The organism is Bacillus sp. SD088 (assembly GCF_017355205.1).
Taxonomy (GTDB): domain Bacteria; phylum Bacillota; class Bacilli; order Bacillales; family Bacillaceae_C; genus Lederbergia.
Map to the genome: position 1 here is coordinate 1 of NZ_JADIJK010000015.1, position 115,343 is coordinate 115,343.

Annotated in this window: 100 protein-coding genes, 7 tRNA genes, 3 pseudogenes, 2 riboswitches and 1 other annotated feature (1 of these 113 running past the window's edge); of the genes and pseudogenes, 51 read left to right on the plus strand and 59 right to left on the minus strand. The window is 39.4% G+C overall.

The window, feature by feature from the left end; translation table 11 throughout:
* Window positions 1–12: 12 nt before the first annotated feature.
* The gene (locus tag IPU53_RS13935; protein ID WP_242698308.1) at window positions 13–1,020 is read right to left on the minus strand and encodes a zinc-binding dehydrogenase; all 1,008 of its coding nucleotides are present in this window, start codon (window positions 1,018–1,020) and stop codon (window positions 13–15) included.
* Between the two features lie 326 nt (window positions 1,021–1,346).
* On the opposite strand from IPU53_RS13935, the gene IPU53_RS13940 reads away from it, so the two are divergent.
* The gene (locus IPU53_RS13940) at window positions 1,347–2,108 is read left to right on the plus strand and encodes a DeoR/GlpR family DNA-binding transcription regulator (protein ID WP_207451637.1); all 762 of its coding nucleotides are present in this window, start codon (window positions 1,347–1,349) and stop codon (window positions 2,106–2,108) included.
* A 144-nt stretch (window positions 2,109–2,252) separates the two neighbouring features.
* Here IPU53_RS13940 and mnmH read toward each other — a convergent pair whose 3' ends face one another.
* From mnmH to selD, 3 genes are all read right to left on the minus strand, one after another.
* Window positions 2,253–3,302, minus strand: a complete 1,050-nt coding sequence (gene mnmH, locus IPU53_RS13945; protein WP_207451638.1) for a tRNA 2-selenouridine(34) synthase MnmH — start codon at window positions 3,300–3,302, stop codon at window positions 2,253–2,255.
* A gap of 35 nt (window positions 3,303–3,337) precedes the next feature.
* Entirely contained in the window at window positions 3,338–5,548 is a 2,211-nt protein-coding gene (locus IPU53_RS13950) for a YhgE/Pip domain-containing protein (RefSeq protein WP_207451639.1), read from the minus strand.
* A gap of 127 nt (window positions 5,549–5,675) precedes the next feature.
* Window positions 5,676–6,728, minus strand: coding sequence for a selenide, water dikinase SelD (selD, locus tag IPU53_RS13955; protein WP_207451640.1), 1,053 nt, complete (start codon window positions 6,726–6,728; stop codon window positions 5,676–5,678).
* Between the two features lie 276 nt (window positions 6,729–7,004).
* On the opposite strand from selD, the gene IPU53_RS13960 reads away from it, so the two are divergent.
* The 7 genes from IPU53_RS13960 to IPU53_RS13990 all read left to right on the plus strand — a co-directional run bounded on the left by IPU53_RS13960 (window position 7,005) and on the right by IPU53_RS13990 (window position 14,160).
* Window positions 7,005–8,630, plus strand: coding sequence for a spore germination protein (locus IPU53_RS13960; RefSeq protein ID WP_242698302.1), 1,626 nt, complete (start codon window positions 7,005–7,007; stop codon window positions 8,628–8,630).
* Window positions 8,631–8,645: 15 nt separating this feature from the next.
* On the plus strand, window positions 8,646–9,752 hold the full coding sequence (locus IPU53_RS13965) for a GerAB/ArcD/ProY family transporter (protein WP_207451641.1): 1,107 nt from the start codon (window positions 8,646–8,648) through the stop codon (window positions 9,750–9,752).
* Window positions 9,749–10,960: a Ger(x)C family spore germination protein gene (locus IPU53_RS13970; protein WP_207451642.1), complete on the plus strand. Its 1,212-nt coding sequence runs from the start codon at window positions 9,749–9,751 to the stop codon at window positions 10,958–10,960. Before IPU53_RS13965 ends, IPU53_RS13970 begins: the two co-directional genes overlap by 4 nt.
* 38 nt (window positions 10,961–10,998) lie before the next feature.
* Complete coding sequence (locus tag IPU53_RS13975) at window positions 10,999–11,202, plus strand: CLC_0170 family protein (protein ID WP_207451643.1); 204 nt, start codon at window positions 10,999–11,001, stop codon at window positions 11,200–11,202.
* 119 nt (window positions 11,203–11,321) lie between these two features.
* Window positions 11,322–12,674, plus strand: coding sequence for an MFS transporter (locus tag IPU53_RS13980; protein ID WP_207451644.1), 1,353 nt, complete (start codon window positions 11,322–11,324; stop codon window positions 12,672–12,674).
* Window positions 12,675–12,751: 77 nt separating this feature from the next.
* Window positions 12,752–13,543 (plus strand): arylamine N-acetyltransferase family protein, encoded by a 792-nt coding sequence (locus IPU53_RS13985; RefSeq protein ID WP_242698303.1) that lies wholly within the window; start codon window positions 12,752–12,754, stop codon window positions 13,541–13,543.
* 113 nt (window positions 13,544–13,656) lie between these two features.
* On the plus strand, window positions 13,657–14,160 hold the full coding sequence (locus IPU53_RS13990) for a DUF6147 family protein (RefSeq protein WP_207451646.1): 504 nt from the start codon (window positions 13,657–13,659) through the stop codon (window positions 14,158–14,160).
* 164 nt (window positions 14,161–14,324) lie between these two features.
* On the opposite strand, the gene IPU53_RS13995 is transcribed toward IPU53_RS13990, so the two are convergent.
* From IPU53_RS13995 to IPU53_RS14040, 10 genes are all read right to left on the minus strand, one after another.
* Complete coding sequence (locus IPU53_RS13995; protein WP_207451647.1) at window positions 14,325–15,110, minus strand: DUF4367 domain-containing protein; 786 nt, start codon at window positions 15,108–15,110, stop codon at window positions 14,325–14,327.
* A complete protein-coding gene (locus IPU53_RS14000) occupies window positions 15,103–15,681 on the minus strand; it encodes an RNA polymerase sigma factor (RefSeq protein ID WP_207451648.1) in 579 nt (192 codons plus the stop codon). Before IPU53_RS14000 ends, IPU53_RS13995 begins: the two co-directional genes overlap by 8 nt.
* 206 nt (window positions 15,682–15,887) lie before the next feature.
* Window positions 15,888–16,700 (minus strand): alpha/beta hydrolase, encoded by an 813-nt coding sequence (locus IPU53_RS14005; RefSeq protein ID WP_207451649.1) that lies wholly within the window; start codon window positions 16,698–16,700, stop codon window positions 15,888–15,890.
* A 278-nt stretch (window positions 16,701–16,978) separates the two neighbouring features.
* A complete protein-coding gene (gene pgmB, locus IPU53_RS14010) occupies window positions 16,979–17,626 on the minus strand; it encodes a beta-phosphoglucomutase (protein WP_207451650.1) in 648 nt (215 codons plus the stop codon).
* Complete coding sequence (locus IPU53_RS14015) at window positions 17,627–19,912, minus strand: glycoside hydrolase family 65 protein (protein WP_207451651.1); 2,286 nt, start codon at window positions 19,910–19,912, stop codon at window positions 17,627–17,629. It abuts the gene before it with no gap.
* A 21-nt stretch (window positions 19,913–19,933) separates the two neighbouring features.
* Window positions 19,934–20,746, minus strand: a complete 813-nt coding sequence (locus IPU53_RS14020) for an inositol monophosphatase family protein (RefSeq protein ID WP_207451652.1) — start codon at window positions 20,744–20,746, stop codon at window positions 19,934–19,936.
* 16 nt (window positions 20,747–20,762) lie between these two features.
* Window positions 20,763–21,599 (minus strand): carbohydrate ABC transporter permease, encoded by an 837-nt coding sequence (locus IPU53_RS14025; protein ID WP_207451653.1) that lies wholly within the window; start codon window positions 21,597–21,599, stop codon window positions 20,763–20,765.
* A 1-nt stretch (window position 21,600) separates the two neighbouring features.
* Window positions 21,601–22,464, minus strand: coding sequence for a carbohydrate ABC transporter permease (locus IPU53_RS14030; protein ID WP_207451759.1), 864 nt, complete (start codon window positions 22,462–22,464; stop codon window positions 21,601–21,603).
* 141 nt (window positions 22,465–22,605) lie between these two features.
* The gene (locus tag IPU53_RS14035) at window positions 22,606–23,850 is read right to left on the minus strand and encodes an ABC transporter substrate-binding protein (protein ID WP_207451654.1); all 1,245 of its coding nucleotides are present in this window, start codon (window positions 23,848–23,850) and stop codon (window positions 22,606–22,608) included.
* A gap of 290 nt (window positions 23,851–24,140) precedes the next feature.
* Entirely contained in the window at window positions 24,141–25,103 is a 963-nt protein-coding gene (locus IPU53_RS14040; protein ID WP_207451655.1) for a LacI family DNA-binding transcriptional regulator, read from the minus strand.
* 181 nt (window positions 25,104–25,284) lie between these two features.
* Here IPU53_RS14040 and IPU53_RS14045 point away from each other — a divergent pair, with 181 nt between their 5' ends.
* Window positions 25,285–26,169: a M15 family metallopeptidase gene (locus tag IPU53_RS14045; protein ID WP_207451656.1), complete on the plus strand. Its 885-nt coding sequence runs from the start codon at window positions 25,285–25,287 to the stop codon at window positions 26,167–26,169.
* 339 nt (window positions 26,170–26,508) lie between these two features.
* Here IPU53_RS14045 and IPU53_RS14050 read toward each other — a convergent pair whose 3' ends face one another.
* Together IPU53_RS14050 and IPU53_RS14055 are read right to left on the minus strand one after the other, a co-directional pair.
* Window positions 26,509–26,931 carry a YugN family protein gene (locus IPU53_RS14050; protein WP_207451657.1) on the minus strand — a complete coding sequence of 141 codons (423 nt, stop codon included), beginning with the start codon at window positions 26,929–26,931 and terminating at the stop codon, window positions 26,509–26,511.
* Window positions 26,932–27,012: 81 nt separating this feature from the next.
* Window positions 27,013–32,223, minus strand: a complete 5,211-nt coding sequence (locus IPU53_RS14055) for an ATP-binding sensor histidine kinase (RefSeq protein ID WP_207451658.1) — start codon at window positions 32,221–32,223, stop codon at window positions 27,013–27,015.
* A gap of 160 nt (window positions 32,224–32,383) precedes the next feature.
* Between IPU53_RS14055 and IPU53_RS14060 the strand changes: the two genes are divergently transcribed.
* Window positions 32,384–32,542 (plus strand): anti-repressor SinI family protein, encoded by a 159-nt coding sequence (locus IPU53_RS14060; protein WP_207451659.1) that lies wholly within the window; start codon window positions 32,384–32,386, stop codon window positions 32,540–32,542.
* 70 nt (window positions 32,543–32,612) lie between these two features.
* Here IPU53_RS14060 and IPU53_RS14065 read toward each other — a convergent pair whose 3' ends face one another.
* From IPU53_RS14065 to IPU53_RS14085, 5 genes are all read right to left on the minus strand, one after another.
* Window positions 32,613–33,314 carry a response regulator transcription factor gene (locus IPU53_RS14065; protein WP_207451660.1) on the minus strand — a complete coding sequence of 234 codons (702 nt, stop codon included), beginning with the start codon at window positions 33,312–33,314 and terminating at the stop codon, window positions 32,613–32,615.
* A 396-nt stretch (window positions 33,315–33,710) separates the two neighbouring features.
* Complete coding sequence (locus IPU53_RS14070; protein WP_207451661.1) at window positions 33,711–34,397, minus strand: RluA family pseudouridine synthase; 687 nt, start codon at window positions 34,395–34,397, stop codon at window positions 33,711–33,713.
* 34 nt (window positions 34,398–34,431) lie between these two features.
* Complete coding sequence (locus tag IPU53_RS14075) at window positions 34,432–34,998, minus strand: hypothetical protein (RefSeq protein ID WP_207451662.1); 567 nt, start codon at window positions 34,996–34,998, stop codon at window positions 34,432–34,434.
* Window positions 34,999–35,100: 102 nt separating this feature from the next.
* On the minus strand, window positions 35,101–36,339 hold the full coding sequence (locus tag IPU53_RS14080) for a GTPase family protein (RefSeq protein ID WP_207451663.1): 1,239 nt from the start codon (window positions 36,337–36,339) through the stop codon (window positions 35,101–35,103).
* A 308-nt stretch (window positions 36,340–36,647) separates the two neighbouring features.
* Window positions 36,648–37,367, minus strand: a complete 720-nt coding sequence (locus IPU53_RS14085; RefSeq protein WP_207451664.1) for a YebC/PmpR family DNA-binding transcriptional regulator — start codon at window positions 37,365–37,367, stop codon at window positions 36,648–36,650.
* A 178-nt stretch (window positions 37,368–37,545) separates the two neighbouring features.
* On the opposite strand from IPU53_RS14085, the gene IPU53_RS25455 reads away from it, so the two are divergent.
* Window positions 37,546–38,082 carry a DUF6241 domain-containing protein gene (locus IPU53_RS25455; RefSeq protein WP_207451665.1) on the plus strand — a complete coding sequence of 179 codons (537 nt, stop codon included), beginning with the start codon at window positions 37,546–37,548 and terminating at the stop codon, window positions 38,080–38,082.
* A 119-nt stretch (window positions 38,083–38,201) separates the two neighbouring features.
* Here IPU53_RS25455 and IPU53_RS14095 read toward each other — a convergent pair whose 3' ends face one another.
* The 3 genes from IPU53_RS14095 to IPU53_RS14105 are packed head-to-tail and all read right to left on the minus strand — an operon-like array spanning window position 38,202 to window position 40,358.
* Window positions 38,202–38,789 (minus strand): nucleotidyltransferase family protein, encoded by a 588-nt coding sequence (locus IPU53_RS14095; RefSeq protein ID WP_207451666.1) that lies wholly within the window; start codon window positions 38,787–38,789, stop codon window positions 38,202–38,204.
* A gap of 1 nt (window position 38,790) precedes the next feature.
* On the minus strand, window positions 38,791–39,450 hold the full coding sequence (locus tag IPU53_RS14100; RefSeq protein WP_207451667.1) for an HAD family hydrolase: 660 nt from the start codon (window positions 39,448–39,450) through the stop codon (window positions 38,791–38,793).
* A 32-nt stretch (window positions 39,451–39,482) separates the two neighbouring features.
* Entirely contained in the window at window positions 39,483–40,358 is an 876-nt protein-coding gene (locus IPU53_RS14105; protein ID WP_207451668.1) for a LysR family transcriptional regulator, read from the minus strand.
* Window positions 40,359–40,473: 115 nt separating this feature from the next.
* Between IPU53_RS14105 and IPU53_RS14110 the strand changes: the two genes are divergently transcribed.
* Window positions 40,474–41,247, plus strand: a complete 774-nt coding sequence (locus IPU53_RS14110; RefSeq protein WP_207451669.1) for a class I SAM-dependent methyltransferase — start codon at window positions 40,474–40,476, stop codon at window positions 41,245–41,247.
* A 225-nt stretch (window positions 41,248–41,472) separates the two neighbouring features.
* The gene (locus IPU53_RS14115) at window positions 41,473–42,831 is read left to right on the plus strand and encodes an Nramp family divalent metal transporter (RefSeq protein ID WP_207451670.1); all 1,359 of its coding nucleotides are present in this window, start codon (window positions 41,473–41,475) and stop codon (window positions 42,829–42,831) included.
* A gap of 42 nt (window positions 42,832–42,873) precedes the next feature.
* Here the strand turns inward: IPU53_RS14115 and IPU53_RS14120 are convergent, their stop codons facing one another.
* Both IPU53_RS14120 and IPU53_RS14125 read right to left on the minus strand, forming a co-directional pair.
* On the minus strand, window positions 42,874–43,350 hold the full coding sequence (locus IPU53_RS14120) for an SRPBCC family protein (protein WP_207451671.1): 477 nt from the start codon (window positions 43,348–43,350) through the stop codon (window positions 42,874–42,876).
* 197 nt (window positions 43,351–43,547) lie between these two features.
* Complete coding sequence (locus IPU53_RS14125) at window positions 43,548–43,862, minus strand: hypothetical protein (RefSeq protein WP_207451672.1); 315 nt, start codon at window positions 43,860–43,862, stop codon at window positions 43,548–43,550.
* Between the two features lie 922 nt (window positions 43,863–44,784).
* Between IPU53_RS14125 and sda the strand changes: the two are divergent.
* The 3 genes and pseudogenes from sda to IPU53_RS25295 all read left to right on the plus strand — a co-directional run.
* A pseudogene (sda, locus tag IPU53_RS25640) lies at window positions 44,785–44,856 on the plus strand (sporulation histidine kinase inhibitor Sda); the annotation flags it as partial.
* 67 nt (window positions 44,857–44,923) lie between these two features.
* Window positions 44,924–45,522: pseudogene (locus IPU53_RS14135) on the plus strand (SDR family oxidoreductase).
* Window positions 45,523–45,693: 171 nt separating this feature from the next.
* Window positions 45,694–45,828, plus strand: coding sequence for a hypothetical protein (locus IPU53_RS25295; RefSeq protein WP_278253288.1), 135 nt, complete (start codon window positions 45,694–45,696; stop codon window positions 45,826–45,828).
* Between the two features lie 294 nt (window positions 45,829–46,122).
* Here IPU53_RS25295 and IPU53_RS14140 read toward each other — a convergent pair whose 3' ends face one another.
* Both IPU53_RS14140 and IPU53_RS25645 read right to left on the minus strand, forming a co-directional pair.
* Window positions 46,123–46,440 carry a MerR family transcriptional regulator gene (locus IPU53_RS14140; RefSeq protein WP_242698304.1) on the minus strand — a complete coding sequence of 106 codons (318 nt, stop codon included), beginning with the start codon at window positions 46,438–46,440 and terminating at the stop codon, window positions 46,123–46,125.
* Between the two features lie 126 nt (window positions 46,441–46,566).
* Window positions 46,567–46,887 carry a site-specific integrase gene (locus tag IPU53_RS25645; RefSeq protein WP_207451761.1) on the minus strand — a complete coding sequence of 107 codons (321 nt, stop codon included), beginning with the start codon at window positions 46,885–46,887 and terminating at the stop codon, window positions 46,567–46,569.
* A 760-nt stretch (window positions 46,888–47,647) separates the two neighbouring features.
* On the opposite strand from IPU53_RS25645, the gene IPU53_RS14150 reads away from it, so the two are divergent.
* The 3 genes from IPU53_RS14150 to IPU53_RS14160 all read left to right on the plus strand — a co-directional run bounded on the left by IPU53_RS14150 (window position 47,648) and on the right by IPU53_RS14160 (window position 50,468).
* Entirely contained in the window at window positions 47,648–48,169 is a 522-nt protein-coding gene (locus tag IPU53_RS14150; protein ID WP_207451673.1) for a hypothetical protein, read from the plus strand.
* 65 nt (window positions 48,170–48,234) lie between these two features.
* Window positions 48,235–49,284: a hypothetical protein gene (locus tag IPU53_RS14155; RefSeq protein WP_207451674.1), complete on the plus strand. Its 1,050-nt coding sequence runs from the start codon at window positions 48,235–48,237 to the stop codon at window positions 49,282–49,284.
* A gap of 830 nt (window positions 49,285–50,114) precedes the next feature.
* Complete coding sequence (locus tag IPU53_RS14160) at window positions 50,115–50,468, plus strand: hypothetical protein (RefSeq protein ID WP_207451675.1); 354 nt, start codon at window positions 50,115–50,117, stop codon at window positions 50,466–50,468.
* A gap of 767 nt (window positions 50,469–51,235) precedes the next feature.
* On the opposite strand, the gene IPU53_RS14165 is transcribed toward IPU53_RS14160, so the two are convergent.
* Window positions 51,236–53,548, minus strand: a complete 2,313-nt coding sequence (locus tag IPU53_RS14165; protein ID WP_207451676.1) for a helix-turn-helix domain-containing protein — start codon at window positions 53,546–53,548, stop codon at window positions 51,236–51,238.
* 250 nt (window positions 53,549–53,798) lie between these two features.
* On the opposite strand from IPU53_RS14165, the gene IPU53_RS14170 reads away from it, so the two are divergent.
* From IPU53_RS14170 to IPU53_RS14195, 6 genes are all read left to right on the plus strand, one after another.
* The gene (locus IPU53_RS14170) at window positions 53,799–54,791 is read left to right on the plus strand and encodes an ABC transporter permease (protein WP_207451677.1); all 993 of its coding nucleotides are present in this window, start codon (window positions 53,799–53,801) and stop codon (window positions 54,789–54,791) included.
* A 77-nt stretch (window positions 54,792–54,868) separates the two neighbouring features.
* On the plus strand, window positions 54,869–55,741 hold the full coding sequence (locus IPU53_RS14175; protein ID WP_207451678.1) for a carbohydrate ABC transporter permease: 873 nt from the start codon (window positions 54,869–54,871) through the stop codon (window positions 55,739–55,741).
* A gap of 71 nt (window positions 55,742–55,812) precedes the next feature.
* Complete coding sequence (locus IPU53_RS14180) at window positions 55,813–57,333, plus strand: extracellular solute-binding protein (RefSeq protein ID WP_207451679.1); 1,521 nt, start codon at window positions 55,813–55,815, stop codon at window positions 57,331–57,333.
* Window positions 57,334–57,364: 31 nt separating this feature from the next.
* Window positions 57,365–58,315, plus strand: a complete 951-nt coding sequence (locus IPU53_RS14185) for an MTP-1 family protein (RefSeq protein ID WP_207451680.1) — start codon at window positions 57,365–57,367, stop codon at window positions 58,313–58,315.
* Window positions 58,316–58,655: 340 nt separating this feature from the next.
* Window positions 58,656–59,423 carry a Cof-type HAD-IIB family hydrolase gene (locus IPU53_RS14190; protein WP_207451681.1) on the plus strand — a complete coding sequence of 256 codons (768 nt, stop codon included), beginning with the start codon at window positions 58,656–58,658 and terminating at the stop codon, window positions 59,421–59,423.
* 136 nt (window positions 59,424–59,559) lie between these two features.
* Window positions 59,560–59,859 carry a transposase gene (locus IPU53_RS14195; protein ID WP_313886499.1) on the plus strand — a complete coding sequence of 100 codons (300 nt, stop codon included), beginning with the start codon at window positions 59,560–59,562 and terminating at the stop codon, window positions 59,857–59,859.
* A gap of 124 nt (window positions 59,860–59,983) precedes the next feature.
* Here the strand turns inward: IPU53_RS14195 and IPU53_RS14200 are convergent, their stop codons facing one another.
* The gene (locus tag IPU53_RS14200; protein WP_207451683.1) at window positions 59,984–61,366 is read right to left on the minus strand and encodes an MATE family efflux transporter; all 1,383 of its coding nucleotides are present in this window, start codon (window positions 61,364–61,366) and stop codon (window positions 59,984–59,986) included.
* A 219-nt stretch (window positions 61,367–61,585) separates the two neighbouring features.
* Here IPU53_RS14200 and IPU53_RS14205 point away from each other — a divergent pair, with 219 nt between their 5' ends.
* The gene (locus tag IPU53_RS14205) at window positions 61,586–61,993 is read left to right on the plus strand and encodes a hypothetical protein (RefSeq protein ID WP_207451684.1); all 408 of its coding nucleotides are present in this window, start codon (window positions 61,586–61,588) and stop codon (window positions 61,991–61,993) included.
* A 268-nt stretch (window positions 61,994–62,261) separates the two neighbouring features.
* On the opposite strand, the gene yfkAB is transcribed toward IPU53_RS14205, so the two are convergent.
* Window positions 62,262–63,389: a radical SAM/CxCxxxxC motif protein YfkAB gene (yfkAB, locus tag IPU53_RS14210; RefSeq protein ID WP_207451685.1), complete on the minus strand. Its 1,128-nt coding sequence runs from the start codon at window positions 63,387–63,389 to the stop codon at window positions 62,262–62,264.
* 91 nt (window positions 63,390–63,480) lie between these two features.
* Complete coding sequence (locus tag IPU53_RS14215) at window positions 63,481–64,107, minus strand: class I SAM-dependent methyltransferase (protein ID WP_242698305.1); 627 nt, start codon at window positions 64,105–64,107, stop codon at window positions 63,481–63,483.
* A gap of 171 nt (window positions 64,108–64,278) precedes the next feature.
* A riboswitch (SAM riboswitch) is annotated at window positions 64,279–64,384 on the plus strand.
* Between the two features lie 71 nt (window positions 64,385–64,455).
* Here IPU53_RS14215 and IPU53_RS14220 point away from each other — a divergent pair.
* The 3 genes from IPU53_RS14220 (at window position 64,456) to IPU53_RS14230 (ending at window position 68,139) form a co-directional block, all read left to right on the plus strand.
* Window positions 64,456–65,577 carry a methionine biosynthesis PLP-dependent protein gene (locus IPU53_RS14220; RefSeq protein ID WP_207451686.1) on the plus strand — a complete coding sequence of 374 codons (1,122 nt, stop codon included), beginning with the start codon at window positions 64,456–64,458 and terminating at the stop codon, window positions 65,575–65,577.
* Window positions 65,578–65,615: 38 nt separating this feature from the next.
* Window positions 65,616–66,725, plus strand: a complete 1,110-nt coding sequence (locus IPU53_RS14225; RefSeq protein WP_207451687.1) for a 5-methyltetrahydropteroyltriglutamate--homocysteine S-methyltransferase — start codon at window positions 65,616–65,618, stop codon at window positions 66,723–66,725.
* A gap of 580 nt (window positions 66,726–67,305) precedes the next feature.
* A complete protein-coding gene (locus IPU53_RS14230; RefSeq protein WP_278253289.1) occupies window positions 67,306–68,139 on the plus strand; it encodes a flagellin N-terminal helical domain-containing protein in 834 nt (277 codons plus the stop codon).
* 54 nt (window positions 68,140–68,193) lie between these two features.
* Here the strand turns inward: IPU53_RS14230 and glmM are convergent, their stop codons facing one another.
* From glmM to sigW, 5 genes are all read right to left on the minus strand, one after another.
* Window positions 68,194–69,546: a phosphoglucosamine mutase gene (gene glmM / locus IPU53_RS14235; RefSeq protein ID WP_207451764.1), complete on the minus strand. Its 1,353-nt coding sequence runs from the start codon at window positions 69,544–69,546 to the stop codon at window positions 68,194–68,196.
* 31 nt (window positions 69,547–69,577) lie between these two features.
* On the minus strand, window positions 69,578–70,819 hold the full coding sequence (locus IPU53_RS14240) for a CdaR family protein (RefSeq protein ID WP_207451688.1): 1,242 nt from the start codon (window positions 70,817–70,819) through the stop codon (window positions 69,578–69,580).
* The gene (cdaA, locus tag IPU53_RS14245; RefSeq protein ID WP_207451689.1) at window positions 70,812–71,642 is read right to left on the minus strand and encodes a diadenylate cyclase CdaA; all 831 of its coding nucleotides are present in this window, start codon (window positions 71,640–71,642) and stop codon (window positions 70,812–70,814) included. Before cdaA ends, IPU53_RS14240 begins: the two co-directional genes overlap by 8 nt.
* Before the next feature lie 151 nt (window positions 71,643–71,793).
* Window positions 71,794–72,414 (minus strand): anti-sigma factor family protein, encoded by a 621-nt coding sequence (locus IPU53_RS14250; protein ID WP_207451690.1) that lies wholly within the window; start codon window positions 72,412–72,414, stop codon window positions 71,794–71,796.
* A 17-nt stretch (window positions 72,415–72,431) separates the two neighbouring features.
* A complete protein-coding gene (gene sigW / locus IPU53_RS14255) occupies window positions 72,432–72,995 on the minus strand; it encodes an RNA polymerase sigma factor SigW (protein ID WP_207451691.1) in 564 nt (187 codons plus the stop codon).
* 212 nt (window positions 72,996–73,207) lie between these two features.
* Here sigW and IPU53_RS14260 point away from each other — a divergent pair, with 212 nt between their 5' ends.
* Complete coding sequence (locus IPU53_RS14260; RefSeq protein ID WP_207451692.1) at window positions 73,208–73,375, plus strand: aspartyl-phosphate phosphatase Spo0E family protein; 168 nt, start codon at window positions 73,208–73,210, stop codon at window positions 73,373–73,375.
* A gap of 95 nt (window positions 73,376–73,470) precedes the next feature.
* On the opposite strand, the gene IPU53_RS14265 is transcribed toward IPU53_RS14260, so the two are convergent.
* From IPU53_RS14265 to IPU53_RS14285, 5 genes are all read right to left on the minus strand, one after another.
* Window positions 73,471–73,546 (minus strand) — tRNA-Lys (locus tag IPU53_RS14265).
* Between the two features lies 1 nt (window position 73,547).
* A tRNA-Gln gene (locus IPU53_RS14270) sits at window positions 73,548–73,622 on the minus strand.
* 56 nt (window positions 73,623–73,678) lie between these two features.
* Window positions 73,679–73,763: transfer RNA gene (locus tag IPU53_RS14275), tRNA-Tyr, on the minus strand.
* A gap of 241 nt (window positions 73,764–74,004) precedes the next feature.
* Window positions 74,005–74,077 (minus strand) — tRNA-Val (locus IPU53_RS14280).
* A gap of 113 nt (window positions 74,078–74,190) precedes the next feature.
* A tRNA-Glu gene (locus tag IPU53_RS14285) sits at window positions 74,191–74,265 on the minus strand.
* A 376-nt stretch (window positions 74,266–74,641) separates the two neighbouring features.
* Here IPU53_RS14285 and IPU53_RS14290 point away from each other — a divergent pair.
* The 7 genes from IPU53_RS14290 to IPU53_RS14320 all read left to right on the plus strand — a co-directional run bounded on the left by IPU53_RS14290 (window position 74,642) and on the right by IPU53_RS14320 (window position 82,537).
* On the plus strand, window positions 74,642–75,169 hold the full coding sequence (locus IPU53_RS14290) for an RNA polymerase sigma factor (protein ID WP_242698306.1): 528 nt from the start codon (window positions 74,642–74,644) through the stop codon (window positions 75,167–75,169).
* Window positions 75,159–76,265: a hypothetical protein gene (locus IPU53_RS14295; protein ID WP_207451693.1), complete on the plus strand. Its 1,107-nt coding sequence runs from the start codon at window positions 75,159–75,161 to the stop codon at window positions 76,263–76,265. The genes IPU53_RS14290 and IPU53_RS14295 overlap by 11 nt, the downstream gene beginning before the upstream one ends.
* A gap of 235 nt (window positions 76,266–76,500) precedes the next feature.
* Window positions 76,501–78,000 carry a polysaccharide deacetylase family protein gene (locus IPU53_RS14300; protein WP_207451694.1) on the plus strand — a complete coding sequence of 500 codons (1,500 nt, stop codon included), beginning with the start codon at window positions 76,501–76,503 and terminating at the stop codon, window positions 77,998–78,000.
* A 136-nt stretch (window positions 78,001–78,136) separates the two neighbouring features.
* Window positions 78,137–78,414 (plus strand) — a binding site (T-box leader).
* Window positions 78,415–78,483: 69 nt separating this feature from the next.
* Window positions 78,484–79,347, plus strand: a complete 864-nt coding sequence (locus IPU53_RS14305; RefSeq protein WP_207451695.1) for an SAM hydrolase/SAM-dependent halogenase family protein — start codon at window positions 78,484–78,486, stop codon at window positions 79,345–79,347.
* Between the two features lie 33 nt (window positions 79,348–79,380).
* A complete protein-coding gene (locus IPU53_RS14310; protein WP_207451696.1) occupies window positions 79,381–79,935 on the plus strand; it encodes an ECF-type riboflavin transporter substrate-binding protein in 555 nt (184 codons plus the stop codon).
* A gap of 71 nt (window positions 79,936–80,006) precedes the next feature.
* On the plus strand, window positions 80,007–81,713 hold the full coding sequence (locus tag IPU53_RS14315) for an ABC transporter ATP-binding protein (protein WP_207451697.1): 1,707 nt from the start codon (window positions 80,007–80,009) through the stop codon (window positions 81,711–81,713).
* Window positions 81,704–82,537 (plus strand): energy-coupling factor transporter transmembrane component T family protein, encoded by an 834-nt coding sequence (locus IPU53_RS14320; protein WP_207451698.1) that lies wholly within the window; start codon window positions 81,704–81,706, stop codon window positions 82,535–82,537. Before IPU53_RS14315 ends, IPU53_RS14320 begins: the two co-directional genes overlap by 10 nt.
* A 123-nt stretch (window positions 82,538–82,660) precedes the next feature.
* On the opposite strand, the gene IPU53_RS14325 is transcribed toward IPU53_RS14320, so the two are convergent.
* Together IPU53_RS14325 and IPU53_RS14330 are read right to left on the minus strand one after the other, a co-directional pair.
* Window positions 82,661–82,733, minus strand: a tRNA-Thr gene (locus IPU53_RS14325).
* 1 nt (window position 82,734) lies between these two features.
* Window positions 82,735–82,809, minus strand: a tRNA-Asn gene (locus IPU53_RS14330).
* Window positions 82,810–82,961: 152 nt separating this feature from the next.
* Between IPU53_RS14330 and IPU53_RS14335 the strand changes: the two genes are divergently transcribed.
* Entirely contained in the window at window positions 82,962–83,711 is a 750-nt protein-coding gene (locus IPU53_RS14335) for a polysaccharide deacetylase family protein (protein ID WP_207451699.1), read from the plus strand.
* A gap of 325 nt (window positions 83,712–84,036) precedes the next feature.
* On the opposite strand, the gene IPU53_RS14340 is transcribed toward IPU53_RS14335, so the two are convergent.
* Window positions 84,037–84,717: a KinB-signaling pathway activation protein gene (locus IPU53_RS14340; RefSeq protein ID WP_207451700.1), complete on the minus strand. Its 681-nt coding sequence runs from the start codon at window positions 84,715–84,717 to the stop codon at window positions 84,037–84,039.
* A 172-nt stretch (window positions 84,718–84,889) separates the two neighbouring features.
* Here IPU53_RS14340 and gerD point away from each other — a divergent pair, with 172 nt between their 5' ends.
* Window positions 84,890–85,468 (plus strand): spore germination lipoprotein GerD, encoded by a 579-nt coding sequence (gene gerD, locus IPU53_RS14345; protein ID WP_207451701.1) that lies wholly within the window; start codon window positions 84,890–84,892, stop codon window positions 85,466–85,468.
* A 92-nt stretch (window positions 85,469–85,560) separates the two neighbouring features.
* Here the strand turns inward: gerD and IPU53_RS14350 are convergent, their stop codons facing one another.
* The 3 genes from IPU53_RS14350 to IPU53_RS14360 form a co-directional block, all read right to left on the minus strand.
* Window positions 85,561–86,628 carry an Mrp/NBP35 family ATP-binding protein gene (locus IPU53_RS14350; RefSeq protein WP_207451702.1) on the minus strand — a complete coding sequence of 356 codons (1,068 nt, stop codon included), beginning with the start codon at window positions 86,626–86,628 and terminating at the stop codon, window positions 85,561–85,563.
* Window positions 86,629–86,752: 124 nt separating this feature from the next.
* On the minus strand, window positions 86,753–87,472 hold the full coding sequence (gene cwlD, locus IPU53_RS14355) for an N-acetylmuramoyl-L-alanine amidase CwlD (protein ID WP_207451703.1): 720 nt from the start codon (window positions 87,470–87,472) through the stop codon (window positions 86,753–86,755).
* Window positions 87,473–87,773: 301 nt separating this feature from the next.
* Window positions 87,774–88,211 carry a DUF2521 family protein gene (locus tag IPU53_RS14360; protein WP_207451704.1) on the minus strand — a complete coding sequence of 146 codons (438 nt, stop codon included), beginning with the start codon at window positions 88,209–88,211 and terminating at the stop codon, window positions 87,774–87,776.
* A 143-nt stretch (window positions 88,212–88,354) separates the two neighbouring features.
* Between IPU53_RS14360 and IPU53_RS14365 the strand changes: the two genes are divergently transcribed.
* On the plus strand, window positions 88,355–89,071 hold the full coding sequence (locus tag IPU53_RS14365) for a hypothetical protein (RefSeq protein ID WP_207451705.1): 717 nt from the start codon (window positions 88,355–88,357) through the stop codon (window positions 89,069–89,071).
* Window positions 89,072–89,499: 428 nt separating this feature from the next.
* Here the strand turns inward: IPU53_RS14365 and IPU53_RS14370 are convergent, their stop codons facing one another.
* The 3 genes from IPU53_RS14370 to IPU53_RS14380 all read right to left on the minus strand — a co-directional run bounded on the left by IPU53_RS14370 (window position 89,500) and on the right by IPU53_RS14380 (window position 92,132).
* The gene (locus IPU53_RS14370; RefSeq protein WP_207451706.1) at window positions 89,500–90,438 is read right to left on the minus strand and encodes a metal ABC transporter solute-binding protein, Zn/Mn family; all 939 of its coding nucleotides are present in this window, start codon (window positions 90,436–90,438) and stop codon (window positions 89,500–89,502) included.
* A gap of 90 nt (window positions 90,439–90,528) precedes the next feature.
* Entirely contained in the window at window positions 90,529–91,389 is an 861-nt protein-coding gene (locus IPU53_RS14375; RefSeq protein ID WP_207451707.1) for a metal ABC transporter permease, read from the minus strand.
* Window positions 91,389–92,132, minus strand: coding sequence for a metal ABC transporter ATP-binding protein (locus tag IPU53_RS14380; RefSeq protein WP_207451708.1), 744 nt, complete (start codon window positions 92,130–92,132; stop codon window positions 91,389–91,391). The genes IPU53_RS14375 and IPU53_RS14380 overlap by 1 nt, the downstream gene beginning before the upstream one ends.
* 382 nt (window positions 92,133–92,514) lie before the next feature.
* On the opposite strand from IPU53_RS14380, the gene pflB reads away from it, so the two are divergent.
* Complete coding sequence (gene pflB / locus IPU53_RS14385) at window positions 92,515–94,740, plus strand: formate C-acetyltransferase (protein ID WP_207451709.1); 2,226 nt, start codon at window positions 92,515–92,517, stop codon at window positions 94,738–94,740.
* 741 nt (window positions 94,741–95,481) lie between these two features.
* Window positions 95,482–96,243, plus strand: coding sequence for a pyruvate formate-lyase-activating protein (gene pflA, locus IPU53_RS14390; RefSeq protein WP_207451710.1), 762 nt, complete (start codon window positions 95,482–95,484; stop codon window positions 96,241–96,243).
* Window positions 96,244–96,374: 131 nt separating this feature from the next.
* Here pflA and IPU53_RS14395 read toward each other — a convergent pair whose 3' ends face one another.
* Window positions 96,375–97,391 (minus strand): sugar kinase, encoded by a 1,017-nt coding sequence (locus IPU53_RS14395; protein WP_207451711.1) that lies wholly within the window; start codon window positions 97,389–97,391, stop codon window positions 96,375–96,377.
* 317 nt (window positions 97,392–97,708) lie between these two features.
* On the opposite strand from IPU53_RS14395, the gene IPU53_RS14400 reads away from it, so the two are divergent.
* Window positions 97,709–98,305, plus strand: a complete 597-nt coding sequence (locus IPU53_RS14400) for a class D sortase (protein WP_207451712.1) — start codon at window positions 97,709–97,711, stop codon at window positions 98,303–98,305.
* A 120-nt stretch (window positions 98,306–98,425) separates the two neighbouring features.
* Here IPU53_RS14400 and mgtE read toward each other — a convergent pair whose 3' ends face one another.
* Window positions 98,426–99,784, minus strand: a complete 1,359-nt coding sequence (gene mgtE, locus IPU53_RS14405; RefSeq protein ID WP_207451713.1) for a magnesium transporter — start codon at window positions 99,782–99,784, stop codon at window positions 98,426–98,428.
* 271 nt (window positions 99,785–100,055) lie between these two features.
* On the opposite strand from mgtE, the gene IPU53_RS25010 reads away from it, so the two are divergent.
* The 3 genes from IPU53_RS25010 (at window position 100,056) to IPU53_RS14420 (ending at window position 102,083) form a co-directional block, all read left to right on the plus strand.
* Window positions 100,056–100,559: a TM2 domain-containing protein gene (locus IPU53_RS25010; RefSeq protein WP_242698307.1), complete on the plus strand. Its 504-nt coding sequence runs from the start codon at window positions 100,056–100,058 to the stop codon at window positions 100,557–100,559.
* Window positions 100,560–100,693: 134 nt separating this feature from the next.
* Window positions 100,694–100,797, plus strand: a riboswitch (TPP riboswitch).
* Between the two features lie 106 nt (window positions 100,798–100,903).
* Window positions 100,904–101,590: a thiaminase II gene (gene tenA, locus IPU53_RS14415; RefSeq protein WP_207451714.1), complete on the plus strand. Its 687-nt coding sequence runs from the start codon at window positions 100,904–100,906 to the stop codon at window positions 101,588–101,590.
* 121 nt (window positions 101,591–101,711) lie between these two features.
* The gene (locus IPU53_RS14420) at window positions 101,712–102,083 is read left to right on the plus strand and encodes a YxeA family protein (protein ID WP_207451767.1); all 372 of its coding nucleotides are present in this window, start codon (window positions 101,712–101,714) and stop codon (window positions 102,081–102,083) included.
* 78 nt (window positions 102,084–102,161) lie between these two features.
* Here the strand turns inward: IPU53_RS14420 and IPU53_RS14425 are convergent, their stop codons facing one another.
* From IPU53_RS14425 to IPU53_RS25465, 3 genes and pseudogenes are all read right to left on the minus strand, one after another.
* Window positions 102,162–102,998, minus strand: a complete 837-nt coding sequence (locus IPU53_RS14425) for an ABC transporter permease (protein ID WP_207451715.1) — start codon at window positions 102,996–102,998, stop codon at window positions 102,162–102,164.
* 4 nt (window positions 102,999–103,002) lie between these two features.
* On the minus strand, window positions 103,003–103,494 hold the full coding sequence (locus tag IPU53_RS25460; protein ID WP_396019951.1) for an ATP-binding protein DrrA1-3 family domain-containing protein: 492 nt from the start codon (window positions 103,492–103,494) through the stop codon (window positions 103,003–103,005).
* Window positions 103,480–103,917: pseudogene (locus tag IPU53_RS25465) on the minus strand (ABC transporter ATP-binding protein); the annotation flags it as partial. The pseudogene IPU53_RS25465 and the gene IPU53_RS25460, both read right to left, overlap by 15 nt.
* 308 nt (window positions 103,918–104,225) lie before the next feature.
* On the opposite strand from IPU53_RS25465, the gene IPU53_RS14435 reads away from it, so the two are divergent.
* Window positions 104,226–106,118 (plus strand): heavy metal translocating P-type ATPase, encoded by a 1,893-nt coding sequence (locus IPU53_RS14435; protein WP_207451768.1) that lies wholly within the window; start codon window positions 104,226–104,228, stop codon window positions 106,116–106,118.
* An 85-nt stretch (window positions 106,119–106,203) separates the two neighbouring features.
* Here the strand turns inward: IPU53_RS14435 and IPU53_RS14440 are convergent, their stop codons facing one another.
* Window positions 106,204–107,307 carry a hypothetical protein gene (locus IPU53_RS14440; protein WP_207451716.1) on the minus strand — a complete coding sequence of 368 codons (1,104 nt, stop codon included), beginning with the start codon at window positions 107,305–107,307 and terminating at the stop codon, window positions 106,204–106,206.
* A 593-nt stretch (window positions 107,308–107,900) separates the two neighbouring features.
* Here IPU53_RS14440 and IPU53_RS14445 point away from each other — a divergent pair.
* Together IPU53_RS14445 and IPU53_RS14450 are read left to right on the plus strand one after the other, a co-directional pair.
* Window positions 107,901–108,728: a sugar phosphate isomerase/epimerase family protein gene (locus IPU53_RS14445; protein WP_207451717.1), complete on the plus strand. Its 828-nt coding sequence runs from the start codon at window positions 107,901–107,903 to the stop codon at window positions 108,726–108,728.
* 327 nt (window positions 108,729–109,055) lie between these two features.
* Window positions 109,056–110,078, plus strand: coding sequence for an AI-2E family transporter (locus IPU53_RS14450; RefSeq protein ID WP_207451718.1), 1,023 nt, complete (start codon window positions 109,056–109,058; stop codon window positions 110,076–110,078).
* Window positions 110,079–110,260: 182 nt separating this feature from the next.
* Here the strand turns inward: IPU53_RS14450 and map are convergent, their stop codons facing one another.
* Entirely contained in the window at window positions 110,261–111,004 is a 744-nt protein-coding gene (gene map, locus IPU53_RS14455) for a type I methionyl aminopeptidase (protein WP_207451719.1), read from the minus strand.
* Window positions 111,005–111,149: 145 nt separating this feature from the next.
* On the minus strand, window positions 111,150–112,706 hold the full coding sequence (locus tag IPU53_RS14460; protein ID WP_207451720.1) for a BCCT family transporter: 1,557 nt from the start codon (window positions 112,704–112,706) through the stop codon (window positions 111,150–111,152).
* 1,095 nt (window positions 112,707–113,801) lie between these two features.
* On the opposite strand from IPU53_RS14460, the gene rsgA reads away from it, so the two are divergent.
* Window positions 113,802–114,869 (plus strand): ribosome small subunit-dependent GTPase A, encoded by a 1,068-nt coding sequence (gene rsgA, locus IPU53_RS14465; RefSeq protein WP_207451721.1) that lies wholly within the window; start codon window positions 113,802–113,804, stop codon window positions 114,867–114,869.
* Window positions 114,866–115,343: the 5' end (the start) of an aminoglycoside phosphotransferase family protein gene (locus IPU53_RS14470; RefSeq protein ID WP_207451722.1), read on the plus strand. It continues 539 nt past the right edge of the window; the window shows 478 of its 1,017 coding nt (coding positions 1–478); the start codon lies at window positions 114,866–114,868; its stop codon lies beyond the right edge, outside the window. Before rsgA ends, IPU53_RS14470 begins: the two co-directional genes overlap by 4 nt.

Sequence of the window (115,343 nt, forward strand, 5' to 3'; positions counted from 1 at the left end):
TATAGAGGAAGGCTACCACTCAAAAGCCATAACAGTTTTTTTCCAACCTTTATGTTCTGCGGTTTCATCCATCATTTTTTTCATATCCTCTGCATGCCGAATAAGATAGTCTTGATCCGGTAATAGCTTCCTCAAAGCTTGTTGGTACTCATGACTTCGAAAGGCCTCCATCAGTTGCAGAAAATCTTTTGCTGTACTTCTAGAGCTCCCATACAAGGTCAATCCCTTTTCTAAAAGATCTCTCGTATTGATCGGAACTTTTTCTTCTGTTACACCCAGCAGGACCATTTTTCCTTGCGGTTCAATTAAATCGATCGCTTGGTTGATCGCCTGTTCACTGAACCGACCTCCTGTACATTCAATAACAGTTGTCACATTTGGATATTGTTTAAAATCGAAATTATGAACGAGATACGTACTGGCAAACTTAAATTGTTCTAGCTTCTCCGCTACAGCTCCGAAAACGATTAGTTTTTCCTTTGGAATTTTAAAAATATAATGAAGCATAGCCGCGGTTAAATACCCTACTGGTCCATCCCCAAATACAGCTACTCTTCCCTCGTGCAACACGTCTTGAACATAACGAAGTGCATGCAGGGATACAGAGTTTAATTCAGCAAGCAAGGCAATGCGATCCGGTACCTCTTTAGGAATCGGAATAGCATTTTCCGCTGGTAAGATCAATTGGCTTTGCCCAATACCATCGTAACCGCTTCCAAGAAAAACACCATTTTTGGAATAATTATCATCTATAGATCTTCCTGTTTCCTCTGATTCTCGCTCATGTAAGAGCCGACCTGGAATGGTAGGGACAATAACAACCTTTTGACCGACTTGCAAAGAATCATCTCTTGAGAGCACAACTTCCCCAATCCCTTCATGGAATAAAGCCATTGGCAGTTTTTCCTTCAAGGCATTTTTTCTCCTTTGTCCCGTATAATAACGAAGATCTGCATGACATACACTAGCTAAGAATGGTTTAATTACCACATAGCCATTGGAAAGTTCATGTTGAAGCATCACCTCCGTAATCTCACCTGGCTCTGTTAATCTATAAGCCTTTGAATCAATTAAATTCAAATGTATCCCTCCCATATGTTTATTTATGCCTGTTTCTGTACATTATATTCATTAAATGAAAAAATATCAACATAATAACGCAAATAAAATCGTTGTAAACGATATAATTCTTCTTTTTTTAATAAGTGATGCCATGTAAGAAGCTATCTCTTGCCCTTTTATCCCGCAGGACAGGCAGTACTCCCTACTAATTGAAGTTTCACTTTTATGTTCATTCTTTTTTGTTTATGATAGAAGAAAGAATCCTGAGATTGGGAGGAAAGGTAATGCTTCCTTTAGAAAGACATCAACATATTTTGCAATATCTTAAAGAACACAGTGTAGCCACTGTCTCTGCTTTAGCAGAGCATTTCCAAGTTCATGAAGCCACAATTCGAAGAGATTTAAACATACTTGTGAAAGAGGGTCATTTAAAAAGAACGCATGGAGGCGTCATAATGGAGGAAGAGGTTCACTCAGAACCTCCTTTTCAAGAACGAGAATCCGCTCAGCTTGAAGAAAAGATACGAATCGGACAATCGGCCGCACAAATGGTTGAAGATGGAGAAAATATTATCCTTGATTCTGGAACAACTACTATTCATATCGCGAAATCAATTACGAACAAAAGAAATCTAACTGTGATCACAAATGATATTAATATTGCCGCAACCCTTCGATCGACTCCCTCTATTAAGGTGATTGTGACAGGGGGGATTTTATTTCCGGAGAGTTATATGCTAAATGGGATGATCACCGATGAGGTATTACAAACAGTACACGTCCATAAAGCATTTATCGGAACCCCAGCTCTGCACCATCAGAAGGGGCTTACTCATTTTGATGAATCCCTTGTATCAGCAAAACGAGGGATGATTCGAGCAGCGAGGCAAGTCATTGTTGTAGCAGATCATACAAAAATTGGCAATGTCTCCTTACATAAGGTGGCAAGTTCTAACCAAATCCATGATATCATTACTGGAAAGAAAGCGGAAAAGCTAGATATGCGGGCATTGGAGGAATTAGGGGTACAAGTTCAATTTGTTTAACGAACGCTGGACAAGCTTGGAGCCTGATAAGGATGGGGAAGGATGAACAGCTAAGTTCGCGCCGTCCTGTCACTTCGTCTACTACTCGTCGTCTATACGACGCAGCACTGTTCTAACTCACATCCTGTAAGCCAAAACAGCGGATTACCCACTATGGGAAATCCGCTGTTTGCTGACGATTTGCTGAATCTTTTCTTTTGCCTCTTCAATATTCTCCACATGGATCGTGATCTTTTGTGCTTCCGGGTATTGTTCAGCTGCATGTTGATAACGAGGATCATAATAGTATTCTAGTAACCGACGGACGACCAAGGAATAGTTCTCATTTTGTAAAGCTTGTTCCACTTCCTCCGCTATAGGTGTATGAATCCTCATTTTTATACGCTGAAATGCTTCCATGCACTCTTGCTGGTGCTCCCATGGCTGATAATCATCTAAAATCGTTTGAATTCTTTCTTCCATCGGCAGATTAATGAAAATATGGGTACCTTTGTCTTTTAATGCTTCTATAACAGGAGGTAAAAGGGCCTTCCCAACCCTTCTACTCTCTCCCTCAAGCAAAACAGAGGAGGAGTCTTTTAATTGGTCCATCCTCTGTACTAACAAAGAATCGAACACCTTTTGATTATGCGGTTCAAGACCAATTCCACCAAAGATTGACCCGCGGTGATTAGCTAACTTTTCTAGATCAATCACCGGAAATCCCTCTTGTTGAAGTTCCCGCAGAATGACTGTTTTCCCTGTACCTGTATTTCCATCTAAAATATAAGCATGTGGAGTAAAATCGATTGTCTCTAATCGATCTACAACCCATTTACGGTAGGACCTGAATCCTTCCTCTAAGCGCAATACATGGATCTTCATCAATTCAAGTACAGTCGCCGTCGTTTTGCTGCGCATGCCTCCACGCCAGCAAAATACAGCCTTTTCACCCTCAATCTCTTTAAAGCTTTGGACAAATGCAGGGAGCTTTGCGGAGATTATTTCTAACCCCCGCTCTTGCGCAGCCTCTGGACTCACTTGTTTATATAATGTGCCTATCTCAGCCCTTTCCTGGTCTGTAAAGAAAGGGATGTTAATGCTCCCTGGAATCGTAGCATTTTGGAATTCTGACGGTGAGCGGACATCAATCATCGTCACTTTATTCTGATTTGCTAACTTCAGCAATTCCTCAATCGTTATGTTTCGATGCATGATTTTTACCTCTCTCCCTCACATATAACCTACTCTTAGTGAACTAGTCCCGATTCCTTTGATTTCTCTAAGAATTTTTTAGTCTTCTTATTAATGGGCTCTTTTAAGAATGCTCCAAAGATAATCGCAAGCACTCCGCAAAGGATAAGTACACCAATATCTCTTAACGCTCTTCCCCAAACAATTCCACCTACAGCTTCACGCATTAAATCAACAGCATAAGTGAAAGGCAGATAGGGATTAATAACTTGGAAAAACTTAGGCAACAACTCAACAGGGTATGTCCCGCCTGATCCCGAAATTTGTAAAACAAGCAACACAATGGCTAATGCCTTTCCAACATTTCCAAATACCGAGACAAGAGAATACACGATTAAAATAAAGACAGAACTAACGAGGAGACCGAATAAGACAAGCCAAACAGGATGCTTGGCATTCACGCCAATCAAAAATAAGTCTCCCAATGTTACCACTATCGTTTGCACAATACCAATCGTCCAGAATGTGAAAAAGCGTCCAAAGTAAATTTGTCTCCCAGTGTATAAACCCTCATTATGCACATCCACTGCTAGCAAGGAAATAAGTAATAACGCTCCTACCCACCCCGCTAATACAGTATAGAACGGCGTCATGCCTGTTCCATAATTTTCGATTGGAAACAATTCATTTTGGTTCAACAATACTGGTTCTTCAAAAAAGCTTTGTTCCGCAGAAGGATCATTGCGCAATAACTGGATAATTTCATTAATATCTGTATCCTTTTGCACCTCTCGAATCTTATTCGCTAATTGTTTTACCTTATCATTGACATACGGAAATTCGCCGGAGGCATATTCAAGCATGCCTTTTCCTTCTTTTAAGTTCTTTTGAGTACTATTCAACACCTTTTCCACTTCTGGCAAGGTCGATTGAATTTCTTCCAAAATTCCCTTGGCTCCGGTTAATGTGCTCTTGGCTTTTCCTACTTCTTCTAAAATTGTCGGCTCAATATTATTTTGATATTCTTTCACAAATTCGTCCAGCTTGATGTTTGTATCTGCTGCAGTTTGATGAATTTGATCGACTACTTTACTAGCGGCTTCTGTATTATTTAAGAATTGATCCATTTGATTAACATCAGAACGTAATTGTTCCAATGATTGCCGCAGTTCGGCTGTTTGGGAAATCGCTTGATCTATTTGTTCCTGCGAAAGTTGATCGGATGGCTGCCCTTCCCCTGCCTCTGCCTCTTCATCAGATGGTGGAGATAATTGAGCATTGGTATCCTGTAACTGCTGTAAAGCCTTCTCAACTGTATTCAACGTGGCAATCGCATTATCAAGCTGTTGTTCTATATTTTCCTGTACTTTTTTTCCTTCATTGATATCAATCTTGCTTTCTTTGGCTTTATCTAAAAGCTGATTGATTTGATCAGTGATCGATTGGACCTTTGCGACATCCTCTTTCACTTTCGGTGCGATCGAATTTAAACGCTCTTCCGCTTCATTCATATAGCCCAAGGTCTGATTAATCGTCGTTAAACCAGTATTTGTATATTCCTTTGCTTCAGGAAGCGCTCCTTGCGCCTTATTCAGAATGTCCCCAGCAGAATTCGCATCACCTAACGACTCGTTCAACATTCTATGAATTTCCGGAAGATTTTCCTCCAGGGTAAAAATATAATCCTCAAACTTCTCAATATCCGGTAAATTACCCTCTAATTCAATACCTAAATTATTAAATAGGTCAAAAATAATTCCATTAACTGTTGAAACAAATTTACTACTCACTTCATCCGCTATAACAGATGCGCCTTTTTCGGTTATTTTCGGTGAAACAGCATTTAACTTTTCATTGACATAATACTCCATCTGGGCCTTCTTTGGCTCATCTGATAGTACGGTTCCTAACTTTTCCGAGAAGTCTTCAGGAATAATGACAATCGCAAAATAATCTCCATATTCCACTTTATCCATGGCATCTTTTCCATTGGTAAAATGCCATTGCATACTTTTATTATCCTTAAGATTGTCAACGACTTCTTTCCCTGCATCAATCTCTTGATCGCGAACGGTTGCCCCTTTATCTTCGTTGACAATGCCGATGGGAAGATTCCCCGTATTAGAATACGGGTCCCACATGGCGGCAATATTGAACCATGCATATAATGAAGGCAAAATGGCAAGCCCACCAATAAGGATCATGGCAGCCCAATTGGTGGCAATATTTTTCAAATCTTTCCTATAAATATTTAAACTGTTTTTCATATCGGTGTCCTTTTTTGGGATCGAAATTTTAATAGCATTTTGCCTATTATCCCCATTTCCATAAAATGTAACCAAACTGATCACATTTCGCGCGGACAGCTCACCCTTTCTGTCTTTGTTCCATCATTTAAAAGTCTATGATCACGTGCCCTGTATGGTCCTCCACAACCTCACCAATGAGGGAAGCCTCTACCCCATGTTGTTGTAAGTCTGCTAATAATGCCTCTGAATCATCATGCGCTACACTAATAAGTAGCCCACCAGAAGTGACTGCATCACACAAAATCCATTGATCTACCTGATCTATCGACTCTGGAAAAGTAACTGATCCTTCTAAGTGGGAAAAGTTGTTTTTCGTACCACCAGGTATCACACCCTGTTCAGCCAATTCTCTCACTCGTTTCAACACAGGTACTTGGCTCTTTTTAATATGCAAGCCTACTGCACTTCCTTTTGCCATCTCAGAAGCATGGCCGAGTAATCCAAAACCTGTAACGTCTGTACAAGCACGAATATCATAATGAGCCATTGTCTCTGCCGCTGTCTTATTCAAAGTCGTCATTACGTTTGTTAGATTAGTGATTTCTTCCTCTTTCAATAAGCCCTTTTTCAAAGAAGACGATAAAATCCCTACCCCAATTGGTTTGGTTAGAATTAATCGGTCTCCTGCTTGAGCGCCAGCATTCGTTCTAACCTTATCCGGGTGAACGGTTCCTGTCACAGCAAGGCCAAACTTCGGCTCTTGATCATCGATTGAATGACCTCCAACTAAAGTGACGCCTGCTTCCTGAAGCTTATCTGCCGCTCCCTTTAAAATATCAGCCAAAATCTCTTTTTCTAATGTCGCGATGGGGAATGCAACAATATTTAACGCAGTGATAGGTGTCCCTCCCATCGCGTATATGTCACTAATCGCATTGGTAGCTGCGACTTGACCAAAGGCATAAGGATCATCGACAATAGGTGTAAAAAAGTCTAACGTTTGAACGATCGCTAAGTCATCCGTGAGTCGGTAAACCCCTGCATCATCACTCGTATCAAGGCCAACCAACAAATTCGGATCATGCTTGGCAGGTGGCAGCATTCGAATCACCTCTGACAAATCCGCAGGACCAATCTTACAGCCACATCCTCCTTTTGAAGATAAAGACGTTAATTTTACCGAACTAGACTGTGTCATAAGACATCAACCTTTCCTTTTTAAATATGTGTTTAAAGAAGCCAAAATTCAACCAGACTTCTTTAAGCATCCTCTTAAAAATATATATACAGTATAAATGATATTGTAGGATAATATCTATCTTTTACTTCCTTATCTTCATTTATTTCATAACTAATAGCCTATGTCACACTGTCCTCACTTGATGATCTTCTATTTCGAAAGTTCAGCTTACATATTTACCCTTTCACTGCACATACTGACAATAGACTTAATAATCACAAGGAGATAGAAGGAATGTCTATGTCGCTTTGGAAACGAAAAAGAAAAAAAAAGAAAAAAACGCATGTAAATATTCCTCATTCTCGCATTGAGCAGTATAAGGATGATGAGATAAATGGAAACTTAGATGATACGATTGCTTTTATCAAATCATTATTAGGAGATAATGATGACCTTATTATTCGCAAGTTTTCTATTTACGGGACACATTCAGCTGCTTTATTTTATATTTCCAACCTCGTTGAACAGCAAACCATCAACCATGAATTGTTAAAGCCATTAATGGAATTGCCTAACCAGATCGAGATCAAGGAACTTGAACCAGATGAAATACTTTCCACTCTATCGGAACAAGTTATCTATCATGGACAGCTTGGAAAGGAATCATATCTAGTAAAGCTAGTGGATGCCATTCTAGCAGGAGAAACGGTCCTTGCAATAGACAGTGCTTATGAAGCCATTCATATTGACACACGTTATATTGAAAAAAGAGCTGTCTCTCAGCCTGAAACAGAACAAGTCATTATTGGCCCACGGGAAGGCTTTATTGAGCGCTTAGGAACGAATATTGGTCTGTTACGCTACCGATTACCGACAGCAGACTTTTGTGTAAAGTCGCTAAAAGTTGGAAGGCTAACGAAATCTAAAGTCGCGATTTGTTATTTAAAAGGAATAAGTGATCAAGCTCTAGTTGATGAAGTAGAAAAACGCCTTAAGAAGATCGATATTGATGCCGTCTTAGATGTTGGCTATATCGAGCAATATATTGAAGATAATCATTATACTCCCTTTACTCAAACTTTATTAACAGAACGGCCAGACAGTGCGGTTGGAAACTTAATCGAGGGAAGAGTAGCCATCCTCGTCGACGGCTCTCCCTTCGCTATGTTAATGCCTGCTGTATTTAACCAGTTCTATCAGGCAACAGAAGATTATTCTACCCGTTTTGCAATGGGCAGTTTTCAACGATTCATTCGCATGTTTGCCCTTGTCTTTTCCCTAATTGTTCCAGGTTTATATGTCTCTTTTATTTCCTTTAATCCGGAATTATTACCGACTGATTTTGCGGTAGCTGTCGCAGGTGGGAGGTCGGGGGTCCCTTACCCCGCCGTCATTGAGGTGCTGATCTTAGAAGTAGCAATGGAAATATTGCGGGAAGCCACTGTCCGGTTACCAAAACAAATCGGGAATGCTTTATCGATTGTTGGTGTTTTAATTGTTGGTGATGCCGCGGTGCAAGCAGGCCTATCAAGTCCGATCACAGTCGTAGTCATAGCGGTTACAACAATTGCCTCGTTTGCAACTCCGGTCTATAGTGCCGCATTTGCCTTGCGAGTACTCCGTTTTCCATTAGCGATTCTCGCTGGACTATTCGGATTATATGGACTAATGGTTGGATTGATTATGGTCTTAAATCACATGCTTTCGCTAAAATCATTCGGTGTTCCTTATCTTAGTCCAACCTCTCCTTGGAATACGCAAGGTATGAAGGACAGTGTGATTCGATTCCCTTTTTGGTGGATGCCGAAAAGACCGAAAATGTTCCAATCGAAAAATAACATCCGTGTAAAAGTGAGCGAAGAAGAGATTAAATCAAAGCCCAGCCAGCCTCTTGATCCATTGAATAAGCAAAACAAATAATGGGGGGAAGAAACAATGGAACCAACTCGAAATATAACTGTTGGCCAAACAACTGCGATACTAGTTAGTACCATCATCGGGGTTGGGGTTTTACGACTTCCCCTTATTTCCGTACAATCAGCTGATACGGGAGCTCCACTTTTAACTCTTTTATCCACCATTTTCGTTTTTGCTGGGATGTGGGGTATTGCAAAGCTTGGGAATCTGTTTCCAGATGAAACGTTCGTGGAGTACAGTGAACACATCATTGGAAAATGGTTGGGGTGGCTATATATCTTTTTGATTATCGCCTTTTTTATCCTGTTAACTGGTTTTGCAGCGAGGGAATTCGGAGCAGTAGTCGTAACGTCTGTCTTACCAAGAACGCCCCTTGAAGTGACCGTGATTGTCATGCTAGTAATGGCCATGATTTTTACTCGGGGAGATATGAACACCTTTACTTATATTCATAGCTTCTACTTACCTGTTATATTAGTCCCTCTATTAATTATTACATTGGTCTCTCTAAAGGATGCCAATACCCTTTTTCTCCAACCAATTTTGGGAAGTGGCTTCAAAATGATGACAGGTATTCCAGAAATAGCAGCATTATTTCAAGGCTCTTTTGTTTTGGCAATCCTAATCCCGCTTATGCAGAAGCCGAAAAAGGCACTAAAAGCTAGCTTTTGGGGAGTAACCATTTCTGGTGGCTTTTTCATCATGATTATTGTCGCTTCCATCGCCCTCTTTGGAGTAGAAGAAATAAAAACGATCATGTGGCCGACACTAGGGCTCGCGCGGGCCACCTCCCTTCCCGGCAATACATTGCAACGTCTTGATGTCGTCTTTTTGGCCATTTGGGTAACGGCAGTGTTTACAACGATCTTTTCGAATTATATGTTGACGACCCAAGCGCTGAAGCAATTTTTGCGCTTACAAGACCATAAAGCGCTAGCACTTTTTCTATTGCCGATTATTTTCCTCGTTGCAATGTTTCCCGTTGAAACGATCGAAATGTATCGATATATTAAAGTATTTGGCATATTGGGACTTATCCTCACTTTCATTTTTCCATTTATTCTACTAATTGTCGCCAAAATCCGCAAAGTACCAAAGAGGAAGAGGAAAGGAGCAGGGAAATGAGCTATAAATCAATTCTTGTCTTTTTCATGATTTCCCTGTTGATTCCACTCCTCGGAGGATGCTGGGATAGTATAGATATTGAAAAAAGGGCCACTGTACTGGCGATTGCGATCGATAAAGCCGATCCGGGTGAAGAAAAAGAAGAGGGATATATTACCCACATGCCTGGTTCCCAGCCCGCAACCGAAAAGTTGCTGAAGATCACAGCTCAGGTTTCTGTTCCGGGACGAATTCCCTTAGGTCCTGAAACAACAGGTGGGGAGGAACAAGAGCCAGTGTGGGTGATTAGCACTGTAGGTCATACAGTCGATGATGCTTTATTAAATTTACAGCAAGAGCTAGCCGACCAGCTATTTTTAGGTCATCTGCGCATTCTCGTTATCAACAAAGAAATTGCCCAAGAGGGAGTGAAGGAACTCAATGACTTTTTCCGGCGAAATGCGCAAGTGAGAAGAACGACGTGGATGGTCATTTCGGAGGAAAAGGCAGAAAAGTATATGGAAATCGCACCGAAATTAGAACGGGTGCCTGCTTTATATTTAACAGATATGGTGGGCAATGCTGAAAAATTAGGGAAAATTCCCTCCTCCGATATGGGAATATTTTGGAGAACACTCTCAAGTAAAGGACAAGATGGAGCTTTGCCCTATTTAAAAATACACAGAGCAGAGAATATAGCGATCAAAGGATTTGCTTATTTTCATGAAGATAAAATGAAAGGAACGATTGAGCCGATTGAAATTGGCCAACTCATGGGCATCCTTGGGGAAAAGCAAGGAGGTTATGGAGTCTTCATCAACGTTCCAGGCACTGACGACAAGGTACTAGTACGCGCTATTCGCCGTTATTCCAGAATGAAAGTAAGCATTAAAGACGGGAAACCTAAAATCCGTATTAAAATTCGCTACGAAAATGAAATTGATGAAGATGCAAAAAGTGATGTGAATCTTGCCAGTATTGACTTAATCAAAAAAATTGAAAAACAAACAAATAAGGCTACAACAGCCTCCTTGAAAAAATTAATCCGAAAAATGCAAAGAGAGGAATCTGATATCTTTGGTTTCGGTGAACACGTACGAGCAAAACAACCTGCCTATTGGAAGAAACATATAAAAACAAAAGAAAATTGGCGGCAGGTTTTTAAAGAGGTTGACATTGACATCGAGGTGGACACCCAAATTCAGCAATCTGGTATTAAATCTAATTAAACAATGCTATAGTTCGCTCAAGAAAGGAGTTCATGGACATGTTGGATATCAGCTATGGCTACTACCTGATTAGCCTCTTCATTCTAACGGGAATAATCATCCTCCTATTAGATGTAAAAACCCATTCAACAAACAACCAGAAAAAGGAAAAAAGAGTCATCCTTTTTTTGGGATGGGGAAATATTGTCCTTGGTTCAGGTTTCTATATCATAAGTTGGATTTACCAGAAATGGTTCTGGTGACCAAGTTAGGTTTTTTAACGTTTTTCTCGAATTCTTGAAGTTGGGATAAAGTTGAAATTATACGTAAAATGCGTTAAGTTGTTTTGGTATACTATTTTGACAGCATTGGTGTGATGACTTTGGCAGTAAAAACACATAAAACATGGTTGTTTGTCCTTACTATTGGTCTAGGTACGTTACTTAATCCGCTTAATTCATCGATGATTTCTGTGGCACTAACTCGGATGCAGCATGAGTTTGCTTTGACGTTCGCAGACGCTTCTTGGCTGATTTCCATTTTTTACATTGCAAGTGCTGCAGGCCAGCCAGTGATGGGAAAATTAAGTGATATGTTTGGACCGAAAAAATTATTTTTGTCCGGATTATTGCTTGTCGCTTGCTCTGCCATACTCGCTCCCTTTTCACCTAATTTCCCCTTTTTGCTCGGTTGTCGTGCTTTAATGGCGATCGGCAGTTCAACCTTGTTTCCAAGTGGAATGAGTATGGTGCGCACACATATTACAAAGGGACAGGCTAAAGCATTAGCCACCTTGTCTATTTTCGCTTCCACCTCTGCCGCCTTTGGCCCTTCAATTGGTGGATTTTTAATTGAAAGCTGGGATTGGCCATCGATTTTTATTATCAATTTCCCCTTTATTCTTACTGCTTTTATATTGGCTATTTTTATTTTACCGAACACTGGCCAGGGAAAAGTTGAACTACGACGAATTGATTTTATTGGCATTTTCCTATTTATTTTAACGATCATTGGATTGATTTTATTCCTTCTATCGCTCGAAAATAAAATTCATTGGTGGGCACTAGGCATTTTCATATTGGGTGCGATCAGCTTTTATCAGTATGAAAAGCGACAAGAAGAACCTTTTATTGACCTACCGTCATTAAAAAGAAATCCAACGGTTTCCTTAATCTACTTACAATTTATTAGTATTAACTTAGTGTATTATTGTTATTTCTTTGGTTTTCCGACCTTTTTGCAACAGGTTCATCATTATAGCGAAAGAAATACCGGCTTGATTATGTTGGCTCTTGCCGGAGCAGGCGTCATCATTGCCCCCTTCGCTGGAAAAATGATCGATCAACATGGTTCCAAAAGGCCACTTGTTATCGGAGCGATCATCTTATTGATCGGAACAGCTTTATTGCTAACCTTGCAAGAAAACTCTCCCTTGTTATGGTTGCTCGTGATTATGGTTGTATTAGGAACTAGTAATGGATTTAATAATATTTCTATGCAAACGGCATTATATGAACATGTAAAACCAGAAGATACGGGTTCTGCCTCAGGGCTGTTTCAAACGAGTCGTTATCTCGGATCAATTCTTTCCTCGAGCTTGCTTGGCCTTGCCTTTAATCGCCATCTCGATACGCAGCATTTACATAATGTCGCGCTAGTTTGTCTGATCTTTTGCTCATTGGTTGTTATTCTCGCAATTCGATTGCCAAGTCACCGGCATCGTGTTGAGCATTGATTCCACTCCCCCCTTCCCTTTTCTGAAAGCATTCACTACAATAAGTGTAAGCTTAAAAAAGGGAAAGGGGCATGAGGATGCAAGAAAAATTAAATGTAAAGGCTTATTTGGAGCGGATTGGGTATAAAGGGATATTGGATACCAGTGCTCAAACACTAGCCAAGCTGCAAGAAAATCATCTACATACAGTCCCATATGAAAATTTGGATATTTTACAAAAGATCCCGTTATCATTAGACATCGCCGATTTGTATAAAAAAATCGTGATCCAACGAAGGGGTGGCTATTGTTTCGAGCTTAATGCTTTATTTAGCTGGCTATTGAGTGAACTTGGATTTTCTGTGACCGATTACTTCGCTCGTTTTTGGCGAGATGAGCCAAATCTACCTCCAAAGCGTCGTCATCATGTTTTAAGAGTAGAGGCAGAGGGGAAATTCTATTTATGTGATGTCGGTGTTGGTGGCATTGTCCCAATAAGGCCAATCGAAATGGTGGAAGGGTTGATACAGACTCAGGGAAATGAAGTATATAAACTTGAAAAAGTTCCGGAGTTTGGCTGGATGCTGTATGAGAAAAAGAAAGAGCAGTGGCGAGAGATTTTTTCTTTCACGGAAGAGCCGCAGCTGGCAAAGGATTATATTATGGCCTCCTTTTGGTGTGAACATGCACCTGATTCCATTTTCACGAAAGAAGCCATGCTAGCCATCCGTACAAAAGCAGGCCGAAATTCTGTATCTGGTAAGGAGTTTCGCATTTTTACAGATGATCAAGTGCATGCTTTTACGCCAGCCTCCAATGACGAATACAAACAAGCATTGCAAACGTATTTTGGGATTGTTTTGGCAGATGATGTCGATTATCATTTTTAAACACGGATTTTTTTAGTCCTTTAGAACTGTTTTTCAAAAACTTTCATAAAAGTCGTAACCTTTCCTCTACTTATTCGTTAGTTATAATGAATATATAGGAGAGGATGAGTACAATGAGGAAAAGTAAGTTCTTAGTATCACTGTTGTCCGCTGTTCTCATGGTAGTCTTTATGTCCAGTCCCACTTTTGCCGCTGAAAATGAAGATACTTCTATGATTCCAACAACAGGGGAGCCTTCGAGCGATCCAAACTATGGGGAAGGAAGCATCGAAAACTCTTCCATTCAGCTCTTTGCTAATCAATATTTAAGTAGTGGCAAAAGTACCATTAGTCGATCAGGTGCGACTGTCACTGTCGGCGGCAATACAATAGCACGTACATCTGTTGATGTCATCGGCGTAAGACTTACTTTACAAAAATGGGACGCGCAAAAAGGCGCTTGGATTAACCTATCCAATTTAGGTGAGTACAAGTCTAATGGGTCCACTGTTGCCGCAGGGAGCCAAAAATTAACCGTAGCAAAAGGAAGGTATCGAACCTCAAGCTTCCATTGGGTACAAAAAGGTAGTAAAACGGAAAGTGCCACTAGTGTTTCAACCTATATTGAAGTGAAATAATCAGCTAGACTCACGATAAATGACAAAAAAAGAACTAATGATAGAGAATTCTCTCACACTAGTTCTTTTTCTTTTCGGATAATTAGAGCTGTGCCCAGCAAAAACTCCCTGCTGATCTCAGATAATTCTCCAAGATTAGAAAGGGAGTCATTTCATCTCTTTTCTTATTCCATCGATTCCGCAATTTCTATAATTTCCTGTTTTGACAAATCTCCGCTTATGGAATAATACATTTGGTCGTCTTTTACCCAAAATAACTCACTGAAATCATCTTGGATAGTTACGAGCTGGGCTTGTTGCCCATTCACAATTATATTCTCCATTTTGGCGTCTTCATTGTCAAATACCGCTCCCATCCCAAAGGCCTCAGCAACTACTTTCTGATTGATCACAAAGCCCTTCTCGTCCGTGCCTTCATAATGCAAAAGAATGTCTGTACTTAATTCATCTTCCTCCTTCATAACAGTCACATTTTCCAAATGATAGGCTTTCGGTATATAGATGGGCACTGCAATTGGAAATGCGGTTTCCTGCTGTGCATCTTGCAAACTCATTTGCAAAGATTCAAACTCAGATTCCACTACGACTGGACCATCTTCTGATTCACCTGTTTGAGGGGGATTGCCAAATCCTGTATCCTCTCCCACTTTCAAAAATAAATGAGCCATTTTTCCTTGAGCCTCTTGGAAAAATTGGGTTAGCGTTGGGGAGGCTAAACCTTGAGAGGTAGAGAATAGTGTAACGGAGGCAAGAATAACCAGAATAGATGCTGCATACATCCACACCTTCTTGAAGCTTTTCGGCTGACGAACAGGATGTTTCTTCCGAGCCTCTTCTAGCTTCTCCCATGCCTCTCCCGAAGAATACGTGGGAGTTGGCGTCTGTTCCATCTCTTCATTAATCACTTCTTTGATCAGTTGGTCCAGAGAATCACCTTTTTCTTTACTCAAAATGACCACCATCCCTAAACTCATCATGATTTTGCAATTCTTTTTTCAACTTCTTCTTCGCACGATGAAGGCGAGATTTCACCGCGCTTTGGCTAATATTCAACAATGCTGCGATTTCCTCCTCCTTTAAGTCGTACTCAAACTTCAGCAGCAGCACTTCTTTATAAGCTGGGGGCCTTAGAACAGAAATGCATCTTTTAATCAATTGTTTGAGCATCCGTCTTTCCACTTTTCCCTCTACAGGGGACCCAGAATGATTTTCATTGGAATTTCTATCTAATATATAGACGTCATCTGTGAGATAATCGTTTCGCTTTTTTTCTTTTCTTATATGATCAATCGCCGTTCGTGTAGCAATCGTCACAAGCCACGCTTTTATTTTCGTATCTCTTTTTAAGCTATGGAAATTTCGAAATGCCTTTATAAAAGCCTCTTGAGTAATATCCTCAGCGAGGTACTGATCATGGATTATAAAATAAACAGCCTTATACACATCGTGGTAATATGTTTCAAAAATATGTTTTTCATAATCTACATGTGTGATCGACTGTTGATTGTTCCCTTCAGGCAATACTGTCCCTCCCAACAAAGCGCATTTCGACATCTTTATATTTTTACGATCCTATTATTTATGTATCAATGTAAATATTATCATAATTAGAGTAAGAGAGGTTGATCAGTTCTGACATTTTCTGCCGACCTAGTATAATTCCTCGCTATTACGAAGTCATAAAAAAGATTGGTGCAGCATCATGCTGACCAATCTTTTTCCATCCCCTATTTTAAATTCCGAATCCACACCCCTGCCATGTCAATCCAATTTTGGCATTCTTCTTGGATACCAAAATTATTCTGAACACTCATACTCTCTTCATTCGCCAAGGAAAGTCCGTGTCCCCCATTAGGATAAATATGTAACTCAAAGGGAATGCTATGCTTTCTTAAAGCAACAGCAAAGAGCATCGAGTTTTCCACCGGGACACCAGCATCCTCAAATGTATGCCATAGGAATGTAGGTGGTGTTTCAGCATTTACCTGCTTTTCCAAGGAAAGCTTCTCTCGTAATTCTTCATGCTGATCTCCTAGTAAAGCGTCGAATGAGCCCTGATGAGCATGAGTACCCGATGTGATGACAGGATAACTCAAAATAAGTCCGTTTGGTTTGTAGAGTTGCTTGTCGACTTGTGCGCTTTTAGCTAAAAATTCTTTCTCCCAGAAAACGCCGAGACTTGCGGCTAAATGCCCACCGGCTGAAAAGCCAGAAACAATTACTTTTTGAGGGTCAATATTCCACTCCTGCGCTCTTGTTCTCACATGAGCTACTGCTGTAGCCAGTTCAGTTAAGGCTGTTGGGAAGATAGCTGGTTGAACACTATATCTTAAAATAAAGACATGAAACCCCATCGCATTCAGCCGAATCGCAACTGGCTCTGCCTCACGGTCAGAAGTCTTAACATACCCGCCACCTGGACAAATGATGACAGCCGGCCTTTTTCGGTTTTGGTCAATTTCTGGTGAGTTGTCCAACACATACGTATAAAGCTTTGCCTCTGATTGCTCAGTCTGTATTCGAATCACTTCATGGATCAATGCACAACACCCCTACTCTTTTCATAAAAGTACGTGTTCAAAAAGGAGGATAAAGCGCTGACGTCAATCGTAAACGCTTGAGAGACTTAGTACATCCCGTACGTCGACAATTCGAGGAGGCGCAATTTCGAGTGCAAGGAAAGCCTCCCCGAATCCACTTCGTTCCTCGGAAAAGTGGTTTTCTTTTCCGAGGAACGGACTTGCACAGAGCGTGTCGGTGCTTAGTCGAAGTTCATTTATCTCGCAGTGTCATTTTTATCGGACTTTTTGAACATCTTCTAAAAGTATACCTCGACCGGGAATTTTTTTAAAGTTGAATAAACAACATCAGCTTGAGGGAGATCCTGTCCTTGGCCCACTCCGAGCGCAAGCATTCCAACCGCTTTGGCTGCTTCTAACCCAGCCTGTGAGTCCTCAAACACAACACATTGTTTGTAAGGCACATTTAGTTGATCTGCCCCTAATGTAAATACTTCTGGATCTGGCTTTGCCTTGGAGACAGCATTTCCATCGACAATCACATCGAAGAAAGAGGTAATCCCGACATTCTCTAAAATCATGTTTGCATTCTTACTTGCGGAACCTAAAGCAATTTTTACCCCTTTTGCTTTTAATGTCTCCAATAAAGCGAGAGAACCTTCCAGCAGTTCTGATTCATCTAGCTTAGAAATAAACTCCACATAACGATTATTTTTCCCCTCTGCTAAACTTTCTTTCTCCGCTTGCGTGAAACGCTCTGTCATTTGACCAACCTCTAATAAAATATCGAGCGAGGCCATTCTCGACACACCTTTGAGCCGTTCATTATCCTGAAGGGTGAAGGAAAAACCAAGTCGGTCAGCAAGTTCCTTCCACGCTAAATAATGATATTTTGCAGTATCGACTAAGACACCATCCAAATCAAAAATCGCACATCTATGCTTCATTTATTTCCCCTCCAGCGACAGGCTCAATTGCTCTTTTAGTTGATAAGCTTGTCCATATACGTGAATCGTTTTTTCACTTCCGCTTACAAGACTGAACTGACAGGACTCCGCGTCGATCTTTACCTTGATTACACTGTCTTCATAATGAACTTTAAATTCATAACCTGTCCATTTCTCAGGCAAAAACGGAGAAAAATGATAGCCTGTTTCCTTAATGCGTAAGCCTGCAAATCCATAGACAATCGCCATATAGTTTCCGCCCATATTCGCCGTATGAATACCGTCCTTGGTATTTTTATGCGTATTAAACAGATCAAGCTTCGCCGATTCTCCGAAGTAATCATATGCCTTCTCATATTCCTTTAATTTAGCCGCCATAATACTAAAAATACACGTCGATAAAGAGGAATCATGGGTAGTAATCTTTTCATAATAATGGAAGGAGTTTTCAATCGTACGTAAGCTTTGCGCATCCTCGACAATAAAATGAGCCAATACCGTATCCGCTTGTTTACATACCTGATGACGATAGAGATGCAAAGGATGATAATGGAGTAATAATGGGAAATGATCTTTTGGCGTTTGTTCCAAATCCCAAACTCGCTTGCTTAAAAAAGAATCATCTTGCGGATTAATATCCAACTCTGAATCATATGGCAGATACATCTGCTCTGCTGCTTTGGAGAATTCATCCACTTCCCCAGATAATAATTGAATTTTTTCTAGTACAGCTGTCTGATCATTTGCTTGCAAGAGCTTGTAAAACTTCACGGCCCATTGTAAATGGTATTGTGCTAAAGCATTGGTATAGTAATTATTATTAACAACACAAGTATATTCATCAGGACCTGTCACATCATGAATCATAAATCGGCCTTGATAAAAGTGACCAGCATCAAGCCATAATCGAGCTGTTTCAAAGATCATTTCTGCTCCATATTTTGCAATAAAGTCGAGATCCTTGGTTACTAGATAGTAATTGATTACTGAATAGGCGATATCCCCATTAATATGGTATTGCGCAGATCCTGAAGGATAATATCCTGAGCATTCCTTCCCAGAGATTGTTCTCCAAGGATATAAAGCACCTTTGGTATGCCCCATAATCTGAGCATGCTCCCGAGCAGAATCTAAAATATTATAGCGATACTGAATTAAACTTTTCGCCATTTCCGGTTGAGTCAGCAAAAAGAACGGTTGAATATACATTTCCGTATCCCAGAAGTAATGGCCTTCATAACCCTCGCCGCTCAGACCCTTAGCAGCAATATTGCTATACTGATCTTTTCCAGCTGATTGTAGCAACTGATAGAGATTATAATACATAGCCATGCTTAATTCTTCATCACCGTCAATATCCACACTTGCATATTCCCAGTAGTTCGCTAGGAACTGTTCTTGCTTCTGGTACCACGTTTCAATGGCTTCAGCAGTTGCCTCTTCCATTACTTGTAAAGCATGGGCATATGGATTTTCTTCACGAATCGAATCGGAAAAAACTGTATATTTGCTTAAAGAAACTGTCTCCCCCGCTTCAATCGATGTTTTCAACTCACAGTCAATCGATTCACCATGATTGAGATAGTCGATTTCCCCTTCCTTTGACAAGCGATGCTGAACCGCTGTGACAACTTGTAAGGCAGATGCCGATGTTCGAGATTGAATCAGGGAAACACCATCCCTCTCTTCCACTTTCTCTACATGAATATGGCGAAAGCTCTCTCCCGCTACCCGTGGATCATCTGGATTGAAATAGTTTTGGACATTTCCAATATGCGAAGAAAGAAATTGGAGATCCCCTGAGAAATTCTTAGCTGTGACATCATATTGGATCGTAAATAGAGGTAGTAAAACAAAGGATGCCATTCTTGTTACAACGATTTCGACTTCATGACCTTTAGGAGAACGCCAAAGAATAGTTCTTCTTGTTATCCCCTTTCCCATATCCAATGTTCGCGAACTCTTGAGTACCTCCCCTTCGAACATACTAAAAAGCTCTTGGTCAATCCCTAGCTTTATCCCCTGAGTATCAACCACATTCACCATTGTCTGCTTTTCCTCGACAAACCCATAAAGTTTTTCTGCCTGCTTCATCGCAGCCAAATCATAAAAGCCATTAATATAACTTCCCCGGATTGACTGAAATGATTCGGGATAACCTTCTTCAAAATTAGAACGGACACCTAAGTATCCGTTCGCATTGTGAAATAAAGTTTCATTCACTAATAATCCATCGTTTTCTAGACTAAAATCTGAGATTTCATACACTAGCTTCCTGTTATTCATGTCATACATACCCTTCAAAAATTATTTACTCTCTGTCTCTTCTCCTAGATACTTCTGCATAAGTTGCTTATGAAAAGTTGGATTGCCTGCACAAATAGATGTTTTCTCAAATAGATTAATTGGTTTATTCTCAATCGTAGTAGCTGTAACGCCCAGCTCTCCCAATAAAACTAAGCCTGCGGCAAAATCCCATGGAGATAACCGTAAACTTATAAAACCATTTAGCTTTCCACTCGCAACTGCAGCCATTTCCAAAGCAGCTGATCCGATCACCCTTGTTCCTCTAAGATCTCTAATTAAGGAATGAAACTTCCGATAATCATATTGGTCATTTGGTACAAGCCAACCGCTATCAATCCCTAAAAGAGAATGCTTTACTGTAGTCTCTCCTACCTTCTTGAGTCTTTCCTCATTTTTGAATGCACCATGCTCATGTAAGGCGTGGTAGCACTCTTCCCTAATGGGATCATAGATAACGCCTACTCGCGGGTGACCATTTTCGTATACGGCCACTGAAATAGCAAAGTTCTCCCTTTGATGGACAAAGCTTGTTGTCCCATCAATCGGATCAATTAACCAAACAATCTCTTCCATTGGATTGAAGAAAGTATCTTCTCCCATCCCTTCCTCTCCAATTATATGGTGACTTGGATATCGTTCTTTAATTTTATGAATGAAAAACTCTTCAATTTCGCGATCCTTCTCAGTTACTAAATCGGCTTCAGAAGTCTTATACTCCACATGTAACTGCTCGCCCAGACTTTCTTTAATATTTTTGCCAGCTTCCTTTGTCCAAGATATCGCTGTCTTATAGATTTCAGTAAACTTTTCCATATACCCCACTTCTTTCTTATTTAATTGCTCCTTCACCAATCCCTTTGATAATGTGTTTTTGTGAAAATGCATAGAAGATAACAACTGGAATAATCGTCATGGTTAAGCCTGCCATCGCTAAATTCCATTGGATCGTAAATTCTCCAAAGAAATAGAAGGTTGTTAACGGAATAGTTCGCAACGCCTTATCAGAGAGTGCCAAGGATGGTAAGAGGTAATCATTCCAAATGCTAATGACATTCAAAATCATAACAGTTACAGTAATTGGTTTAAGCATCGGAAAGACAATTCTCCAAAACACACCAAATTTTGAACAACCATCAATCGTTGCCGCCTCTTCTAAGGAAACCGGAATCGATTTAATAAAACCGTGGTAAAGGAAAACAGACAAGCTGGCATGGAAACCAATATTCATGTAAATTAACCCACCGTGGGTATTCAACATTGGAATATGAAGTGTATCGCGAATGATCCCCATGAATTCCATTAAAGGCATCATTAATGTTTGGAAAGGAATAAGCATGGTTGCCACGAAAGTCATAAAAATAACCTTACTCAATTTATTGTCTGTTCTCACTAACATCCAAGCTGTCATGGACGCCAAAATAACAATGATAATAATAGAAACAATCGTTACAAACAAAGAATTTTTCAACGCAAGAAGAAAATTCATTTTTTCCATTGCTGTTTGGTAGTATTGAAAGCTAAATTGGGAAGGAAAGGCAAGTGCATTACTATAAAGCTCTTCCCGATTTTTAAATGAATTGACAAGCATGATATAAACAGGTGACAAAAAAGCAAGTGCAACTAAAACAAGCAAGATTTCCGATACTATTTTCCCTGTTCTCTTCATTTTACATTTGCACCTCTTTCTTCTTCGTCATATAAACCTGTGTTAATGTAATGGCCGCTACAACAACAAAGAATACAATTGCCTTTGCTTGTCCATATCCATAATGACTGTATCCGAAGATTTCATTGAATATATTCATCGCAAATAATTCCGTGGAGTTTACCGGTCCTCCATTCGTTAAAGATAAATTTACATCATAAATCTTGAACGCATTAGCGAGAGTGAGAAACAATGCAATTGTAAAAGATGGCATTAACAATGGAAAAATGATCTTCGTTAGTCTTTGCCAAAAATTAGCACCATCAACGCGGGCCGCTTCTATTAACTCATTCGGAATTCCCTGAATACCTGCAAGATAAATAATCATTGTGTAACCAGCCATTTGCCATGTAAAAACAGCCACCAGTGCATAAAGAGCATAATTTGAATCTAAGAGCCAATTGAAGAAAACACCTGTCATTCCAGTTGATTCTCCCATTGTTCTAAAAACATCTGTGAAAATAAATTGCCAAATATAACCGAGAATTAAGCCACCAATCAAATTAGGCATAAATAGCAATGTCCTTGCTGCTTTCGATGTCCGCAGCTTCGTAGTCACCAATAACGCAAAAGTAACCCCTATGACATTGACAGAAATAAGTGCTAATACCGTAAATTTAATTGTTTTCCAGGCAGAACTAAGGAAACGGGGATCATCAAATAATTGCACAAAGTTTCCGAATCCCACAAAGGTCTTCGGATTAGAAGGGATACCATCCCAATCAAAAAACGAATAATAAATCCCAATCAAAAATGGAATAATGACAACCGTAGCAAAAATTAATAGTAGTGGAACAGTGAATAGTGCAAACCAAACTCTGTCCATCTTTTTCTTATTCAAGTCAATCCCTTCTTTCCTAAAAAAGTGAAAGGCCCGTCGCCTTAATGTATTTTCACGAGCGATAACATACATTTCACGAAGGGCCTTTTTTGTTCACGAATTATTCAATTTGCCTTTAACAAGCTCCTATTTCACACCGTTTGCCCATGCAGCATCTAGTTTTTCAAGGAATTGCTGACCTGTCATATCCTTTGATAAGAAAAATTCCTGTGTTACCGGTGTAAGATCATTGACCACCACATTTGCTGGAAAATAACTATGTGCCCAAGTAATGGTTTCTCCACTATTGGAAGCTTCAAGCACAATTTGGGATAATGGATCAAGATCTTTTGCTTCAATATTTGTCATTGCTGGAATAAAGCCAAATTCTTCGACAATATATCGTTGTCCTGTCTCACTTGTAAACATCCAATTCAAGAAATCACTGGCTGCTTTAATTTCTTCTTCATCTTTTTGATTATTAATTGCCCAGTTATTTCCTACCCCAACAGCAATTTTGTCATTTCCTTCAAGCGGAAAAGGCATCATTCCCAGTTCAAAATCTAAATCATAATCCTCGAACATTCCATATGCCCAGTTTCCTTGATGAATCATCGCTGATTTACCAGTAGCAAAATCACCAATCTCACCATCATAAGTCACTTCGACAGGGTTCTTTGCATTCGCTTTTATGGCCTCCATAAATTTGGCAAAATCCTGAAATTCCTTTGTATCCGCCATTTTCACCTCACCCTTATTTAATTCTTCAATATAGGCAAGTGGATCATCTTGTAAAGCAAATGGCGTATTTAAAATATGGCCAATAAGGAAATAAGCTTCTTGAGAAAGCCCAAAACCATTGATGTCCTGATCCTTAAACTTTTCCAATGCGCTTACAAAGGAATCATAATCTGTCACATCTTTAGGGTCAACCATATCTTTGTTATATATAATTCCGTATCCCTCTACCCCATATGGAATACCAACAATTTTGTCATCTATTTTCAATTCCATATCTGGGGCAATATATTTCACATAATCTTCATTGCTCAGGTCATAAAGATAAGATTTAAGCTTTTCAGCTTTATCTGGACTTACACTGAAAATGGACGGACCTTGATTACTCGTTAGTTTCGTTTGCAATTGCTGCATATATTGGTCACCAGCAGCACCTAATACTTCCACCTTCACACCTGTTTCCTCTGTATATTCCTTTGCGAGTGCTTCCAATTGATCGACGATTTCAACCTTACTATTAAAGATTGTAATAGTTGGGCCAGAAGATTTCCCTTTTCCACCTCCACCATCTGTTGAGCCACATCCTGCCAAAGCAACTGCAGCAACGATCAATATAGCCATTAAAAAAGTAAATGTTTTGTTTACCTTTCTCACATCTTCATCCCCTTATAAGATAATAGGTAAAACGTTATACTAATATTGTAGCGTTTTCACTCCGAAAGTCAATAAATTTATCCACGTTTTATTAAAATTTTTATCTTTTTTATTTACCCTCCCTTATATATTAAATAAATTTTACCTTTTTATTCATAAAAAAGAACGAATAATCATATTCGCTCTACTATCTCTCTATTTATCCCTAATGAATGAGCAGTAAACCTCCATTTAAGAATTTGAGGGAAACAAGTGGGGAGATGAAAAAAATATTGAATAGGAGTTCCACTTTATTTAACGCTCCCTCGCCAATGTATTTTTGCAGTAATTTTAAAGTCCTCTTTATTGGCTGTCCCGTGAATCATTTCTACTAATTCCTTGGCAGCAATATACCCACTTTCATAACGCGGAATCGTGACTGTGGTCAAATCAAAATTCTCCGCATTGCTGCTATCATCAAAGCCAGTAATCGATATATCTTTAGGAATATCATAATGATTCTCCCTGAGTGCCTTTATCGCCCCAATTGCCATATTATCGTTTGCGCACATGAGAATTTCCGGCAATTGATTACTAAGAATTAAAATATTGGTTGCACGGTAGCCACTTTGTTCTGAGAAATCTCCGTGGTAATAGTTTGTTCTTTGAAAGGTAATGTTATTCTTAGCTAACGTATCCGTAAATGCTTGATATCTTTCCTGATGATCCAGAGAGGTTTCCATCCCACCAAGATATCCGAAATGGCGGAATCCCTTATCGATCAGAACTTGAGTCAATTCGGACATCACACTATAATTCTCTGTAATCACGCTCTTAATGTTTTCGCTTTCAAGCATTCTATCCATGACGACGATGGGAAATTGGCTATTTGCTGTTGATGTAAGAAAGGAATCAGCCATCTTTTTATCCAACACAATGGCTCCTCTTGTGAAGTTACCACGCATAAAGTTTTTACTTGAATTAGTCGTACAAACGATTAAATCAAAGTCATTTTCACTTAAATAATCATGGATTCCTTTAATGATCTTCAAATAAAAACTTCGTTCAAAATCGCTAAAGTTAAACACAATCGTATTCGTTTGACCAGTTTTTAGGCTTTTTCCCATAATATTCGGCTGATATCCCATTTCCTCACAAAGCCTTAGAATACGCCCCTTCGTTTCCTTGCCAACATTCTTTCTCCCGTTCAACACATTCGACACAGTGGAAACAGACACATTTGCCGCTCTTGCTATATCTTTTAAGCCAACCAATTTCGTCCCCCCATAACCCCAAATCTAAAAGGTCTTTTACTAAGTAAACCATATTTCTCTGAGTTTGTAAATTTTACTCCCATTCAGTAAAATTTTTACCAAAACAATAATGCTTAAACATAAAAGGGATTGGAAATTGACACAAAAAACAGTTAGAATAGAATATTGGGAGGAACATATAATGAAATCACTTCGAATCTTATTATCTATCACTTTTATTTCCTTTTTAACCGGGGGCATTTTGGCAGGATGTGATGGATTTTTAATGGAAGGAAATCCTGCGCCTAGTTCAAATCAAGACAAACAAAACAACAACTCTGAGAAGGAAGACAATCCGCCTCCAGCAGAAAAGGAACAAACTCCCGATCAGGATAAAAAGGATCAACGCAAAGATAAAGAAAAGGATAATCCTTATGCAAATGCACCCAAGGTGGATCCAACCAAGTATCATGATGAAGCTATCCAAGTTGTGGCTGAGCCTAAGGAAACCTCCATTCTCGTTAACAAACAATACAAATTACCTGATAATTATGAGCCCGACGATTTAGTCTATCCAGATGTCCCTTTTGTTTTTTCGGAGAAAATTGAAAAGCGAAAAATGCGAAAGGTGGCTGCCAAGGCATTAGAGAAAATGTTCGCGGGCGCTGAAAAAGATGATATTTACTTAGCGGGTGCTTCAGGGTACCGCTCGCAAGAAACACAAATGACGGTTTACAATAATTATGTAAACGCAGATGGGAAAGAGGAAGCAGATCGTTACAGTGCTAGACCAGGGCATAGTGAGCACCAAACAGGCTTAGCAATTGATATCTCTGGTATATCTGCAGAATGTGTGATTGAGGATTGCTTTGCAGATACGGCGGAAGCTAAATGGTTAGCGGATCATGCTCATGAATATGGATTTATCATTCGCTATCCAGAGGGGAAAGAAGACTTAACTGGCTATATGTATGAATCATGGCATATTCGCTATGTTGGAAAGGAAATGGCGAAGGAAATCTTTGAGCAAGACATTACATTAGAAGAGTATTATAATGTCGCCATCCCGGTCAATGAAGGGAAGTAAATGCCTAGCAGGATTTTCAACACTAAAGTAAACACATATAACCCTTCTGTGCAGCAGATAGATCTATGAGCGACTTTTTCTATCATTCTTCTTAAAGGCTAGGACAAAACTAAAATGTTAAGTGCTGAAGACGAACAATTTATTACCTTAACGGAGGAAATATACATAGACCCCCGCGGAAATGAGAGGCCGGCAAGACCCCGGAAGGCGAAGTATATTTCCGGAGTGGGTTATAGTCAAGTTAGTGGTTCGGCTTTTTCTATGATGAAGACACTTTCGTCCCGTCCTCTATGACTTTTTATACCTGAAAAGGCCCTTCTCTTCTGAGGGCCTTTTCCATCAAGATGAAATCGGGTGAATTCCATTTAAGATTTCGTTAATGGCTGCTTCCCCTACTTCTTCCCATTTCTGTGGGCGCTGAATATCTCCATCTCGATCAAGTGGTTCTTGAAACTGATTTACCCCCGTTGTCGTAAGTAAAGAGCTCTCATCTCGATCTAAGCCAATATTCACAACATGTTTGATTACATAGGGTTTATCAAATTGAATACGAGCGCGATACTCATCGAGCATCCCCTCTACAACATGGAAAGGAATCCGCATATAGATGGTTTCTCCACCTTCTCGCCATAATATTGAATCAAAATGCCCCTTATCATAATCCCAATTTCCCCCAAGACAATAGCCTAAAGGGCAAAGATGCTCCATCATCTCACCAAATTTTGCTGTTTTCCCTTCAATTTCTGTGTCCAGTACAATCATCCATCCTCACTCCAGGCTCCATTTTTGTATATTTTTAACTACACTTGAAAAAAATATACTTGCCCCTCCAGAGGAAAATGGTTACGCGAAATCCAATAACTCATGCTCTTGCAAAACATACACAGGTAGATGAAAGGTAAAACAAGTTCCTACGTTTACTTCACTCGCTACTTCCATTTCACCTTTATGGTAACGAATGATTTCTTTGCATATCGCAAGACCTAAACCATTCCCATTAGCTGATCTGGTATAAAAGCGATCAAATATATACGGGAGTTCATCCTCAGGAATACCACGCCCTGTATCCTTCAACATGAAGGATATTCTGCGCAGATCCCTATCATAAACTAGCTCAAAGGATATCTTACCAGCTTTCGTAAATGCGATGGCATTTGCAACAAGGTTTTGGAGAACCTGCTCCAACTTCCTCTCATTTACTTCAACTAAAGGGTATTCTTCTTGGACTGGGTCTTGAATTTTTGCTTCAAATTGCAGTCCTGCTCCTCGGATTTCTCCCTCTATTTGCTTTTTAAGGTAAACAAATAGTTGATCTACTGGAATATATTCCATTTCAAATGAAATCTCCCCTGACTCCATTTTGGCCAATTCAAATAAGTCCTGAATCATCTGATTTAACGTTACAATGTGATGATGACTTCTTTTCAGTACCTCTTCATGATCAATCGGGGCAATAGTTCTATCTAATATTCCTTCTATATATCCTTGAATAGAAGTGATAGGAGATCTTAAATCATGAGAAATATCAGAGAGAAAACGGCGACGTATCTGCCCTGCTTTTTCTAATTTTTCATTTGCCTTCTCAAGATGATTGTGTGCTGTTTCTAGAAGAGCTGTCCTTTCTCGTACCTTTTTCTCTAAACTTCCATATAGAGCAGCATTTTCAAGCGAAACAGCTGCTTGTGAAGCAAGAACGTTCAAAATTTCGATTCTATCTTTTGAAAAGGCTCCGGCTAATGTATTATTTTCTAGATATAAAATTCCCGTCAGATTCCCTAAATGTAAAATCGGGAAGCATAGAACAGATATAGGGGTATATGTTTCTATATAAGGATCCTTTAGAAATCTCATCTCTTTTCTCGCATCATATAAAACAATGGGTTCAAGGCTTTTCTCCACGTAATTAAAAATCGCCCGTGGGTAATCTTCTTGCAAATTGCCATCTACAATAATAACCTCTCCATCAGCTTTCCCTTTGGCAACAAGCTGCAAATGATCATCCCTTTTCAAAAACAGTAATCCTTGTTGTGCTCCACTGTTTATAAAGACAATCTTTATTAGCTTTGCCAATAATTTTTCCATCACCATTTCTCCCGATAGTGTTCTTGCCGCCTGCAAAATCGTTGTCATGTCAAGATATGAAGCGGTTGACTGATTGATGTCGAATAGCTCTTCATGATGTTCACTGAACCTTTCATAATAGGTTTCCCTTAGTTTCCCGGCCTTTCTAGACGCTCCCCACTTTTCAAATGCTTTGATGGCAGCCGATAAATACAGTTTGGAAAAACGCAGGAAACCACATTCCCAGTAATGGTTCTCTGCACATTCACAGGCAACCGCCTCATCCTGATTAAATCCATTTTTTTGTGCCAAGTTGACCGCTTGTTCAAAATAATGTCCTGCTTGACTCACTTTTCTTTTCAACTGCAATTCCCTTGCTTTTATCAGCAAATATTTATGCTCATAATTCTCTGGTGCGTGCTTTTTCCAGCGATAAAACAAATCAAGGATGAGCTTTATACGCCTTCTTATCTGAAACTTCCTTTGCTGATTGTGATTAGGGTACATTCTAACTAACCATAAAGCTTCATAAAAATAATATTCCGGGGCAATCACTAAAGTGAGCGAACGATCCACTAATTTATTCAATTTATCCATTAAACGCTCAGCAACAGGCTGATCACCCAGCAAATAGGACATTTGCAAACGCATTGTATAATGAACAACTTCTGCCGATTCATCCTCAATAAGTTGATTTTGATACCAATCAGGCCGATATGTATGACCATTTAAGTACGCAATCCAATCATTCATTTCATTTAAATATCCTTTTGACAAATCAAAGTGAATTTGGTTAGAGAATTGTAATTGCTGTTCAATGATTTCAGCTGTTTCGAGAAGGTAATGTCCTTTTAGAAAACTAGCCATACAAATAAATGAGCTATTGGCACCAGCCAAATGAAAATTCCCTGATTCAATACAATATTGCTGCGATTTTGCTAATGATTGTTCACTATGAATAAGCGGGTGTTTCCAATGATTAATAAAACTACCAAATACAAAATATACTCTCCCTAATAAATGAGGGTCCCCACTTTCCTTTGCATGATGTAAGGCAAGCCTGCCAAATTCATAACTTGCTTGAAAGTCCTGAAAGCCCGCACTGAGTATTAATGCGTAATTATTATAGACAAGCGTAGCTAAATCGGTTGTTCCGTGCCTAAGGATGAAATTAAATGCCTTTAACATTAACAATGTCGCTAAATTTTGGTTGATATGATAAGCAGGAGCGTTCATGTTGATAAGTGTTTGGACAATCAACCGATGTTCTTCATTCGTCATTTTCGGTAATTGCTTTAAATCCTCCGCTTTTCTATTTCTCAGCATCAGTTTAGACTGAACAAGTTCCTTTGCAACCGCCAGTTTACCTGGCTTATCATTTAAATGCCATCCAAATAACCTTAGAGCCGTTAATCCTGAGGCAACCGCTTCCTCCACACGATGCTGGTGAGTATATAGAGTGATTTTTAAGTTATAAATTTTAAGTTTTTCTTCCCTTGTTTGTACGAGATTGATCGCTTGGTTAAACCTGGCCTCCGCTTCTTCAAATTGGTTATTGGCGTAAGCTAGTTCTCCAAGACCCAAGATGACGTTTGAAAATATAACTTGCGTGGGTTCCCTCTCAGCTATATTTAATAATTCATAAGCCTGTTGGTAAAAAGAATGAGCAGCTTTAAATGCCGCACCCTTTTTGGCTTTTTCTCCTGCCAGCGTATTCCATTCAGCCAATCGGACGATTTCCTCTTTTTCAAGGAGGTGATGACAAGCATTTAAATGATTAACGATATCAAAAATATGCGCCTCAAGTATATTTTCTCGTTGATAATAGGCAACAAGCAATCTCCCAATCGTCATATGGCTTTTCTCTCGATCCTCAGAGGACATAGTTGAATAAATTGCCTGTTGAACCTTATCGTGTAAAAATTTATACAAAAGCGGAAGTTGCTCCTCCCCCTCTTTCACTTGTACTGGATAAGTCCATTTATACCTTGGATCTAACGGCAAAATTAGGCCTTCATTGATGGCACGCATAAGTTGTTCGGCAATATTGGCTTTTTCCTCATGAAAAATTGTACTTAAAATATGAAGATCAAATTGATTGCCAATACAGGAAGCCAGAGCTAAAAGTTTTTGCGTTTCTAAAGGAAGGCGGTAAAATCGCTCCATAATATAATTGGCCATATCATCTTGAATAGGCAGTTTAGTTAATTGATCGAAATCAATGATCCACCTCATTTTGTCCTCAGCAAAAACTAATAAATGATGATCATAAAAGGACTGAAACAATTGTTGAGCAAAAAAGGGATTCCCTTTTGTTATTCTTTGTGTAAACATCGCCAATTGATTAGCTTGCTCATCCGTACAAAGGAAAAGATATTGGATCCATTCACACATAGCGACCACTTCTAATGGTTCTAACTCAATCGTAAGCAGTGGCACATCCTTTGCTGCCAGCTGATCTGTTGTAATCTTAAAAGGATGCATAGCGTCTATTTCATTAGGGCGGTAAGCGCCAATCACCAAAAAACATTGTTCTTTATTATGAAGTAAAATATAATGTAGTAAATCCAATGTCGCTTGATCTGCCCATTGCAGGTCATCCATAAATAAAACAAGTGGATGCTCTTTCGTTGCAAAGACTCGAATCAATTGATAAAAAGCAAACAGAATTTGATTGTGAACTTCAATAGCTGATCTTGATTCTGGTTTTGGCTGCTGCCCAACCAGCCATTGAATCTCAGGTAATAAGGACGCGATAATAGGTAAATGTGAGCGAAGTTGCTCTAAAATTCGTTCCTTCCATGTAGCTGTTTTCTCTTCCCCCTCGGATAAAACTTGTTTCATTAAATCCTTAAACGCAGCTATAAGTGGAGCATATGGCGTTTGTCGGTTTAATAAATCAAATTTTCCAGAAATAAAATAACCCTTATTGCGCACAAGTGGTTCCCGCACTTCATTCACTAATGCTGTTTTGCCCACACCCGAAATTCCCGCAATTAGCACAAAGGCACTTTTCCCTTGGCAACAATCTTGAAAACTGTCCATAAGTGCCCTTTTTTCTGATTCTCTTCCAAATAATCTTTCTCCTAAATCAAATTGTTGAGGAGAGTCCTTTTGAGCTAAAGTAAAGTAGTTTTTAGAATCCATCGTTTTTGAATAGAGCCGACTCAATTCCAATAGGTCTTCTCTTAGTCCATACGCACTTTGATAACGGGATTCAGGTAACTTTTCTAATAATTTCATCACCATATCGGAGAGGAATTCAGGGATTTCCACGTTGACTTCATTTGGCGGGATGGGCTTTTTAGCAATATGTGCATAAATAAGCTCAAGTGAGTCCTGTCCAACAAACGGTACACGCCCTGTTAACATCTCATAAAAAACAATGCCCAACGAATATAAATCAGAACGATGATCAAGAAAGCGATTAATTCTCCCCGTTTGCTCAGGTGAAATATAAGCAATTTCTTTTCCTAATAAGCTAGGGTTGATATGCGCACGATAACTTTCACGTTTTATAGCAACTGCATGCTGAAAACCTGTTAACTTCACATCTCCTTGCTTCGAACCAATTAAGATATTTCCAGGCTGAATCGTCTTATGAATAATCTGGCCATTATGCAATTCATTTATAACCGTGACTAATTTAATCGCTATCTTAAAGAAACGATCGATGCTTATATCTTTGTTTTGCAGAAGCTTTTCTAACGAGGTAAATGGAAAAAGCTCTGTAATGAGCAAGGGCTGTCTGCCATGTCTCTGAAGGGAAATCGGTCTTAAAATCCCCTTTAGAGGAAGACTTGTCTTGATATGATATTCATGAACAGCCATCTGAAAATCTTGAGGATGTATTTGCTTTTGGACCATTTTTTTTATCATAAATGTCCTTTTCGAATGATGTTCAATCGCCTTAACAAAATGCCAAGATTCATTGATCTCCATGGTTTCGATCATATCATAGCCTGGTAAGTAAAAAGCATCGTTTTGATTCAACCTAGCACACCCCGCTTTCTTAATACTAAGAAACCTAGATTGTTAGCCCAATTTAAATTCCTAGTCTTGATGGAAAAACTTTAGCAAATCTTTAAACAATTTTAAATACAGTTTAGAAAAGCTCGTGTATTGTATACATATAATACGAGGGAGTGATTGTATGAGCACGAGCGCGAACAAAGTACCCTGTCATTCTTATCCTTCCAAAAAACCATTAGATAAAGAATGGGTGGAATTAATGATGATGGCCAAAAAATCAGGGATCACGATCGAACAAATTAGAGCCTATATGGCTCATAAAGAAGAACATACGAATTAGGCATTTTAACTTTCTTGTTTAAAATCATTTAGGAAACTGGTCTACAAGCCTACATCTTTCTTTTATAAGATTAAGGTCCATTAAATCTATAGCCAATTCCTCTTACAGTTAGAACGTACACTGGATTTACAGGATCAGCTTCAATTTTCTTGCGGATATTACTAATATGGACCATAACGGTTCTATGATCGCCAAAGCTATTCTTCTCCCAAACTAGTTCAAAGATTTCCTCAGGTGTATATACTCTGTTAGGATTCATGGCTAAAAGACTTAAAATCTTGTATTCCTTTGCTGATAAATGAACAACCAGGTTGTTTCTTTTCACCGTATAGCGTTCTGGATCAATCAACAAGCCAGGATAATAAAGTTTTTGCTTTCTCAAATCCGTTTTCGAATCATTTATCTGCTGACTACGGCGCAAATGGGCCTTAATTTTGGCAATGAAAACAGGGGGACTAATCGGTTTCGTAACAAAATCGTCTCCTCCAATACTAAGGCCTACTATTTTATCAACATCATCCTCCCTTGCACTTAAAAATAAAATGGGAACATCACTCTTCTGCCTAATTATTCTGCATACTTCAAATCCATCCATTCCCGGCATCGTAACATCCAGTATTATAATGTCGGGCTCCTCCTCTTTCGTAAGGGCTATGGCGATTTCACCATTTTTAGCTTCTAAAACATCATAGCCATTCTTCACCAAATACATATGAAGCATCCTGCGAATATCATCGTCATCATCAACAATAAGCACCTTTGGTTGAAGCAACTATTCCACCCCCTTAAACTTATCGCTTAAAACACCATTTAGTTTTTCATTGAATCTTTAGATGTAAATATTTGTAAGCCCTTCCGGTAAATCCCACTTTATATCAAAACACATGGGCTAGAAATACTGTGCTTTCTTCTTGAATGAAACTTGTTTAGCATTCAATTACATGTATGGGTCACTTGTACTATATTTATATGAGACTAACAACATAAGTATATCATACTAGGTCTCTTAACTTAATGTTTGAGGAGGTTTTATATTGTTGTCTTTGTTATACTCTTGTTCTGACTTTCTTTTTTTAGCTTGCCAAGTATTCTAAGAGTTCTGCCTGCATATAGAATGTGAAACAAAGAGAAAACGGGAGACCCTGAATTAAGAGGGTATCCCGTTTTTTTATGATTGTTGTTGATATTCCCATATATTCCAAGGGAAATGATGGGGCGGTGCTTGTGATACTTTTACCCAGTCCTTTGTTGTAGGGTGTTCAAATCCAAGCTCAGATGCCCAAAGAGCAATTTGCTGACCAGGCTTGTTCGCGGTTTGCCCATACTTCTGATCTCCGTATAAAGGACAGCCAATAGTAGAGAGTTGAACCCTAATTTGGTGAGGGCGACCAGTGTGAAGTTTGATTTCTAAAAGGCTCATACCTTTTGCCTCTCCTATTACTTTATAGTCCAGTATCGCCTTTTTCCCTCGTGAGTCATTTTCTGGAACGACATACACTTGATTTTTCTTCTGGTCCTTCCATAAATAATGTAGCAATTTGGCTTGTTTGTCCTGTGGGGTTCCCCTAACTATTGCTAGATACGTTTTATCAAAAGCTCGCCTACGAATGGCGTCTGATAATCTTGAAGCGGCCTTCGATGTTTTTGCAAATACCATTACACCTCCGACTGGGCGATCCAGTCGATGCACAAGCCCCAAATATACATTCCCGGGCTTCTGGTATCGAATTTTTATATCTGCTTTTAACATGGTCAATAAATCCGGATCTCCGGTTTGGTCTGCCTGTACAGGGATATTGACTGGCTTTTCAACGACAAGTAGGTGATTATCTTCATATAAAACAGGGATATCCAATCTTATTCAAAACTCCTTCTTTAAGATCTTAGAATTATTCACCATTTTCCATAGAATAGTTTATCATTCTATCTGATTTTAGATACCTTTGTATATATTCAGGGTGATTTACATAGATAAATCCAGATTCATCCTCTAAATACTCTAAAATTGGATCGTCACGAATAATTCGCAAACAATCGCGATCATTGATATGGAGGTCCTCATGGGTTTGAATTTCCGATAAGTGGACCGTTTTAACCGTATTAAACTCTTCATTCTCATGACTATCCAATGAAATATAATAAACCACAATAGGACTATCTTCTAAAGCCCTTAAAATATATTCATATAGGAGAACAGAAATTTTCTTACAAAATGGATGATTGGGGCGATAGTTTCCTTCTATCGGTAAATGATTTGAAGTGCATCTTGTTTGATAGCGAAGACGCACAAGTTTCGAAAATGGATATCTTTTTTGAGTAGTTTTATCCATATTTTCCTCAAACCATAACCCCGTAAAATCAAGCTCAGAAGCATAAACATTTTCACGGATTGGCTGATATCCAATTGCTTCCGTTGATAACGGTGCATGCGATGCAAAATAAGCATAATAAGTCATCTGCCCACCTCCAAATTCACTATCCTCTCTTCTCTTAAGCCATTCACCTGATTTTTCACCTATTCAGAAATTAAAAATGAGGCAATCAAGGACCGCCTCATCTCATTGTTCCTTTTTCTTCTCTTCAAATTCTTCATCAAAGGTTTCCTTAACCTGTTTCATTGATTTTCCATCAATAAAATAAGCTATGGCTGCCTCACATAAAGCGTAGGTTCCAGCTGTTGCAATAGCCCCAGAGATCACACTTCCCGCAACGGGAATAAATTTCACCAATTGTCTGGCTATCTGACGTAAAACAATCCCAGTCGCAACGTTAAGGCCTAAGGCGCCCATAAATTCTATAACCGATTTTTTTCCGAGTTTTTGACCAGAAATTAAAGCTATCGAAGCGATCATCGTTGTTTGTAGGCCAGTAATAATCGGCAGATCAGGTCCTGGAATTGGACTAGCCCCGATCGCCCCCGTTATACCGGCTATACTCTTTCCCAACCGCCGGGCAACCTTTTTTTGCACAGACTTTATCTTGGATAATTTCGCTAATACCATTTGTGCCTCATTTGGTAGCTGTTCAATTAAATAGTCCAATAAGCGATCAATATTCCAACGAATATCATAAGCAATTTCGTCATTATCAAATTCCATATAGGCAGAGACAGGGATAACCTGCACAGGATTCGAAACCGCTTCGCGCAATTTCTCCTCTAGTACTTGAATCGCTTCTTGAATATTTTCCTGTTTGACCGGATGATCAAATGGTGGCTTGTCCGCTGATTTTGGACTTAGCTCATCGACTTGTGTTACAACCCCAATAATCGGTACATCAAATTCATGTACCTCTTGAATCGTCTTCTTCAATTCTAATAACTGCAGTAGATCTTCATCAATCCGTGAGCTCACTTCTTTTGCCTTACTCAAAAACAAAATCGCGTCCGGGCATTTTTCCTTGATAGAGGCTTGCACTTCCTCAAATGCAGTGTCTTTCGAGAACGCTTCTTCTGGGTCATCCGCCTCTCCTAAGCCTCGTGTGTCCAGTATTTCAAGCGCCCCGGCATCTGATTGGTAGCGATGCCACTTCCCAGCCCCTGTTCGCGCCTTAACATCACCGATTTCCGCTCTTTTTTCACTAAAAATCGCATTAATGAGACTAGACTTGCCAGCTCCCCTTCGCCCGACAATCGCAAAGCGAGCAGGTCGTGCATCCAATGTAAAAGATTTTAAATGATCCAACTCCACACGAATTTTATCTTTTACTTTTCCGGGAATTTTTGCTTTTGCTAAAGCTTCATATATAGATTTAATCAGATCTTCCATTTGATTTTTATTTTCCTGTTCGTTTTTCATCTTTGTAGCACCTCCATAATCGGGAAGTCGAACTTCTATATAAAAATTATCGCTTACAAAATCGTATTTGTCTAATGATACCGAAATTTGGCGAGATATTCACGTTATTAAGATGTATTTTTCGCAATTGTGAAAGCTGAGGGATTTATCCGTCATGGAAGGGAGTTTATTCGTCGTACTCTGTCTTTATTCTTCATTGCATGCTTTTATTCGCTGTTACTTTATTGTCTACTTAAATAGGATATTCCAGTGAAACAAAAAAGCTGTTCAAAAAGAGGATCTCCGAACCTTTTGAACAGCTTTTCAGACTAATCATCCAATGCTACATTATGATGCACTTGCTGAACATCTTCCAAGTCTTCTAACACATCAATCAATTTTTCAAATTGCTCTTGGTCCTCTTCTGTCAAGGACACTTCATTTTGAGCAAGCATCGTTAATTCAGCAACAGAAAACTCTGTAATGCCCGCTTGTTCTAAAGTCTCTTGCACAGCATGAAACTGATCTGGCTCTGCATACACGATCACTGTGTCCTCTTCCTCGATAATATCGCGAACATCGATTTCAGCTTCCATTAGAAGTTCTAATACATCATCGGCGGTTTTCCCATCAAAGCCAAATACAGCAGTGGGTTCAAACATGTATGCAACAGAACCACTTACCCCCATATTACCGCCATTTTTTCCAAATGCTGATCGAACCTCGGACGCTGTGCGGTTCACATTATTGGTGAGAGCATCAGCAATAATCATTGATCCATTTGGACCGAAGCCTTCATAACGAAGCTCCGAATAGTTTTCCTCTGAACCGCCTTTTGCCTTTTCGATGGCACGATCAATAATTGCTTTTGGCACATTGTATGTTTTAGCTCGTTCCAAAACGACTTTTAAAGCTTGATTTGCCTCTGGATCTGGTTCACCCTGTTTCGCCGCTACGTAAATTTCCCGCCCAAATTTCGCATAGATCCGGCTTGTATTTTTATCCTTAAGCGCCTTTTTCTCTTTAATATTATTCCATTTACGTCCCATACGTAACACTCTCTTTCAAGTTTGAGTATTTAACTATAGTATTATAACGCTAGATCCTCTATTTTTCGAGTACTAATATTTTGCAGGTAATTCATGATTTATACCGAATATTAAGAAGAAACCCTTTAAAAGCTGATTATGCAATTATACTTTATTTTGCTAAAGGAGGATTTATTGCGTGTATAAAAAGATCGTTTGGTCCGCAATTGGACTTATCGTTGTTATGGTGGGAATTTTCGTTATCCTTGTATACACAGATTCATCTCAATCAGCCGATAAAACAAACAAGGAAAGGAGAGGAACAGAGGTCCGTGCTGCTTCAACTTCTGAAGTAGAGGAAGTAGTGAAAGTGGACACAGAGGCTCCCAATCCTTTCGGGAAAAATAGTACACAAGAGGAGTTAACAGACGAAGATTATCGAAATTACCTTCATAAAATGTCCCATCAAAAGGTCATTGCTGATGAGAAGTGGGGTTTTTATGAAATTACTTCTGAGCGTATTGACTGGTTATGGCAAGGTTTAGATAAAGCAGATTTAAAGAATAAGAATGTTTATAGGGAAATTTTAGAACGATGGCGAGAAGATGACTTTTCTAAAGTGGACCAAGACCATAATGCGATTTGGCAATTACAGGGAGGCACAATTGGAGAAGCAACAGGTATTTTGAGCTCGGAAGAGGAAGAAGCCTTTTTACAGGAAACCAAAGAACAGTAAATATTTCTATAGGAGCAATATGCTCATAATTGCTCCTTTCCTTATTTTGCGAGGAAATACTCTACTTGTTCTTCGAATTTACCAAAATTTGTAGAGATCTCTAATCTTTTTTCATCCTATTAGTCACTTATGAGTTTTCCATCTGTATCAAATATCTTTAAATAAGGCCAAGTCCCCGCCCAATTCTTTGCAGCGATACGCTGGGCATAGATGGCTTCCCTACCACTATTTTTTGTATAATATTTTGTGGGTCTGACTTCCATTTTCAGCACATCGTCTAAACCCCATGGCGCCATTAACACAACTTCCCCTTTTTCATCGAGTTTGACTCCTAAAGCTGTTACCGTTTCTGGGAATTTTGCCATTCCGTCAACACTCGAAGCATATGGTGACATCTTGCTTACCTGATGCATCCTTGCTTGATTTTTAACAGACCAAGGGATATGGGGAGATAATCCTGCTAGCCTTTTTTCATACTCTTTTTCGATGCGCTCATCTGTAGCAGCTGAATCAAAATAAATCACATCGATATCCGCAAGTGGGGTACGGACAGAGAAATTATGCAATTGATCCCATATTTTTGAGCGGACAAATCCAGCACAAATCCACCAATCAGGCAGTTCGAGAGTTTGAGCATTTTTTAAAATCTTCATCATCCAAGAGTCTTGTCGAATACATTGGAGCACAGCTTCTCGCGTTTCTAGCATTCTACTCCCCAATCCCTAATAGAAGTGGAATTTCCGCTAAATCCTCTATTATATAATCGGCTTCTACCTCTCCAAAATAGGGGTCCTTCTTCCAAATCGCTTTCATTCCAACAGCTTGCGCCCCCTTGACATCATTGCTGGGATGATCTCCTACATAGATACAATTACTTATAGGTAGCTCCAATTCATTGGCAGACTTTTGAAAGATTCTTGGATCTGGTTTACTGATCCCTTCACATTCAGATATCAAAATCGAGCTAAAATAAGCTTCAATGTTTAATGCTCGAATATTTTTTAGCTGAAATGTCGCTTTTCCATTCGTGATCATACCAAGCGAAAGGCTACCTTGCAATTGTTCAAGCATGGGAATTAGGTTGGGAAAAGCGACACAATACTTATGAAAATTACTAACATAATCAGCTAACAACTCTTCCCAAGTTACTTTTTTGATAGAAAATGTCTCGACCATTTGTTGATAGACCTTGTCCTTCCATACGTATCCGCGATCATCTAGCTCTATGAACCTGGATATATATTGTTTCTCTGGTATATGACAGAGAGACTCATATAACCGTTCATATTGATGATGAATAAACCTTTCGACAGATGCTTGTCGATTCAATAATGTCCCGTCTAAATCGAATATAATTGCTTTTGTCACTTTAAAACCACCTTTCGAAATGATGCCACACGTTATAGCCTGGACACCATCGCTTTTAAAAACCGAGAAAATAATTGGGCTTCCTCTGTGTCCACCTTCGAGATCAAATAAGTTTTAGAAGTCGGCGGTTGGATATAAATAGATGGAATCTCCTTCAGCCCTCCTAGCTCTAATTCATCCTTAACCATGGAATAAGGTAAATAGGAAACACCAAGCCCTTCCTTAATAAATCGCTTCGTTCCTTCTATTTGATGGACTGGCATTGTTTGTACATGTGGATAAAAACCTTTAATGAGCGGTAATAGATCATCCCAATAGTCTGGGTGATTATCTGTAATTAGCCGATAAGTCTGGAGAGCATTCGTCTCATTCTCACTATCCTTTTGTGGCATAAATGGACTCCCTACTAAAAGCACTCGCTCTTCATGAATCATTTCATAACGTATGTTTGGCTGGATCGGTTGAATTCTTGTTAATCCGATATCTGCTCTTCCCGCGCTTACTTCTTCGCCAATATCATATGATTTCAAAACATGAATCATAACTTCTATCTCTGGATGTCGCTCCATAAATAAACGCAATAATGTGGGCAAAAAGGATGAAGCAATTTGCGGTGCCGCTACCATTGTCAGTTTGCGAGTATATCCTTGTTTCCAGGATTCAAAGTCATCCATTCCTTGGTCAAACGTCTCCGAGATTTTCTTTGCGATCGGGAGAAATATAAATCCTGCCGCGGTAAGAGTGACTCCTTTCCCTTCCCTTTTAAATAAAGCTGTATGGAGCGTTTTCTCCAATTGCCTAATATGTTTAGACACGGCAGGTTGTGTCAAATACAACTGCTCTGATGCCTTTCTGAAGTTTTCATATTCGGCAGCTGCTAAAAAGGTTTTTATCCATTTTATCTCCACGATCCATCCACTCCGATAACAAACTGTTATGTATTACAACTAAAATTGTTTATTTTCATTATAGAGCTTAATCGATATAATATCATTACAAAATGGGAAGAGGAGGAGAATAGAGATGAAAAACGCTCATGATGCGTGGAATTCAAAACTATATGATCAAAGTCATTCGTTTGTATCAAAGTTTAGGGAAAGTATTATAACATTATTAGCCCCGAAAAATGGAGAGAGAATTTTGGATCTAGGCTGTGGCACTGGGGATTTAGCCCAGCAAATTACTGATTTAGGGACTCGAGTCTTTGGGGTCGATCAATCCAGCAACATGATTGCAGAAGCAAAAGAGAAATATCCCCATATTCCTTTTAAAGTAGAGGATGCGCGCTCCCTCCCGTACCAGGACGAGTTTGATGCAGTGTTCTCTAATGCTACTTTGCATTGGATTCAACCTCCCGAAGAAGTTCTTTCCTCTATATATAAAGCCTTAGTCCCCGGCGGACGATTGATCGCAGAGTTTGGAGGGAAAGGCAATGTACAAAAAATTGTCGATGCTCTACTTCTTCAGTTTCAAAAGAATGAAATTAAAGAGGGGGAAAGACGAATTCCTTGGTATTTCCCTAGCATTGGAGAATATACAACTTTAATGGAAAAAGCGGGGTTCCACGTAACTTTTGCTCAGCATTTTGATCGTCCAACTCCTTTGGAGGGGAAAGACGGATTAAAAAAATGGCTTAATATGTTTGGCGATTCCATTTTCAAGGGATTAACCACAGACGAAAAGGACGAGCTTATCCAAGGTACGGAAAACCATCTACAGGCAACGATGTTCCGAAATGGGCAATGGCTAGCTGATTATAAAAGAATACGAGTCATTGGCGAAAAGAGGACTTGCTAAGAAAGAGATTGCCTGCCCCAAAAGTTCCCGAGCTGTGGGGCTCTCCTCGCAGCTCCTTACATGCCACAAACTTCATTCCCCCTCACTAAAATCTTATAGGCAGATGTTAAAAATTCATTAAATGGGTATTATATCTATATGATAGAAATTCTGAAGGTATTTATACTACAACATTTGCCCTAAGGAAAGTTACTTTCCCTATCGCATATTTTATGAGGTGGTAACTTGAACGAACATGATCCATCATCAAACTCACGTCGTGGTTGGTTGCAGCATAGTTCTAATCGTAGCTTAGAAGAGGTGAATAACTCTGTCCGCATCCCGGAAAATGCCGGTTTTTGGAGAAAGTTTTTTGCTTTTGCCGGCCCTGGTTCACTTGTGGCTGTTGGATACGTAGATCCTGGTAATTGGGCCACTTCTATTGCAGGTGGAGCACGATTTGGTTACACATTACTGTCCATTATCCTCATTGCTAATTTAATGGCGATTCTTTTACAAACATTGTCCGCTAAACTCGGGATTGTGACAGGACGAGATTTGGCTCAAGCAACACGAGATGCAACAGGTAAAAAGCTCTCTTTTGTGCTGTGGATTCTAACCGAGCTTGCTATTATTGCGACAGATTTAGCTGAAGTCATTGGGTCAGCCATTGCCTTGAACTTGCTTTTTGGTATCCCATTGCTCGCTGGTATTTTGATTACAACATTGGATGTCTTATTACTATTATTATTACAAAAAAGAGGATTTCGCATTATTGAATCGATTGTAATTGTGTTAATGGTCACGATATTTGCTGTCTTCGTATTTGAAGTGATTGCTTCTAAACCAGAGATCTCCGCCCTTTTAAAAGGATATATCCCTGATCCGGAGATTGTTGTGAACCCAGAAATGCTATTTATTTCACTCGGAATTTTAGGAGCAACGGTGATGCCGCATAATCTGTACTTACATTCAGCAATAGTCCAAACACGACAATATAAACGAACAACACCTGGAAAAAAAGAAGCGATCAAGTTCTCTGTCATCGACTCTAGCTTTTCCTTGACAGTAGCCTTTCTTATCAATTCAGCGATCTTAATCCTTGGAGCCGCTGCTTTTCATGGAAAAGGAATTCAAGTCTCAGAAATTGAAGAAGCCTATCGACTTTTAAGTCCGACGGTTGGAGTTGGGATAGCCAGTACCTTATTCGCTGTTGCTCTTCTAGCATCAGGACAGAACTCAACCATAACCGGAACGCTATCGGGGCAAATTGTGATGGAAGGCTTTATTCAGTTAAAAATCTCCCCCTGGCTTCGTCGAATTATCACACGCCTGATCGCCGTAGTACCTGCATTTGTCGTTACTTGGATTGCGGGTTCACGTGGAACAGCTGATCTTTTACTTTGGAGCCAAGTAGTCCTAAGCCTGCAACTTCCCTTTGCCGTTGTCCCGCTTGTTGTTTTTACAAACAGCAGGGAAAAAATGGGGGAATTCGCTAATCGTACGTGGATCAAAGTTCTTGCTTGGATTTGCACAGCCATCATCATTGTGTTAAACATATTTTTGATTGTTTATATCGTCATTACAGGACAAGAATTAGGATAGCCATTCAGGCTATCCCTCACTTAGTCTATCTTCAATTCCATTTTAGCTCAGCTTGTGTACAGCATCCCGATATTGCTCGTACCATTTCTCCCATTCCTGTTTTCTTGTCTCGATCTCCCGTCCGTCTAATAAGGCTTGAATTACATCAAGGCATACATGCCAACCGGCAAGATCTCGCGGGGTATGCTCTGTGATCGTTTGAAGCTCTTCCTTCATAATACAAAAACAGCCTGCAGACTCTTCGTATAGCTCAAAGCGAACCAAATCATCCGCCCATGTGAATGCTAAAATAGACTGCGGAGAATAAGAGGTAATGGTCATTTCTTCATATGTCCCATCTTGCATATCAAACTGAATGCTTCCTCCCTCACGTAGTTCTACAATTGATAATTCCGGAAACCAAAGCTTCAACTTTTGATTGTCTGTCAGCATCGCCCAAACCCTGTCCACAGAATGTTGAAAGTGACGCTCAAATTGAGCCATATATCCATCGTCCACTTGCTTTATTGTCGCTAGCATTGTCTTAACCTCCTTTTTATTCTCTTATTGTTGCTTCATTGTGATAGGTTGGATCGGTTTAACCAGTACAAAATTTATACCAGTTTAAGTATACCCAAGGTGTATTAAACATTATCGCACTTACTGTACGATGTGTTGCATCAGAAAAAAATATATATCGTCATCTATATAATAATCAAACTTCGGTAGACCATCTCTTAAAAATGCTTCAGGATCTGCGTCTTATAAAAATTATGTTGATATTGAATACCGTTTTTTATAAGACTGTCTATGTTTTCCTGAGTTCGTCCGGCATGGAGCAGTCCAGCTCTCATTGAAAGTTCACCTGTTACAGAAAAAAACAAATCATAGATTGATTTTTCTTCTGTTTCCCACCCTGTATCAATACCTTGAATTTTATTAACTTCAATAAGGATAGGTATTTTATTTTCATCTATTTTATCATAATACAATCTATATTCATGAGAGCTTACTAGTTTTCTGCTTTTCACTACTTCTATATGCTTATTCATTTCTGAAATCCATTTATTGATTATGTTACGTACAATGATAAATGGGTACTGATCAAAAAATCACCAGGAACTAAAACCAATATTTTAAATATAAAAGGCTTAGATGAAGATGATATTGAAACGTTGAGTCAATTTTTAAATTAATTTTGTTATCTATCTCCTCCTTTTTTAGTAGGTAGACTATCCTAATTATAAAGGCGAATTATTTTTGAAATAGTTTCACTTCAAAGAAAACTTTTAATTGAAGTATGGAATTCGATAGATTCGGGAGAGTCAAGTTGGCCAACTTGAGAAAGATTTCTACCAAACATCAAAGTGTGAATTTACAACGCTAAAAAAGTTTTCACCACCTATAAAAAAGTCAATTTTTAATTCAAGAAATCGACTTTTTTTATTTGCTTGTTTCACTAAAGCACCCTTATAAAAAAAGTGTTGGTGCTTCATAGGGACCATGTCCTGTATTAGTGCCTTATCAATACCTTCTCATAAAAAGTTTAGTATTAATTTAGAAGTGTTTCATTATGGACATGTGTTTAAAGAATAGTGCACTTGTTGTCCTTCAAGAACAAGTGTTACTTTGAATTAAAGTTTGATTAAAAACACCTCACAAACCTATGCTTTAAGATAAATAGGAAAACCCAGTTTTAAATAAAGATTGGGCAAAATGGTTTCTTTTTCAACAGGCCTCTATTTGTCTTTTATAAAAAAGTTTGATTATTTTCCACCTAAGTTACTCAACAGTCGCGCCCGATTGTTCAACACTCATCTCCCATATTTCCAAATTTAAAATGCTTTTTTATAATCTTTTATTGCCTTAAAGTTTACTTGAATGACTACCATGATGATAACCTAAAGAAGGAGGTTATCAGATGACTAATCTATCCGATGAATTGCTTTTTGAATCCTATAATCTACGAAAAGGTTAAATTTAAATCTGGATTTCATCGAAATCCTAAAACGGGAAATCAAACACCGCGGTTTAGTTATTTACTGATATCTATTTTTAGAGTTTTTTCTATTGCCTTCAAGTGAACTTGAAGGATTATCATAAAGATAACTAAATGAAAGGGGTAATAGAAGTGGCTAAATTTGATACACTGAAGAATAAAGTTGTGGTTATTGCAGGAGGAGGTAAAAACCTTGGTGCATTAGTAAGTAAAAATTATGCAAGCGAAGGAGCAAAGGTTATTATCCACTACCATAGGCCTTCCTCAAAAAAACAGGCTGAACAAACCGTAAAAGTCATTAAAAGTAAGGATGGCGAAGCGACACTGTTCAGTGGTGATTTGACCTATGCAGATAAAGTGGAAGAACTGTTTGATTATGCAGTGAGCCAATATGGAAACATCGATATTGCTACGAATACAGCTGGAAAGGTCATTCGAAAGCCGATTGCAGAAACCTCTGAAGAAGAATATGAAAGTATGCAAAGTATTAATGCGAAGACTGCCTACTTTTTATTAAAGAAGCAGTCAAGCATATGAATGACAATGGAAAAACTATCACGATTGTCACATCGTTACTAGCTGCTTATACAGATGGGTATTCGACCTATGCTGGCCTAAAGGCACCTGTTGAACATTTTACACGAGTTGCTGCGGCAAAATTAATGCCCCGGGCCAATGGATACACCTTTCTTTTATCCTCAGGAAACAGATGAAAGAGTGGCATTTCATAAATCACAGGTCCTTCACAATCAGTTAACGCAAATCGAGGATATCGCACCGATTATTAAATTTTTAACAACAGATGGTTGATGTGGATCAATGGCCAAACAATCTTTGCCAACGGCGGATATACTACACGCTAATGAAAAGGAGGTGATGACTTCATGCATAGTTTTTTTGCAGTAGCTTCCTCATCATCAACTACGATTTCAATTTTAGACCAAAACGGTACTGTTGAAGCTGAACGTAAAATAAATATAGAAAGGCAAGCTTTTGTTAGTGGCCTTACTAAGAATTGATAGAACTGTCCCACGAACAGGGCCTCTATCATAACGATATTTCTGCCATAGGAGTCATTGCAAAGCCAACTAGAGATCTTGTATGGGATTCAGAACAGAAATTTAAATAAGACCTGTAAACATCTTTTGGTTTCCCAGCTGTTATTAGTGTGAATGAAGATGAAATCAAAAATAAACTGTTATCATTGGCTTCGAAAACAAAATAATAAATATCTAAGAGGGTGACCGAAATCTATGGTTTCGGTCACCCTTTGGTTTGAACAACAGGTTCTTTCAGCATTTTCATTTTGATTTTCAATTTTTCCAAGGCTTCATCAATATCCTTTTTTTGTTCTGTGACTTCTCTTGATGTTCCTCAAAAATACTTACTCTTTCCTTGAGCGTGTCTTCTCCTTTCATATTCAGACGGACGACATGGCGTAAAATTTCTATAGACATCCCAGTTTCTCGCATGCATCCAATAAGTTCAATCCAAAATAGATCTTCCTCTTTAAAAAGATGGTAACCATTTGAATCACGCTCAACAAACGGAAGTAATCCCTCGGCATCATAATAACGAATCGTTGACGGAGGCAACGATTCACGTTCTGCGGTATTTTTAATGGTAATCATCCTTTTACACCCCTTCTTAACCTGCAAATGGATTAAGGCTTGATACTATAAACCTTGTTAAAAATTCAAAAAATTTATATGGATTAGAATATCCCTCGCAACCGAACGATTTGGATGAATAGGCCGTTACACAGATTCCAGTAATCGATGCATTTCTTTAGTCGATATGAAATCACTGTGTTTTAGGTCCGAGGCGGGGTATTTTTCAACATGATCTGGTGGAAGAACTGCAAGGATATCATAGTATGCGAATAATTGATTCATAACAGACAGGTGGCGCTTGATGGTCGTATTGCTAAGTTTCTTTTTCTTTAGATATTCGATATAAGAGGTGACATGAGTAGCGTCCATACTTAAAAAGTCTTTCTCTGATACCTCCAGCCATGAAATGAATTGATTAAGGTCCGATGCGTATGAGAAAAGGGCTTCCTTTTTTCGTGCTTCTATTCATTTACACAAAATATTTTACGCTCTCGCATCTTAACTAAAACCTAAAAGATTAATACAGTTACGATACCATTAATTAAGCTCTGTTTTATTTCTAATAATGCCGATTTTAATTTTTTTAAAAAAAATACAAAAAAGTGCACCTATATTTCACTTTATGACGTCTTTAATTATAGAAGTCTTCCAAAAATGGAAAGGAGGCCGCAGAAGAAAAACTCGACAGATTAAGGAGATTATCTAATTAATATGGAAGTATAAAAGGATTGATTAATATAATTGGCCACATGCTCTACGCAATGGAGATTTTATACTAGTCCCAAAATGACAATTTTTGCAGGACTTCTTCATGTAGCCGTTTCACCTTATGTTTAAGTTCAGACCTGTAATGGTACTGAAAAGTTCCTTAGTGTATCTAGCGCTCAACCAGGATATGCTTTTAGTGGGGCTATGGCTGGCCAAGCTAACATCGGCTGGTGCTGTTAAGTCTCGATCATGTATAAACGTACACGCATCAGGATCTTTTTGGGATGTTACTACTCGCTACTTCAATGTAAGTGGTAAAATTACACCAAAAGTAAGTGGTGGTAGTCTTGGATGTTTCTAAAATAACAAACAACTAAAAAGTGAAATGAATGCTAAGAAAACAATTGCCTTTCAAAAGACCCCTTTCTCCATCCTTTTAGGGAGGAAGGGATAAACATACAATTTAAACATCACTGTATATGTTTTAAAAAAATGAATTCAAGGAGGAATAATATTTATGAAGAAGAAAACCGCACATTTATGTTTTGCCGTGACTCTATTTACTTCGACCTTTTTAGTAGGGGGTAATGTTTTTGCTCAGACAGGTGAACAATTAACAGATGAATACGAAATAAATTGGGAAGAAGTCTGGGAAAATACAGAAAATCTAAATGCTTCTATTGACTTCGGATCTGTTAGTGATCCTAATGGGATCACTACATTCGCTAAATGGGGTGAGCTTGCGGAAGGCAAGACAGCAGTATCCACTCGCAGCGGTGGTGTTTTTAGTAAAGGAACAACAAAAGGGAAAATTATATCTACTGTTGTATCTGCTACTACAAGTATTAAAAATAGACGTTTAGCAACAGGGAATAATGGTCCGAAAAAAACTGCTATTGGAAAATTCACAGCTACATCTGAGGCCTCTGTTAACCTAGCTGGAGGAGGAGTAAGCCCTTACCAGGGTGTTACGATTCATACTGCAACAGACTCGGGCGTTTTATATGAATCACGAACCGCAGCAATGAATGTTTATTAAGAAATGAACTTAGGTAGTGCTGTGATATATATTACAGCACTACCTGTTTAAGAGGAGAATTCTAAATGAAAGTTTATAAATTTTTTATTCTACTTCTGCTATTATTTCTTATAGGTTGTTCTACAACAAACACCGATGAAACATATAGTGAAATAGATTTACTTCAGCCAACAGCCGATAATGAAAGTGTCTTAATTTCTGATAAACTCACTTTGTTAGAACAATCTAGCGAAGTTGTTACAGCCACTGTTCCTTTTACACAAGTAAAAGCTTTTGTTCCAAATGAAGAATATAAGCAATTTGAAAAAGTACAAGGTGAAGACTTTCTTTATTTGAAGTTGCCTAAAAATAAATCTTTTATTTCTGGACGGTTAATCTATGAGAATAATACAGAAGAAGAAATGATTATACAATCGTTATTTCTACAAGGAGATAAGTCTGTTAACATCAAACTATCGAAATCTAAAAATTGGGGTCAATCAATTAAGTATAATGTTCCACCACATTCATCTGTTTCCATTGATATTGATATTAAATGGGATATTAATGGTATGCAAGAACTTACCTTTTTCCCTATTGACCAGACTAGCGACAGTGACCGATATAATGGGGGAAATTTAAGCACTTATCGTTATTTTGTTCAAAGCAAAAATATTTCAGTGGATAATGATTTACTAAAGCGTCAATCCTTTACTATAAAGGAATTATCTGATGAACAAAACTTTGTACCTATCCTCTCGTGGATAGACAAAAATAAACAGGAACCTAGATTAAGTGTTGAGAATGATACTTTAGTGACAGAAGAGGAAATTAAAGGCATAAAGTTAGAAAAAGTTCCATACGATACTAAGGTCGATCTATTATTAGTTGATGAACTTGGAAATAGTTCTTTATTAGTTAAAAATTTAACTATTCTTAAAAATGAAGAAACCTTTTTTGATATAGAACCAAATCAGATAAAAGAGATAAATAAAAGTAAAAATAAGCAATTCGTTCTTGTATTTAATAATCGGGAAGAAGAAATGCTTGCCGATTTAAAAGCTCTAGATTTAAATAAGAAGCCTTTTTTTACGAGCTATCAAGGGGTTCTTGAATTTTATAGAACCGCGGATTAACTTTTAATTGGAGTTGTGTATATGACGTTTTCTCGGTGGTCATTTTTCCAAGTTGTTACTTTACTGTTTTTAATTGCATCAATGTTTTGGGCGGACATATTTAAAAGATATATATCAGTCCCTATATCATCAAATCAAGTATTGATTTTTAAACCTGTATATATGACAATTTTATTTATTATATTTACCATTGGTTGTTTTTATTTAATCACTGTATTTCAATATAAAAAAAATCAAGATATTTTAACACACCCTATTTGGAATAGAATGCATATAATTTCTTTTTTTGTTTTTGTTATTTCCAGTTTTATAATTATTACTTTAATTGTTATTAGTCCTTTAGAAGAATGGATACAAAAATGGCGCTGGACTTTATATGTAATTATTGATTATTTCTTATTTTTAATATATTGGTTTGTTCTTTCAATAATTAATAAGTTTGCTTCAGATATTACAACTATAAAGAAGCTTCATGTGACTTTTTTATCGACAATTCTTGTACTTCTGCTTATTATCTTTTTCCTTCCTTCAATTTAGAGTTACAAAACGATTAATCCACCCCATCTCTTTGGTAAGGCCATGGTCTTCAAAACCTTTATCCTCGGTTCGAATCCGAGTATCACCTTTTAAGTATTTTCTTAAAGGAGTGAAAAAGTGGAGCATCTACTTCCCTGTTTTTGTAAAGTCAGAGAATTACAATCAGTTTGTGAAAAAATATTGGTAAATGAAGAATTAGCAAAGGCAGATAAAGAATTTATATTAGAACTTATCCAATGTGCTGCAAGCTCATCGGAGAAAATAAAGAGATATTGCGAGCAACGGACTAGAAATTGAAGGTGAAGATCTATTATGGACAAGTAAGCAACAATAATGATCCGAGTGAAATGCTTGTTTACGAATTTAATGAGAAGGACAAAATTATAACCAGTCAGGTTGATGTAGATCAAATTGATACAATGTTTAACCAATCTGATATGGATTTACCTAATAATCAAAATTTCAAAACAGAAACAGATATCAGCAATTTAAGTGGGCCTGAAGATAGTATAACGCCTAGCTGTTGGTGGCTTGGTGATGGTTGCTTACCGGGTGGGTCTCAACATTGCGGTGGAAAATGCAGATACGGAAAACAACATGGCTGTAATCAGGAGCACCAATTAATTCAACAGATACTTGTTGTGTAGCTCATGACAGATGCTGGGATAATTTTGGCGCTAAAGATCCTTGCTGGGATAAAATTTTAGTGGACTGCGTTAAGAATCATTCAATTGTGGATGCTATAGGAATTAGAACATATTTTGGTCCGAATGCTAAAAAATGTTAGAAATTATGTGTAAATAATCAAATGTAAAAAGTAAAACCTAAGAATGTTGCTACATTAATATTCTTAGGTTTTACTTTTTGAATATCTTGTGCGACTATTTTTCTGGAATATTATCCCCAATCACTTTCAATCGAACCATTCTGTATATTTTTCCAACTGTTTCTTTGAGTGTATCATTAATATCAAGATAAATATCTTTATAGGCAAACAACATGCAGATACTCATATATTGTAAACGGATGCTACATTTTTTAAGTAAACGGAAGATAATTCGCAGAACTCCAAATTTTTTTGAAGATAATACAAGTAATTTATTTATATCCTGTAATTTTCGATTATATCTTATACCTTCTCTTCATCAAAGTTTTTTATGTAGTAGGTTTTCTTCATTTACGGTAAAAAGTAGATTTATAAAATTTAAGAAGATCACTTTTGGGTAATCTTTCAATTGAACTCGACATTCATTGTCATAAGATGTATGGGATTTTATTGTAATAAATTCTAATAATGAATTCAGAAAGGTCCTCCATCTATTTACAGATTTCTTGTGAGTTAAATAATTGTTGTATTTATCAATGTTTTTCTGGTATCTACTTTGTCAAAGTATCACTTCCCATGACCTTACCCCTATTCTATTTTTCTGATGGAAGTGTGCTGCTCACGGTAAGTGGCGGGGGACATTCCATACTTTTTCTTGAACAGGGTGGAAAAGTACGTAATATTATGCATTCCAACCGATTCACTAATCTTGGAGGCTGTCTCATTTGTAGTAAGCAAGAGTTCCCGGGCAACCTCAAGCCGAGTATGGTTAAGATACTCACTAAAAGACTGCTGTGTGGCTTCTTTGAATAGCTTGCCAAGATATCTTGGTGAGAGATCTGCAATGTTGGAAACAAACTTTAGAGACAGATTCGGCTCTGCATAATGTTCTTGGATATAGCTTTTTACTTTCTCAATGACGCTATTATGTTTTTGCACATTGATCCAATGGTTTCTCTCTTCTATCAGGGAACATATATTTGAACAGTAGTCACTGACAATTAATTCAATGTCCTCCATCCTCTCCGCAGCTTCAATATCCATAATTGCATCAAGATAATCATTAAAGTTCGTATCCGGCAAAGATTGCAGATAATCAAAATGCTTTAGCAGCGAGAGTAACAGTTGGATGCTATACGTAATCACCTGGTTGTAGGAACCTGAAGAGAGCACCACAGTAAATTGCTCAATTCTTTCCCGTATCACTTCAGGTTTCCCAGATTGAATCGCCTCAATTAACTTTTTCTCACAATCAGTCGGATAGCTCAAGGATGTCATGAGATGGGGACGTGTTGTCGAGACATCTAGGATTGATTCATTTCCATATATGAGTCGATATTTCACAAACTGTTGAGCGGAACTATAAGAATGTTGGATGTTTTTCTTACCACACACTATTTCTCCAACTCCGATTGAGGTTGTCAACTTAAAATAGTGCCTCAGGAAACTTTGTACGTCTCGCAGAGCGGTTTTTAATTCCTCTGGGTGTTCATTTCTTTCATATTGGCTGACCACCACCACCTCATTTTCGCCTGTAATTAAGAGATCACAGGTTCCAAATTTCCCCAATAACTCGTTCGCAATGTTTCCGAGAGCAAAGCGCAAAAGGGACTGTTGGTCCGTGCTAACCCATTCTTTTACTTTTTCCAAATCATCAAGCTTGAACAACATGACGCAAAAATACGGACCAGATATCTGTTTATCTATATCTCGAATCATTTCTTCCGGGGCGGCTATATCTTGAGTATACCCCTTCAGAATCGTTTGAAGATAATGCTTCCGAATCGTCCTTGAAGATCGATTAATGACAAATTTCATTGTTTTTTCATTCTCCTCTAGTGTTGTAAAAACCTCCGATAAAATCTGGTATTCATCAATGACAGAGGATTTCAGTGAAGAAGGAGAACTTAATTTAATTTTTTCAAAAAGAGATGATAAAGGCTTATACATGTTTTGGGTTAAAAAGACAGAGAACAATAGGCCGACAAGCACAATAGCTGCAGTCACCATTAGAGTAAAGATTCGTAGTTCATGAATATTAGAAATTAGATTTTCATAGGGGATAACGCTTACAAAATACCAATCCATTTCCACTGACTTCACGTATGTAACAAGGTGCTTCTCCTCATTAATCGGCATAGTAAAGCTATGTTTAGGTTTCTCATCATTGAGGATTCGCTGAACATAGTCCTCTTGGGACAAATCCTTTAGAAAAAGGTTTGAATCTGTATGGGACAGAACTTTTCCTTCCTTGTTCATCACGAACACATTGTTGGCCGAATCCGCTTTACTAATTTTTCGAATCGTGTTCAGAATAGACTGCTCCTCCACATTGATGTAAATAAGTGGATTATCGGATAAAAGTGGCGAATAGTTCGGATAGAGTAAAAACGTCAAAAATTGAAACGGACGATTGTTATTAATATTTTTGATAGACAGTGTACGCGGATAAAACTCCATATATTGTTCGGCGCTGATCGTATACAAGGATGGATCAAACGGTAATCCAGAAGTATCTACATTTGTATCAGTAGAAGGACGGTATATCCCTATGCTATGAATATTCGGATATGCGCTCTTGATCTGTGATAGTTGCCGAAAGACATGATAATTCCTCGTCTTATCCTCCCTATTGTCATTTAGGAAGGAGATCACTTTCGGTTCGTTGATTAGGGCATTACCGATCGTCATGACTTGATTATAGACATCGTCCGATGCGTAACTAATTTGTGACAACATCGCCTTAGAATTGCGATCAATCTCTTTGATGGCGCTGTTGGAAAATAAATAGAAGAGAATCCCCGATAGCATGCTGACAGTGATGAAAATAAGTAAAAAATATGAAATTGTGAGTTTTTGGAACGCTTTGTAGCGGGGAAATCGTCCTAGAGTAACTCGCATGAAGATTCCTCCATTGCCCTTGGGATAACAATTTAAACTATATAGCAAAAATGATAAAAAAAGTACCGCTTTATTCAAAATTGAAAGTCATGTACCTTTTTTGAAAGGTTTTCGTCACATTGTGAAAGCCTTTCTGCATTTTTGAAATTGACTAAGAAAGGGCCTCCACCCTACGATGGAAGAAGTAAGAACGCTGTGAAAGAGAGTGAAAGAATCACAGACTTCAAAATATGAAAGGGGTTGAACAATAATGAAACTCACAACACAAACTGAAGAAACAATATCAACTAAGGAGAGATTTGAAAAGGAAAAAAAGAAGCCGCGCAGGCGAAAAGGACTTATATTTGATATTCAAAAAAACGGTACTTCTTACCTATTAGTCCTACCGGCCATGATATACACTTTTATTTTTGGATATATGACATATCCGTATATGTTGATCGCCTTTCAACGATTTGATTATACAAAAGGAATCTTCCATAGCGAATGGGTCGGCTTTAAAAATTTCGAGTTTTTCTTTCGTTCCAATAAAGCCTTCACGGTTACCTTTAATACGATCTTCCTGAACATCTTGTTCATTACCTTTGGTACCCTGATGGCAATCATCATCGCATTAGTGTTGAACGAACTGCGAAAGAAACTGTTCGTCAAAATCAGCCAATCCGTTATGCTGTTCCCTAATTTTATCTCTTGGATCATTATTAGCTATGTGGTCTACGCGTTCTTTTCTATGGATATGGGCATTGTGAACCAACTGTTAAATATGTTGGGGATACCCTCCATCAACTGGTTTACTGAACCGAATGTCTGGCCATGGATCCTGACCCTTATGCATGTCTGGAAAGGAGCAGGAATGAGTGCCGTCATTTACCTAGCTACCATTACCGGAATTGATGAAACCTTGTACGAGGCAGCCCAGATTGATGGGGCAAATCGATGGCAGATGTGCAAGAAAATTACCATTCCCTTGATGATGCCGACGGTTGTGATTTTAACTCTCCTTTCCATCGGTAAGATCATGTACGGTGATTTTGGAATGATCTACGCTTTGATTGGGGATAACGGAACCCTCTATCAGACGACGGACATCATCGACACCTACGTGTTCCGTTCCTTGCGCCAGATCGGTAATCCTTCCGAGGCCATGGCAGTCGGTCTATTTCAATCCGTGGTCGGCTTTATTCTTGTCTTTGGCACCAACACCATTACGAGAAAATATTTCAAGGATGGGGCTCTCTATTAACACCATTTGCTTTTGGCAGCATGCCACATATGGAAGCATAGTTATGTGCTTAAAAATGTATATAAGGAGGCGTAGAAATGAGAAGAGGTTCTATCAGTAAAGCAATCATGTATATTGGCATTACCTTTTATTCGGCGATGTGTCTATTTCCGATGATACTGGTGCTGATGATCTCCATTACAGATGAAGACTCGATTCTGAAGAACGGCTATAGCCTGTTTCCTAAAAAGTTATCTCTGTATGCATACGAGGTCATTTTTACCGGCGGGTCCCAAGTTATACAAAGTTACATGGTTTCGATCTTCATTACCGTTGTTGGCACCCTTCTTGCCGTCCTAATCACAGGCATGGCGGGTTATACTTTGGCTAATAAAAACGTGAAATTCCGCAATACACTAGCACTCTATTTTTTTATTACAATGATTTTCTCAGCTGGGATTGTTCCTTGGTATCTAATGAACCGATCCCTTGGGCTTACAGACAATCTTCTGGCGCTGATTAGTCCCTCGCTTCTGTTCAGTCCGTTTAATCTCTTTCTTGTACGCAACTTCATGAATGGGGTACCGGATTCATTAAGAGAATCAGCAACCATCGACGGGGCAAATGACATAACAATTGCTTTTCGCATCTATCTTCCGCTTTGCAAGCCCGTCCTAGCCACAATTGCGCTTTTTTACGGACTAGAGTACTGGAACAACTGGTGGAATGCTATCATGCTAATCGATAACAAGGATTTGTATCCGCTTCAATTTATGCTATTACAATTGAAATCCGAGATTAGTATGATCAATGAGATGACTATGCTAGGTGGAGCAGATGATGTCACATTGCCATCTGAATCAGTCAAGATGGCCACTGCCATCGTCACAATCGGACCCATTATTTTCCTTTACCCATTTTTACAGAAATATTTTGTAAAGGGACTTGTCATTGGATCGGTTAAAAGCTGATATAATCCTTCGGGATTTATATACAAAAAGTTTAGGGAGGTCAATTTTATATGAAAAAGAATATTACATGAATGTTTATGATTTTGCTTATCATTACATCCCTCATTGGTTGTAGTAGCAACAACTCCAATAGCTCAACAAACGCTACGACTGATAAGGGAGTAGAGGCAGATGGGGAAATCGTAAAAATTAAATACGTCGTACCTGGTACCGAACAAAAGGATTATGCAGAAGTTTTCCAAAAAGTTAATGAAAAGCTAGCTGCAGACGGCGTGGGCGTCGAGGTGGAAAAAGTCTATATCCCGAGTGATGCCTGGGACCAGAAACTAAATCTAATGCTATCAACCGGCGAAGAATTCGATCTGTTCCATATCATGCAGGATCGCACACCATTCTCTAGCTACTACAACCGTGGCGCTCTGGCTGATATCAGTGATGCGATTGAGAAATACGGAGAAAATTTAAAAAAACATATTCCAGATGACATTTTTGATGGGGCCAAAATCGATGATAAATACTATGCTGTTCCCTCCTACTGGGTGGAAATGGCAAGTGAGGGTGAATTTAACATTCGTCGGGACATTCTTCGGCAGAACAATCTTAAGGAACCAACTACTCCTGATGAATTGATTAGTGCTTGGGAGACGGTGATGGATAATTGGAAAGGCGCCAATAAACCATATTTTGGAACAAGTGCAGATTTCGACCCAGTCAGCATCCATACGACAATTCTGCATCGCACATACGATTCATTTCCGTTTACTGTTAGGGATAAATTTTTCTACGTAAATCAAAATGGAGAAGTTAAATCCTGGATTGAGACAGAGGAATTTAAAAAGGATGCCGAATTCATGCGAAAGTTATACACAAAAGGTCTCACAAATCCTGATATACTGGTTATGAAGAAAGAACAGGTTTCAGCACAACTTGACAATGGGGACTGGTTTGTCAATCTAGGTACGGGTGGCAGCCTCAAGTCGCTCAAAAAGAATAATCCTGATGCAACAGTGGACGACATTGGAGTTGTTTGGTTCAATCCTGATAAAGAATATCTGCGACCACTTACATTTAAAAACGGCAATGCCGTTCCAACAAACAGTAAGCATCCAGAGGAAGCAGTTAAATTTATGGATTGGATGCTTGCGAGTCAAGAAAACTACGATCTTGTTCAGTATGGCATCGAAGGCAAGCATTACAACAAAGACGGGGACAAAGGCATACAAGCCATCAATGACCCTGACAATAATGATAGTCCAGGTTATAAAGGCTCCGAATCCCAGAATGGCAACGTGAACTTTATGCGTTTCGATTTGGAAAACAGCATTCCTGAAAATAACCAAGTGTTGTTTGAAGCAAATCCGGATGCCGTCAACAGCGTCGCCGCAAACTTTGCCTTTGATCCTACTGATGTTAGAACCGAATACACAAACATTATCTCAGAGGCATCTGCCAGCATCACACCTATCTATATGGGTGTACAGGAATACGACAAAGCGTTCCCAGCAGCTCTTGATAAAATGAAGAAGGCTGGTCTCGACAAGGTTGTCGCTGAATATCAACGCCAATTCGAAGAATACCAAGCTAAAAATTGAATCGAAAAAAAAGAGAGTTGGAGGGAATAAAATGTCCTTACTTGAAAAAAGAATCCACTTTGAAGAAGTGAAAAAAGTTTATGATAGTGCCACCCTGACCTTTCGCGGGGTAGAGGGGTTTGACGTCTACAACATCTCCATCCCATTTTCAAGAAATGGTAAGCGCTATCTGTTCGGACGAGTCGAGCGGCGCGAGGAATGGGCGCGTTCTTGGGTCCGCCTCTTTGAAGAAAGCGGACAGGATGAATGGACTCTAGTGCCGGATAGTATGATTTATACACTTGAGGACCCTTATATCAGTTTGATTGGTGACGAACTTGTTATGGGCGGCACCCATGTTCAATATGAAGCTGGACGTGTGAATACCTACTTCGGATATTTCCACCGCGGGACCGACCTTAATAATTTGTATTATTTTACAACCGGTCCAAATAAAATGAAGGATATTCGCTTAGTTGAATTGACAGATGGAAAAATTGGCGTGTTTTCTCGACCACGCGGAGAGAAAACGCGCGGGAAATATGGTAGTGAATCCATGATTGGCTTTACGGTAATCGACAACTTGGATCAGCTTACAGCTGATGTCATTGAACATGCCCCATACATCGATGGAATCTTCGGAGAAGGTGAATGGGGCGGGGTCAACCAGGCTTACCTGCTAGATAGTGGAAAAATCGGCATCATTGGACATATTTGTTACCGAGATACAGATGCTCAAGGTGAAGAAGTGAAGGTCTATCTTAATATGTCTTTCATCTTCGACCCTGAGACACGCGAAGCCACTGATGTTCATCTAATTGGCAGCCGTCCATGCTACCCTCCAGGGCCTGCAAAAATGCCATCTCTAATAGATTGTGTATTTACTTCGGGTATTGTAATGCGGCCGGATGGCAAAGCAGATCTATACAGTGGTGTGGGCGACTGCCAAGCGGGACGTATCACAATCGATTATCCGTTTGAAGGTCATGGACAAATTGTATAGACTGATAATTAATATGGGGATAAAGTGAAACTTCAATCAGTGGGTTTTCCACTGATTGTTAGTTGAATCAATCGGGCTGTTACTTCAAAAAGGCGGAAGCGCCTGTCCAACGACTTACGCATTAAAAAAATAAGGCTGGCGCTACATCCAGCAAGCCTGAAATACAAGAAGCACGATGTGAATCAATGTTGACTTACCCAAGCAGAAATCGTAAATTTGTTAGGCGCTGGAGCTAGTTTAAGGCAGTTTATCCCCCATCCATATTCTCTAACGCTTTTAAGATAGAGATACTACTGTCATTAGTATGGGATAAACATTAACATGAAAGGAGAAGTGGATATTGGCAAAGTATAAGTTACTCGCTCTAGATATGGATGGAACAGTTTTAAATCGCAACCATGAAATATCTGAGGAGACTTTTAAATGGATACATCGAGCAATACAGAGTGGAATTGTAGTTATGTTCGCAACAGGACGGGAAGTCCAGAGTATCAATCCTTATGTAGAACAGCTTGGTCTGGAATCTCCTCTTGTCTCCGTCAATGGAAGTGAGGTGTGGTCAGCTCCCGGATCACTTTTGGTTCGTCATACCCTTAAGGATGACTGGATTAAGGAATTACAAGTGCTCGCAGAGGAGAAGGAATGTAGATATTGGGCATATACTGTGAATCATGTATATACTTCAATGGATTGGACGGATCAGCTGGAACGACCCGAGGGAGATCCATGGCTCAAATTCGGAATTCATTGCGATGATCCCATCTGTCTGCAGGAAATGCACGAAATACTGGACGCAACGGGCCGATATGAATTGACCAATTCTAGCCCGCGTAATATCGAAATCAATCCGCACGGAATCAACAAGGCCAGTGGGATTCGGGAGATCTGTCAGCTCCTTGACATTCAAATGGACGAGGTGGTCGCCTGTGGAGACAGCTTGAATGATCTGGAAATGATTCGTGCCGCCGGTCTAGGTATCGCGATGGGCAATGCCCAAAAAGCAGTTAAAATAGCTGCTAATGCCGTTACAGCATCAAATGAGGAAAACGGAGTTGCACAGCTCATTCAAACGTATCTCGTAAAAGAATTGCCCAATTCTAAAAAATAGACGAGGCTTTCCAGAAAGTCAGGGAAATCTGAGCTTTTCTGTGACAGCCCTTCTTCTAGGCATGTAAAAGTTGGTGTGCGGTTTTCGGTTGCTTTCCGTTCCGGGGTACCATGTCGCCCCGGAACGGAACCGGTAGATCCATCGGAATCCTGTATATGAAGAAGTGAAAAAGAAGGCAAGAAAAGCCCTTGAAGATAAAACCTTGAAACAGGTCTACTCCAAGAGGAAGATCGAGGTGGAGACAGTTTTTGGAAATCTCAAGGGCAATTTGACGTTCCATCGATTCCTACTCCGGGGCCTCAAGAAGGTTCACGTGGAGTTCGGCCCACAACTTCCTGAAAGTGGCGGGCCTTCTGCGAAGGCTGCCACAAGACAGCCCGAAAAAAGGAGAAGGAGGAGAAAGACGTGCCGTTTTTCTTCTCCTCCTTCATTTTAGGGACTTATTGTACAGGCCCAGCTATTGCACTAACATAAGACCCATGTTCTTATTTTTCTAACTAGATATGGTAAGATTCATATCTCATCAATCCTTTATACGAATCCTGCTAACTGCTTTTCTTTTAAATCGGTGCCGGTTTCTCTGTCACCTCTGGTTCTACAAGAGAATGTCGTTCCCAGGCTCGGCTGCGCCAACGGAAGAAGAAGATGAAAGCTCGTGTCCATTCATCTGCTGCAATGGCTAACCAAATGCCCGCAATACCCATATTTAAATGAAATACAAGGAAGTAACCGAGTGGCAAGCTCATCAGGACCATCGAAAAAGAGCCAATAAAGAGTGGATATTTCGCATCCCCTGAAGCACGTAAAGAGTTCACGAGTACGATATTCATCGAACGTCCTGTTTCCAGAATGATACTTAGCAATAATACAGATGCGCCTATCTCAATAATCTCGGGATTATCGGTAAATACACCCATTAAAGATTTCCGGAAGATCATCACCACTAACACCATTCCAAACGTAATGCCTGCCGACCACTTTACACTATTCAACACTCGTGTGTAAGCCAGACCCTTTTCATTAGCTCCGACTAGTCGACCGACAATAATAGAGGTACCCATCCCGATCGCAATCGCAAATAAATAGGTGAACATCGAAATATTCATCGCATACTGTCGGGCTGCTAATGACTCCGCGCCAAGAAATGTCGCATAGTAAAGAAACATGAGCTGACATCCCTGGTACATCACTTGTTCGAAGGCAGATGGGACACCAATTTTTAAAATTTTCATAACGTATTCTTTTGACAGTGTCATGTAATAGCGTATTTTAATCCGCACATCCAAAGCTTGGTATAAAAGCCAAAAGAAAACAAGGAGCGCAAGAAAACGACTGACAACTGAGGAGATGGCCGCTCCTTGTACACCCAATTCAGGAAAGCCAAATTTCCCGAAAATCAGTACATAGTTACCGGCAATATGAATAATATTCATCCCTAATGATACAAGCATCGCTTGCTTCGTCCAGCCATGGACACGAACAATCGCTGCTAACGAATTAATGATTGCTTGTAGGAAAATGGCTCCTCCTACAATACCTAAATAATGGGTGGCATAATAAAGCACATCCCCCTGCAAATTCATCGCTGTCATCATATGATTAGAAAATATGAGAAAACCGATGCTAATCGCAATTCCTACTAACAAATTAAGCGTAACTGCCAATGCAGAAATTTTTGCTGCTTCTTTATATCTTTTCGAACCGAGATATTGAGATACGACAATAGCCGCTCCATTCCCGACGACTTCTAAGATTAAAATGGCGATTTGCAAATACTGATTCGCTGCCCCTACACCAGAGACGGCATCATCTGATAATGAACTCAGCATTAATGTATCTGCGATCCCCATAAACATAAATAAAAAGACCTCTAAAAAAATGGGCCAAGTAAGATGCAATAAATGAAGTTGTTTCTCGTTCGTATGTGTTCTCTCCATTGTCATCAGCCCTCCTTCTTCATAATCAAACCAAGAGGTATCTTACCACCAAAAGAGGTTGTTGACTAGAGGGAAATTTATTCTTTTTTTCGTAGTGCTTTGCGGTTCTCCATTTTTGTCGAGATTTCTTATGAGAAACTTCACTGTTTTTTGAAAATAGGCCTTTACATAGGGGCATTATTAAGGTGTAATGATGTATACATTATTGTAGGAGGGGAATTTCTATTGTCTCCATATTTATTTGCAATTGCTTCGATTATTGCAGTACTTAGCATCATAATCACGTTCAAATTGCACTTGGATAAGCTAAAGGAGAAACCTGAAAAACAAACAGAAGTACAGTCGAAATTTTTTATTGGAGTTGCAATCAGCGAGGTTATCCCGTTTATATTAGTGGTCAGTGGGTTTGCCACGATGCAGCCTGTTCAAGCTATAAGCGATTTATTCATTCCTTTCATCATTATTCTCTTTTGCATTTTGATTGGACCTAGCTTTGTTTTTCTTCAAACAAAGGTAGATGTTGTCAAGGAAACGAAAAATGTAGTGATGACATTTGCAATGATTGGTTTTGCTTTAGTTGTAAGTATCCCCATTGTTTCCTTAATCGGGCTATTTGTGCAAATGCCTCATTAAGAAAAGCGCAAGCGCCTTGATCAGCCCCGACAAGCAAATAACCTGAGACAATGAAAGTCCGGTTTTGACTTTCATTGTCTCAGGTTATTAAGCGGAACATCGGCTAAGTTCGCGACGTGCTGGAGCTAGATCAAGCATTAGCCAAAATTTTACTTTCTTACCTTATAAAAAAAGCAGGTGAAAAACCTGCTTTTTTTCCGTATTTAAACACACTTTGTGGGCATCGATTATATGAGTGTCTCCAGAGATTAATAAATACACACTTGTCTTACACAGTCGTGATTTTTTCTTTTCTACCTTGAAAATCCACATCTTGATAATAGGTATTTTTCACAAGTAGATTAGGGCCCAAACATTTTACTGCAGGGCAATGACAATTCAATGATGTTGCTGTTTTTGTTTTCATCCATGTTTCATAAGCTTCGGGTAAGGAAGTGGTTTGTACATTCCCTAATGATGGCTCATCTCCGAAGTCCGTTACAATGATCTCCCCATTAAATATGTTTACATTAAGCCGTGAGCGCCCATCCGGGTCATTTCGGATTGTCACATTGGGCGATTTATATAAGCGTTTTAATAACGTGAGATCCTCCTCAGAAGCACTACATGGATAGAAAGGAAGAGTCCCAAACATCAACCAAGTCGATTGATCATGATGATCTAATAGACGCTCAATTGCTGTCCTCATTTCAGCTAAAGTTAATGTTTCTAGTTTACTAGCAAAATCAACTGGGTACATTGGATGGATTTCATGTCGGGCACACCCCATCCCCACTACCTCATTATGGATTTTTTCGAGATAAGGAAAGGTCCGTTTGTTTAACATCGTTTCTGCAGAAACTAACACTCCCGCTTCAGACAATGTCTTTGCGTTCTCAAACATTTGCTTTAAAAATCTACCACGATTTTCTCTCGATGGCTTTCGATCCATATTCGCAAAGCCCACATCGACAAATTCATCTTCCGTTCCCCAGTTATGTGAAATATGCATGACATCCAAATAGGGGATAATTGATTCATAGCGGCTAAATGGGAGAGTTAAATTTGAATTGACTTGTGTCCTCACTCCTCGAGTATGCGCATATTCCAAAAGAGGTTGCACATATTCCCGCACCGACTTCTTAGACATCATTGGTTCCCCACCCGTAATACTCAGGGTTCGAAGATAAGGAATTTCATCAAGCCGTTTTAACAGCAATTCGATCGGTAAGGCATCGGGATCACGATCTTGCAATGTGTAGCCAACTGCACAGTGAGCACAGCGCATATTACATAGCGTTGTCGTCGTAAATTCAATATTGGATAACACCATCTCCCCGAATTCGTTCACATCCATATACGCTTCCCATGGATCATAGGCTGTCGTAATCGGCTGCAGTGTTTCCTTTATATTCATTTGTTCCATCCTTTCCATACACAAGCGGCTATTCCAGATAGCCGCTCAAAAAGTAGATCATTCTCTTCACACTATCTTTATTCATCACAAACTAGAATTTATTCTTCTCTACTTTATCAGAACTCCTTTTTCGAAAAATACTTTGGACAACATGCGCCACACCTGTATGTCCCTGTCCCTCAATCCTTTCTACCTCACCAATATAAAAATGTTGGATAAAGTAATCTGAAAGTCGAGTCAATAATGTAGCTGGGTCGCAAAGATTTCCAATTTCCTTAGGACCGCCTGTTCCATATTCAATCTGTTCCTTTGTGTATAATTCACTTACGTAATAGCCCCCAGGCTTTAAGGCCTTACGAATACCCTCTACTGTCCTTTCAAAAATAGGAGTTGGGAAATGCCCAAATATATGTATAATCGCATCCCATTCTTCCTCTTCCCATGCTACATTAGCTAAATCATGCCATTCAGTGTTGACAATCACGCCGCGGTCTTCAGCCAATCTTTTCGTCTTTTCAATCCCAGATTGGGCAAAGTCCCACGCGGTTACATCATACCCCTTGGAGGCGAGATAGACTGAATTCCGCCCCTCTCCCTCGGCAATACAAAGAATTTTCCCCTTAGGTAATTGCTTTGCCGCCTGTACTAAAAACAAATTAGGCTCTCTGCCATAGAAATACTCATCCATTGAAAAACGTTCATGCCATTTTGAATTCAATCTAGAGCCCTCCTTTTTCACTTCCTTTATTTTAACATAAGCGAAAGCGGACCTTCATGCTTTGCCTGTTAAATTCCTTTTGGTTAATGAATAGAAAAAAATCCTTGCCTTTTTCGGAAATATGTACTAAAGTATAAATCATTAAACCTTTCAAAAAATAATATAGTGTTTTTCTTATCCAGAGAGACGGAGGGATTGGCCCTTTGATGTCTCAGCAACCGGCCTATAAGGCAATGGTGCTAATTCCAATAGGTTTTTCAAACCTAGAAGATAAGAAGTTCGTTTTCAATTATGAAGACCTTCTTATCACAAGAAGGTCTTTAATTTTTTTAGAAGAGGATGAAGATTATGCCAGTCAATAATATTGAAACAAAACTTGCACAACTAGGAAACCGCACAGATGAAAAAACTGGTGCTATCAATCTACCTATTTATTTATCAACCGCCTATGAACACCAAGGACTTGGTCTCTCCACAGGCTATGATTACTCGAGGACGAAGAATCCTACTCGCTCTGTACTAGAAGAAGGGATGGCGAATCTCGAATCCGGTGATGCTGGATTTGCCTGTAGTTCGGGGATGGCAGCCATTCAACTAGCCCTCTCCCTATTCCGATCAGGCGACGAAATTATTGCGTGTACTGATTTATACGGTGGTACATATCGTTTGCTCAAACAATACGAGGAATCCTATCAGATTCAAACCACTTACTCTGATTTTGATGATCTGCAAGCAACGGAAAAGCTCATTACATCTAAAACGAAAGCATTGCTTATCGAAACTCCCACAAACCCACTAATGCAGGAAATCGATATTGAACAATGTGGGAAACTAGCGAAAAAACATAACCTATTATTGATTGTCGACAATACTTTCTTAACACCGTACTATCAACGTCCACTTGAATTAGGCGCTGACATTGTAGTTCATAGTGCGACTAAGTATATCGGTGGACATAATGATGTTGTGGCTGGGATTCTAGTCGCAAAAGGTGGAGAGATTTGCGAGCAGCTTGCGAACAACCATAATGCCGCAGGAGCAATTTTATCACCACTTGATTCTTGGTTGCTCGTGAGAGGATTAAAAACACTTCATCTCAGAATGGAAAAGCATACAGAAAATGCGAGAGAAATCGTCAAATATCTAGAAAACGAAGACTTTATTACAGATGTTCTTTACGCCGGGAAAGGCGGAATGATCTCTTTCCGGATTCAAGACAGTGAATGGGTAGACCCTTTTCTACAAAATTTACAGCTCATTGCCTTTGCTGAAAGTCTAGGAGGGGTTGAAAGTTTTATCACGTATCCAACGACTCAGACCCATGCAGATATCCCACGAGAAGAACGAATCAAAAGGGGCGTATGTGAACGATTATTACGTTTCTCAGTTGGTGTAGAAAAGGCTGATGACCTAATTGCTGATGTAAAACAAGCCTTTCAAGCCGCAAGTCAAACTTTTGCCAAGAGCTGAAGTAACGATCCAAACTAATTAAAGGGAGAGAACAAACCATGACAACTATTACAAAAACAAAAGCTCCATTCAGAGCGGACCATGTAGGAAGTCTATTACGACCAGATAGCATTCATCAAGCGAGAAAGGATTTTAAAGACGGAAGCATTACAGCGGAACAATTACACGAAATTGAAACCAAAGAAATTAAACGTATTGTTGATAAGCAAATTGAAGCAGGCCTTGAACTTGTAACAGACGGTGAGTTTAGACGCCGTTTCTGGCACACGGATTTTCAAGAGCATCTTACTGGCATTGAGGGCTATGTACCTGAAGTTGGTTATATTTTTAATGGAGAAGAAGAAACAGAAAGATATAATGTACGAAACACTGGGAAGGTCTCTTTTAATCCTGATCATCCTCATGTGAAGGATTTTATTGAATTTAATAAAATTGTCCGCGGACGTGCAGTGGCTAAACAAACCATTCCAAGTCCTAACCAATTATTTAATGAGGGCATTCGGGATGTGACGATCTACCCAGATATCGAAGACTATGCCAATGATGTGATCCAAACTTATCGTGATGCGTTAAAAGCCTTCTATGATGCAGGCTGCCGCTATCTACAATTTGATGATGTCTATATCGCTGGTTTATCTTCACCAGATATCCCATTCAATGATGGAGAGTTTTCTCGTGAATACTTAATTGACTTAGCTTTACGAGTAGTCAATGGAGTGTTAGAGGGAAAACCGGAAGACCTCGTGGTAACGACTCATTTATGCCGTGGAAATTACCGTTCTAACTGGGCTTTTGAAGGAAGCTATGCATTAATTGCGCCAACTTTATTTGCCAAGGAAAAAGTGAATGGCTTCTTCTTAGAATATGATGATGATCGTTCGGGTGATTTCAAGCCACTTGATCATATTCCAAATGGAGGAGCGCGTGTTGTTCTTGGGCTAGTCACCTCTAAAAATGGCGAGTTGGAAGATCGTGATGCGATTATTGCACGTATAAAAGAAGCTTCCCAATATGTTCCATTAGAGCAACTATGCCTAAGCCCACAATGTGGATTCGCCTCCACTCATCATGGGAACAAATTGACAGAAGAACAGCAATGGGAAAAGCTTAAATTTATTGTAGACATTGCTAAAGAAGTTTGGGGATAAAAACATTTGACTAGAGCATAGAGAATCCAGCCGATTCTCTATGCTTTTTCTTTAACGCTGATTCCGGGCCGATGTCTATATATATGATTAATGTCAAGCTCTTATATTCTGCCTTCCTTTATCCATTTTCGTATTCGATAACTTCCAAATATAAAAACTGCAAAAAGGAATAAGGGTGGACACTTATCTTGCCGTCCCCCTTTTTACTCTTTCCCGCTATTTCGGGCACGGCCTGCCTGCTCGCCGTCCCCCTTTTTACGCTTTCTCGCTATTTCGGGCACGGCCTGCCTGCTTGCCGTCACCCTTTTTATGCTTTCCCACTATTTCGGGCACGGTCTCTCTGTTCGCTGTTCCCCTTTTTACTCTTTCCGTCTATTTCGGGCGGTCTCTCTCCTCGCTTATCGTTAATTCAGGGAAAGCCCTATTTCAACGATTCCCTCTTTTAAACCTTCTTCCATATAATAAAGTTAGATGGATCACTTTTGCAGCAAAATTCCGCCTGTTCTCTATGCCTTTACTTTAAAATTCAATTTCTATGCCGATATTAAATACAATAGACCATGTATAAGGGGGGAGTCATTTGTTGGGAAAATGGTATAGTACAGGGGTATCGCTCGTCCATCAAATGAATCGTCATTTAACGGTATCCCAACGGGCACTAGAACGTATTTCTACAGGAATGCGGATCAATCGGGCTGCAGATGATCCCGCTGGCCTCGCAATATCTGAAAAAATGCGCGCTCAAATTCGCGGCTTACAAGTGGCTGGAAGAAATATTCAAGATGGCATTTCAATGCTACAAACAGCTGAAGGCGCTTTAAACGAAACCCATTCTATCCTGCAAAGAATGCGCGAACTGAGTATCGAAGCAGCCAATGACACATTAACAAACGCAGATCGGGAAGCACTTGCTACTGAATTTGACCAATTAAAGGAGGAGATTAGTCGGATTGCAAAAGATACTCAATTTAATACCATGCCGCTATTAGACGGTTCTAGGACCAGCGTACACATTCAAGCAGGAGCCAATGCCGGGCAAACGATTGAGTTATCTTTTGGAAATATGAATGCGGAAGCCCTCAAGTTGGACGATATCTCTATCAACAATCGAGAAGACGCGAATAATGCTATTGATGTTCTCGACAAAGCGATCCAAACAGTCTCCTCTGAACGCTCTAAAATGGGGGCCTATACGAATCGATTAGAGCATGCTTATAATAATGTGTCCACAATGGAAGAAAACCTGGTTGCAGCAGAATCAAGAATTCGTGATGCCGATTTAGCAAAGGAAATGATGGATTACACGAAGGCGATGATTTTATTACAAGCCAATCAATACGTTATGCGTCTTCATATGCAACAAGCTTACTCAATCCTAAAATTGCTTGATCCTCCGCCAACTCGCTATCGATAGCAATAAAAAAGCTGCGAAAAATGCTAACCCTCAGCTTTTTCGCAACCTTTTCATCTATTCTTCTGCTGGAAGGCCCATTTCCTCCTGGACAACGGCGACAATCCGATTTGAGAATGCCTCACTATCTTCTTCTGTTGCAGCCTCTACCATGACCCGTACCAACGGTTCAGTACCAGATGGACGGACAAGGATACGACCATTTCCATTCATTTCTGTCTCTGTTTCTTCTATAATTGCTTTGACCTTCTCATTAGCAGTTACATGGTATTTATCCTTTACACGCACATTGATCAATGTTTGTGGAAACTTCTGCATGCCCTTTGCTAACTCTGACAATGGCTTCCCTGTCAGCTTCATAATATTCACAAGCTGAAGACCGGTTAGAAGTCCATCACCTGTTGTATTATAGTCCAAGAAAATAATGTGGCCTGATTGTTCTCCACCCAAATTATAGCCATTCTTTTTCATTTCTTCTACTACATAACGGTCACCCACAGCTGTTTGAACACTCTGGATCCCCAGCTCTTCTAGCCCCTTATAGAATCCTAGGTTGCTCATAACCGTTGACACAACAGTTGACTGTTGCAAACGTGCTTCTGCTTGCATATGTTTCGCGCAAATATAGAGAATATAATCTCCATCTACAACTTGTCCATTTTCATCAATCGCAATAACTCGGTCGCCATCTCCATCAAAGGCTAGACCGATATCAGCCCCTTTTTCCTTCACAAAGGCACCAAGAGCTTCCGGATGTGTTGAACCTACTCCATCATTGATGTTAAGGCCATTCGGAGATGAACCCATTGTCGAGATATCTGCATCCAAGTCCGCAAACAGATGAGTTGCCAAAGATGACGTAGACCCGTTGGCACAATCTAATGCGATATGTATATCTGTAAAGTCTTCATCAACTGACTGCTTTAAAAATTGCAAATACTTTTGTCCACCTTCAAAATAGTCATTGACCACTCCCAATGAAGCTCCTGTTGGACGAGGTAGCTCATCGTCAGCATCTAATAATTGTTCAATTTCATTTTCTTGTTCATCTGATAATTTAAAACCATCCGGCCCAAAAAATTTAATACCGTTATCTGCAACAGGATTATGAGAAGCAGAAATCATGATTCCTGCCTGTGCCCCTAACACCTTTGTCAAATAGGCGACTCCAGGAGTCGAAATGACCCCTAGACGCATAACCTCTGCACCAATTGATAATAATCCAGATACAAGGGCACCTTCTAGCATATGGCCTGAAACCCGGGTATCTCGGCCGATAAGAATTTTAGGGCGTTCCGTTTGGTTAGCCAGTACATAGCCTCCGAATCTTCCCAGCTTAAATGCTAATTCTGGCGTAAGTTCACTATTTGCAACCCCTCTTACTCCATCAGTTCCAAAATATTTACCCATTCTGATTCTCGCTCCTTCTGAAGAAAATGATTTACTCATTTTCTTTATCTCTTATTCGCACTTCTACCTTTTTTTGTGATAGTTCCCATTCTACGTTTTTAGGTGCTTCAACTGCAAGATCAACCTCATGAGTTCCCACGCTCAGGCCAGCTAAATCCATCGTGACATGAAACTGCCCTTTTTTTACCTTCTCTACATCTTCTTCCTCACCGAACACTTTTAAATTCACAGAATCTTTTGCTGGGGATACTAGTTCAAAATCCATTCCCGATTTTAAGCCCTTTTCCTCAATCGGAATATCATTTAAAGTCTTTTCATGCTTCTGCTGATCCGCTGTTACTTTAACCAAAATAGTCTCCGGTGTTATTTTATTTACGCCTTCAGGTCTTTCAATCGGCACTTCAATCTCGGTATCTTCTTGGATATTACTAATATCCACTGTTACCTCTAGCTCGTCTATCTCTTTTAAAACATCAGTTGTCCCAAAAATCACCACTTCAGGAGTAACCGTGCTTACAGCTTTAATATCGATTCCCTCAGGAGCTTTTCCTTCTTTATTAATTTTTATCGGGACATTTTTCCGCGGGTTCGTAATAGGAATTGTCAAAGAAACCGTTTCGGGTTCTACAGTCACACTTAGTTTATTCAAATCTCGATCAAGTACAGTCACGCGCGCTTCCCTTTTAATGGTATCATTAATGAGGCCGCTCGCATCGATTGTCGCTTTCACATACATGATTCTCTCAATAACATCCTTTGCCCCCGTGATTTTTACGGTTTTGGGCTCTACTTGCGGTTGTTCTGCCTCAAAGCCTTCAGCCAAAATACTCCGGTTAAATTCGGCCTCCACTCTAAAATCTTCTGTGATCTTTTCTTGTAAATTCACTTCTGTATAAGATGGGTCAACTGTCACCTTTAATTTATCCGAAATATCACTATATAATATAGGAACGCGATGTTTCCCAATTTCTAAATCTGAGAGATCCACATAGATTGTAAAGTCACGCTGTCTTTTTGCAGCTTCAACAAATCTCCTTTGCCCTTCCAATTTTACTTCAACTGTTTCTGGAACACCAGAAACAACTAGATTTTCGGAGTCATAATATACCTCAACAGGAACATCGACAATCGTATCGACATCACTGTTCTCCATACTATTGGGGGTAGAATTTTTATTTTTCCCTCCAATACCATTAGCTGTTACAAAAAGGAAAACAGCTAGCAACAAAGCGATAATACGAACAAACCAAGGGTTTTCCATAAAATTATCCATTCTTTGTCTTCTCCCTTCTCTTCCAGATTGATTGGGAGGTTGTTTTCGTTTTAGGATCATCAATAAGCTCTTTCATTAAAATTTCCTTGAATTTTTCATTCGACAAATCACGAAGAAGCTCAGCGTTTTTTGTCACAGATATACCACCTGTTTCTTCTGAAACAACAATGGTTAAACAATCTGTCACCTCACTAATTCCCAATGCTGCCCGGTGTCTCGTTCCTAACTCCTTCGAGATAAACGGACTTTCGGATAGAGGTAGATAGCAAGCGGCTGCTGCAATCTTTGTCCTTTGGATAATCACAGCTCCATCATGCAAAGGAGTATTCGGAATAAAGATATTAATTAATAATTCATGGGTTAAGGTAGAATTCATTGGAATTCCCGTCTCGATATAATCCCCCATGCCAGTTTCCTTTTCAATCGAAATAAGAGCACCAATCCGCCTTTTCGCCATATAATTTGTTGCATTTATAATGGCATCCACTCGATGCTTTTGCTCCTCTTCCTCTTGAATTCCACTCCTAGCAAAAAACTTCCCACGCCCTAATTGCTCTAAGGCACGTCTTAATTCAGGCTGAAAAATAATAATGATGGCTAAAAAGCCCCAGGTAATGACCGTATCCATCATTAGACTCAATGCATTCAAATGGAAAAAGTCACTAAATAATTTAACAATAATAATCACAAAAATACCTTTAAGCAACTGAACAGCTTTTGTTCCACGTATAACCATGATCAATTTATAGACAACATACCAAACAAGAACTATATCAACGATTTGCGCTAAATATTTTAGGATGGGAAGGTCGGCAAACGGCATTATCTTTCCTCCATCTGTTTATTCAAAATGGTGTTTATTCTCCATTATACTATGTATTATAGCTTATACATTATAACATAGATTATTTGCTAATCTCCATTATAGAGGATGGTTCAAAAAAATAGGACTGTTGATCCACCAACAGTCCCATTTAATCACTTTCAAACAGATGAACGATGTACTTTCCTCCGCTTTTCATTTTGTACCAAATCCATTCAAATAATTCATTGATCTCTTCTACATCTCCTGTAATACTCCCAGCAGATGCCATATATTTCTCACCATTAATAATGGTTACATTCCCCTTTACTTCCCCTTCAATCCGGATATCGCCATTCTTAACCGTAATATCGCCATCCACCACTTTTCCTTCTGGCACGACGACGGTATTATTTTCAACGACAAGATTGGTTTGCTTTGTTACTGAAAATCTTTGGTCATCACTCCACATGCTAAAAACACTTCCAGCCATCAAAACAAGGAATAGTGAGGCTGCGACAAGAAGCGGATGATGACGGAACCAGCGTTTAACACCCGCACTACTTTTCTCCTTAGGGAGATTAGCCATCACATTTTTAGCAAAATCACTTGAAGGTTGTAAATTTGACGGACTTTGTATATAAGCAATAGTCCTTTTTAGCTCTTGAAAATGAGCTTGACAGCTAGAACATTGCTGTAAATGTTGTTTTAAAATTTGCTCCTTCTCGTAAGGCAGGTCACCATCTAAGTAATCATGCATATAGAGAACGATTTCTTTAGGACACGCCTTCAATTTCCTTCTCACCTTTCCTACAAATTGTTCAGCTGTTTACGAAGCGCTTCCCGCGCCCGATGTATCCGCGTCTTCACTGTTCCCAGTGGCATTTCTAAAACTTCACTTATCTCATTCAGAGACAGTTCATCAATATATCTTAAAATGACGACGACTCTGTATTTGTCCGGTAATTCCATTATTTCCCGTTGAACAAGTTCTTGAAGCTCCAGCGTCTCCACTTCGGAATCAGGGGATTTTCCTTCAGCCGCAATTTGCGAGTACATAGTCAGGCCTTCCGTTCCCGCCACTTCTGCATCAAGAAAATAATCGGGTTTCTTTTTACGAATCCGGTCAATACAAAGATTTGTGGCAATCCGATATAACCATGTCGAAAATTTCCTCTTTTGGTCAAAACTATGAATGTTGACATATGCTCGGACAAAAGCTTCCTGTGCAATATCTTCTGCCTCATGCCGATTTCCCAACATTCGATAACATAGCTGGAATACCTTATCTTTAAATAATTCTACGATTTCGCCAAACGCTTCCCGATCACCTTTTAAAACCTCTTTGATCCGTTGGTTGATAATCAAATCCATCCCTAATTTACCCCCCGCTCATGCGGTTATCCTTGTATACGTATCTCACAAAAAAAGGTTTCAAACTAAAATAAAAAAAACACCTTTTTTCATATTTATTAAAATATAGGCACACACTACCCTTATAGTACCAAATTTATCGCCACTTGTTTAATTTTAACTAAAATTGGGAATACAAAAAATAACGAAAGATGAGTGGGAAGGTGATACATATGGGAAGGAGAGCAGAGTTGCTAAACAAAATTGAAAAACAAAGACAACAAATGATTGAACTTGGTTTAACCTTTTCTTTTGCGGACGAACGTGTTGTCCATACAAGTGATCAATTGGACAAGCTTCTAAATAAATATCACGCTCTTACAACAAAAATAGACGAGTAACAATCCTTGGAAGATTGCTACTCGTCTATTTTTTATATAAGGTCTTCTTTTTTTAAAAAATAAAAAAGCCTTGAATTTCTCAAGACAACTTTAACTGGTGAGCCATGCAGGATTCGAACCTGCGACCCTCTGATTAAAAGTCAGATGCTCTACCAACTGAGCTAATGGCTCATGGCTGGGCTAGCTGGATTCGAACCAACGAGTGACGGAGTCAAAGTCCGTTGCCTTACCGCTTGGCTATAGCCCAACGATGATATATGTATCTTCTCCATACGGATAGAAAATATTCATAAAAATAAAAAATGGTGGTGGGGGACGGATTCGAACCGCCGAACCCTGAGGGAGCGGATTTACAGTCCGCCGCGTTTAGCCACTTCGCTACCCCACCATTTGAAAAGCGCAAGCGCCTTGGTCAGCCCCGACAAGCAAATGTTCTGAGACAAGAAAAGTACGATTTTGACTTTTATTGTCTCAGATTATTAATCAGAACATCGGCTAAGGTCGCCACGTCCGCATGTCTTCGCCGATGAACTCACATCCTGTGAGCTTCTCGGGGCTAGGCGCTGGAGCTAGATCGCTACATTAAAAGTGTATTTACAAGCGCTCATTTAAATGTAACACATATTGAGTGGAGGATGACGGGTTCGAACCGCCGACCCTCTGCTTGTAAGGCAGATGCTCTCCCAGCTGAGCTAATCCTCCATGGAAAATTGCGATGAGCGGCGCATTACTGCGTCAACTCCTTCGATCAGTTGGTCACGTACTGATGTACGCGCTCTCCTTCTCTCTTCGTTTCCTTGTGTTACTTATTTAGATGGTGACCCCTACGGGATTCGAACCCGTGTTACCGCCGTGAAAGGGCGGTGTCTTAACCGCTTGACCAAGGGGCCTAACTCTATTTAGTTTTGTCGGACAGGCTTTTAACGACCCAAAAAAGAGTATAGTGGAAAGTGAGAATTTAGTCAAGCAAAAAAGGGAAATTTTTATTTTTAAAAAATATATCCTAGTAAATTAGCAAAGATATATCCATCCTCTCCATTAGCCTCCCCCCTATTCTTTGCGTAGAAAGTGACGTATACTCCTACAATCAAATTACTCTAAATCATAAGTCAGCTCAATACCTACCATAGTACGCATTATTTTTTCCAAAATCATTAAAAATAGTTTACTTATTTCTGCAACCAAAACTAAGTTTAACCGTCTTAACAATAAAGATATAAAAAACAAGGAACATGTGGAGATTTTCTAGAAGGGAGGCAGACACAGTTGCGGGATAATGCTAGACATCAAGAGCAAATCATCGAGTGGTATGACAAATATAGCATGGCGCTATTCAAATACATTTTAAAAATGATTCAAGATACCCAGCAAGCAGAGGATTTGACACAAGACACTTTTATAAAAGCTTACACATATGTCAAAAAGGGGAACGAAATAACTTATCCAAAGACCTTCTTATATCGTATCGCACATAATTTGACTGTAGATCATATCCGCAAAAATAAGCCCATCCAGATGATAAAGGATTTTTTTACTACTAGGGAAGATCCTGGGCCATCCGTGGAAGCGATGGTCGAAATCAAGGAGTCTTCCAAAGAATTATATCATGCACTTTCTCTATTGAAAGTAAATTATCGACAGGTCATTATTTTGCGGAAAGTGGAGGAATTTTCTGTCCGGGAGACAGCCGAGATTTTGAACTGGTCGGAAACTAAGGTTAAGACAACATTGTCCCGTGGGCTTCAGGCACTTGCGAACGAAATCCATAAAGGTGGTGCGACGAATGAAATATAATAGCAATCTGGATGAGAAGTTAAAGGAACTGGATCGTGATATCACATGGGGGTCCCGCCGACAACAGCGAGTCCGGCAACGCCTCATCAACCAAATGAATGAGGATCAAGACAAATCCGCTTCATGGTTTAAGCGAGGATTTATACCGGCCTTATCTGCATTGATGTTTGTAGCAATCGTCACGACGCTTGCACTGAATATGTTCACTAGACAAGATAGCATGGATAATACACCAAATGGCAATGGCGGCATTCAACCGCATATAGTGGAAGATAAGAAGGAGCCAGCTAACAATCCTGATGACTCAACTGCTCAAGACAACCAAAATTCTGAAGCAGAGAAGGATAAAGACAATTCACAGGATAATGAAAATGCCCAAAATCAGCCAGATGCTTCAGATGAACAAAAAGAGCCTGAGAGCAGTGATTCAAATGACACAGACCATTCAGATGGATCTCAGGAACGCTTTTTGACACAGGAAGAGATCATGAATGTGGTGAAAGGACAGATGGAAACGGACTTGGACATCAAATTACCAACGGAAGTACCGCTGAAGGATGGTTACCGTTTAACTGCCACCACCAATTCAAATGCAACAAATGCTGAGATTGTATTTTACCAACATACGCAACCAATCCCGATTAACAACGAGCAACTATATCGTAACGATAACCCAGCAGAGGTAGTCGGGCGTGTAACGATCAAGGAATACAACACCCAGGAAGAGGCTGATGAAGCGATTGCCTATGAAAATTTCAGTGAACTCGGCGGTGAAAGTATTGACCTTGGGTATGGGATGACTGGTTATCAAGAAGGAGCCGCAGGTAGCCTGCATACAAGTTGGAACGTCGGGCGTTGGGCCCTTTCTGTCAAGAGTAGCACAGAGCATTCCGAACATAATGTATTGCTTGCAAAAGAAGTAGTAAAGTATCTCACAGAAGAAGCATTGCCAATCCCGCAAGCAAACGGCTATGCCCATCTGGATGCCGATCAGAACGGCACTCACATCATGTGGCAAAGGAATAAGACAGTTTATACGATCGATCAAACAGATGATGTGATGACTGCACTCAATATGGCGGTACATTTTGAGTAAAGGACCAGAGCTAGAATGCTTCGGATTTTGTATGGGATGGTTAGAGATAAAAGACAAATAACATTGATATGTTGTGGAGTGGCCCCAATTTAATTGGGAGTCACTCCCATGTGGTATTGACTTTTTCTGTTTTTTTTTTTGGAAAAGTCGCCTCACTATAACTAAATTTTGTCGAATAACGTTGAATTTAAGAATAAAAAAGAGAGATTGATAGATACATAATGGGGGCGTCAAAATGTTAAGAAGAATTAAACCGTTGGGTTGGCTAGTTATTCTTGCTATTATGGGGTTGTTTTTAACTGGAATAAGCCATTTGGCAAGTGGCCAAACGCAAACTATTGCAAAACTACCCGATCGGCAAACAGATATACAATTAAAAGATAAGTTACCCAGTAAGTATCCCGACATCAGCTTGGGACTCGAAATGGAGATAAATGATGATTATCACATACGGATTCAGCGACCATCTACAAAAAGCACGGATATTAACGACATTTTACAGGATTGGATTGATAGCCAAAAAGATAGTTTTATAGACAAATTCGCAGACACATCAGATGATAACAAAAAAGAAGCTCCTTCCCTCAAGATCAGTGTAAAGACTGAACAAATAGCCAGCGATTCGTACAACTTCATCTTCACCCGGGAGGAGTCTGATCAGCGTACCGAAACAAAGGTGTTTAACATTGATGTCAAGCAGGAGCGAGAGCTGAAGTTAGATGATATTCTAAAAATGGATGATGCGACAATGAAAACACTTCGTGAACAGATGAAAGCTTCTCTACAGGACTCCCCTGTAAGTGACGAAGCGCTGGATCGTTTTTTCAATGATTCGTCTGCTTGGAACTGGACCATTAACAAGAAGGCATTCACGTTATATATCGATGATGATAATGATTCTTCAGCTTTGAAAGCACCTATCCCAAACGAAAAATTATACCTGAATTTCACCGACGATATTTCCAAGATTGTCAATATGTCGGCTGAACAAAAACAAGAAATGAATGACGCCATTGAAGCGGAAAAAGAACGAGTACGTAAAGAGGAAGAGCAGCGCAAAGAGCAGGAGAAACGGAAAGCGGAAGAAAGAGCAAAACAACAAAAAAATTCGCCCGCTCATAATAGTGACGGCAAGTATGTGGCCCTAACATTCGATGATGGACCAAGCGCTGAGGTAACACCAAGGGTTCTAGAAACGCTGGCACAGCATGATGCCAAGGCAACCTTTTTCATGATTGGCAACCAGGTCGAAGCTCATCCCGAAACAGCTCAGCAAGTTGCGGCAGCTGGTCATGAAATAGGCAATCACACCGTGGATCATGCCGACTTATCAAAGCTTGATCCAGAAAGCATCCGTAACGAAATCGGCCAATCCGCTGACAGTATTGAACAGGCAACAGGTATTCGTCCCTATTTCGTCCGTCCACCTTACGGGGCATACAACAATGCAGTGATCAATGATGTCGCCAATCAAGGTGACACACTCATTCAATGGTCGGTCGATTCACTCGATTGGCAGAGCAAGAATGCCAACGCAGTGATCAGCGAAATTCAAAAAGCAATCACATCTGGTGCCATTGTGCTTATGCATGACATCCATCCATCAACCGCTGACGCCCTCCCTCAGCTATTGGACTGGTTGGAATCCCAAGGATACCAATTCGTGACCGTTTCCCAACTGCTAGAAATGAGGGGACAGAATGGTGTTGGTCCGTATTATGGAAATGTGAAATAAAGTAAGCGACTGATTATATCCGGGATTGCTTCCCTACTTCATCAGTCTTTAACTGAAATATTTTTCACTTTCCCTCTTGCATTTTTTATTTCTTATGTTTATAATCAATTTCAATCAAACATACTTAACTTTTTTTAAAAAGACGATGAAGAGAAGAAGTAGGATTACGGGTTTTACACAGAGAGCTTCGGTAGCTGAAAAGAAGCAAAAATCACGATCTGAACAATGGCCTCTGAGTTGCGAGCTGAACGTCCTTATGGATTAATAGGTGCCGACGAGATTTGGTACTCGTTATCAATACCACAGTATTTCGAGCCATGATTGTATTTGGGCTCCAGTACTTGCAGAGACTGTTTTGTGTGAGCAAACAGTGAATTAAGGTGGTACCACGTGAAATTTAACCACGTCCTTATCTTTTCATAAAGATACGGGCGTGGTTTTTTGCTTTTCTAAAACATTTTTATTCAGATGGAGGAATTTACAATGACAAACAGTTTAGTGATTCAAACAGATTTTGGTTTAAGTGATGGTGCCGTCAGTGCTATGTACGGTGTGGCGACTTCAGTCGATTCGACACTTAGAATCTTTGACCTAACTCATGACATTCCGCAATATAATATATGGGAGGCATCATACCGTCTCTACCAAACCATCACATATTGGCCGGAAGGAACGGTCTTCGTATCGGTTGTCGATCCAGGAGTTGGCTCAGACCGCCGCAGCGTTGTTGCAAAAACCACTGAAGGTCAATACATCGTCACTCCTGATAACGGAACCTTAACCCATATAAAAGATACAACTGGGATTGTTGAAGTAAGAATAATTGATGAGACCATCAATCGCCTACCAAAATCTGGGGAATCGTATACATTTCACGGAAGGGATGTCTATGCCTATACAGGAGCGAGACTTGCCTCTGGTGTTATTTCCCTTGAGGAAGTTGGTCCAGAAGTTCCAGTGGATTCAATCATTGGACTCCGAAAATATGAGCCATCTATTGATGAAACCTCAGTCACTGGAAATATTGATATTCTTGATATTCGTTTTGGCAATCTATGGACCAATATTAGCCGGAAACTCTTCCTGCAATTAGGCATCGAATATGGAGATAATTTCGAAGTGACGATTCAAAACGATACTCGTCAAGTGTACAAAAACATCATGACATATGGGCGTTCTTTTGCGGATAGCCATTTAGGTGAACCATTAATATATGTAAATTCACTCGATAATCTTGGAATAGCCATCAACCAAGGGTCATTCGCCAAAGCATATCATATCGAAACAGGAGCAAATTGGAAAATTTCACTACGCAAGGTGTCAAAAGTCATATATAATCAGGGATAATAGGAGCAAGAAAGTGGAGGAGGAGAAGGAAAAATGGGGAAACAATTAGCGATTAAAACAATCGTAGCGATTGGGATAGGAGCGGCCGTTTTTGCTATTTTAGGACGCTTTGCTTCCATCCCAACAGGAATCCCGAATACATCGATCAATACAGCGTATGCATTTTTAGCTTTAATGGCGGTTGTTTTCGGTCCTATTGCGGGAAGCCTAATTGGATTGATCGGGCACGCCTTACAGGATTCACTCACGTATGGTAATATTTGGTGGAGTTGGGTCATTGTTTCTGCTTTTGTTGGCTTAACAATTGGATTAGCTGCAAAACGAATCAATATTGAATCAGGAGAATTTGGCAAAAAGAAAATCATTTCTTTTAATATTATTCAAGCCATTGCCCAAATTGTTGGATGGGGTCTTATTGCCCCTACGCTCGATATACTGATTTATGCAGAACCAGCCAACAAAGTATGGACACAAGGAATTGTCGCTGGTCTTGCGAATATAGTAACGGTTGCTGTTCTTGGTACGATCCTACTAGCAGCTTATGCTAAAACAAGGGTGAAGAGCGGTAGCCTGAAAGTGGAATCTTAAAAAAGAATGTATAAAGAGAGAGGAAATCGCAACTCGATTTCCTCATTTTGGATGTATTTAAGGAGATCAAAATGAAAAAGCCCGTTATTCAATTCGAACAGTTTAATTTTAAATATCGCACTCAAGTTGATCCCACCCTCCATGATATCAATTTAACGATTTATGAAGGGGAAAAAGTATTGATTGTTGGTCCTTCAGGTTCAGGAAAAAGTACGATTGGTCATTGTCTCAATGGGTTAGTTCCCTTTTCCTATAAAGGGGACATGAGCGGAAATTTGAAAATAATGGGGCAAGAAACGAATAACCTCGATATTTTTACATTATCCAAAATGGTCGGAACTGTTTTACAAGACCCTGATGGGCAATTCATCGGGCTGACAGTTGGCGAGGATATTGCATTCGCTCTTGAAAATGATGTCCGTGAGCAAAATGAAATGGTCTCTATTGTAAAAGATGTTTCCAAAATGGTCGATATGGATCGTTATTTACAGTCTTCGCTCCATCAATTGTCAGGGGGTCAGAAACAACGTGTATCCCTTGCTGGAATTATGGTAGATGATGTTGATATTTTGCTATTTGACGAACCACTCGCCAATCTGGATCCGGCTACCGGAAAACATGCGATTCAACTCATCGACAGGATACAAAAGGAAACAGATACTACCGTCATCATCATTGAACATCGTCTTGAAGATGTCCTTGATTGTCATGTCGATCGAATTATCGTCGTCAACGAAGGGAAAATTGTAGCTGATTCAACTCCTGATGAACTACTCGCTTCTTCCATTCTAGAAGAATGCAATATTCGCGAACCACTTTATGTAAAAGCGGCCAAATATGCTGGGTCTGAAGTAACCGCAGAAACCAGGCCATCCCATATCAATACATTCACCGTTGACAAGGACAAGCTGCTCACATGGTTCAAGGCAACCCATCCTCCTAAAGAAAAAACGAAGACGGAGACCATTTTAGAACTAGATGATATCTGTTTCCGTTATTCACCCATCCGGGAAACGATTCGTCATGTAGCCTTTTCCATTGATGAAGGTGAAATGATCAGTATTGCGGGGAAAAACGGGGCGGGAAAATCAACCCTGGCCAGCCTTATTTGTGGATTTATAAAACCGAATTCCGGCCAAATTCTTTTTCAAGGTAAAGATATTACGAATGATACGATTAAAGAACGTGCCGAGCGAATAGGACTTGTCATGCAAAATCCAAACCAAATGATTTCAAAGCATCTGATTTTTGAAGAGGTCTCATTAGGATTAGTTTTACGTGGTGTACCTGAAGATGAAATCAAGGAACGTGTTGAAAAAACTTTGCGAATATGTGGACTCTATCCCTTTCGCAACTGGCCGATTTCTGCTCTCAGCTTTGGGCAAAAGAAGCGTGTCACGATCGCTTCTATATTGGTGTTGGAACCCGAACTCCTAATCTTAGATGAGCCAACCGCAGGTCAGGACTTCAAACACTATACAGAAATCATGGAGTTTTTAATGGAACTAAATGAACAAGGTGTCACCATTTTAATCATCACACATGATATGCATTTAATGCTTGAGTACACACCTCGTGCGATTGTCATTGCGGATGGAGAAAAGATCGCAGATGACACTTCGACGAATATTCTTACAGACCGAGAAATAATCAAAAAGGCAAATCTGAAGGAAACTTCATTATTCGATCTCGCTGTTAAAGCGGGAATTCATGAACCAAGAGAATTCGTTGGAAGATTTATTACCTTCGATAAGGAGGTTCGAAAAACATGGCAGTAGAAATGCTTGGATATATCGATCGTCCCTCTCCTATTCACCGGCTGACGGGTGTCACAAAACTCATCTGTTTCATTCTCTGGTCGACCGCAGCCATGCTGACGTACGATACACGAGTATTGTTATTTTTATTGATAGCAAGTATCGCGATTTTTATTGCGTCACAGGTGAAAATTCGCGAAATCTCTTTTATATTGATTTTTATCTTGGCTTTTTTACTACTGAATAATATTGCCATCTATATTTTTTCACCACAAGAAGGGGTTAAAATTTACGGGACAAGCCATGTATGGTTTGAACTAGTTGGACGATATAACGTAACGTGGGAGCAGCTATTTTATCAATTCAATATTACAATTAAATATTTTACAATTATTCCTGTGGCCATCTTGTTTATCGTCACAACAAATCCAAGTGAATTCGCAGCTTCATTGAATAAAATCGGCGTCAGTTATCGGATTTCATATGCCGTGGCGTTAGCCTTACGCTATATCCCTGACATCCAGCGTGACTTTCACAACATTTCCATCAACCAACAAGCCCGTGGAATCGACATGTCGCGCAAAGAAAAATTAGGAAAACGTGTCAAAAACATCGCATCCATTGTCATACCGTTAATTCTATCCAGTCTGGATCGCATCGAAACCATCAGCAATGCAATGGAGCTTCGTGGTTTTGGAAAAAACAAAAAGCGCTCTTGGTACAGCGCTCGCCCCTTTAAACGGATTGATTATATCACTCTTATATTGGTAGGAATTGCGTTTGTTCTTTCACTAGTGATTACTTTTCATGACGGGAGTCGATTTTATAATCCATTCGGGGCGTAAGTGTGATCGCCCCGATTCTATATAATAATCTGCCAGCAATTTGTCGGCTAAAGGCAAAATTCCAAACAAAAAAAGCAATCCCTAGCACCCCAAGAATCGCTTCAAATCAATGTTTATATAATAAGCTTCCAACCGGGCTTGAACCGGTGACCTCATCCTTACCATGGATGCACTCTACCAACTGAGCTATGGAAGCATGGCTCCGCAGGTAGGATTCGAACCTACGACCGATCGGTTAACAGCCGATAGCTCTACCACTGAGCTACTGCGGAATATAGCTTATTCAATAGACAACTTCTATTATAACCAATTTTTCACTTTTTTCAACCCTTTTTATTTTTTCCATTCATCACTTTTTATAATCATATCTACCGACTTCTCATGCATAGATTAGATAATGGACGGGCATGAGGGAGGAAAGAAGATGAATTTCTTTTTAGCAGTCAATGGTCGAAAAGTAAAGCAAGGAATGTTTATTGTCTTAATCTCATTTTTTACAGCTGTATTATTTTTCTCCCAATCCTCTTTATATATTCCTGTATTTAGCACAAAGGACGGGCCAAAGGCGATATACAAGGGCGATAAAGGGATTGGTTTAACCTTTAATATTGGTTGGGGAGATGTACAAGCTGAGCCAATACTGGACGTATTAGAAAAGAAAGAGATACGTTCTGCCACCTTCTTTTTATCAGGGGCATGGGCAGAGAAACACCCCGACACGGTTAAGCGAATTGTTGAATTAGGCTACGAAATCGGAAGCCTTGGTTACGCGTATGAGGATTACACCGAACTAGATGACGAAGATGTGAGAAGAGATATGTTAAAGTCCATCGAAATTTTAAAAAAACAGGAGATTAAAGAAGTAACACTTCTCCGTTCCCCAACAGGTCATTTTGATGAGCGCACACTGAAAATAGCTGAGCAACTGGAATTAACAGTCGTACACTGGAGCGTAAATTCACAAGACTGGAAAAACCCCGGTACAAAGGAAATCATTGAGAATGTAAAAAAGGCAAAAAAAGGAGATATCGTCCTGATGCACGCTTCAGATGCAGCAACACAAACTGCCGATGCCTTACCTGAAATCTTATCGATCTTAAAAGAAAAAGACGATTTAGTTAATCTCTCCGTCCTAATTACCAATGGCAATGTCAAAACAAAGCTCGTTCCATAAGAAAAGCGCAAAGCGCCTTGCTGTAAGACGAAAGGCTAAGTGCGCGACGTCCTGGCGCAACACCATTCTGACCAACATCCTGTTGCCTTCCGACAAGCAAATGTTCTGAGACAAGAAAAGTCCGGCTTTGACTTTTATTGGCTCAGGGGTATTAAGCGGAACATCGGCTAAGTTCGCAACGTCCTGTCGCTTCGTCTGCACCAGTACATCCTGTACGTCGCAACGCCGATGGCTCCTGGAGTTAGACAACACCTATACCCAGCTATGCTTTCTTATCTCATAACCAGAACCGCAAGACGCCTATTAAACACAAAAAGCGAGTCGATTAGCGACTCGCTTTTTGTGTTTGTTTCTTATGTTCAGTTTTTACACTGTTTTTCTGAGATGACTTTCTTTCCCGTTCTTCAGCTGATAATTTATTGTATTTAGGCAACATTAGAATGAGATAAGCATTACAGGCAATCAACGGAAAAATCATTAAATATACCCAACTGACTTCATTCACTCGTAATACTGGGAGCCATTCTAAAATCGTAACAACGACCATAAAGAAGAGCGCTGACACAAAAGTTGCACGGTTGGTCGTTTTTGCTTTAAAGTACGCAACAATTAATGCGGCTATTAGGAGAAAGATGGCCAATCCCACATAGGGCAGAATACTCTCCCCTGCTCCAGCAAAAGCCTGAAAGCGAAAATAAATAAGATCAAATAAAACAAATACAATCAGTACAAGTTGGACAGCATTCCATAATGAAATAGACCGAAAAATACCTAATCCAAATTGATGAATAAATAAATAAGCAAAAAAGCCGACTTGGCTTACAACAGCAAAGATTAAGCCAACACCAACTAGCCAAATAAATGTAGATAAAATGGCACCGATTTTCACCTCAGTGAAATATGGCTGAAATTCATTCCAGCGAATTAAAAACCCTAAAATTCCTGTTATAATACCTCCCAGTAAAAGGGAGTTAAATAAAAATTTAATCAGGTTGCGTATCGTCACTGTTTAATCCTCCATAACATATCCTTATCACACCGATTTTATCAGTCTTCGCGCAAAAAAGCTATGTTTGAACAGATTGTGCATAAAATCTTCACAAACCACCATATTAAAGGTAAGGGAAAATGGGGATCCATTTACCGTTTTACATTCACGAAAGGAGCGTTCCTCACTCATGAAAACAAGAGTCTTTCTGCTCCTCATACTATCTGTTTTTTTATTAGCATCCTGTGGTGGAGCCGATGGAGGGAATGAAAAACTGGACTACGATCAAACGAAAAAAATGATTGTAGACATATTAAAAACAGATGACGGAAAAAAAGCCATCCAAGAAATTATTAGTGATGAAGATATAAAGCAACAATTGATTATGAATGAAGATATTGTCAAGAGTTCTATTGAACAGGCATTGACTTCCAAGAAAGCGGAGGACTTTTGGAAAAAAGCCTTTCAAGACCCCAAATTTGCTGAGGCAATGGCCAAAAGTTTGAAGACAGAGCATGAAAAGTTACTTACAGACTTAATGAAGGATCCACAGTATCAACAACTATTTATTGATGTTCTTAAAGATCCTGAGTTACAAAAGGAATATGCCACAGTCGTTAAAAGTAAGGAGTTTCGTGAACATTTACAACAGGTCATTTCAGAAACATTAGAAAGTCCTTTATATAAAGCCAAAATTGAAGATATTTTACAGAAGGAAGCGAAAAAAGCGGGAGAAGAAGGGAACGACAGTAAAAAGGAAGACACCTAACTAAACTGGCATCCTTTTTCCAAGCTCAAACATGAAGCCCCTAATCATCCTTTTATGAAGGACGTCAGGGGCTCGATTTAAAAATAGGCAATTCAACGTTCCTCTAAAAGGTCCGCCACTTTTTCAGCTACTTCATGATAAATCTTACCAATTCGGTGATCTTGAGCATAGACCGATGGAGCAAACTCTTCCTCATTCCAATCAGGCTGCTGTAAAGGAAGTCTGCCAATAAGCTCGGTTTGCAATTCCTCAGCCAGCTTATCCCCTCCACCTTTACCAAAGACATATTCCTTTTCTCCAGTCACCTTACTTTCGAAATAGGCCATGTTTTCAATCACGCCAAGAATTTCATGGTTTGTCTTTAAAGCCATAGCACCAGCTCTAGCGGCAACAAAAGCAGCAGTAGGATGTGGAGTTGTCACAATGATCTCCTTACAGCTTGGTAAAATTGTGTGCACATCCAAAGCCATATCGCCGGTTCCAGGTGGTAAATCTAATAGTAGATAATCAAGGTCTCCCCATTCCACCTCGGTAAAAAAGTTATTTAACATCTTTCCTAACATAGGTCCACGCCAGATGACAGGCGCATTGTCTTCTACGAAGAAGGCCATCGAAATGACTTTGACCCCAAAGCGATCAACAGGTAATATTCGATCTCCCTGTAATTTCGGACGGTCTTCGATTCCCATCATATCTGGGACACTAAAGCCATAAATATCCGCATCAATTAAACCGACTTTTTTCCCGAGACGTGCTAAAGCAACCGCTAAATTAACGGAAACAGTTGACTTCCCAACTCCGCCTTTCCCGCTCGCGATTGCAATAAAGGTTGTAGAACTATTGGGAGCTAATAACCCTCCAGGTTCTTCTCCTGGAATCGCCCCAGCAGCCCGATGCTTGTCCAATTCTTCTTCGGTTAGTTGGTCAAAACGAATGCCAACACTTTCTGCACCTGCTTCTTTCAAAGCCTCCACAATTTTCATTTGGAATTGTAATTGTTCAGGCGTTCCTGTCTTGGCAAGCGCAACTTTTACACTAATATGAGATTTTTCTTCTTTGATTTTCACCTCAAGAATCCCATTTGTCTCTTTAAGCGTTTTATGTAGTAATGGATCTTCCATTTTATTCAGTATCTCAATAGCTTGCTCTTTCGTAACCAAAATTGGCACCTTCCTTTTTGTGGATTCGCTTTCTACTCTCAGTATAACATACTTCACTTTGATCAGATTGTTATACGCTTGAGAGGAAAATAACGGAAAGAAAGGTGCATATGAACTTCGATAATTACATGTCTGATTCAAGGGATGGCTCCTCTGTAAAATAGCGGGTGATACCTTTGTAGATTGAAAAAGCAACTTTATCCTGATAGGTATCTAAAAGTAAATTTTCTCGTTCTGTTGGATTGGACAAAAAACCAATTTCCACTAATGCACTTGGCTTTTTAGATTTTTTTAATAAATATACATTCTCAATGATCTTTGCTTTCCTGTCTGTATTTTCTAAAGTCTCAACTAATTCAGCTTGGATAAAAGTCGCAGCTCGTTTATTTGCCGCGTAATGCGGCGTATAAAATGTCTGGGCACCACTCCAGCGTGGTGACGGAATAGCATTCAGATGAATGCTAATGACGAGATCTGCCTTTGACTCATTCACCAGCTTCACTCTTTGATGCAGATCTTCTGTTTTTCTCCTGCTATACCCCTTTACCCCACTACCAGCTAAGTCATTGTCTGTTTCCCTTGTCATTAATACTAAAGCACCCTGTTCTTGAAGATAATCACGCAGTTTCAGCGAAACATCTAATGCAATATCCTTTTCTAATGCTTCAGAATCTCCTGCTCCCCCATCTGGACCCCCATGGCCTGGATCTAAATAAATAATCTTCCCTGATAAAGGTAAGCTCCAAGCATTAAAGGAATCCTTTGGTATAAACTTATATTGCAATAAGAGAAACAATACAGCAGCTCCGATAAAAAAAAAGGCCACTTTTACACTTTTTCTCATCCCCAAAACCCCTTTATACTTTCTCCTAATGTAAGTTCAAAAAGGAGGATAAAAAAGACCAAGTCGGCTAAAGACGCTGACGTCCTGTCAGCAACGCTGACACTAGTACATCCTGTACGCCGAAAGTTCGAGGCGGCGTAGTTTCGAGCAGCCGACTTGTACAGGAAGTACTGACTTCCGTGTTGTCCACAGGACGTGTCGGTACTTAGTCGAAGATCTTTTATCTCGAAGTGTCATTTTTTACCGGACTTTTTGAACATCCTCTTTTTTAATTTATGGGACAAGAATCTCTTTTAGAACCTCAATGTAGGCGAAGTTTGTAGCGCTGTTCCCCTTGCTGAAAGCCTCTCCTCCACCACTCATTAATAAACTGTTCACAAGCAGCATAGGTAGACTTTTCTTCGATAAGCTTTTGTCCATAATCCCAATAAAGCCAGAAGTTGTATAAGGTGTTCATAAAATGTACTCGGTCTTCTCCACATCGACCGCTAATCATCTCCAGTGTTTCTCCATAAAGAACAAAACGACTGTATTCGCCGCCGTTTAAGTATGCCTCAATAGCAATGTCAAAACATGCGTCTTCAACCCCATCGTCACCAAACATCCCTACTCCAACTGTTTTTATATGGTGAAGAACACTTTTCTTTAATTCATCTATTGAAAGATTGCGTAATAACTTCCTTTCATACGTTAACTGCTTTTCTCGCTTTTTCTCTGAAAAAGATGCGACATTATTCATGTTGTATTCATCCTCCTATCTATAGTCTCAACGTTCAAATAAAAGTCATACATAACTGGTCATAAAAAAAAGTGCAGTTTTTTTCCATTTATCTGAAACATTTATTTAAAATAAACGTCTATATAATAGGAGGAGAATTGCCTATGAAGAAGAAATGGTTTATATTCACAATCCTCATCTTATTAGCGGGATGCTCTGAGACAAATATTGAGTGGACAGACTTTCTAGAATTTCAAGGTAATCAATATCTAGCAACTCAGTATGTTGAAATTTCAGATCCCAATTTTATTGGGGAGCCAATTGGGGAAATTAAGAAAAAGTTAAAAGACCATGTTAAAAACACAAAATACACTCCTAAAAATGGTGATGCAGCCTATTTAAAAGCAGGAACGAAATTATACTCCGTTATTAATCATTCTCATCTGATCGCGGTTAAGGATTCGAATAACATTAATGGATTTAAGATCTATGTGAAGGAAGGGTACGTGCCAGATAAACGTATACTGGAACAAGGGGATCCGCCATCGTTTAGAAAAATAGAGGTTTATGAAGAGGTTGATTACAATCAGTTTCTTTTTAAAAAGTTAATTGAGCAAAGTGAGGAATTACAAACATTAATCGCTATCTTACAATCAAATCAAACAGATAATACCCTTGTTTATCAGGAAGAAGACCCGCAATCACAAGCATTCACTTTTATCTTGTATTCAACTTCCCCCATTGCAGAGAAACACGCGATTTATTTTAATGGCGAAGATTATTTTGATAAGAACCATCATATTTTATCAAAAGAGATTGAAAAATTTCTTTTGGGGACAGAAGAAGTGGAAAATATGAAAAGTGTGAACCACTCTAAATAAGTTGAATTACATAGATTTACTGTTACGCAATAGATGACCATTCAATGGTCATCTAGAATTGCTATTATAAAACGGCGGGAACATCATATAATTCCCAATACGCGCCCTATCGGCGACAAGCAAATAACCTGAACTAATGAAAGGCGCTCTTTACCTTCATTAGTTCAGGTTATTTCGTATAGAATATCGGCTAAGATCGCCACGTCCACATGGCTTCTAGCTAGATAACACCTGAATTCAGTTCCAATTTAATTCTAAGATGAATTTTATACTTTCTTACAAGAAAAAGTCGAACTAATAACTTTTTGATCCAGTCTCTTTCGTTATCAAGGACTTATGGACATTCCTTTTTATTCAATTATTTTAGAGCATCAAGATCTACTCGATATTATAATTAATTCGTAATATTTTCACCCTTGCGGTGATAGTTATCTTGTTAAGCCATCAGTCAAGATTTGAATATTATAATCCAGATATTTCATATACGTATCCACTTCTTCACCAGGCTCTCCGATCTCATCCGAATAAATAGGCTTTTCATAAATTGGGACACCGGTCTCAGAAGAAACAGTTTCCATTGGCCGTGTATCTACATTAGATTCTACAAACAAAGTAGGCACTTCGTGTTCTTTTATATAGGAAACTAAATTCTTAATTTGTTCTGGTGACCCATTCTCCTCCGTATCAATTTCCCAAATAAAGGCTTCTTTTAATCCAAAATGATCCGCCATATATTGAAATGCTCGTTCACTGGTCACAAGTGTCTTGTCTTCTTCAGGCAGACCACCAAGCTTCTCTTCATACTCTTGATTGATCTCCTTCAGTCTTTCTACATAATTGTCTCCTCTCTCCTTATAATCATCTTTACGATCGGGATCTGCCTCCATAAGCGCATCTCGCATATCTTCAGCCATTAAAATACCAACAGCTGGATCAATAAATGCGTGTGGATTGATTTCTTCATCTTTTCCGTCCTCCCCAGCAAGATACATTGGTTCCACTCGTTCTGTTAAACTGTAAATATTTTCCTCCTTCTGTCCAACGGAATCAACCATCTTAAAGAACCAACCATCTTTACCACCTTCCAAATTTAATCCATTATAGAAGAGAACATTTGCATCAGTCGCTTTTTTAATATCCTCTGGTAAAGGTTCATATTCATGTGGATCGGTGCCAGTTGGGACAAGGTTATGAATATCAATATCATCGCCGCCAATTTCTCTTGCCATATCAGCAATGATTGTAAAGGACGTGACCACTTGAAGCTTATCCTCCTTTTTGCTGGCATTCTTCTCCTGACCTCCACAAGCACTAAGTAAAAAGATTGCCATACTCAACAGGATTGTTCCTAAAAAAACCTTTTTCATTTTAAACATTTCTCCTTTATCTCTGTCATCTTGTCTTTTTCGAATTTTATGATTTATACATAAAACAACTGCTACATCAATCCCACGTCATTATTCGTTCATGGCTGTACGCCGCTTATATTTCCGAAACGTGTTCCACAGTATTCCTTGTTTTGGCGAAAAAATAAATACTAATAGAAAGATGATCGTCGCTACTAGAGCAATAACTGGTCCAGAAGGGAGATTATGCTCAAAACTGATGTAAAGACCTAACACCGCAGAAATCGCTCCAAAGAGTGATGCTAGCCAAATCATAGTCGACATCCGATTTGTTAACAGATAGGCACTTGATGCCGGTGTGATCAACATCGAAACAACTAAAATAACACCAACCGTCTGTAATGATGCAACCGTAACAAGTGTTAACAAAACCATGATGCCATAATGAATCATTCGCGTTTTCAAGCCATATGCTGCTGCCATCGTCTCATCAAAACTTGTAACAAGTAATTCCTTATAAAAAACAATCACCGTTAAAACGACAATGGCCCCAATAATAATTGTAAGCCACATATCGGAGGATCTTACAGCAAGAATATTTCCAAACAAGATTTGTGTTAAATCTGTTGCACTTTTTGCTAAAGTAATCATAATAATTCCCAAAGCAAATGCAGCAGAAAAGACAATCCCTATTGCCGAATCATTTTTAATCCGACTATTTTGGCTAATCGCCCCAATTCCAAGTGATGTCAATATTCCAATAACGACCGCACCATAGAAATAGTTAATACCTAAAATGTAAGAAATGGCTACACCTGGCAACACCGCATGAGAAATGGCATCTCCCATTAAAGCCATCCCCCTTAGTACAATAAAGCTACCGATCACTCCACAAATAATGCCAACGATAATTGAAGTAACAAAAGCCTTTTGTAGAAACGCATAATTCATTAAATCAGATATAAATTCCATTAAACCCCTACCTCCAAACCTGTAAAAAGCATATGCGGAGTTTGATATGCCTGTTGAATTTTCTCGTTACAAAACACTTCTTTAACAGGTCCGGCGCCAACTAGTTCCCCATTAAGCAAAATTAAGTCATCAAAGTAATCTTCCACCTTTCCTAAATCATGATGGACAACAAAGATGGTTTTCCCTGCCTTCTTCAATTCTTTTAAAATATCAATGATTACTTTTTCACTAGAAACGTCAATTCCTACAAATGGTTCATCTAAAAAGAAGTATTCTGCTTCTTGAGCAAGTGCTCGGGCAAGAAATACACGCTGCTGTTGTCCACCGGATAACTCACCAATTTGGCGTTTGGCAAAATCCTCCATTCCCACCTTCTCAAGGCATTTCTTTGCCCACTGCTTTTCCCTTTTGGATGGCCGATGAAATATACCCAGCTTTGGATATGTGCCAAGAAGGACTGTATCTTGAACAATTATGGGAAAGTCCCAATCAATATTTGAACGTTGTGGTACGTATGCAATTTTTTTCCTTACAGCCTCTAATGATTTTCCCTCAAAGGTAATAGTACCGGAATCCTTTGAAATAAGTCCTAATGCGGCCTTCATTAAGGTTGATTTTCCAGCTCCATTTGGGCCAATAATTCCAATTAATTTCCCTGTATGAAAAGAAAAACTTACATTTTTAATCACTTCTTTATCTGCATAGGAGACATTTAGATTATTCACAGATATTTCTCTACTCACAATTTCCCACTCCTAACTATATTGTATATATCTATATTAATTTACTAGGGTAATTTAAGTTTCCTCTATGCAACTTTTAAAACATTATAGTACTTATTTAAGAATTAGTAAACAGTTTTTAGCCATTTTATTATTATTTTTTATTGTTGCTACTCCACTCTTAATATTTCATATGTGTATAAATTTCAAAAAATTTATAGCATATGATACTTTTTCCAAATAAAGTTGATAATTCCCTCCCTTTTAACGCCAAAATATGTTATATTTAAATTGAACATTGATCAGTTTTTCACAAACAACTTATTTATTGCTCAATGTTTCACAAAATCCTTATTATACATTGCTCAACTATTCACAATTAATTTTATTGGGGGGGCTTTTTATGAACCAGTGGAAAAATTTTATAGAAGGATCTTGGCAATCAGAAGTAGATGTTCGGAATTTTATTATGCTTAATTTTAATTTATATGAGGGCGGTGGTGATTTTTTAGAGGGACCGACAAAGGAAACAGAAACGCTGTGGGACCAAGTTATGGACCTAAGCAAACAAGAAAGAGACAATGGCGGCGTTCTGGATATGGATACCGAAATTGTTTCAACCATCACCTCTCATGGAGCTGGTTATTTAAACAAAGACTTAGAAAAGGTAGTAGGTGTTCAAACAGATCAGCCCTTTAAACGTTCTCTCCAGCCTTATGGCGGCATTCGCATGGCGGAAGCAGCTGCTGAAGCATACGGCTACAAGGTGGCAGACGAAGTCCATGATACTTTTACAATGTATAGAAAGACCCATAATCAAGGTGTCTTTGATGTTTATACGCCTGAAATGAGAATGGCTAGAAAAGCGGGCATTATCACAGGGCTTCCAGATGCATATGGACGTGGGAGGATTATTGGGGATTATCGAAGGGTTGCCCTTTATGGTGTCGATTTCCTCATCCAGGAGAAACAAAAGGATTTAATGCTTAATGACGGCACAATGACAGAAGAAATCATTCGTGAGCGAGAGGAAATGGCCGAACAAATTAGAGCTCTGCATGAATTAAAAGAACTTGCCCAAAGCTATGGCTTTGATATTTCCAAACCGGCTCAAGATGCACGTGAGGCTTTCCAATGGTTATATTTTGCCTATTTGGCTGCAATTAAGGAACAAAATGGTGCTGCCATGAGTTTAGGACGTGTCTCTACATTTCTTGATATTTATATTGAAAGAGATTTACGGAATGGAACAATGAGTGAAAGAGAAGCCCAGGAGCTTGTTGATCACTTTGTGATGAAACTACGACTTGTAAAATTTGCAAGAACACCTGATTATAATGAGTTATTTAGCGGGGACCCAACATGGGTAACAGAATCAATTGGCGGAATTAACCTTGATGGCGTACCATTGGTAACAAAAAATTCATTTCGCTTCTTGCATACTTTAGAAAATCTTGGCCCAGCTCCTGAACCGAACTTAACGGTTTTATGGTCACCAAAACTTCCTGAGGCATTTAAAGATTACTGTGCCCAGATGTCCATTAAAACAAGTTCTATTCAATATGAAAACGACGATATTATGAGGGAACATTACGGTGACGATTACGGGATTGCTTGTTGTGTATCAGCGATGCGAATTGGAAAACAAATGCAATTTTTCGGAGCACGTGCAAACTTAGCTAAAGCATTGCTCTACGCTATCAATGGCGGAAGAGATGAACTGAAAAATCTTCAGGTTGGTCCTGAATTCGCTCCGATTACAACGGAATATCTGGAATTTGACGAAGTCATGGAGAAGTTTGATCAAATGATGGATTGGCTCGCAAAGCTGTATATGAACGCATTGAATGTAATTCATTACATGCATGATAAATATAGCTATGAACGGATTGAAATGGCCTTGCATGATCGACATATCTTAAGAACAATGGCCGGAGGGATTGCGGGATTATCGGTTGTAGCCGACTCTTTAAGTGCCATCAAATTTGCCAAGGTAAAAACGATTCGTGATGAAAATGGCCTTGTCGTTGATTTTGATATTGAAGGTGATTTCCCTAAATATGGAAATAATGATGATCGTGTCGATGAAATTGCCGTTGAAGTTGTTAAGGCATTTATGAACAAGTTCCAAAAGCATCAAGCGTACCGTGGAGCGACTCCAACTTTATCCGTACTAACGATTACGTCTAATGTTGTATACGGCAAGAAAACTGGAAATACGCCAGATGGTAGACGTAAAGGGGAACCATTTGCGCCAGGGGCAAATCCACTACATGGAAGAGACAAGAAAGGCGCTCTTGCTTCTCTTAGCTCTGTTGCTAAAATACCTTATGACTATGCCCTTGATGGCATTTCTAATACTTTCTCCATCGTTCCAAAAGCTCTGGGAAAGGAAGAGAAAGTAAGAAATACAAACCTTGCCGCCATTCTGGATGGGTACATGGTGAAGAAAGGTCATCACTTAAATATTAATGTCTTCAACAGAGATACATTACTAGACGCAATGGAGCATCCTGAAGAATATCCGCAATTAACGATTCGGGTATCTGGATATGCGGTGAACTTCATAAAATTAACACGAGAACAGCAAATCGACGTCATTAACCGCACCTTCCATGAAACGATGTAAGAACAAAAGCGCAAGCGCCTTGATCAGCCCCGACAAGCAAATGTTCCTGAACCTAGGAAGGGGCTTTTTCCCTTCATAGGTTCAGGGTTATTTGACCTCGAGGGGCTAGGCGCTGGAGCTGGATGAAACAAAAGCGCAAGCGCCCGTTTAGCGACGTACAAACTTTTTAGGGTTCTGACGAGATAAAGGATACACCATGAGCTTGGAAAGCGAATGGATGTTGACTTATCGTAGGAAGAAACCGAAAGTTTGCTAGTCGCTGGGCGCTGGAGCTGGATGTCAAGCCGCAACGTAAACAGTTATCCACAAGCCAAGAATTTTATAGTTTCCTTAACAACAAGAAAAGCGCAAGGCGCCCGCCTATCGGCTACAAGCAAATGTTCTGAGACAAAGAAAGGCGTTCTTTGCCTTTCATTGGCTCAGGTTATTTCGTGGAACATCGGCTAAGGTCGCCACGTCCTGGCGGCAGACTCAAACTGCGACGTCCTGTCGCTTCGTCTGCACTAGTACATCCTGTACGTCGCAACGCCGATGGACTCGCTCCTGCGAGCCTCGAGCCGAGGGCGCCTGGAGCTAGACACCAACTGCAAGATAAGCTACTTATCGACAAACCAAAAATTTTATAGTTCCAAACCAGAACAAAAGTGTGGGCATTAGATTAGGAAGACAATGTCTGTCACGCCTATGCATCCAAGAAGTGACAGATCTATTTTCGATTTTACTGAAGAGGGGGTTAGAAGGATGAAAATGCAATCAAGGATTCACTCTGTAGAGTCTTGCGGGACAGTCGATGGTCCTGGTTTACGATATGTCATTTTTACACAAGGCTGTTTATTACGATGCTTATACTGTCATAACCCAGATACATGGGCCTTTGGCAGAGGAGAAGGGAAAGAAATCTCCATAGACGAGTTAATGAAGGACATACGTAGCTATCTCCCCTTTCTACAAGCCTCCAATGGCGGGGTGACAGTAAGTGGGGGCGAACCGCTGTTGCACACAGAGTTCATCACAGAGTTATTTACCGAATGTAAAAAGCTCGGGATCCATACATGTATCGATAGTTCAGGAGGCTGCTTTACGAGAAAAGAAAGATTTATACGATCACTAGATGCTCTAATGGAAGTAACAGATCTTGTATTACTAGATTTAAAGCAAATCGACCCACAAAAACATAAAACATTAACCAGTGTATCCAATCAACATATTCTTGATTTTGCTCATTATTTGGAGGAAAAGCATAAACCAATTTGGGTTCGCCACGTTCTTGTACCCGGCTGGACAGATAATGAAGATGATTTGCGACGGTTGTCCACTTTCATTCATAGCTTAAACAATGTTGAGAAAATTGAAATCCTCCCTTACCATCAATTAGGCGTTTATAAATATGAGGCAATGGGCATCGAATATAAACTAAAGGGTGTAGAAACACCATCGGATGAAAAAGTAAACTGGGCCTATAACATACTACTCAATGAAGATCAGGTTAAACAAACTAAGTGATTGAAGACTGAAATTTTGATTTTCCTTGAAATAAACTACCATTCAAATGTCCCAGACAGCTGAAAAGAGAGGACTTTCCCTCCCTTTTCAGTTGATCATTGCATCTTGATGGGTTTTGACGTAACTTATCATTACCTTTCCACATCAACCACCCCATGACTCATTGCCTGCATAATCTCTCGTTCCGTAGATAAAGGGGTATCCCCCACAATAGTATGGGCTAACTTAGCAGCGGTAACAGCATAGTCAACGATCCACTGATGGGACTCATTTTGGAGCATACCGTGGATCACTCCGCTTGTAAAAGCATCCCCTGCCCCAATTCGATCTAATACTGCGAATTGAAGGAATTTTGAATAGGTAAACTGTTCATTCTTGTATAGAAAGCCTTTCAGAGTATGAAGCTGATGATCATGAATATGCCGATGGGTTCCAGCAATCATTGAGATATCATACTTCTGCGCCACCTTTGGGATCAACTCCTCTAATTGAGTTTGACGGTCCTGCTGATTGGTCTCCATACCAAGTGTCAGCATGGCATCTTTTTCATTCATCATCACCATATCTGCTAGTTCCAACATTTCTTCATAATGAGGCTTTGCTATTTCATACCCATTATCGCCCCATAGTGACGGACGATAATTACAGTCAAATACAACCGTTCCTCCCATTGCTTTTACCTCTCTAGCTAACCTCTTCATCTGGGTGCGCACTTCATCGTTCATAGCTAAAGTAATACCACAAAAATGGACAAGATCAATCGAGCCAGCTATTTCCTTAAATGAATAAAGGGATTCTGGAGCTGTGTTAAAACTGCTTTCCTGTCGATTTGAATAGGTCACACGACTCGAACGACTTCCAAAACCATCTTCTAAAAAATACATGCCGATATAAGGACCATGCTGCTGGACAAAATCAGTCTCAATACCTAATTTCCTAATATAACTAAATGCGGCATCTCCTAATGCATTTTCTGGTAAGGTAGAAATAAGATATCCTTTATGACCCATACGCGCCAGTGCTGCTGCAATATTTACACCTGTACCTGAAAAGGAATACTGTAGGGTGTTTGCTTGGGTTAATAATTCGTAGTTTGGTACTTGTAATCGCATCATGGCTTCTCCAAAAGCTGCTACTCTCTTACTCATTATCTCTCAAACCCTTCTATATATAATTGAAATTCGTGTCTAACAAATTTATAGGATAGACAGCGTATCTAATCATCTTTAGATCTTCTTCCCAGCAAACTCTCCATAGTTTTTTGGCAAGAGAAACAGACCTCCCTGATCTAACTGGAAACGATTACGGAAATGAACACTTTCGAGTCCTTTTCCTCTCTAGTGTACCACTTCTTTTCTTGATTCACATTGAAACGATAAACATGTATAATATACATAACTACCTATCATTCTGGCAAGCCGTACTTACTTTTTTTACCATTTCAAATGTAAAGGAAGATTGTTAGATGAAAAAAATCCTTCCTCTCTTGCTTATTGTAGGAGGCGGCGTTTTAATTTTCTTTAGCGTTTGGCAAATTTGGCAAGCAGATCGATTACAAGCCAATGCAATTCAAGAAGCAAAAGAGCGAATTACCTCATCCAGTCAAAAGCAACCAGCTTCACAGGCAGATGAAATAGAGACTGTTGACTTCCAAGCAGACCAAGGGGATGTCATTGGCATTCTAAAAATCCCTTCTCTAGACAAGGAACTACCCATTATAGCGGGAGTTGATGAGGAAGATCTTGATCGCGGGGTTGGTCATTATCCAGGAACCTCTTACCCTGGACAGGAAAGCCAAATCGTGTTATCCGGGCATCGCGATACCGTATTCCGCCAATTTGGCGAATTAGAAATTGGCGATCGCTTTATTGTTGAAATGCCCTATGGTTCATTTGAATATATAATTCAAGATTCAGAAATTGTTCCAGAAGATGATCTTTCTGTGATCAGACCCGATGAATACGAAGAAGAAATGCTCACAGTGACAACCTGTTATCCCTTTCATTATATTGGAAATGCTCCTGATCGGTATATCCTTTATGCCATACCATTTCAGGATTAAAAATAAGCTTCGGCAAAAGATTTGGTAATACACCACTCTGCCCTAGCTTTTTAATTTCATTGGTTTACATCAAGGAGTACATGTGGCATGCTCACATAACTCCTTTTCACTATTATTTAACTAAATGAGTTTGTCCAAAAAGAAAGAAGCGATCGAAAAATAAATGAATAACGAGAAGATGTCATTGATCGTAGTAATAAGTGGGCCAGAGGCAACCGCTGGATCGATGCCAAACTTGTATAATACCAAGGGAATGAGCGTACCAGCTAAAGTTCCAATGATTAAGGTTAGTAATAAGGAGCCTCCCACAACAATGCCAAGATACAAATTTCCTTGCCATATAAAGGCGATTAGGGCAATGGATAATCCGCAGATAATTCCTATCATCACACCAACCCAAGCTTCTCGTAATAGAAGCCTTGCTGCTTTTTTCAATCCAACCTCTTGGTCAGCTAATCCTCTTACCACAACAGCAAGTGACTGCGTGCCAGTGTTACCAGTCATACCAGCAATGAGAGGCATAAAAAAGGCCAGTGCCACAACTTGTTCTAAAGTTCCTTCAAATTTCGAAATAATACTTCCTGAAACAAGCCCAATAAATAAAAGAGCAACCAACCAGGGCAAACGACGAAGCGTTGCTGTCAAGGGCTTGGTCTGAAAATCAATTTCCTTACTAGCCGTCGAAAACTTACCATAATCCTCACGTGCCTCATGAATGAGTACATTGATAATATCTTCAAACTTAATAATCCCAATAAGGCACCCTTCTTCATCCAAAACTGGTAAAGCACTCAGGTCATATCGCTGTAAATACCGAGCAAGTTCTGCTCGTTTCATTAAAGCTGATATACAAATCACTTGTCTATTCATAATGTCTTCTAGCTTTTCACCTTGGGCAGCGATAATTAAATCCCGGTATGCGATAATGCCTGTTAATTGATTATATTTATTGAGTAAATAAATATATTGTAAAGACTCAGAGTAAAAGGCTAGTTCGCGCACCTGAAGAATAGCCTCTTCTACGTTGATAGACTCCTGTAAAGCAATATATTGATTACTCATTAAACGACCTGCAGTTCCATCCGGAAATCCTAATTTCTTCTGGATAAAGTCAGCTTGTCCTGTCCCTAATCCTGACAAATAACGTTTTAAGCGGGCATCTGGATATACTTTTAACAGATGAGCTAGAATATCCCCATCGAGTAGAGCTAACACCTTATTCGCCTTATTGGGGCCAATCTTCCCCAATGCTTCCATTTGTTGCATTGTGCCGAGTTTTTTCATCATACTGGCGATCATTGAAACATCCAAATTATCTAAGAATGGTGCTCTATATTTTTCCGGTAAGCTTTGAAAGATCACACTCAAATTATAGGGATGCTTCTCCTCCAAGAGATCATTCACTTCCCAAAACTTTTCATTGTTAATACATTCCACGACTTCAAGCGCTAATTTTTCGCAGTCCCTATCACTTAACATTTGGATCCTCCTCTGATTCTCATTACCCACCTATATCCGCTTTTTCATTCTCTCAAACTATTATCTATAGCTGATAAGGCATGAAAGTTAAAACAACAAGTTTGATGAGACGCTGAATTTCAAACAACGACAAATTTTAGTAAAGTACATTCTAGATGCCCTATTCTAATTTGGTTAAAACTGCCGATAATTCCATTTACTTTCTAATAGGTTAACAGTAAAATAGAACTAGGACTTAATACACATTTATTGGAAAGGGATGGCGTTTTTTATGTCTAATTGTTATTTACATAACGAGAATCCGTCTGTCGGCGTTTGTATTGGCTGTGGAAAGTTTATCTGTGAGTCATGTAATACCGAGATTAAAGGCAAAAATTATTGTAAGACTTGCCTCGAAGAATTATTTGATGAGAATAAAAAAAAGGTTGAAAAGCTTGAAGATTCCAGTCGAAATCAACAGCAACCAATGGTATTTATGAATGCTGGAGGAGCAAGTTCAAGTGCTTCAAGCAGTTCATCCAGTGCTACTGGTGGACATCATGGTGTACCTGTATACACAAAAAGTAAAGTAGCTGCTGGACTTCTTGGGATTTTCCTCGGCTCTCTTGGTGTTCACAAATTTTATATAGGAAAATGGGTTCAGGGGCTGATTTACCTAGTTTTCTTTTGGACTTATATCCCCGCTGTCGTAGGGTTTATCGAGGGAATTATTTATCTTGTATCCAGCGATGAAAGCTTTGCGAAAAAACACGATAAAGGTTATCGAGTGGTCTAACGTAAGGAATAAGGCTAAGAAAAACCCTTGTTCCTCTTTTAAAAGCTATTCCTCCTAGATCATCATTAACTGACATTTGACATTCATATTTTGTGTGATAATATTAATATGAATTTTTAAAAAATTAAATCATTTGTTTCTGCTAGGGGAGCCATTACGGCTGAGATTAAAGTATTCTTTAGGACCCTTAGAACCTGAACTGGTTAATACCAGCGGAGGGAAGTGGAATTTTCTCATTCTTAGAGGATTTGTGTATTAGCTATGAAAAAGCATTCTCTTTGGATAAGAAAGCAACCACCCTTCTCCCATCAGTCGGAAACGATGCATTAGAGGAGGAATTTTTTATGTTATTTACAGAGGAATTAAGACAAGCCACTGAACACAGTTGGGAACTTAGCTTAAAGCATCCCTTTGTCCTAGGGATTGTCCAAGGAGATTTACCTTTAGAAAAATTTAAATATTATATTCTGCAGGACATTTACTACCTGAAACATTACGGAAAAATTCACGCGATGGCGGCTGCACAAGCAGACGATTTTAGCCATACTGCACTTTTAGCTAAAAAGGCTCAATTAACCGCTCAGGCTGAGCTTACAGTTCACGAGGAACACGCCAAAGTCCTGAATATTACGAAAGAAGAACTGGAGCATTTTCGTCCAGCTCCAACTGCCTATGCCTATACATCGCATTTATACCGAGCCGCTCTTTCTGGAAGCTTTGCTCAAACGATTGCCGCCATGCTACCTTGCTATTGGCTTTATGCTGATATTGGGAAAACATATGAGCATGCAACATCGATAGAACCGATCTACAAAAAGTGGATTGAAACTTATGCAAGTGAATGGTTCCAAAGCTCCACACAAGAGCAAATTGACTTGCTAAACCACGTTGTTGCCACTGCTAGCGTGGTAGAAAAGGAGAAAATCAAGGAACAATTTGTTATCGCTAAAGAGTATGAGCTAGCTTTTTGGGAAATGGCTTATCAGGAGGAAAAATGGCTATCTGAACAAACACCGTCAGTTCCATTTTGACCTATGTATGAACTCTTATAATCTTACAAAAATGTAATTTATGTGTAAGCAATCTAGATCGCTCTTTTGTGACACTCCTTGCTAAACTTAGCTTAAACAAGGAGAGAAAGGAATGGAGCGAATGAAAAGCTGGCTCATTGGTTTACTTAGTATTTTCATAATAGTCGGGGGATTGGTAGCCGCCTCTCTCATCTTTCATAATGAGGTTACAGATCGATTTAATCCTCTTGTTCCGAAGAAAGATGTTTACGTTCAAATAACGGAAAAGGGCACCCCTCGTTCTCCAGGTGGTTATGATTATACACTTTCCGGATTTGATGAATCGGGAAAAGAACGAACGGTCACCTTCTATGCTGGAGGAGAATTGCGGGATTTAGCCTATCTGCGAGTTGATGCGAAGGGAAAATATATTAAAACGTGGGAAGAAGTATTATGGGAGGATCTCCCAAGTAAGGTAAGGGAAAAGCTAGAAAACCAGGTATCATCTAGTTGAAGAACCTGGTTTTCTAGCTCAATGGTTGATGAGATTTCCTCTCTCACTTCATAAAATGCCACCCTTTTTATTCAGTAATTATTGCTGAAAAATATCCTTTTGACCCTTGGCACGATTCATTTTTGAAAAATCAACTTTAGAAAAAGCAAGGGTTGACAGGAATAAAAATAATAAACCAAATAAGAGAATAATAATCATACTGATTTGTGGTGTAATGACGAATGTACTCACTTTAAAAGCAAGTTGTTCCTCTAGTAGCTCATTCACAGATAAAGACATTTTTTCTAAGCTCAGTGTTCGAAAGAAAGCAGCTGCATACGTCATGGGATTGAATAAAGCAAGAAATTGTAAGCCATTTGGCAAAAGGCTCAATGGTACATAGACACCACATAAAAAAGTAATGGGAGTCGTGACTGCCATCGAAGCAATTTGGAATGTCTGAGAATTCTTTACAGCTGTCGCTAAAAATAACCCAAATGCAGAAAAAACAAGCCCGACAAAAACCATGAAAGCAATCCCAAAAACCGGTGTCATCATATGGGTATATTTTAAACCGATGAAATAGCCAATAAATAAGATAATGATCCCTTGTAACGTGGCAATCGTTGTTGACGATAATATCTGTCCAGCAGCAATTTGGATTCGTTTAACCGGACTCACAAGGACTTCCTTCATATAGCCCGACACAATGTCATCGATTGTTGAAGTGGCGATATTGAGTGAGGTCTGAAACACAACAATGATCACAATACCTGATAGAACATAATTTTCTGGATTACTAATAAAGGCACTTTCAAATATTGTACTGATTAGATATAAATAAAAGAATGGCATAATAAAGATTAAAATCAGTTGGGTTCGATTTCTCATAAATAATTTTACATTTCTCCACCATATTGCAGCAATCACCCTCATCTAATTACCCCCTTATATTCCTTCCTGTCAATTCAAGAAACACATCGTTTAAAGTACCCCTTTTTATTTCTAGCCCTTGAATGGCTGAGCGATGCTCACCAAGTATCGCAATCAAAGCCGATAACTCCGTCAATTGTACAGAATAGGTATTTCCCCTTTTGGTAAATTTCATTTCATGTTCTTGGAGAAGGGTTTCTAAACCTTCTGTATCTGCGCTTGTTATTTGTGCCATGTCCTTTGTGTACTTTTGTTTTAAAACAGAAGGAGAATCAAAAGCAATCATTTTGCCATAATCCATGACAGCAACCTGATCACAAATTTCAGCCTCATCCATATAATGTGTCGTCAAGAAGATCGTCATTTCCTTTTGCAGCTTAATAAGATAATCCCAAATATTAGCCCTCGTCTGTGGATCAAGACCTGTTGTCGGCTCATCTAAAAACAATACTTTCGGAAAATGCAAAAGACTTCTTGCTATTTCTACTCTCCTTTTCATTCCTCCAGATAAACGACTAACCATTTCCTTTCTCCAATCTGTCAAATCAACCAGCTCCAAAACAAATTGGATTCGCTCACCGATTACCGATTTTGGTACACCATAAAAATGTCCATGCATTTTTTAATTTTCTTCCACTGTCATTTTGTTATCGAGGGTAGAATCCTGAAAAACAACACCGATTGTCCCCCTTACTTTATCCTTATCTCTGTCAACATCTTTACCGTCGATCAGCATCGTACCTGAAGTTTTCTCTAGAATCGTACAAAGGGTTTGAATTGTCGTACTTTTCCCCGCTCCATTCGGCCCCAGAAAGGCAAAGATACTTCCTTTTTCAACCTCAAAAGAAACATGATCAACCGCTGTAAAGTCGCCATACTTTTTCACAAAGTCTTGAACAACAATGATATTTTCCAAGAGCATCGCCCCTTTCCTTAAATAGACTGACTGTCGGTCTTTTTAAGAATTTACCATTCACTTATGGATAAATTCAAGCGGATTTTCAGAAAAAGGCCTCATCTCATTGAAGAAGTCACTTGTTTTATAGCATTTGCTTTTCTTTTATATAGATATGTGTTATATTAAAACAAATATAATATTGTAATGTTTTTAAATAAAGCTTGCTGTCGCTATTTAGCGGCAGCTTTCGGCATTTTTAAGGTTAATGAATTTGAATTTCATTCTCAATTAGGAGGGAACAAATGATTATGGGAATCACAGAACAACAATTCATGAAAATTACCCCTAACCCTAAGAACACTCATTGGAAAGAACAGCTTCAAAACCATGGTGAAATGATTGCAGCGCTTGTCGCGGGTGCTTTGATTTTACTAGGCTGGGGCCTTTCAATGATGATGTCAGGCCTTGTAATTAATAGCCTGTTTATTGCGGCTTTCGTGATTGGTGGTTTCGCAAAAGCGAAAGAAGGCATTGTAGAAACCATCAATAATAAAACGCTGAACGTCGAATTACTTATGTTTCTCGCTGCAATCGGGGCGGCGATTATTGGCTATTGGCTAGAAGGTGCTGTGTTGATCTTTATTTTCGCGCTGAGCGGGGCACTAGAAACATACACAATGAACAAAAGTAAAAATGAGCTTTCTGCCTTGATGTCGCTTCAACCCGAAACAGCACATGTTCTTCGTAATGGCAGAGAAATAAGCATGCTTGCTAGAGATTTGGCAGTTGGTGATATCATTCTTGTCAAACCGGGCGAACTCATGCCAGCTGACGGGATCGTGGTAAAAGGGAAAACCTCTATCAATGAGTCAGCTATCACAGGGGAATCGATGCCAGTGGCGAAAAAGGAAAATGAAGAGGTCCTTGCTAGTACGGTCAATCTCGATGGAGTTATACACGTCAAAGTCAGCAAAACAAACGAGAATACACTGTTTCAAAAAATTATCAAGCTTGTTCAAAACGCCCAGGAGGAAAAGCCGCCAGCACATCTTTTAATTGAAAGACTTGAAAATACCTATGTTATGGTTGTGCTGATTGGTTCTGGTTTAATGATGTTTTTGCCGCACTACCTGTTTGGATGGTCTTGGAATGAGACGATCTATCGAGCGCTCGTTCTTCTTGTTGTCGCATCGCCCTGCGCGCTTGTCGCTTCGACAATGCCTGCGGTCCTTTCGGCTATATCCAACGGTTCCCGCCAAGGTGTGCTGTTTAAAGGCGGCGTACATTTAGAAGGATTAGCGAAGCTCTCAGCAATTGCCTTTGATAAAACCGGCACACTAACCGCCGGTAAACCCGAAGTTACAAAAATTGTCGCCAGTGATGGATGGGACCAAGACAAAATTCTGCAGGTCGCTGTATCCATAGAACATTACTCCAATCATCCGCTCGCTTCAGCCATTATAAGCAGGGCAAAAAAAGCAGAGATCCCACTTCTTGAAGCTGAAGATATTAAGGATGTTCCCGGTTGGGGCATAGAAGGAATGATAAACGGAGCCCGCTATTATATCGGAAAAGCTGATTTTGTCGGAAAGGAAGACGCTAAAAAATTTCTAACCACAACTCGCTTGGAGGCAATTGGAAAAACGATTGTGTTTGTAAAACAAGATAAGGAAATTATCGGAGCGCTTGCCTTAAGGGATATAGTACGTTCAGATGTGAAAGAAGCCATATCAGCTATCAATGCTGCAGGCATCGATACATTTATGCTTACAGGTGATAGCGAGGAAACCGCTCGTGATATCGCACACGAAATAGGCTTAAAGCAGTATAAAGCTGAATGCCTACCTGATGAAAAGCTGGAAGTGATCAAGGAACTGACAAAGAGATATCGTTGGGTGGCAATGGTGGGTGATGGAACAAATGACACACCTGCTCTGGCGGTGGCAAACGTCGGGATTGCCATGGGGGCAGGAACCGATGCCGCTCTCGAAACGGCAGATGTTGTAATCATGAAGAATGACTTACGCCAAATTCCCAACACAATCCGTCTATCAAAAAAGATGAACCGGATTGTCAAACAAAATATGGTGTTTTCCGTTGCTGTCATCGTGATGCTCATTGCCGCGAACTTCATGCAGGATCTATCATTGCCGCTCGGAGTAGTCGGCCATGAAGGCAGTACGATTCTGGTCATCCTGAATAGCTTAAGATTGTTGCGGGGCTGAAATTCAGCCCCGTAGTTTTTTGTTGAATCATAATAGTTGTCTTCTGTGATAAATATAGGCTTTTCTGCGAATTACAGCTTTCTTCTCAATAAATAAATTCAATATCTTTCGCGGTTTCCAGTTTATCAAAGTTCGTCATTTCGACCGTTCTTTTTGCGAAGTATACAAATCCATCTCGTACCTTTAGCTCTTCTTCTGGATAAAACTGATCGTCCGGATTTTCCGGCGTGTATACAGAGGCTACTCGGATCTTTTTAATAGGCAGTTCTACTTTATTGATTTCTTCGATCGCTTGAAATAGATGCTTTCGATCATTTTCATCATCATAGCGAAAAAAATCATGATCCTCTTCAGCACTTTCATATGAATGTAGGGTTAATTCATAAGCATGACATTGTTGATATTCTATCATCTCATAGCATTCCAGCCTTGAGTGATCGTTATCTTTATTAAAGCCATAGCTTTGCAGCTGAGACAAAATTCTCTGAACTTGTTCCCTATCATCCTCTATAAACTGATACTCGAAATGGGAAATATTATCCGCAGCCAATTGATTTCCCAAATCTTCTGGAGACTGGTAAGGAGCATCTATTTCTAAATGGGCTCCATGAACTGACACTTCATCGAATTCATACCCTTCTTTTGATACTTCATCCTGCAATTTCTTCACTAGTCGAATGGCATCAAAAAGCATCTGTAATGTTTCCTGATCGGCCATATCCCTGTTTTCTGGTAAAGCGATATAGAATTTTGGATCATCCGCTTCCTTTCCAAAAGAAGGATTGATAAATCCCAATTGCTGCAGGTCTCGAAACAACTCGGAATTTTGATAAGCTTGATTGAAATCAAATCTTTGCTTTATTTCCTTATAGTTATCACCCTCGATTTTGCCAAATGTACTAATCTGAATATCAAATTCTAATCGATCCTCATCCACTTGACGAACCCGCGCATCCTGAACAAACAATCCCTTGCCGCTTGGATCACGTCCTTCATTGCTTAACACCTCTACCACAAAATCATGTTCCTTCTCTACATATTCGATAATTTCTTCATTTGAATACCCATATTCATCTTTTATTTTCTGAACCTCATGCGAAACCATATACCCTATGACCAAAAAAGGAAGAACAAAAATTAAGAAGGCCCCTCCAAGAATAATCGCAATAGCAATGATTGTTTTTTTCAATTTGCACCCCCACCAAACATAAAATATGAAATTACTTAAATCGTAACATACTTGAGGCCTCTTAAATAAGAAAAGCGCAAGCGCCTTGCTCAGCCCCGACAAGCAAATGTTCTGAGACAAGAAAAGTCCGGTTTTGACTTTTATTGGCTCAGGTCATTTGACCTCGAGGGGCTAGGCGCTGGAGCTAGATCAAAACACTAGCCAAGATTTTATACTTTCTTATCTTTGAACAAAAGCACAAGCGCCCGTTTAGCGACGTACAAACTTTCATAGTAAGGATGAACAGCTAAAAACGCGCCGTCCTGGCGCAACGCTGTTCTGACCTACATCCTGTAGCCCTGAGATAAAGGATACACGGCGAAATATGAGCCGATGTTGACTTACGCAAGCAGAAGCTGAAAGTTTGCTGGGCGCTGAAGCTAGACGACGAAACCCAAAATTACAACTTATCCACAAGCGACAATTTTATAGTTTTCTAAGCAGGAAAAAAAGCATACTGTCTAAGGTGAGAATGAATATTCATAAATTTAAAGGAATTAATGATTTTAGAACGAATCTTTACAAAAGAGTTTCTTTTTGAAAGGGGTTTTTTTATGTCTTATTTATCTGTTAGTACTTGGAGTTTACATCGACTGCTTGGACCACTACGCTGGACCGCTTGGGACAACACACAAAAAAAACATATAACTAAACTAGAACAGCAAGATAACGTCATTGATCTATTGGATTTACCGACTATTTTAAAGGAAAAGGGATTTGCAGCTTTTGAGCTCTGTCATTTCCATTTTCCCTTTACAGATTCCCTCTATTTACAAAGATTAAAAAAGGCTTGTACGGATGCCAACATGCGACTTTATACGCTTTTATTAGATTATGGAGATCTATCATCTGCTGATACACAACGAGTGGATGCGGATATGGAGCTTATTAAAGAATGGATTGATATAGCGGCTGAAGTAGGAGCAGAGCGTGTAAGAGTGGTAGCGGGAGATGCCCCCGCTGACGATCAAGATGCGTTGTCTCGCGTTTCTCAATATTTACATGAACTGGCTGCCTATGCGGGACAGAAAGGTGTCAAGATCATAACAGAGAATTTCCGTACTCTCTCAAGCACAAGTGGAAATTGCCTTTATATTGTCAACCAGTCTAATGAACAGATTAAATTGATTACGGATTTTGGAAATATGAGTGGAGCAGAAAAATACAATGAATTAGCGAAAATAATTCCTTATAGCGACTCCATTCACGCCAAACCCCAATATGATAAGGATGGAATACCAGATCAAGATGAATTTAGGCGTTGTTTGGATCTTTTAAAACAGACTCACTACGATGGCCCTATCGTCATCATTTATGACGGACCTGGTGATATGTGGGAAGGGATTGAGCGGGCAAAGAAAATCGTAGAGGACTACCTATAATAATCTTTAAAAACGAGGTCGGGGCAAAAGTGTTTTTACCAAAGAAAAGCCGAACTAACAGGGCGCATATAACCGCTCCCGAAATATACTTCGCTAAGGTAATGCATTGTCGTCTTTGAAGCCTAGTATTTTAGTTATGTCCCAGCCCCGTTCTTTCGTATTTAAGTCGTCGCTATCATTCCCCCCTTAAAATAAGTCTTCCTGCTCAGAGAATCTGTTTATTTTTTAATTTTGACGCCGGTCTTACTTGTATTTTCTCCCCTTTAAGTAGATACTAAATATATTGACAAATTTTAAAAAATTAGGGTATAAGGGGAAGCATTTCATATGGAAGCGATGACGGATTTCTTTCAAAAAAAAGGCGTAAAGAGGTTTATTATTTTTGCCTTAATCGTATTTATTCTTTTTAGTGTGCGAAGCATGATGAATCTGATTCTACTAACATTTATCTTTTCGTTTTTAATGAATGGACTTGTAGAATTTACGATTGCTCGGATACGTTTAAACCGCACTCTGCTTGTATTATTGCTGTACACTTTGATCGTTGGTTTGCTGACAGTTGGAATTGTAAAGTATTTGCCAATCATCTCTATTGAGATTAGCCAACTAATTAGACAAATCACAAATTTCTCTATTCAACCGCATGATAATATGATCGTTAATTATATTGAATCAATTATTTCAAGTGAGCAAATTACAACTTATATAGAAAATGGCTTTTCATTTTTATTAAAATCATTTTCCGATATTAGCAAAACGAGCGTCCAAGTATTAATTGCATTATTATTAAGCTTATTTTTCCTAATTGAGAAACCACGATTAATCGAATTCACGAACAAATTTAAAAACAGTAAAATTGCTCCATTTTATAATGAAATTGAGTTCTTTGGTAAGAAGTTTTCCCAAACGTTTGGAAAAGTCATTGAAGCACAATTCATCATTGCCCTCATCAATACTTTTTTAACAGTCATTGTCTTAATGATTCTTGGGTTTCCACAGATCATAGGGCTAGCCTTTATGACTTTCTTCTTAGGACTGATTCCTGTCGCTGGTGTGATCATCTCACTAGTTCCTTTAACAATCATTGCTTTTACAATCGGGGGATTCCTAAAAGTCGTATACTTATTTATCTCCGTTATGGTCATCCACGCTATAGAAGCCTATATATTAAATCCCAAGCTTATGTCTTCAAAAACAGATTTACCTGTTTTTTATACGTTTATCGTCCTGCTTTTCTCACAAAACTTCTTCGGGGTGTGGGGACTGATCATCGGGATTCCAGTGTTTGTTTTCCTGCTGGATGTTTTGGGTGTAACGAATAAAGTAGTAAAGGGAACGGCCAATGTGTAAAAGTCCCTTTAGTTTAGGGAGTTTTAAAATCTCATCCGAAGCAACAATATAAAACTCCTTCATATAACTTTGGTTCCAAATTGAATTCTCCTTTATTTCCATCAGAAAAAAAGTAAGTCTCTCCATTTTTTCTGATGGATCTTTGTAGTGTTTGCAAGGCACATCCTAATCCGTACACATATTTACAATGTAGTGATAATCGGTCCTTGCTTCGTAAGAATAATCGTATGTTCGTATTGAGCCACAAAGCTTTCATCGGTTAGGAAGGTCCAGTCGTCATCTTCGGATTGATAAACCTCCTCTTCAAATGTAGAGATAAACGGTTCAAAAGCAATGACCATACCATCTTTTAGAATTTCATCATCCCAGTGAGAGTAGTAATTGAAAATATGATCTGGTGCTTCATGAATGGAGCGCCCAATACCGTGTCCAGTAAGATTTTTTATGACTGTTAAGCCATGCTGTTTTGCTACATTGTGTGCAGCTTTTCCGAGCACGCTTTTTTTTGAACCTGGTTTAGCCTCCTTAAGTCCAGCGTCGAATGCCTCTTTAGCAACATCACATATTTTCTGTAAAATTTCCTCTCCCTTCCCAACTACAATCGAAATTCCTGTATCTGCGAAATAACCGTTTTTTGAACCTGACACATCAATATTAACAAGGTCCCCTTCTTGAATAATTCGTTCCCCTGGAATCCCGTGGGCTACTTCTTCATTTATGCTAATACATGTATATCCGGGGAAATCGTATTCTCCTTTTGGTGCAGATTGCGCTCCTGCTTTTTCAAACATCTCTCCCGCCATTTCATCAAGTTCTTTTGTCGTCATTCCAGGTTTGGTACAATGAACTAATTCATCGCGAATCATTCCACAAATTTTACCAATTTCTTTTAATCCATTAAAATCTTCTTCCGTTTTTGCAATCATCGTATTCCCCCACTTTTTAAGTATTTTGTAATCAGTATTCCATTCAGATTCTAGTATAAACGGAATGGCTTTTTTGTATCTACAATTTCTCAATAAAAAAGCCATGTATCAACTTAAGGAAATACATGGCTTTCATCAGCTTCATTTATATAAATTTTGAAGCTTCTTCACTATTTTTTCCCGCTTGTTTCTTTTTCTCCTTCTTTATTTCTTTTCCAAGTTTCAGTTCCTTTGCTTCCTGATTTAAAGCTTTCATGAGACTAGTCAACATTACGATCAAAATCACCGAGAACGGCAGAGCTGCAAGAATCATTGTGTTTTGCAGTGCCTGTAGACCGCCTGAATAAAGTAGCGCAGCAGATGTCATTGAAAGCAATACGCCCCAAATCACTTTTATTTTATTATCTGGATTTAATACTCCATTAGCTGTCATCATACCTAACACAAACGTACCTGAGTCCGCTGATGTTATGAAGAACGTGCCTACTAATATCATTGCTAGAATCGACAACGTGATACTAAATGGAAATCCTTCAAAAACGCCAAAAAGAGTCTCTTCAGGTAACAAGGAAGATAGCGACATCGCCCCAGACATTTCTGTTGTAATGGCTGCACTTCCAAAATTCGCAAACCATACAAATCCAATAAGTGATGGAATTAATAGAACACACAAAATAAATTCACGGATGGTTCTACCCTTTGATACCCTAGCAATAAATACACCTACAAATGGTGACCATGCAATCCACCATGACCAGTAAAAAATTGTCCAATCATTAATCCAGCTACGAATTTCTCCGTCGAACGGAGCCATTCGTAGCCCCATATTAATGAAATTTTGGAAATATTCCCCCACCGAATCGACAAAAAGATTTAAAGTGAAAACAGTTGACCCTAAAATAAATACTGCCAAAAAAAGGACAGCGGCAAGACCCATATTCACGTTACTTAAAATTTTAATCCCTTTGCTCAAACCAGTTAACGCTGATATCATAAATAAAATAGTCACAACAAAAATAATCACCGCTTGAACTGTAAAGTTGCTGGGTACATCAAATAAATAAGAAAGCCCCCCATTTATTTGCATCGCACCAAACCCAAGTGATGTCGCAACCCCTAAAACGGTTGAAACCACCGCGATGACATCAATGATTTGACCAACTAATCCATCTGCATGCTTGCCAATAATCGGTCTCAATGTTCTACTAATTAAACTTAATTCACCTTTTCTAAACGTAAAGTAAGCAAGTACTAACGCGATCACTCCATAAATTGCCCAACCATGTATACCATAATGAAAGAAGGTAAACCTTAGAGCATCCTTCGCACCTTGATTGGTACCCAGCTCTCCAGTAGGTGAACTTATCGCATAGTGACTAAGTGGTTCATATGCTCCATAAAAGATTAAACCAATTCCCATGCCTGCACTAAAAAGCATTGATATCCAAGTCGATCTGGAAAACTCAGGCTCGTCATCTTGTTTACCAAGTTTAATTCGACCAATTGGACTTACAAATAGATAGACACAGGCAATAACAAATACCATTATTAACACCAAATAATACCAACCAAAGGTATCTGTAATAAAGCTTTGTGCAACACTAGTAATCCTTTCAAACGATGTAGGCATAATAATCCCCAAGAGGACTAAACCTCCCACAATCGCTAATGAAACGTAAAAAACAAGTGAAGCTTTTTTCATATTAAATTGACAACTCCCATGTTAGATTTGTTCAGAGTGGACTTTACTTCAATTGGAGAGTATATATACACGTAAAACCAATAAAATAATACGAGGTTTTTTGAAGCAATAGTAGATAACCCAATAAAAGTTTTTACTGAACTTAATTTGTTAAAGTAAACCTTTTTAGCAAAATTCCAGCCATCTTTATAAGCTAGGAAAAGATGATGGGGTGCATAGAGGTAATTTGCCAGGTCTTTTTTGGCACTTGTTCAGTCTAACGTAAAAATTGTGATGAAGCACATATGATATTCCTGCATTATTTGTGTTATAGACGTCCTATCCCTCTTGAGACGAATATATATTATGTATCCTTAATAATCTCCGGGATTCCGCCGCATACTCTATAAATAGAACAAAAGCGCAAGGCGTCCGCCTAGCCTAATACAAATGTTCTGAGACAAAGGAAGACGTTCTTTGCTTTTCATTAGACTAGATTAAGCTAGAATTTTACATGAACGGACTCAGCGACCTCCTGTTTGTAACAATCTCCAATTTAGATCACTTCCTTATTCTTTATATTTTCCGTATAGTATGATATTTATCCAGCTCATTTTTTACTGCATCCTTAATCCACTTAATCTTTGCAGTTACCATCATCAGGGAATTGGTTACCCAATTTATCCCTATTGATACCCCTACCTCAAGGCTTTAAAAAATATGGGGAAGCATATGCAGAGGATATATTGCCCGTAAAAAGAGAACACCTTCAAATCGAGAACAAAGGTGGCTTTTCTCATGTTATATGCGACAGTTGAGAGACTTGAGTGGGAGAAGTAGCTGATAAAATTTGCTTATAATCAAACTTTCTATTGAACCCTCATAAGGGGTTCGGTCAAACTATAGAAGTGAGATTGTATTCTATTTTTTTGCTATGCCGTAAACGGTAATCTTTCGTGAATACTGCTGTTAGCAGGATACAAATGAAGAACGTATCCCTTTTTAACTATAAAGCCGACTTTTGGCTTTTCGAGCGCAACAGTAGCATTTTAATAGGCTATTTGTTCGCGGTTTATATCCAAAAACAACGTTAATTTTTAGGAGAGGATCGGTTTAATGATTGATTTGAAACAATACGGCTATATCGAAGACGAAACGCCTCCACTAGGTTTAATCCCCGGAAGGGTTACCGAACTACAGCGAGAGCAATATACCGTCATCACCGAACAAGGAGAAGTCACGGCTGTATTGAAGGGCAGTTTTTATCATACTGCAGTGACTCGGGAAGATTTTCCGTGCGTTGGCGATTTTGTACTTCTACAATACAACGAAAACGGTGCTTCGCTCATTGCTAAATTGTTGCCTCGCCGCTCAAAATTTTCCCGCGCTGACTATTCGGGACACGCAGCAGGGTATGTTAAAACCATACTGGAGCAAGTCGTAGCAACAAATTTTGATTACGTATTTATCGTATCGTCCCTAAACTGGGATTTCAACGTCAGCCGCATCATGCGCTACCTAACACAGACACGACAGAGCAGCGGCCAGCCTGTTGTAATCTTAACAAAGGCCGACTTGGCCCCGAATTACAATGCACCGTTAGCTGAGGTTCAGAAAACCGCTCCTGATGTACCAGTACACGCAGTTTCCAGTCACACGGGAATTGGTCTAGATGAGTTAAGTGAATATCTGCAACCAGGAAAAACCGTGGTATTCCTTGGCATGTCAGGCGTAGGGAAATCTTCGCTGCTAAACGCCTTGATGAATCAGGAAGTGATGACTGTCAAGGATATCCGTGAGGCTGACAGCCGCGGGCGACACACCACAACGCATCGCCAGCTTTTCATGCTCCCTTCAGGGGCGATGGTTATTGATACGCCGGGTATGCGTGAGCTTGGACTATTCGGTGCGGATGACGGCATCAGTGCGGGATTTAATGATGTGGAAGAATTATTCACACAGTGTCGTTTCAATGACTGCCGCCATCAGACGGAGCCGGGTTGCGCAGTTCTTGCCGCCCTTGCAGATGGATCATTGGCACCAGATCATTGGGAGCATTATCTGGCACAGAAGCGGGAAAACAAGTTTGTGGATGATAAATCAGGTTATCTCATGGATAAGCGAGCACGACAAAAGGCCATTGCCATACGACATAAGGGGAAAAAGGGAGGTTACAAGAAATGAACAACCATGATGAGAAGTTTGTTAATCCCGAAACACTGGAGCTTGCTTTGAGTAAAATGTTTAATAAGACGATAATCCGCGCAGATTATCGTCGCAAAGAGTTGCAAGGCGGAACACTAGGAGATGTTCGGCTTGTAACAGGCATGGTTGAAACTTCCGATGGCGAAAATCTGCCATATAAGATAGTTTGGAAAACACAGAAAAAATTTGAGCGTTATGGTGATCCGGATTCATGGCGAAGGGAATACGACCTCTATACATCGGGTTTCAAAAAGGTCTTCTTCGATTCGTTCCGTTGCCCAGAGTGTTATCACGCCGAAATAAATGGTGATGAGATTCAACTGTGGATAGAGTATATTGATGGTGAATCCGGCCTAAATCTAACCCCGGAAATGTATGAACATATAAGCGAGGAATTAGGGCGATTTCAAGGCAGGGTGTACACCGAACAACCAAGCATATTGGAGAATTTGG

What these genes read in the sequence shown, in the direction of transcription:
- IPU53_RS13935 (WP_242698308.1), bottom strand. Translation starts at nt 1,020, where the DNA reads ATGCTTCAACATGAACTTTCCAATGGCTATGTGGTAATTAAACCATTC.
- IPU53_RS13940 (WP_207451637.1), top strand. Translation starts at nt 1,347, where the DNA reads ATGCTTCCTTTAGAAAGACATCAACATATTTTGCAATATCTTAAAGAA.
- mnmH (WP_207451638.1), bottom strand. Translation starts at nt 3,302, where the DNA reads ATGCATCGAAACATAACGATTGAGGAATTGCTGAAGTTAGCAAATCAG.
- IPU53_RS13950 (WP_207451639.1), bottom strand. Translation starts at nt 5,548, where the DNA reads ATGAAAAACAGTTTAAATATTTATAGGAAAGATTTGAAAAATATTGCC.
- selD (WP_207451640.1), bottom strand. Translation starts at nt 6,728, where the DNA reads ATGACACAGTCTAGTTCGGTAAAATTAACGTCTTTATCTTCAAAAGGA.
- IPU53_RS13960 (WP_242698302.1), top strand. Translation starts at nt 7,005, where the DNA reads ATGTCTATGTCGCTTTGGAAACGAAAAAGAAAAAAAAAGAAAAAAACG.
- IPU53_RS13965 (WP_207451641.1), top strand. Translation starts at nt 8,646, where the DNA reads ATGGAACCAACTCGAAATATAACTGTTGGCCAAACAACTGCGATACTA.
- IPU53_RS13970 (WP_207451642.1), top strand. Translation starts at nt 9,749, where the DNA reads ATGAGCTATAAATCAATTCTTGTCTTTTTCATGATTTCCCTGTTGATT.
- IPU53_RS13975 (WP_207451643.1), top strand. Translation starts at nt 10,999, where the DNA reads ATGTTGGATATCAGCTATGGCTACTACCTGATTAGCCTCTTCATTCTA.
- IPU53_RS13985 (WP_242698303.1), top strand. Translation starts at nt 12,752, where the DNA reads ATGCAAGAAAAATTAAATGTAAAGGCTTATTTGGAGCGGATTGGGTAT.
- IPU53_RS13990 (WP_207451646.1), top strand. Translation starts at nt 13,657, where the DNA reads ATGAGGAAAAGTAAGTTCTTAGTATCACTGTTGTCCGCTGTTCTCATG.
- pgmB (WP_207451650.1), bottom strand. Translation starts at nt 17,626, where the DNA reads ATGAAGCATAGATGTGCGATTTTTGATTTGGATGGTGTCTTAGTCGAT.
- IPU53_RS14015 (WP_207451651.1), bottom strand. Translation starts at nt 19,912, where the DNA reads ATGAATAACAGGAAGCTAGTGTATGAAATCTCAGATTTTAGTCTAGAA.
- IPU53_RS14020 (WP_207451652.1), bottom strand. Translation starts at nt 20,746, where the DNA reads ATGGAAAAGTTTACTGAAATCTATAAGACAGCGATATCTTGGACAAAG.
- IPU53_RS14025 (WP_207451653.1), bottom strand. Translation starts at nt 21,599, where the DNA reads ATGAAGAGAACAGGGAAAATAGTATCGGAAATCTTGCTTGTTTTAGTT.
- IPU53_RS14030 (WP_207451759.1), bottom strand. Translation starts at nt 22,464, where the DNA reads ATGGACAGAGTTTGGTTTGCACTATTCACTGTTCCACTACTATTAATT.
- IPU53_RS14045 (WP_207451656.1), top strand. Translation starts at nt 25,285, where the DNA reads ATGAAATCACTTCGAATCTTATTATCTATCACTTTTATTTCCTTTTTA.
- IPU53_RS14050 (WP_207451657.1), bottom strand. Translation starts at nt 26,931, where the DNA reads ATGATTGTACTGGACACAGAAATTGAAGGGAAAACAGCAAAATTTGGT.
- IPU53_RS14060 (WP_207451659.1), top strand. Translation starts at nt 32,384, where the DNA reads ATGAGCACGAGCGCGAACAAAGTACCCTGTCATTCTTATCCTTCCAAA.
- IPU53_RS14075 (WP_207451662.1), bottom strand. Translation starts at nt 34,998, where the DNA reads ATGACTTATTATGCTTATTTTGCATCGCATGCACCGTTATCAACGGAA.
- IPU53_RS14080 (WP_207451663.1), bottom strand. Translation starts at nt 36,339, where the DNA reads ATGAAAAACGAACAGGAAAATAAAAATCAAATGGAAGATCTGATTAAA.
- IPU53_RS14085 (WP_207451664.1), bottom strand. Translation starts at nt 37,367, where the DNA reads ATGGGACGTAAATGGAATAATATTAAAGAGAAAAAGGCGCTTAAGGAT.
- IPU53_RS14095 (WP_207451666.1), bottom strand. Translation starts at nt 38,789, where the DNA reads ATGCTAGAAACGCGAGAAGCTGTGCTCCAATGTATTCGACAAGACTCT.
- IPU53_RS14110 (WP_207451669.1), top strand. Translation starts at nt 40,474, where the DNA reads ATGAAAAACGCTCATGATGCGTGGAATTCAAAACTATATGATCAAAGT.
- IPU53_RS14120 (WP_207451671.1), bottom strand. Translation starts at nt 43,350, where the DNA reads ATGCTAGCGACAATAAAGCAAGTGGACGATGGATATATGGCTCAATTT.
- IPU53_RS14125 (WP_207451672.1), bottom strand. Translation starts at nt 43,862, where the DNA reads ATGAATAAGCATATAGAAGTAGTGAAAAGCAGAAAACTAGTAAGCTCT.
- IPU53_RS25295 (WP_278253288.1), top strand. Translation starts at nt 45,694, where the DNA reads ATGCATAGTTTTTTTGCAGTAGCTTCCTCATCATCAACTACGATTTCA.
- IPU53_RS14140 (WP_242698304.1), bottom strand. Translation starts at nt 46,440, where the DNA reads ATGATTACCATTAAAAATACCGCAGAACGTGAATCGTTGCCTCCGTCA.
- IPU53_RS14150 (WP_207451673.1), top strand. Translation starts at nt 47,648, where the DNA reads ATGAAGAAGAAAACCGCACATTTATGTTTTGCCGTGACTCTATTTACT.
- IPU53_RS14155 (WP_207451674.1), top strand. Translation starts at nt 48,235, where the DNA reads ATGAAAGTTTATAAATTTTTTATTCTACTTCTGCTATTATTTCTTATA.
- IPU53_RS14165 (WP_207451676.1), bottom strand. Translation starts at nt 53,548, where the DNA reads ATGCGAGTTACTCTAGGACGATTTCCCCGCTACAAAGCGTTCCAAAAA.
- IPU53_RS14170 (WP_207451677.1), top strand. Translation starts at nt 53,799, where the DNA reads ATGAAACTCACAACACAAACTGAAGAAACAATATCAACTAAGGAGAGA.
- IPU53_RS14175 (WP_207451678.1), top strand. Translation starts at nt 54,869, where the DNA reads ATGAGAAGAGGTTCTATCAGTAAAGCAATCATGTATATTGGCATTACC.
- IPU53_RS14180 (WP_207451679.1), top strand. Translation starts at nt 55,813, where the DNA reads ATGTTTATGATTTTGCTTATCATTACATCCCTCATTGGTTGTAGTAGC.
- IPU53_RS14185 (WP_207451680.1), top strand. Translation starts at nt 57,365, where the DNA reads ATGTCCTTACTTGAAAAAAGAATCCACTTTGAAGAAGTGAAAAAAGTT.
- IPU53_RS14200 (WP_207451683.1), bottom strand. Translation starts at nt 61,366, where the DNA reads ATGACAATGGAGAGAACACATACGAACGAGAAACAACTTCATTTATTG.
- yfkAB (WP_207451685.1), bottom strand. Translation starts at nt 63,389, where the DNA reads ATGAATATAAAGGAAACACTGCAGCCGATTACGACAGCCTATGATCCA.
- IPU53_RS14220 (WP_207451686.1), top strand. Translation starts at nt 64,456, where the DNA reads ATGCCAGTCAATAATATTGAAACAAAACTTGCACAACTAGGAAACCGC.
- IPU53_RS14225 (WP_207451687.1), top strand. Translation starts at nt 65,616, where the DNA reads ATGACAACTATTACAAAAACAAAAGCTCCATTCAGAGCGGACCATGTA.
- glmM (WP_207451764.1), bottom strand. Translation starts at nt 69,546, where the DNA reads ATGGGTAAATATTTTGGAACTGATGGAGTAAGAGGGGTTGCAAATAGT.
- IPU53_RS14240 (WP_207451688.1), bottom strand. Translation starts at nt 70,819, where the DNA reads ATGGATAATTTTATGGAAAACCCTTGGTTTGTTCGTATTATCGCTTTG.
- cdaA (WP_207451689.1), bottom strand. Translation starts at nt 71,642, where the DNA reads ATGCCGTTTGCCGACCTTCCCATCCTAAAATATTTAGCGCAAATCGTT.
- sigW (WP_207451691.1), bottom strand. Translation starts at nt 72,995, where the DNA reads ATGGATTTGATTATCAACCAACGGATCAAAGAGGTTTTAAAAGGTGAT.
- IPU53_RS14260 (WP_207451692.1), top strand. Translation starts at nt 73,208, where the DNA reads ATGGGAAGGAGAGCAGAGTTGCTAAACAAAATTGAAAAACAAAGACAA.
- IPU53_RS14295 (WP_207451693.1), top strand. Translation starts at nt 75,159, where the DNA reads ATGAAATATAATAGCAATCTGGATGAGAAGTTAAAGGAACTGGATCGT.
- IPU53_RS14300 (WP_207451694.1), top strand. Translation starts at nt 76,501, where the DNA reads ATGTTAAGAAGAATTAAACCGTTGGGTTGGCTAGTTATTCTTGCTATT.
- IPU53_RS14305 (WP_207451695.1), top strand. Translation starts at nt 78,484, where the DNA reads ATGACAAACAGTTTAGTGATTCAAACAGATTTTGGTTTAAGTGATGGT.
- IPU53_RS14310 (WP_207451696.1), top strand. Translation starts at nt 79,381, where the DNA reads ATGGGGAAACAATTAGCGATTAAAACAATCGTAGCGATTGGGATAGGA.
- IPU53_RS14315 (WP_207451697.1), top strand. Translation starts at nt 80,007, where the DNA reads ATGAAAAAGCCCGTTATTCAATTCGAACAGTTTAATTTTAAATATCGC.
- IPU53_RS14320 (WP_207451698.1), top strand. Translation starts at nt 81,704, where the DNA reads ATGGCAGTAGAAATGCTTGGATATATCGATCGTCCCTCTCCTATTCAC.
- IPU53_RS14335 (WP_207451699.1), top strand. Translation starts at nt 82,962, where the DNA reads ATGAATTTCTTTTTAGCAGTCAATGGTCGAAAAGTAAAGCAAGGAATG.
- gerD (WP_207451701.1), top strand. Translation starts at nt 84,890, where the DNA reads ATGAAAACAAGAGTCTTTCTGCTCCTCATACTATCTGTTTTTTTATTA.
- cwlD (WP_207451703.1), bottom strand. Translation starts at nt 87,472, where the DNA reads ATGAGAAAAAGTGTAAAAGTGGCCTTTTTTTTTATCGGAGCTGCTGTA.
- IPU53_RS14360 (WP_207451704.1), bottom strand. Translation starts at nt 88,211, where the DNA reads ATGAATAATGTCGCATCTTTTTCAGAGAAAAAGCGAGAAAAGCAGTTA.
- IPU53_RS14365 (WP_207451705.1), top strand. Translation starts at nt 88,355, where the DNA reads ATGAAGAAGAAATGGTTTATATTCACAATCCTCATCTTATTAGCGGGA.
- IPU53_RS14370 (WP_207451706.1), bottom strand. Translation starts at nt 90,438, where the DNA reads ATGAAAAAGGTTTTTTTAGGAACAATCCTGTTGAGTATGGCAATCTTT.
- IPU53_RS14375 (WP_207451707.1), bottom strand. Translation starts at nt 91,389, where the DNA reads ATGGAATTTATATCTGATTTAATGAATTATGCGTTTCTACAAAAGGCT.
- pflB (WP_207451709.1), top strand. Translation starts at nt 92,515, where the DNA reads ATGAACCAGTGGAAAAATTTTATAGAAGGATCTTGGCAATCAGAAGTA.
- pflA (WP_207451710.1), top strand. Translation starts at nt 95,482, where the DNA reads ATGAAAATGCAATCAAGGATTCACTCTGTAGAGTCTTGCGGGACAGTC.
- IPU53_RS14395 (WP_207451711.1), bottom strand. Translation starts at nt 97,391, where the DNA reads ATGAGTAAGAGAGTAGCAGCTTTTGGAGAAGCCATGATGCGATTACAA.
- IPU53_RS14400 (WP_207451712.1), top strand. Translation starts at nt 97,709, where the DNA reads ATGAAAAAAATCCTTCCTCTCTTGCTTATTGTAGGAGGCGGCGTTTTA.
- mgtE (WP_207451713.1), bottom strand. Translation starts at nt 99,784, where the DNA reads ATGTTAAGTGATAGGGACTGCGAAAAATTAGCGCTTGAAGTCGTGGAA.
- IPU53_RS25010 (WP_242698307.1), top strand. Translation starts at nt 100,056, where the DNA reads ATGTCTAATTGTTATTTACATAACGAGAATCCGTCTGTCGGCGTTTGT.
- tenA (WP_207451714.1), top strand. Translation starts at nt 100,904, where the DNA reads ATGTTATTTACAGAGGAATTAAGACAAGCCACTGAACACAGTTGGGAA.
- IPU53_RS14420 (WP_207451767.1), top strand. Translation starts at nt 101,712, where the DNA reads ATGAAAAGCTGGCTCATTGGTTTACTTAGTATTTTCATAATAGTCGGG.
- IPU53_RS14425 (WP_207451715.1), bottom strand. Translation starts at nt 102,998, where the DNA reads ATGAGGGTGATTGCTGCAATATGGTGGAGAAATGTAAAATTATTTATG.
- IPU53_RS25460 (WP_396019951.1), bottom strand. Translation starts at nt 103,494, where the DNA reads ATGAAAAGGAGAGTAGAAATAGCAAGAAGTCTTTTGCATTTTCCGAAA.
- IPU53_RS14435 (WP_207451768.1), top strand. Translation starts at nt 104,226, where the DNA reads ATGAAAATTACCCCTAACCCTAAGAACACTCATTGGAAAGAACAGCTT.
- IPU53_RS14445 (WP_207451717.1), top strand. Translation starts at nt 107,901, where the DNA reads ATGTCTTATTTATCTGTTAGTACTTGGAGTTTACATCGACTGCTTGGA.
- IPU53_RS14450 (WP_207451718.1), top strand. Translation starts at nt 109,056, where the DNA reads ATGGAAGCGATGACGGATTTCTTTCAAAAAAAAGGCGTAAAGAGGTTT.
- map (WP_207451719.1), bottom strand. Translation starts at nt 111,004, where the DNA reads ATGATTGCAAAAACGGAAGAAGATTTTAATGGATTAAAAGAAATTGGT.
- IPU53_RS14460 (WP_207451720.1), bottom strand. Translation starts at nt 112,706, where the DNA reads ATGAAAAAAGCTTCACTTGTTTTTTACGTTTCATTAGCGATTGTGGGA.
- rsgA (WP_207451721.1), top strand. Translation starts at nt 113,802, where the DNA reads ATGATTGATTTGAAACAATACGGCTATATCGAAGACGAAACGCCTCCA.